Here is an 88785-nt window from a genome sequence, read left to right as displayed (position 1 = left end):
CTTCTCTTTTTCTTCTTTTCATCGGAAAATGACAATTAGTTCCATCTTTACTCTCAAATCTACCACTTTTTGAGTTGTCTAGTTTTTGGGGAGTATTATAATATTTAAGCATCTGTGGTTTTTAAACGAACGATGCTTATTTTATTGTGACAAAGTTGCGATTTATTTACGATATGGAGCGAATGTTGTAGAAAATAAATGGAAATCCAAGGTTGTCTTATTATAAAAACCTTAGATATCCAAGTCTTGGGAATCTATCATGCGAGGAGGCAGTGACAGTACGTCACTACCTCCTCGCATGATAGTATTGCAGGGAACTGGCTAGAATAGGGATAGCCAGCTAACGTATGCAAAGTCCATAGGATGTGCTAGAAGCTCGTGGGTAGGAGCAATGCGGATGGCTAGCTTTTGGTTGCCAGGGTTATCGATCTCCTTATCCAGTCTATAGGTGCGGCGAGTACCTTCCGAGCTAATTAACTTATACTCGTGGTTCGCAATATGTTTGGTCTCGCCCGTGTTGGCATCTACCTCTATAACCACGAGTTCTACCTTGAGCGCTGTATTGAGCTCGTGCATATCGAGCACTATGGTAGAGGAGAATTGTTCTCCTACCTCAAAGTTGCGATTACTGAGATCCTTTGAGCTCTTTACCTCTATCGTCTCTAACTTGTCCCAATCACGAGCTACTCCTCTCTTCCACTCCACGAGTTGGTCGATAGCAGAGTAGTTATCTTTGGCAAGTGCCTTGGAGCGCTCCGCTAGCGGACGGTAGAATCTCTCGATATAATCATTAATCATCCTCCGCATAGTAAAGTGAGGTAAGATTCTAGACATCGATGTCTTAATCATCTGTACCCAGCCAGTAGAGAACTCCTTATGCTCGCTTCGGTCGTAGTAGAGTGGAATAATCTCCTCCTCCAGTGTCTTATAGATCGTCACAGCATCTAGCTTGTCTTGTAGCCCTTGGTCGGTATAAGTCCGTTTGTCTGTAAGTGCCCAACCGCCAGCAGGGATGTAGCCTTCGTACCACCAACCATCTAGCACCGAGAAGTTGAGCACACCATTCATGAGTGCCTTCATTCCAGAAGTCCCTGATGCCTCAAGCGGTCGGGTAGGGGTATTGAGCCATACATCTACACCCGCAATTAGTCGGCGCGCTACGCGTATGTCGTAATTCTCTAGGAAGAGTACCTTGCCCTGAAATTGTGGCATGCGGGATATCTCTATGATGCGCTTAATCAATCCCTGTCCACCACCATCGGCTGGGTGAGCCTTGCCGGTGTATATAAATTGTACAGGTCGCTCCTTGTTATTGACAATCTCTGCGAGGCGCTCGAGGTCGGTAAATAACAAGTGTGCACGCTTATAGGTAGCAAAGCGACGTCCAAAGCCTATCAGTAGAGCATCTGGGTCTAGTGCATCGAGGATGTCTAGGGTGAACGTAGGGTCGTTGTTCTCCTTGGCGAGACTTGCCTGATAGCTTGCCCTTAGGTGGCGGATTAGTCGTGCTTTCATCTCCTTGCGCATCTCCCAAATCTCACTATCTGGTACGCTTTCAATCTTGGTAAGAACTCTTACGTTCGCCTGATCCTCAAGTATGTTGTCAGAGATGTATTTCTTGTAAAATGGTATCCATTCTACCGCAGTCCATGATGGGAAGTGCACGCCATTGGTCACATATCCTACGTGTAGCTCCTCTGGGAAATAGCCCTTCCACACAGGTGCAAACATCTTCTGTGATACCTTGCCATGTAGCCAACTCACGCCATTAGCTTCCTGTGCGGTATTAAGAGCAAGCGTACTCATAGAGAACTTATCGTGGCTGCCAGGGTTCTCTCTGCCAAGATCAATGAGTTCTTGAAAGGTGATGCCAAGCTTCTCGGCATAGTGCTCCATGTACTTGGCAAATAGTCCCTCATCGAAGTAGTCGTGCCCAGCAGGTACGGGCGTGTGCACGGTATAGAGACTAGAGGCACGGATAATCTCAAGCGCATGGTCGAAGTCCTTGCCTTCGGCTACCAACTCTGCGATACGCTCAATATTAATAATTGCGGCGTGCCCCTCATTACAGTGGTATACCTCCTTCTTTATCCCTAGCTTCTTAAGCATCTGAATACCACCAATACCTAGGAGGTACTCTTGCTTCATGCGGTTTTCCCAGTCCCCGCCATAGAGTTGGCTGGTGATAGGTTTGTCCCAGTCACTATTTTGTGGATGGTCAGTATCCATAAGGTAGAGTGGAATACGCCCTACATCTACACGCCATACATAGCTATAAACCACATGATCTCTAAAGGGGACTTCCAGTGTCATAGGTGTGCCATTGTTGCTGCATACCTGAGTCACTGGAATCTTATTGAACTCATTCTGCTTGTACTGGGCTACTTGCTGACCATCCGATGCTATTACCTGGTCAAAGTAACCAAACTTATACAGAAAGCCTACACCTACCATGTCTACCCGAGAGTCACTCGCCTCCTTCAGGTAATCTCCTGCAAGTACACCCAGACCACCAGAGTAAATCTTCAGGATATTGCTAAGTCCATATTCCATGCTAAAGTACGCCACACTTGGGGCATCGCTACGCATGGGTTGGGCTAAATAGTCTTGGAAATTCTGATATGCCTTATCCACTCTAGCCATGAAGACCTCATCTGCCATCAGGTCGTCCTGCTGCTTACTGGTAAGGTTATTGAGTACCTCAATAGGGTTACCTTGGCTTGCTTCCCATCTCTCATGGTCTATATCTGCAAATATCTTTCTCACCTCACTGCTCCATACCCACCATATATTACGTGATAGGTCTTCTAGTTTGGAGAGCTTAGCAGGTAACTTGGAATGAGTATACACATCATTCCATACAGGCAGGTTGTGCCTTTTACTTTGGATCATAATCTTTCTTCCTTTATTTCTTTCAAATTTGCTCCCGCAAATATACCAACATTATCACTCAGTAGCAAAATGAAAGCGACGCCGCACGGATAGGTGCAGCGTCGTCTTAGTCAATTGCGAAAACTGTATGTCAGTTACTTGTGCGTCTTATTGAACTTCTTATTATTAATGAAGTAGGCTATCGGTGTTGCTACGAATAGTGTAGAGTAGGTACCGAATACTATACCAAGAATCATTGCAAATGTGAAGCTCCTGATACTAGCACCACCGAAGAAGAAGATGATGAGTACCACAAGCAGGGTACTGATACTTGTATTGAAGGTACGTGCAAGTGTACTATTCAATGCGTAGTTGAATAGCTCCTTCCTATTCCTATTAGGGAATAGCTTGAGGTTCTCACGTATACGGTCAAATACTACGATTGTATCATTCATAGCATAACCGATAATAGCTAGTACCGCAGCGATAAAGGTCTGATCCACCTCCATAGAGAATGGCATTACCTTCCATAGCAGTGCATACAACGCTATGATAGATAGCGTAGTGAAAGTAACCGAAGCAAACGCACCTATAGAGAAGGCTACATCTCTAAATCGGATAAGAATATAGAGCGCCATCACAATCAGTGATAGGACTACAGCGATAACAGCTCCTGTCTTGATGTCGTCTGCCATGCTTGCGCCTACCTTCTGAGAGCTCTGGATGTAGTCGTTGGTAAATTGGTCGAAGCTTACACCATCACCTAGAAGTGGCTTCACGCCCTCATAGATCAGGTTCTCTACCTCAGCATCTACCTCAGGGGTATTGGTCTCAATTTTGTAGTTGGTAGAGATACGTACCTGCTCTGCAGTAGAGATAGTGATCACATTCACTTGCCCATCGAGCTTGCTACCCACTAGGCTTGCTACCTCACTAGTGCTTACTGGTTGGTCGAACTTCACAACGTAGTTACGACCTCCAGTGAAGTCGATACCACTATTAAGACCCCATACACCAAGAGCGATGGCACCGGCAACAAGGATCGCAGCTGCGATAGAGAGGCCTCCCTTGCTCTTCTCGATGAACTTCACGCTAGGGTCTACTAGGAAGTTCTTAGATACAGAGGTGGTAAAGGTGATATTGTCCATCTTGCCCTTAAGCGCTCTCCTCTCGAAGAAGATACGAGTGAGGAATACCGCAGTTAAGAATGAACATACAAGACCTACAATCAGTGTGGTGGCAAATCCACGGATAGGACCTGAACCGAAGTAGTAAAGGATAATACCCGTAAGGATTGTGGTCACGTTGGAGTCGATGATAGCAGAGAATGCATTGCCATAACCATCCTCAATGGCCTTAATCATAGACTTGCCTTGAGCGAGCTCCTCTTTGATACGTTCAAAGATAAGCACGTTGGCATCTACCGCCATACCTAGGGTAAGCACCATACCGGCAATACCTGCTAGAGTGAGCACGGCATGAAGCGATGCTAAGATACCGATAGTGAAGAAGAAGTTGACCACTAAAGCGGCATCTACTACTAGACCAGGCAATAGACCATACATTATAATCATGTAGATCATCAGCAGTACGAGTGCAATCACGAAGCTGACAAGACCAGCTGAGATAGCTTCCTGACCCAGTGATGGACCTACAACATCTTCCTGTACGATACGTACTGATGCAGCCATCTTACCAGAGTTGAGGGTATTAGCCAAGTCATCTGCCTCTTGTACGGTGAATTTACCAGTGATTTGTGATTGACCGTTTGGTATCTCTGTATTAACGCTTGGTGCAGAGTAAACAACATCATCTAGCACGATAGCGATAGGACGACCAATGTTCTCCTTGGTGATTCTTGCCCACTCACGAGCTCCCTCGCTATTCATGGTCATAGAAACTACTGGCTCCTGACGACCAAGTGTATTATCGATATCACTCTTAGCATTGGTGACTACTTCACCACCCAATACAGGCATACCATCACGGCGAGTAGTCTTGATAGCAAAGAGCTGGTAGATCTTTGAACCCTCTTGCATCTCCTTCACTCCCCACTTTAGCTGTAGGTTGCGTGGAAGTACCTCTTTAACACGTGGGAGGTTGAGCAGAGAGTCAATCTTATCCATGTCAGATGCATGTGCCATTCCGACCACAGGAGTAGCCGCTAGCTGACCTTCGTAGGTGTTTGGAGCAAGTAGACTGAATAGTGATTGTACTGCACCGTTAGAAGCGGTAGTAGTCTCTGCTGAAGGAGTAGCCTCTCCGACCAATGCAGTCAGATCGTCGGTGGCTGTAGCTACACTATCAGTAGCCACGCTGTCGGTAGCGATGCTGTCAGCAACTACTACAGGAGCAGCCTCAGCTACAGTCTCTACTGTAGAGCTCATCTGAGCAATGACTTGGTCGGCTCGCTGTAGGTCTGCCCAAATCTCAGGGAGCATGTAGCACTCCCAGAACTCTAGATTGGCACTGCCTTGTAGTAGTTTGCGCACACGCTCAGGCTCCTTTACACCAGGAAGCTCTACGAGGATACGATGACCACCCTCTAGCTTCTGGATGTTTGGTGCTACCACACCAAATCGGTCGATACGATTGCGGAGTACCTTGTGAGAGCTCTCGATAGCTGTTGCAAGCTCTGAGCGTAGCACCTGCTCTACATCCGCATCACTACTGCTTGTGGTAATCTTGTCTTTCAGCGCTAGAGTACCGAATATGGCAGATAGGCGAGCGCCTGGGTCTGTCGCATGAAACTCATCAACAAAGAGCGTGATAAAGTCCTTCTGGCTGCGCTCCTGCTGAGCGATAGCCGACTCTAGGGCTGCTCTGAATGTAGGGTCTTGGCTATTGCCAGAGAGGGTCTCTAGTACATCGGCAGCATTTAGCTCCAAGATGACTGTCATACCACCCTTAAGGTCGAGACCAAGTCCTAGCTCTTTCTCACGTACTTCTTGAAGCGTGCTACCGAGCCACACTTTCTTCATAGAGAGCGAGTCAAGATAGCGAATCTCCTTATTTACATCGCCCTGCGCATAGTTCTTAGCCTTGTTCTGGTAATACCCCGACACCAGTGAAAATGAGAGGTAGTAACCACAGACAATGGCAAGGATAATGGCAGTCCACTGCACTAAACCTTTGTTTTGCATCTGTAAGTAGTTATTATTTATTATTCTTATATTTTTTCCTAAACTCAATGGGAGTGCTGTGCACACACATATATTATATTATAATGTGGGGTGAGCACTTCAGGTGGCAAATATACCTAAATTATACCAATCTGTGAGTCTCTTTATTGTAGGATTGATAGAATGCTTTGGTTGGTGGCTTTGTAACTTACTTTAATGTTGTTGAGAGGGGCAAATTCGGTGCGCTATAGGTGCGGTTATGTGTGGTATTGGTCGCTAGTGAGAAGGACTATATACTTTAGCTGTTTCGGGTGTTGCCGAAATTGCTTTCGATAGGGCAAAAGCGTTGACTGTAAAGCGGTTGCGCTTTCTTTATATCTTGGATGACCATTTAATATATACTAAATGGGTGATTTGATATATATTAATTGTGTTATTTAGTATATATTAATTCCCCTATTTGATATATATTAAATGGTCATGGGGTATACCTAGGGCGGTCAACGGGTAGGGGTAAAAGTTTTTTCGCCTCCCCTGAAGGGCGTTTTTCCTGAGAGGGTTGGCTATTTTCTGGGTATTTTAACTATCTGGTTGACCTTGTATGCCTGAGGGTTTACTGGTCGGTTGACTCTCACTTCCTTATTTACTTGACTATGCGCACTAAGTGGTTGACCTTTTAGTCCTGTAGATACGCCTTCTCGCTCGTCGGTATAGATTTTTCTTCACAAATCGTCCTTGGAAGCGTATATGGGTTATTTTTCGTAATTTTGTGGCAGGGAGTAGGGCTGAGCGTTGGACTTGTAGGATACGTATGAGCATATTATAGAGAGTAATGAAGAGATTAGCGCCAAAGAAGCTATACCTATATATCATCAAGAGTTTTTTACCACTGCTAGCTGGGGGCTTTGCTGTCTCTCTCTTCGTTGTGGTATTGCAGTTCTTATGGCAGTCTATTGGCGACCTCGTAGGTAAGGGTGTGGATGGTGTCGTACTATTGAAGCTCCTCTTCTTCGCATCTATGACGATGGTGCCGTTGGCACTGACGTTAGGTGTCCTAGTCGCTTCACTGATGACGTTTGGCAACCTAGGTGATCGGATGGAGCTACTTGCCATGAAAGCGGCAGGAATACCATTGTGGAAAATCTTTAAGCCTATCTTTTGGGTTGTGGTAGCACTCGCCGTTGGGGTATTTGTGTTTCAGAACGACTGGATGATTACGAGCCAAGTGAAGTTTTGGCAGTACTACTTCTCGATACGTAATAAGTCGCCCGAGCTGGCAATCCCCGAAGGGAGTTTCTACAAAGACTTGCCCAACTATAGTGTGTACGTGGAGCGTAAGGATAGCGAGGCAAAGATGATGTATGGAATGATGCTCTACGATTATTCCGAAGGCTTTGAGAACTCTATGGTGGTAGTAGCAGATAGTGGTCGCCTCTATACTACGCCAAGTGGTGCTGAGTTGATATTAGAGCTGTACCATGGGGAGTCGTTTAGGAATCTGAACCAGAGGGGTGAGGTGTACGAGAGCTCTGCAGATCGTCCTTTCGTGCGTGAACGGTTTGGATTTAAGGAGCTACACATCCCTTTCAATAGCGACCTTAGCATGATAGATGAGTCGGTGCTGACCAGCCAGTTCGTAGGTAAGAATGTGATGGAACTAAAAGCGTATACTGATTCACTTCAGGTGAGTATCGACTCGCTATCTGAGGTAAATAGGCATACATTATTACTTGCCAATAACTATTTCCAGACCATGAGCCGTGCGGAGCGAGTCCCTACGGTGACTCGTGTGGCTACGGAGGTATACCCCACAGAGGTAGTTCCCGAGGATTCGAAGGGGACTCAGGCTGTTGCACCGAGGGTGGAGCCTGATGCTCCTAATGCTTTTGCCCAATTGCCAAAGGCATCTAGGGCAGAGTACTCTATGGTAGGAAAACTAGATCATGTGGGTGCAGCCGTTGCTAGCGAAATCTATGACCGTGCGATAGCACTGCTGGCAAACTTCCAGAATGATACTTATTTTTCTGTGGAGGCGCAAAGGGAGCAAGCCGACTTGAAGCGAAAGAACGAGGCGGAGTACTGGCGTAAGTTTACCTATCCCGTGGCTTGTATCGCCTTCTTCCTGATAGGCGCTCCACTGGGTGCTTTGATCCGTAAGGGTGGTATGGGTGTGCCATTCTTGGTAGCGGTATCTTTTTTCATCATCTTTTATATACTAGAGACTACTGGTATTAAGATGGTACGTGAGGGGACACTAGTCAATTGGTTTGGTATGTGGTTGCCCAATATCGTACTTATCCCCGTAGGACTTGGTTTGTGTCTGCTTGCAACCAAGGATACCAATAGGTTTAGTCTGGATAGTATAGGGCTCTTCTGGAAGCGTTATATTATGGCTGGCACCAAGCGGGTGGTACCATTTAGAGAAGTGAGTATGCAGACTGTCGATTATGCTGCGTCTCGAGGCGCGATGGTCTCCCTCGAGGAGACTGTGCCTGAGCTAAAGCATGCTGGACGTATAGGCTATCTCCGCTTCTTCCTCGACGATGCGCACTTTGAGGTGAGACGTCGGTTGGTGACTCAGCTGGAGCAATTGGTGGGGCAGCTAAGCTATAGTAGGGATTATCAGCTGGTGGAGCACCTCAATGCTTACCCTTATCTGCTAGATGTAATGAGGGCGTGGAGGAGTAGAAATAAGCTAGTCAATAGAGCTCTGATGTGGCTCTTGCCGATAGGTGTAGTGTGCTATATGGTGTACCTCCTAAGGTACCGTAGAGGTATGGCGGCTTGGAATAGGGTGATTGAGACTAACCAAGTAGTGGGCAGGGATATTGATAGGATAGAACAGGAAAAAGTATAAGTCTTGATATTGAAATAGAAAATGGAATTTAAGTTGAGTACTATTGAGGAGGCTATAGAGGACTTTCGAGAGGGCAAGATTGTTATTGTAGTGGATGATGAGGACCGTGAAAATGAGGGCGACTTTATCATCGCAGCAGAGAAGGTAACCCCTGAGATTATCAATTTTATGATGAGTAACGGAAGAGGGGTACTCTGTACGCCAATGACGGAGGAGCGCTGTGAGGAGCTCGAACTGCCTATGCAGGTGCCAGATAATACTTCACTTCATGAGACTCCTTTTACGGTGACGGTAGATCTACTGGGTAAGGGGGTGACGACTGGGGTATCTATGTATGATAGGGCGACTACAATAAAGGCTTTGGCAGACCCTAGTACGAAGGCTACGGATTTAGGTCGTCCTGGGCACATCAACCCACTAAGGGCAAGAAGTAGAGGGGTACTGCGTAGGGCAGGACACACTGAGGCTTCGGTGGATTTGTGTAGACTTGCAGGGCTGCAGCCCGTGGCTTGCCTGATAGAGATTATCAATGAGGATGGCACGATGGCACGTATGCCTCAGCTGCAGGTAATAGCCCAGAAGTATGGGATGAAGATAGTGACGATTGCGGATCTTATTAAGTACCGTCTGCGCTCTGAGAGCTTGGTGGAGAGAGGTGTGGAGGCACACTTGCCGACACAGTATGGCGACTTTAGGGTTATCCCATTTAAGCAGAAGAGCAATGGTATGGAGCACGCAGTGCTCATTAAGGGTGATATATCGGGTGCGGAACCAGTCTTGATTCGCATGCATAGTAGTTGCATGACTGGCGATATCTTTGGTTCGTACCGCTGTGAGTGTGGAGACCAGCTCCATGAGGCTATGCGTAAGATAGAGCAGGAGGGCAGAGGGCTGATTGTCTACCTCCAACAGGAGGGTAGGGGTATCGGTCTGATGAAGAAGATAGCTGCCTATAAGCTGCAGGAGGAAGGGATGGATACTGTGGAGGCAAATATTCATTTGGGTTGCCGTGCCGATGAGCGCGACTATGGCGTAGGTGCAGAAATACTCCGTCAGTTAGGGGTGACTAAGATGCGCTTAATGACGAATAACCCAGTGAAGAGGATTGGGCTAGAGAGCTTTGGACTAGAGGTGTCGGAGGTGGTACCCTTGGAGATAAAGGCTAATAAGCATAACCACGACTATCTGAAGACAAAGAAGGAGAAGATGGGACATAAACTTAAGGATATCTAAGGCGTATGGTAACGAGGTTAAGTGTAAATGTCAATAAAATTGCGACTATTCGTAATGCTCGTGGAGGTAATAACCCCGACGTGATACAGATGGCTAAGGATATTGAGCGGTTTGGTGCGGAAGGTATCACAGTACACCCTCGCCCCGATGAGCGACATATTCGCTATGCCGATGTGTATGCGCTTAAGAAGGTAGTAACAACGGAGTTTAATATTGAGGGCTATCCATCGCCCGAGTTTATGAAGTTGGTTCTAGAGGTTCAGCCTACGCAGGTCACCCTCGTGCCTGACCCACCTGGGGTTCTCACCAGTAATGCTGGCTGGGCTGTCCGAGAGCACTTCGACTTTCTTAGAGATATCATAGGGCAGCTCAAAGGGCGTGGTATAAGGACTTCTATATTCGTAGATACCGACCTTGAGAATATTAGAGCTGCTCGAGAGGTGGGCACGGATAGGATAGAGCTCTATACTGAGCCCTATGCTGCGAAGTACCATGAGGATAGAGAGACTGCAGTACAACCCTTTGCCGAAGCCGCTAGGGTAGCAGGTGATCTTGGCTTGGAGGTGAATGCAGGTCACGACTTGGACTTGGATAATCTGCGTTATCTGGCTCAGCGATTGCCTAATCTAGCAGAAGTTTCTATCGGTCATGCGTTGATTTGTGACGCCCTTTACTTGGGGATGGAGGAGACAGTACGGAGGTATTTAGAGTGTTTGAGATGATAATTAGATTATTGATAGGATTATGCTGAATATGACATTACAGGTGGCGGGAGATACACTAGTGAATGCTATGCCGGATCTCTCGAATGGCGCTGCGGTTACTACGACTGTAGCCGATACGATGGAGCGCCTCTCTGTATGGGAACTGGCGATGAAGGGAGGATGGATTATGGTGGTGCTGCTATTGCTATCGCTACTTGCTCTTTATATCTTCGTGGAGCGGTTGTTGCTCCTCAAGAGTATGGCGCGCAAGGATCCCGACTTTACGAGTAAGATAAGGGACTATATCCGCGAGGGTAAGATACAGTCAGCAATAGACCTTTGTCGCTCTAAGAAGACTCCTGGAGCGAGGATGATAGAGAAGGGTATACAGAGGCTCGGCAGACCTATTGGCGATATCCAGATGGCGGTAGAGAATGTGGGTAATATCGAGGTGGCTAAGCTGGAGAAGCGGTTGCCTGCCCTCGCTACCATAGCCTCAGGCGCACCGATGATTGGTTTCTTGGGTACCGTTACGGGTATGATTAAGGCGTTCTTCAATATGGCTAGTGCAGGGTCGTCTGTAGATATTAGCTTGCTGTCGTCTGGTATATATGAGGCGTTGGTGACCACAGTAGGTGGTCTGATTGTAGGTATCTTAGCTCTTTTCGCATATAACTATCTTATCGCTAAGGTGGATGAGGTGATCACGAAGTCGGAACAGGAGACGTTGGAGTTTATGGATCTAATTAATGAGCCAACAGCTAAGCGATGAAACTAAAGCGTAAGAGTAAGGCAATGGAAGTCTTTAGTATGGCATCCATGACGGATACCATATTCCTGCTTCTTATCTTCTTTATGGTAAGTAGTACGCTCGTGGTGCCAAGCTCCCTCAAAGTAACACTGCCGCAGTCGAGCCAACAGAGTACGCCTCGTCCTATCACGCGTATCGTGCTCACTGAGGATATGAAGTACTTCGTCGGCGTAGAGGGTGAAGATGACCGCCAGGTAAGCTTCGAGGAGATCGCTCCTTACCTAGAGGCAACTAAGGCTGCGAACCCCGACATGTATGTAGCGCTCTATGCCGATGAGGAGGTATCGTATCGAGAGATTGTGCGTCTGCTTAACATCGCAGTAGAGCATAAGTATCAGATGGTGTTGGCCACAAGACCATTGGAGTAAGCTATGCTAGATAAGGACAACTATAAGAATAGGGCAATTGCACTAGTAGTAACTGTTGTGGTGCACGCTCTGGCATTGGCGGGGTTACTATTTATCTACCTCCAAAGCGTAGTCCCTGAAGAGCAGGGCGGTATCTTGGTTAATATCGGAGATGCCGAGCTAGCGAGCGGGATGTTCATGCCGCATCAGCTGGATCCCGACTTCGTTCCACAAGAACCGCAACCTACACCGGAGCCTGTGGTGGAAGAGCGAGTACTCACTCAGGAGACGCCCGAAGCTCCTCCTATGACTACTCCACCTGATAATAAGAAGGAGCAGAAAGAGCGACAGAAAGCGGAACAACAGAGACTGGAGCGCCAAAGGGCTGAGGAACAACTTAGGCAGAAGGAACTAGCGGAACAGCGCAGAAGAGAACAGATAAAGAAGAATGTATCGGGTGCTTTCGGTGGTACTGGTAAGTCAGGTACAGGAAGCGATCCCATGGCAGCACCTGGAAGAGCGGGTTCTCCAGATGGTAATGTGCAGTCGGGTGGTGTCAATGCAGGAGTAGGCGGCTTCGGCAGCTTCTCTCTAGACGGTCGTAGCCTAGGCAGTGGAGGTCTTCAGCGCCCGAGTTATAATGTACAAGAGGAGGGCGATATCGTGATTAATATCACGGTCAATCCTCAGGGACAAGTCATACAAGCGCTTATAGGTGCTGGTACTACTATTGGCAACCAAACCCTCCGTAATAGTGCCCTAAGTGCAGCTAAGGCTACGCGCTTCAATGCTATCGATGGGCTGAATAATCAGACTGGTACGATTACATATAGATTTAGACTAAAGTAAAAGTAAAAGTATGGGAAAGAAAGTTTTTATCTTCGTTGCTAATGGCACGGAGGAGACAGAAGCTGTAGGGATACTAGACACTCTACGTCGTGGGGGTGTGGATGCGCACTTCGTCTCTATTTACAAGGAGAAAGAGGTGACATCGTCTCACGGACTCAGGCTTTGTGCTGACTATAGTATTGAGGAAGTAAAGGACGAACTCGTCGATGCTGTAGTGCTCCCTGGCGGAATGCCAGGAGCTACCAATTTCTATGAGAGTAAGGATTTGCGTAGTATCGTTACTCGCCACCATGAGGCTGGAAAGTATGTTGCGGCAATGTGTGCTTCACCACTCGTACTTGGTAGAATGGGGTTGCTCGAAAGTAAAAAGGCGACCTCCTACCCCGGCTTTGAGTCCGAACTCATGGGCGCTAAGTATATGGCAAAACCCGCTGTAGTAGATGACAAGGTGATTACTGGGCGTGGACCTGGTTACGTCTTCAATTTCGGTGCTGCTATCTTGGGCGAACTAGAGGGCTACGAGAAGGCTTACGAAGTTGCCGAAGGGCTTCTTATCACAGAGGAACTAGAAGAAGAGTAATAGCTAAAGGCTATATAGATAAAGGGGCTATCCGCACTGTGCGGGTAGCCCCTTTATACTTGGCACTAATAGACCTATGCTATTGGAGTCTCGCTATGCCCCTCAACAAGTGTAGCGATATTGCGCCCATTTACATTCTGGAATACGGATAGCTCGAATATTCCTATCACTGCAAGAAGATGGTCGAATATATCGCTCTGGATATTTTCGTAATCCGTCCAAGCCGTAGTGTCTGTAAAGAAATAAAGCTCTAGCGGTAATCCTTGAGGGGTAGGCTGTTGCTGGCGAACCATACAGGTAAAACGGCGGTGTACCTTTGAGTGTCCCTTAAGGTATAGCTCAATGTATCTGCGATAGAGTCCTACATTCGTCAGCTCCCTGCGAGAGAACGAGCTCTCCAAGCCACGCTCCTTATTATCTCGCTGAATATCTACTACGACTTGGTCAATGTACTCAGCTAGGGCAGGGGAGTTGTGTAGCCTCTCGAGTAGTTCAGGAGAAGCGAACTTAATACTCTGCATGTCTATCAATATCGAGCGCTTCACACGTCTACCGCCATCCTCTTGCATCGGCCTCCAGTTTTGGAAAGACTCCGTTAGCATACTGTAAGGCGGGATTGTAGAGACCGTAAGGTCGAAGTTCTTGACCTTAATAGTGGCTAGAGAGATATCTATCACATCTCCATCTACACCGAATTTCTCCATGGTTATCCAATCGCCGACACGCACCATGTCATTATTGGAGAGTTGGATGCTAGCTACAAAGCCCAAAATAGTATCCTTAAATACCAACATCAGTACTGCCGATAGTGCCGTAAGCCCTGCGCCTATAGCCGTCATATCCACCTTAAATATGATAGAAATAACCACTAGGATAGCAATGAAGTAGACAATCCCCTTGAATACCTGAAATAGATTGACAAAAGGACTCGATTTGTACTTCTTCGATGCCAGCATATTCGTGCGGATAATATCGAAGATACAGGCAATGGTCTGCGCTACTACCCACGTGACCACTACGCCACACACCACTTTTAGTACGTTGTACCATATTGTCGGTACAGGCCATACCACTTGTAAAAGGCTGGAGAATAGCGAAATCCCTACGATGAGTATTACCTTATTGATTATCTTCGTATTCTGTCTCCCTCCGTTTTCAAATGCAGGAATCTTCCCTATCAGTTTAGGAAGTGTCCGTACGAAAAGTAGTTTAAGTATCACCCATACCAAGAGGGAAAAGCCCGCAACCACTAGTAAACTTATCAATTGGTGCATCGGACCACCTTCAGTAAGTCCAAGGTCAAAGTAATTGATAAGGGCGTTGAGCGTATTCCGCACATCATTCATAGGGTAGATACTCTCAATTAGCTTCTCTTCTATTGCCTTAGGAGCATCTGCTAAATCTGCTACTGAATATTGATTCATATTTTCTTGTACGCTATGTCAAATTCTCTAGTGCTATTAATGGAAATCTCATTGCTCAGCTCTGTCTCCTCAATAAATACTTGTATCGGACGGTCAAAACTATCTAGCAAGTAGGAAATGTGCGATTGCTGGTGGTAGTTAGCCCCTGAGGTTACCTTTGAGCGAAGGAAGTGCCTGCTCCTAGTCCCCATCATATAGGTTAAGAGCATCTTGATATCAAACCCATTGATAAATAGGTTAATATCTGGGAAGATATGATTCTCCTTATTTTTATAATAGGTCATCTTTACCCTTGCTTCACCATCATAAGATACCCCCTCTAGGTTGCCCTCGTGCCAGTACATCTTAGCGGTGGAGTCCTCGCTAATAATTTGGGAAAGCTCCGCACCATTGATAGAAGTATCCCAGCGCTCCTCCTGACCTCCCTTAGCTCGGTGGATGATAGATGTCACCACATCTAGTTCGTTGAGCAGCAAGTAAGAGACATCATCGGGCGTATCCTCATCATCTAGGTAGGTGAGTACTTCTACTCTGTCCTCTTGGAAATCGAAAACGAGGTGCTTACGGCTCGTAACATTGCCCATGCTATCTAGTCTGAGTTGGGTGGTCCTGCTACAGCGTTCCTCGTCGTCCCAAAAGAAAAGCCATCTCTCAGTTAATACCCCATCTGTCGTAATATTCACATGGTCAATGAGAGGCGAATAATTGCCAAGATATGCCCTCTTTTTCTGTGTATACTCTCGTGTAAGATAGACACCAAGCGCCACACCAGCACCTATCCCAATCATCTTCCAAAAACTACTTTTCCCCATATGTCTGTATTTTTACTGCTTTGGTAGTTATTACTTCCCTCCAAGCAAATATACATATAATATCTTGGACAGACTCAGCGCATAGCGATATTTCATAAAATCTCTCCCTGTCAGGCTTGACCTGTCTCGGTATCTTACATGACCATTTAGTATATATATTAATCTACTGGATTGATATATATTAACTGGATAGATTAGTATATATTAAATGGTCAAGGGATATAGCGAGGGGGGCAACGAGTAGGGGTGAAAGATTCTTCGCCCCTACTATATCCGTCTTTTCCTGGATATATTGACCTTTTTCGGGGCGATTTAACTATCTAGTTGACCTTATGTGCCTGAGGTTTCACTGGTCTGTTGACTACTATTTCCTAATTTACTTGCCTATGCTCACTAAGTGGTTGACTTTTTCAGCCAATACAATGGGTATTATCCGTGTCTATTAGCCTTTCTGGTTGACTTTGACCTGCAAAGGAGTTTATAGACCCTTTCCATTGTTTTGTCTTGAGTCGTGGTTCCCCTTGTAGGGAGAATTATCATCATGAGTGTGCGTTATGTTTGGAATTTAGCGGATATTTTATTACCTTTGCGTCCAGAAGATGGGTTGGGTGTCCCATTCTTAATACACCCAATACATATAATATATAGTAGGGGCAGTTACCAGAGTGGACAAATGGGGCTGACTGTAACTCAGCTGGCTTAGCCTTCGGTGGTTCGAATCCATCACTGCCCACCTTATATGTACTTCTTAGGATTTTACTTTTTTTGATTTAGTCCCTCCGTAGATATTCTTATTACCCTCCGTTCTGGATTGGGTAGGTCATGGTTGGTATTGAATCTTTATATAAATATATATGGCACGTACTTACACGCTTTTAGAGCTGAATTCTCTTAGTGACGAAGAACTAAATAGGGTTGCTGATGAGCTTGGTACCAAGGGGAAGACCCCTAAAATGTCTCGTCAGGAGGTGGTCTACCAGATACTCGATGAGCAGGCAGCCCAATTAGCACAGCAAATTTCCGGCAACAAAAATAATAGCAACAAAAATAGGGGGGGGAGTGGTATTAATGGTAGGGGGAAAAAGCCTCAAGCCAAGATCTCATCTGCCACTAAAGAACAAGAGTCAAAGCCGGTAGATCCTGCCAAGGAAGAGGCGGTAGCTAAGGTGAAAGCCCAGGTAGCTGCTGGAAATCAGCGTCGTAAGTCTGCTGATAAAGGACGGGAGACTGCGTCAAAGGAAGTAGAGTCTGTCAGTAATAAGGTAGAGCCCGAGAAGCCGCAGCCTCGTCGTCGCGGTAGACCTACAAAGGCGGAACAGGCGGCAAGAGCAGCAGCGAAGGCCGCCAAAGAGGCAGAGGCTGCAGCAAAGGAGAATGCCCCAAAGGAGAATGCCCAGCAGCCTGAAGTTACTAAGCAGGAAACGAAAGAGGCTGTTGTCACAAAGGAGGTGTCTAGTAAGCCTGAGCAACCTCCCACACAGAAACAGGTGTTTGTCAATAAGAACGCTAATAAGACGATGCTCACTGACATGATGAGTATGATTGTGCCTACTCACCCGCAAAAAAGGTCTGAGGAGCCAAGGGCTATTGTACAGCATCAGCCTCAGCAACAATTGCCTCCACAGCAGCCTAAGCCTCAACAGTCTCAACAGACTCAGCAAAATAGTAATCCAAGCAATAGTGCTAATAATCGCCCTCAGATACAGTTGGTGCAGCAGCCTGTGGCGCAGCCGGTACAGCAGCACAGACCTTCAGTCCCGATGTATGACTTTAAGGACTCGCTCCGTAGCACAGGTGTGCTAGAGGTATTGCCAGATGGGTATGGTTTTATTCGCTCAAGTGATTACAATTATCTATCGAGTCCGGATGATGTGTACGTCTCTCAGTCTCAGATTAAGACTTATGGGCTCAAGACGGGTGACGTGATAGAAGCTATTGTGACCCCTCCGAGGGATAAGGATAAGTACTTCCCTATGAAGAGCCTTGTGCGCCTCAATGGTTGTGATCCTAAGCAGGTGCGCGACCGGGTACCTTTTGAGCACCTGACTCCGCTCTTCCCAACAGAGAAATTTAAGCTAGAGTCTCCTGCGAGTGTAAAGGTTCAGGATAAGATATCAGTACGTGTGGTAGACTTATTTGCTCCTATAGGTAAGGGACAGCGTGGTCTGATTGTGGCTCAGCCTAAGACGGGTAAGACGATGCTCCTCAAGGATATCGCTAATGCGATCTCTCACAATCACCCCGAAGTGTATATGATGATACTCCTGATAGATGAGCGCCCAGAGGAAGTGACCGATATGGCTCGTAATGTAAATGCTGAAGTGATTGCTTCTACATTCGATGAGCCAGCAGAGCAGCATGTAAAGATTGCCGATATCGTGCTCCAGAAGGCTAAGCGCCTAGTAGAGTGTGGGCATGATGTGGTTGTCCTACTCGACTCTATCACCCGCCTAGCTCGTGCTTATAATACGGTACAGCCCGCTAGTGGTAAGGTGCTCTCGGGTGGTGTAGATGCCAATGCTTTGCAGAAGCCAAAGCGCTTCTTCGGTGCTGCTCGAAATATCGAAGGCGGTGGTAGCCTTACCATTTTAGCTACAGCTCTTACCGAGACTGGGTCGAAGATGGATGAGGTGATATTTGAGGAGTTCAAGGGTACTGGTAATATGGAGCTGCAGCTCGATCGTAAGCTCTCCAATAAGCGCATCTTCCCAGCTGTGGATCTACTTAGCTCTAGCACCCGTAGGGACGACCTATTGCAGGATAAGGAGACTCTCAACCGTATGTGGGTGCTTCGCCGTTATATAGGTGATATGAACTCAGTGGAGGCTATGGAATTTATCAAGAATCGCATGGAGGGCACAGTGGATAACATTGAGTTCCTCGCTTCGATGAATGACTGATTTTATGCCATCCGTAATCATAAGGAAGCAGCAGAAGTGTCTTTGGATACTTCTGCTGCTTCTGTTTTCTATTCCGTTATGGGCACAAGGGACGTTTGAAGGACTTGTAGATATTCAGGAGGTCGACCCATCTATCCAAGTAGAGCTGATGTACGCCACAAAGGATAACTTTTTGGGGGAGAATATGTATGGAGATCTTACTCAGGCGTATGTGTTACCCCACTTTGCAGAGAAGCTGAAGCGTGCTCAGAGAAAGCTGAAGTCCGACTGGGGAGCGGCTTACTCTCTTTTGGTCTGTGATGCTGCTCGTCCTCTTAGTGTACAGCGCCGTATGTACGATGCGGTAAAAGGTACACCCAATCGGGTCTATGTAGCTTCACCTGATAATGGAGGGGGAAGGCATAATTATGGTGCCGCTGTGGATGTAACTATTGTAAACACTACCACTGGAGAGCGTGTAGATATGGGTAGTGAAGTAGATCACTTCGGTATTCGCAGCCATACCGATAATGAGCAAGAGCTATTGCGAAAAGGATTGATTACGAGGAATGCGTACGACAATCGTCGGTACCTCACCCGACTACTCAATGCAGAGGGACTCAGAAATATCCGAAAAGAGTGGTGGCACTTTGAAGAGCGCATCAGTATCAAAGAGGTACGCACTAAGTACCGACTCATCAAATAAAAGTAGTAGGGGACTTGCGACAGGGTTGCATCAGTAATTTTCTATATCTTTGCCTAGAGAATCTAATAACAAGCTGTATTATAATGAATAAGTATCTATTAACAGCTCTTGCGCTATTTCTTTCCGTAGTAGCTGTAGGGCAAGAGGTGAGAGGAATGGTGGAAGATGATAAGAGTGGAGCATTGCCTTTTGCAACAGTTAAGGTGTTCTCACTCCCCGATTCTACCCTACTTGTTGCAGGAGTGACCAATGGAGAGGGGACTTTTGCCCTTCCTGTAAGCGGAGCTCAACTTCCTCTCTTGCTCAGAGTGAGTATGGTGGGCTTTTCGGAATCCGAATCGGTAGTTCATTCATTTTCAAATCATACCATAGTGCTTCCCGAGAGCGCTACGATGCTCGGCGAGGTTGCAGTTACAGCCAATCGAATTCCCCACCGTATGGTGGCGGGAGGACTGAGTACCTCGATAAGCGCTACGCCATTATCTCAGCTTCCTGATGTTTATAGCGTTCTTAGATGTATTCCTTTAGTAGAGGTTCAGGGGGAGGCTATTACTGTATCAGGTAAAGGTACTCCTATAATATATATCAATGAACGCTTGATGACTAATCCTAGTCAATTGAGGCAGCTAAAGCCTTATCTAATTAAGGATATTGAGGTCATCACCAATCCTAGTGCCCGATATGATGCTACAGTGCATTCGGTGATTAAGATATATACTAAGCGAGAGCCTGGTAGTGGCTTAAGTGGCTCTATAAGGGAGGATATGAATAAACAATTGGGGAAGAAGCTGGGCTTCGGAACTACCTTAGGTCTGAACTATCGAAGGGATAACTGGGACTTCTTTGTTGATGGGTACTATACTACTAAGCACTACGTTAGTGGCTCTAGCGAAGCTACCTTTACAGGTAAGATAAAGGATAGTGAATGGGTCAATAAGTCTCAAATTAAGAGCGATACTTACGACAAACTAGGAGGCGCTACTGTAGGAGTAAACTACGAAGATGACGAGCAGAGCTTCGGTATAAAGTATTCACTAGAGACTAAGGGAAGAGTGTCCGAGCTGTACAATGCTATGCTGAGCAAGCTGGATAAGAAGCCTGCGGTCACGCTCTATAATCACAACCTGATGCAGTCTCCTTGGTCTGTCTCTCATCGTCCGAGTCTCTATTATCTGCGGAGTATAGGTGAGTGGAAAGGGCAGTTGGATGTAGACTATTACCTAGCACCTTCGAATAACTTATCTCAAAGGGTGAGGGAAGGGTATACGACAGATTATGAATTGGATAATAAGGTGGGTAACTCTGGTGCTTCATATAGTTCTATAGGTGCACGTGCCGATTTTAGAGGCCCGCTATGGGGTGGTAGTCTAAACATTGGCGGCGGCTACTCATATATCCACAATAAGTTTTTCGCTTACAATGATGCTTCATTGGCTTTGCCTAATCTCGAGAGTAAGATAAGAGAACAGCTGATGGCTCTATACTTTGAGTATAGTATCCCGATATTGAAGCGTTTGCAGTTTACTGCAGGGTTGCGTATGGAGCGCCTCAATAGTCGATACTACAATAAGGAGCAATTGGATGAGGACAAGAGTAGGGTATGGACGAACTACTTCCCATCTTTCTCTCTAGCAGGCAAGCTTTGGGACGTCAATGCTCAGCTCTCTTTCCGTAGTTCTATTGAGCGGCCAAATTATTGGCAGTTGCAGCCACAGTATACTTACCTAAGTAGGTTTGAGTATCAGGTGGGCGACCCCTTACTTCGCCCAGCCATCGAGTACAATACGCAGTTGTTGCTCAATAAGAGTTGGCTTACTTTTATGATGGGTTATTCTTATACTGTAGATTGCTTGACCCAGACGACTGAGCTGATGAAAGACCTCAAAAACCCTGGGCAATACCTGCCGTACACTACCGTACTTAAGAACATTAATGCAAAGCCTCATCATAGTCTATCAGCGACATTGGTGGCGAGCCCCAAGATAGGCATCTGGCACCCTACGTTTACAGCGATGTTGAGCAAGATGTATGGGTATGATATTTGGTACTTTGACCAATTGATTACCAATCGTAAGCCTCTATTGGTTCTTGGGATGCAGAACCAGTTTGCATTCCCTTATGATATTACAGCTTCGCTGAATATGCAGTATATGCCTTTTGGAAATATCGATAACATAGAGATTATTAAGTCGGGACTAGACTCTTATATCCAGGTATCCAAACAGTGGCTGAAGGATAAGTCGCTGACTACCACAATTAGCGCGAATAACTTTGTTAACTATCATGGTATGAGGGCGAGGATAAGGACTAGACACACGGAAATTGTTGCACTAGACTATAGACCAACGACATTTATGTTCACTGTGTCTTATCGTTTTAATAGTACTCAACGCAAATATCAGGGGGTTGGTGCACTGGAGGAGGTTATAGAGCGTATGTAAAACCAAAGGGGCGGTGTGGGTGTTGTATCAGTATATGAATAAGGTTATGAATACTCGCATTGCTTTTTGGCTGAGCAATCCGTCATTGCTATGGCTGCCTTTTGCCTTCCCTTTTTTCTTCGGAGCTTGGGGCGTCCTTATCGGTGGCGTATTACTCGTGCTTATTATTGGGAAACGAAGGTCTATAAATAGTTCATGGAGACCGTTCCTCTTTTTACCACTCCTTATACTATTGTTGAGCATAGTGGGGAGCTATCTTTGGTTTCCGCAATGGGTGCCAGAGTGGGGGTTATTGTCGGTAGCTATCTCTGCAGGTTGGCTCTGGCGTATAGAGTATGTGCTATCGGATGACAGTCCTCTTGGTATCGAGGAGTGGTTATTTAGTGCTCGGCTATTTGGACTTGGGAGTCTTGCATACTTATTGCTGACGCTCATAGTCTCTATAGAGGCGTCATGGTTGCCTGGTGTATTGATTATTGCTGGTGTGCTATTCCATTACCTCAGGTTGGGACAACAGGTGGAAAAGAGTAGATTTAGTTGCCCTGTCTCTAGTCCACTAGTACGTATGGCTATTGTCAAAGGGGATGAAGTGTGGCTTACTGATCGCCCCTTTACAGGATGTTATATAGAGGGACAGGAAAGTCAGTGTCATGCTCCTATTTATAGGGATCATCCTTTGACCTCCTGTGTTAACCAAGACGAGACACCTGAGGAGGCTCTTACACGTGCTTTTGTTGCTGCTGGGCTTCGTTGCGAAACGACTCCTCGCTTCTTGCTTAAGTATCAGCATACTGTGTGCTCAAGTAACAAGCGTATGATATATCTTTTTGTCCTTAATGTGAGGTCGGAGGAATGCGCTGATATGCTTGAGCTTCGTGGTCATTTTTATTCCCCAGATCAGATTGAAGAACGATTGCAAAAGCATCTGTTTTCTCCCTTATTTGCGGATGAATACGCATATCTCAAGAATACCTTACTTAGGGTCAATACATTGAACGCCTAAGGTGGTAAAAGAGATTGGAAATTGGTAAGTTTGTGCTCAGGTATGATTAACCAATGAGGCGTATTTTGAGATGGTTGATGAGAAGTGGGATGGAATGCCCCAGCAGGGAGGTGTTGAGGATCGGAGAACTTGGGTCAAGACTTTTTGGGACTATGTAGAGGGGGATATCCTGGAGAGGAGATTTAATGGGCGAATGATTATGTGGATCATCGCCTTCACTTTGTATGCAATGTTTCAGGTGGGATTCAATTTTATGGGGATGCGCAAAGTGAAGACCATTTCGGATAATAACAATAAGTTACAAAGCCTCAAGATGGAGTATATCTCTATCTCTACTGATTTGATGGGGGATAGTCGTATCACGAGCATTGAGAAGAGGGTGGAGGAAGCTAGACTTGCTATCAATACTCCGAAGACAGCTCCTATTATCATTAAATAGGGATAGTCCGGTATGAATCATCTGGAAGAGAAGCAGCGGGAGCGAGGTAACCGACAAAGAACCTTGCGTATCCATAAAGGGTGGCAAAAGTATATGCTACTTGGAGTGATTCTCCTAGCCCTAGGGTGTTTGGTCGTGTTGAAGGCTACGGTTACGGCTACGGTCAATGCACATAAGTGGCAAGCACTTATGCCCACTCAGACGATAAGGAAAAATGTTGATCCGATTCGTGGTAATATCTATAGCGACTCGGACTTGCCCATAGCTATCAGTGTGCCAAGGTATGTCGTTGCGATAGACTTTGGGTCGAAAGGCTTTGAGGATGGCGTATTCAAGGAACAACTTGAGGATTTGTCTAAGTCCCTTTCTACCTTAATAGGGGACCGGTCTGCGGCAGAGTATAGACGTGTTCTATTGACTGGGAAGGGGAGAGGACGGTTTCATAGGATAATTAGGAGGGAGGTAAGCTATGTAGAGCTCCAAGAGATACGCAACCACCCTTACTTCAAAGGACGCTCTCGCTTCAAAAGCGGTCTTGTAACTGAGTCGTACGTTAGGAGGGCACACCCTTATGGGAATCTTGCTTTTCGTACGATTGGAAGGATTATGAATGAACCAGACTCTCTGGGGCTAACGCATGGTAATAGCGGACTGGAGATGAGGTTTGATTCGGTACTATGTGGTGTGCAAGGCGTTCAGCGGTTGGTAAGGATGCCAGCTAGAACTGTGCCTATCGTGGAGAAGCCAGCGCTAAATGGGATGAATGTCTATTCTACCTTGAATGTGGATATTCAGGATATTGCCGAGAAGTCCCTCCGTAAGACGCTAATAGAGGTGGATGCTGACTGGGGATGCGCTATTGTGATGGATGTGAAGACTGGAGCGATCAAGGCAATGGCTAATCTCGATCGAATGAAAGAGGGCGTCTATATGGAGAGCACTAATCATGCGCTAGCCGATCTTATTGAGCCGGGATCTACATTCAAGACTATTTCTATGTTGGCTGTTCTTGAAAATAAAGGCGTTAATCCTGAGGATACTATTGATGTTGGGAATGGGTTGTACTCGGTAGGAAGGGGTTTGGTGATACGAGATCATAACGCACACAAAGGAGGTTATGGTAAGATTACCTATAATGAGGTTATTTACTTCTCTTCCAATGTGGGAACAGCTAGAGCGGTTATGAAGACCTTCGGTGATAATAACCAAGCCTACTTGGATGCACTCATGAAGATGAATGTCTTTGACCAAATAGACTTAGAGATTCCTGGAACCGCGTGTCCGAAGATACAAAAGGATGTCAGTAAGTGGACAAAGAGTACTATGCCGTGGACTTCATTCGGGTACGAGGTCCTGGTACCACCAATATATACTTTACGGTTTTATAATGCGATAGCTAATGGTGGCAAGATGATGGAGCCCTACTTAGTTCGTGAGGTGAGTGGCAATGGTGAAGTAGCTTACGAGCGTGAACCGAGGGTCATCAACGAACAAATTGCTTCTGAAGAAGCTCTTGGCCAGATACGGTTTATGCTCCGAGGGGTAGTGACTAAAGGAACGGGTAAGGATATGAACTCTCCCTATGTCGCGATTGCAGGGAAGACAGGTACCGCACAAAAGCTCGGTGGAGGAACTTTCAAAGGTGGTGGACATAACGTCACCTTCTGTGGATACTTCCCTGCGGATAATCCCCTCTATAGTTGTATCGTTGTGGTGAGTCGCCCAAGAGGCGTATATCCGTCAGGTTCTATCCCTGGCAAGGTGTTGAGAGAGATTGCGGAGCAGACTATTGCCACCTCCTACACTGTGCCCATTAATGAGGTCAAGGCAGACTCTCTAGCGACCTTTAACCAAAGAGTACTGGCAGGGAATACCAAGAGTATTAAGAAAGCAATTAAGTATACAGGTGTTGAGCCCGATCGATTCGATAAGAAGTCTGAGTGGGTAAAGCATGAAGGTGGTGATAGTTTGCAGATGCTCACTTCCACTACTCCTCAGTCGGGCGTTATGCCAGACATGGTGGGTATGAGTGTGATGGACGCAGTATATCTAGGAGAGAAGTTAGGGCTTACGGTGAGGATATCTGGTAGCGGAGCTGTCGTCGGTAAGCAATCAATAAGAGCGGGGGAGAGGGCACGAAATGGACAACATTTATTATTGACTCTACAGAGGTAATAGCATGAAGTTAAATATAATGATGAAGGGTATTGCCCACGAAGTGGTGGCGGGTGATACAGATAAGGAGATAAAGAGCCTAACGGCAGACTCGCGGGAGGTAACCGAAGGGATGCTATTTGTGGCTTTGCGTGGAACAATTACGGATGGCCATGATTATATTGCACAGTCTATTGATAAAGGAGCTTCGGCTATCCTTTGTGAAGAGGTGCCTGATAATCGGGTGGAGGGTGTGACTTACCTAAGAGTAGAGCATACTGACATGGTTATCGGTGAGGTCGCTGCGAACTTCTATGAACACCCATCCGATAAGCTTAAATTAGTAGGCGTCACTGGCACCAATGGTAAAACCACTATTGCTACATTGCTTCATGGGTTATTTACTAAACTGGGTCATAAGAGTGGCTTAATCTCAACCGTTTGTGTGGTCGTTGATCAAGAAAGGATTCCTAGTAAGCTTACCACCCCCGATGCTCTTACTCTCCAGCGGTATCTTTGGGAGATGGTTAATGCAGGATGCGAATATGCGTTTATGGAGGTTTCTTCCCATGCAGTACATCAGTACCGTATACGAGGTGCTCATTATGTGGGTGGAATATTCACCAATCTTACTCGTGACCATTTGGACTACCATGGCACCTTCCTCAATTATCTTCATGCTAAACAAGGGTTCTTCGATAGTTTGTCTAAAGATGCCTTCGCCCTTACTAATATCGACGAAACTAATGGTATGGTGATGGTGCAGAATACCAAAGCGTCTGTGCACACCTATGGACTGAAGCGCGATGCAGACTTTAAGGGCAAGATTCTTGAGCAACATTTAGATGGAACTGACATGCTATTTAATGGGCAGGAAGTCTGTACAAGGCTAGTCGGAGGATTCAATGCATATAACATGCTCGCTATCTTTGGCGCAGCTGTACTTCTTGGTCAGCCCGAAGAGGAAGTGCTGACGGTGCTTAGTTCTCTTACCTCTGTGGATGGGCGTTTCCAGACTGTTACTTCTCCAAAGGGATATGTAGCGGTGATTGACTATGCTCATACCCCAGATGCGTTAGAGAATGTACTCGGAACGATTACTGATCTTCAGAAAAGTCATGGAGGTCGTATCCTATCAGTAGTCGGAGCTGGTGGCAACAGAGATACAGGCAAGCGCCCGATTATGGCTTCTGTAGCTGCGAAGTTATCAGATATTACTATACTAACATCTGATAATCCCCGCCGAGAGGATCCCGAAAAGATTATCGAAGATATGGCAGCGGGGCTTGATGCAGAGATGATGCGCCGTACGCTCAAGATTACTTCTAGGCGTGATGCTATCCGTACTGCGTGTACGATGGCAATGCCAAGCGACGTCATACTTATCGCTGGTAAGGGTCACGAAAACTACCAAGAGATTAATGGTGTTCGCCATCACTTCAGCGATCTTGAGGAGGTGGAGAAGATTATCGACGAAGAGAAAGGAGGAGCTACTAACTGATGCTTTACTATCTATTTGACTATCTACAGAAGATCGGTACTCCGGGTATGGGGGCATTCAGTTACACTTCTACCCGTGCAGCCTTAGCACTGATTGTGAGTCTTCTTATCAGTACGCTTATTGGTAGTCGGATTATCGATTGGTTAAGGGGGAAACAGATGTCCGATGCGGTACGACCTCTCGATATTGAGGGGCAGATGGCAAAGGTAGGTACCCCTACAATGGGTGGTATCATCATTATTATTGCCATCCTTATCCCCACACTTCTATTCAATAAACTCAATAACATTTATATCATACTAATGGTTATTACCACCTTATGGTTGGGTATGCTTGGGTTTATGGATGATTATGTCAAGGTCTTTAAGAAGAACAAAGACGGTATTCATGGACGGTACAAACTCATTGCGCAGCTTGGACTAGGTGTCATCGTAGCCTTAGTACTTCTTACAAGCCCATCAGTTGTGATAAAGGAGAATATTGCTACAGAGACTGTCAATAAAACTCTGGTCGTTACCCACTCCAATACAGAAGTTAAGAGTACCAAGACGACCATCCCTTTCCTAAAGGATAACAATCTAGACTATTCCGAAGTGGCAAAAGCGGTTGGCGTGAAGCAGAATGCTGAACTTCTTACCTTCCTCTTAGTGACTGTCGTTTTTGTGTTTATTGTTATGGCGGTCTCCAATGCTGCCAATCTCACCGACGGACTAGACGGGCTTGCTGCTGGATCGTCCGCTATCATAGGTGTTGCGCTTGGGATATTTGCTTATATGAGTTCCCATATCCAGTTTGCAAGTTACCTTAATATCATGTTCATCCCAGGAGCGGAGGAACTGGTAATCTTCGCTGCCTCCTTTATTGGTGCTACAGTAGGCTTCCTTTGGTACAACTCATATCCAGCCCAAGTATTTATGGGAGATACGGGTAGTCTTACCATTGGGGGTATTATCGCGGTATTCGCCATTATCATCCGTAAGGAGTTGTTGCTACCTATCCTCTGTGGTGTATTCTTTGTCGAAGCACTGTCTGTGATTCTGCAGACTACTTTCTTCAAGATTACTAAAAAGAGGACTGGCACAGGGCGTCGGGTATTCAAGATGACCCCATTGCACCATCATTTTCAGAAGCCATCCGGAGTAGTGGATGCCTTGATACAAGGTCCTACTAGACCAATTGCGGAGGCAAAGATTACGGTGAGATTTTGGCTTATTGGCATCCTTCTAGCAGTATTAACTATTGTGACTCTCAAGCTACGTTAATTCCAATTATGAGTAAAGAGTATTTTATCAATCGCACTAACCCTGAAGCGCCTATGGACGAACGTGGTGAACAAATCCCATTGGTCGAGATAATAGGGAAAGAGATCGTTATCCTCGGAGGAGGCGAAAGCGGAGTGAGTGCTGCACTACTTGCCAAGAAAGAGGGTCTTGTGCCATTCCTTTCTGATAATGGACCGCTAAAATCCGAGATGAGAGCTCTGCTTCAGTCGGAGCACATACCCTACGAAGAGGGAGGGCATATCCTATCCAATCTCAATCGCGCAAGTGAAGTGATTAAAAGTCCTGGTATCCCTGATACTGCCCCAGTAATAGTGCAGTGCGAGTCGATGGGGCTTCCTATTATATCCGAGATAGAGTTCGCTGCCCGATACCTGCGCCCTGAGCAGTTTATTGGTATCACTGGTAGCAATGGCAAGACCACGACCACTACATTAGTGGATATGGGTCTGAGAGCCGCAGGGGTACACAGTAGTGCTTGTGGCAATATCGGTGTCTCACTTGCTCGTAAGGTTCTCGATGGAGATGCCGACACATTTGCTATGGAGCTGAGTAGCTTTCAACTCGACAGCATGTACGATACGCACCTCCACATAGCTATGCTACTCAATCTCTCTCCAGACCACCTAGATAGGTACGACCATAAGTATGAAAACTATGCACTCGCCAAGTGGCGCATCTTCCGTAACCAAGGAGCGGGCGACTATGCGATCCTCAATGTCGATGACCAGTTCCTCTCTAAGCTAAGGATAGAGCATCCACTCACTGCCGAACATATGCTTACCTTCTCATGCAAAGATCCTAAGGCTACTGCCTATTTCGATGGCAAGACTATTCACTTACCAGGCGAAGTTACATACGACTTCAGTAGTTTCCGTCTTCGAGGAGAGCATAATGCCCAGAATGTCATGGCGGCTGCACTAGCACTCTATGCCTATGGTATTGCGCCCGATCACCCCGAGGTTGTTGAGGCTTTCTCCACTTTCGGTGGAGTTAGGCATCGTACTCAGATTGTCGGTGAGTGGCATGGCGTCACCTTTGTCAATGACTCTAAGGGTACCAATCTCGATGCCACTGCCCATGCCCTAAGTGCAATGCCCGATGGGCGTACCATCCTATTCCTTGGTGGTACAGATAAGGGGAATGACTACTCAGAGATATATGATTTGGTAAAAGCCAAAGCCAAAGCCCTCATCTTTCTTACCCTCGATACTGATAAGCTGCACAAGAGTTTCGATATTCTCCAGCTTCCGACCTCCACAGCCCATAGTATGGCAGAGGCGTTCCAACAAATACAGGCACTCGACCTTCATGAAGGAGATGTCGTCCTCCTCTCTCCAGCTTGCGCTAGTTTTGATCTCTTCAATAACTACGAGGATAGGGGCGACCAATTCGTCTCTGCTTTCCAGCAACTAGTCTAGAAGCTTTTCTTTGCTACTTGGTTGATTATGTGTAAATTTGCTTTGTAAACAAGGTATGAACAACTAAAGCAGAAAAGAAATGATTGATGTTATTGGAACAAATGCTGGACTAATTTGGCATGCTCTTGATGAGAGTAAAAAGCCACTCACGGTAAAAGAACTTCAGAAAGCTACTGGTATCCGTACGCAGGACGAAGTGCGCTTTGCACTAGGATGGCTCGCAAAGGAAGGTAAGCTTACTTTTGAGGGTGCCGATAAAGATGCTAAGATATCACTGGTGAGATAACCCAAGAGTATACAAAAGGGGGTACACCGCAATCGATGCTGTGTAGCCCCTTTTTGGTATCTATAGATGGATTATAGCAATAGAGAGCCGTGGTGATTGCACTCACCACGGCTCCCAGTGTTAGAATGAATGGCGTATTACATCATTCCTTCCATACCACCACCAGGCATTGCTGGAGGAGTTGGCTCAGGAATGTCGGTAATCACGCACTCAGTAGTAAGGAACATACCAGCGATGCTAGCAGCATTCTCCAAAGCTACACGAGATACCTTAGTAGGGTCGATGACACCAGTCTCGGTTAGGTGCTCATATTTGTCGGTGCGAGCGTTGTACCCGAAGTCACCCTCGCTCTCCTTAAGCTTCTGGATCACTACAGCACCTTCCTTACCAGCGTTGGCTAGAATCTGACGAAGTGGCTCTTCGATAGCACGGCGGATGATCTCGATACCAGTCTGCTCGTCATCAGTATCACCCTTCAAATCCTCAAGAGCCTTTGTAGCGCGGATATATGCCACACCACCACCAGGTACTGTGCCCTCCTCGATAGCAGCACGAGTAGCACTCAGTGCATCCTCCACACGATCCTTCTTCTCCTTCATCTCCACCTCACTTGGCGCACCTACGTAGAGTACTGCCACACCGCCTGCTAGCTTAGCCAGGCGCTCTTGTAGTTTCTCCTTGTCGTAGTCCGAAGTACTTGCCTCAATCTGGTTCTTGATGAATTGTACACGTGCTTCGATATCCTCCTTAGCACCGCTACCATTTACGATAGTTGTGTGATCCTTATCAATCGTTACCTTTTCAGCTGACCCCAGCATCTCCATAGTAGCAGCCTCAAGGCTTAGACCCGTCTCCTCGGTGATAACCGTACCACCTGTTAGCACTGCAATATCCTCTAGCATAGCCTTACGACGATCCCCGAAGCCTGGAGCCTTCACTGCAGCTACCTTGAGTGACCCACGCAGACGGTTAACCACAAGGGTAGCCAATGCTTCGCTCTCAATATCCTCTGCGATAATCAGCAGACCACGACCAGTCTGTACTACTTGCTCTAGGATGTGGAGAATCTCCTTAAGAGTGCTCACCTTCTTGTCATAGATGAGGATATATGGGTTCTCAAACTCCACCAACATCTTCTCGGTATTGGTCGCGAAGTATGGGGAGATATAACCCTTATCAAATTGCATACCCTCTACCACCTCGACAGTGGTATCCATGCCCTTTGCCTCTTCTACAGTGATAACACCTTCCTTCTTTACCTTCTCCATCGCCTCAGCAATGAGCTTTCCTATAGTCTCGTCACCATTAGCAGAGATCTTAGCCACGTGCTCAATCTTTGCTAGGTTATCACCAATCTCCTTGCTTTGCTCGCGGAGTGAAGCCACTACAGCAGCTACAGCTTTATCGATACCCCGCTTTAAATCCATTGGGTTAGCACCTGCAGCAAGGTTCTTTATACCTACATTAATTATACTCTGTGCAAGTACAGTCGCTGTAGTTGTACCATCACCGGCATCATCATTAGTCTTTGTTGCTACCTCCTTTACAAGCTGAGCACCCATGTTCTCAAATGGATTCTCAAGCTCTATCTCACGTGCTACAGACACACCATCCTTGGTGATGTGAGGGGCACCAAACTTCTTGTCGAGTATTACATTACGTCCCTTAGGACCGAGCGTCACCTTCACTGCATTTGCCAGCTGGTCTACACCACTCTTAAGGAGCTCCCTTGCTTCTGCTTCAAACTTAATCTGCTTAGCCATATATCTTATTTATATTCTTTTCTAATTATATTATTTTACTCAATCACTGCTAGGATGTCGCTCTGTCGCATCATGATGAACTTCTTGCCTTCAAGCTCCAGTTCAGTGCCAGCATACTTGCCATAGAGTACGCGATCTCCCTTCTTTAGGAGCATCTCCTCATCCTTAGTACCCTTGCCAGTAGCCTCCACTATGCCTTGAAGGGGTTTCTCCTTAGCTGTGTCTGGGATAATAATCCCACTTGCTGTCTTCTGCTCTGCCTCTGCAGGTACCACAAGTACCCTGTCTGCCAATGGTTTGATATTCATATCTATTACGTTACTTATATGTTGATTATTAAATATTCATCTACTAGTTCTATGGAATAAACGTGCCAATGCGGTCTCCCTGACAAAAGCGACACGAGATGACAGACTCGGATAGACAAAAAAGCGCCGCTAGTGACTCCACTAACGGCGCTGTATCTGCTCTTCCACTTGGACTTGAACCAAGGACCCTCTGATTAACAGTCAGATGCTCTAACCAACTGAGCTATGGAAGAATAATTCTTATCTCTAAAATGTAGCTCTTCCACTTGGACTTGAACCAAGGACCCTCTGATTAACAGTCAGATGCTCTAACCAACTGAGCTATGGAAGAATGTTTCGCAACCCTAGTATCGTTGGATTGCTCGGCAAAGATACTATAAATCTCGAAAGTAGCAAATAATTCTATGGGAAATCTTACGATAATTTGCCTTCATCTGTTATCGAGGAGGGACATCTTACGTGGAGTAGAGCATATATGTGCTGGCGCAATGCCTATGAATTAATTCGGCATTCACGGCTGTTCGCCACACCATATCTTAGAAAATGAGTAATTTTGAACCCTGAATCGATAGAGACCTTGCTTTCTATAGATACCTATAGAAGTATGAGTCCCCTCCGAGTGGAGGAAGTTATGTCTCTTGATGAAGATTAGAAGAATCAATATAATATCAATTGTATGAATACTCACTTTTATACTTGTAGGCGATTTGCTCTACTATCTTTCGTTATTGCCTTTTGGGGCTTCTCTAGTGCTTTCGCCCAAAAGGGGATTGTCCATCTTGTTGGTGCTGGTCCTGGCGATTCAGAGCTTATTTCTGTGAAAGGAGTAAAGGCACTGAAGCAGGCAGATGTCGTGCTCTACGATGCCCTTGCCAATCCAGAGATACTACTCCACTGCCGTAAGGATGTCCGACTTATTCCTGTGGGCAAGAGAGCGGGGCGCCCCTCTATGAAGCAAGAGGAAATCAATAGACTCCTTATTGACGAAGCCAAAAAGGGCAATTTCGTAGTCCGACTCAAAGGTGGTGACCCTTTTGTCTTCGGGCGCGGAGGTGAGGAGCTACTCGCTCTAGCCAAAGAGAATATAGAAGTCAAGGTGGTTCCTGGTGTGACAGCGGCTATTGCAGCTCCTGCCTATGCTGGAATCCCTGTAACTCATCGTGCATTGGCTAGGTCATTCACCCTTGTTACCGCAAGTACTAAAGACCAAAACCTTCAGAACGCCCTCAAGTGGAAGTCGCTCGTAGAGCTAGGTGGTACAATCGCATTTTATATGGGCGCTCGCATCGTTCCTGAGATTTGCCAGCTCCTGACTACTGAGGGGCTATCTCCAGAAACACCTGCAGTAATTATCAGTAATGGTACTCTGCCAGCTCAAAAGGTTATACGTGGGAGCATCAAAGACTTCACACCTACATTTGCCGATTATGAGCATCTGACACCAGCGCTCTTTCTTGTGGGAGATGTTATAGAGGTGGTCAAAGACTATCAGATGCCAGAGCCTACTCCAGAACTTAAGGTGTTGGCAATTACGCTGAACCGAAAAGTGAGTGAGCTCTGCCCGAGGATTGAGGATAATGTGCTACTCGCTGAGACGTTCCCTAGCACTAGGGTAGATCTCTATAGTCAAGACTATTTAGAGCTTCTAAAGAGTGTCGGATTTACCCACATGGTATTCTCTAATACCAAAAGTGTAGAAGCCTACTTCAAGGCCTGCCAAGAGAGTGGAATAAATTTCATAGGCGACAATACTACTCTTATTACGTTGGGGGAATCTATAACCGATTTGCTGAAAAGTAGGGGCTACGAAGCTGTTACTCTAAAGTCTTATAACGAAGTGGCAACCTATCTAGTAGGAGATAAGGCCAAGACGTTCTCCTCTAAGTACGATGCCGTGTCAGGAGCCACAAAACCTGCCAAGAAGACACATTGATCTTCTACAAAATGCATGAGTGATCACAAATTACGGGGTAGCAACCCCACGTCCTCGCTAGGGGCAGATTCGCATAACGCGTGATATTAGCGATGCTTTCCAGTGTCACGCTATCCCTCTCTCAACTTATTGTAACAGCTACTATCAGTAAGTATTTTGCTTGCTGATAGTAGCTGTCCTTTTATAGATACATAGACCATCCAATAGAGGAGTTAGTTTTGGTATACTCTCTCCTTGTTACACATCCAATGTGTTTACTCCTCTATGCTAAAGTCTTTTAAATGGGTAGAATTCATATTCTCCAGTCACATCACATCCGGTATAGAGTAGAGTATTATTCTTCTCAAATCGGTATAACTGTTTGTGGACACTTCTGCCAATTTTGCAGCCATCACCCATAAGTAGAATAAAGATTGCACTGTCTTTTGTGTAAAAGTAGTGCTTAATCTTTCTCCCGCTATCGCTAATATCGGAAAATATACATTCCCCATTTGCTTTATATTCAATAATGTAATCCCCATATAACTCTTGAGTCTCTGGGTTAAATGATCGCCATTTACCGATGAGGAGAGGATCTCTCTCTTGGCTTCTAAAGTACTCAGGGGTTTCCTCTTTGCTATATCGATAACATCCACTGAGCGAAAGCGTCAGGATGGAGAAAATAACGAATAAAACTATCTTTGCTTTCATAATCATAGACTATAAATATTTGCACGAAAACATAAACATCAATATCAATGGGATTCAACGTCTCTTCTGCTCATAGAGCAGGAAACACTAAATAGCAATAGTGTACAAGCTGAGAAAACTGTACACATGAAAGCAATTGTCTTTCTGTTCATAGATACAAACTTTATAGATTAAAAATGCTTTACTAAACAATCGATATGTTATTGGTGCAAACATACAAATAAAATCAATACAACAACAATATAGTCAAAATAAAGTGTAATATAACAGAAGGTGTAAAGGTAAAAGATAATCTACATAAGGTATTAGGAGCATCTACAGTGGAGTGCAATATTATTTCTCAGCACAGAATTCGCAGGTGTGATTGCAGTTTAGTGGTAGCAACCTTCATATATTATTATCGCAATATATTATAGTACAGCATATTGCGTTGTTGGTAAATCCGCTCAGGGGAGCGACAGTTGTGGCTCGCCAGAGTAGTGAAATTTATTCCTAGGAATAAATAAATTTATTTGTACAGATAAATATTTTTATTCCTAGAGAAAAATAAATTTATTCCTAGGAATAAATTTTGGTGATTGCGCGAGCTATTTTTGATGAGATACGTCTTCGTTATGAGTCGTATGTGTATCCACTCTTACGATTGTGTGTTCTGTCTGTATTAAGTGATTGACAATTATGGTAGTTAATAGGATTGTTCGATTGGATAATAGTTGGGGTCCACAATCGAATTAGGGTGTTAACACATCGTTCATTCACTAAATCATATTGAGAAAAATTCAGAATCATCAAAAAAAACTATTACATTTGCACTCGTGGAGATGGTGATGCACAGAAGCATTCGCTTTGTTTATATGGTGCATAAGAGGGAATCCAGTGGAACTCTGGAGCAGTGCCCGCTACTGTAAGCTATTATTATGCCTTCGGATAATCTATTCAACCACTGTCTTGAATAAAGATGGGAAGGTCGTCCGAGGTAAGCAAGCCAGGAGACCTGCCATGTCCAATGAGTATTATTGCACTTCGGGGAGCAGAGTGCTGGTATTATTTTGAGATTTTTTTTCAACCCATGAGAAGTTTTCTACTGACGGCAGTTTGTGTCGTTGTGGCTATGCTATGTAATCAAGATCTCTATGCTCAGAACAAAGTCTTTGAGCGTGACCCCCTATTTGAAAACCTCGAACAAGGAGACAAGGGTGCCATACTGATGGTGCACTTTGGTACGACACACGATGATACTAGGGCGCTTACCCTAGATGCCATCAATGCAGCTGTGAAACTACAGCACTCCAACCTTGAGGTCCGTGAGGCTTATACCTCTAGGATTATTATTAAAAGACTTGCCGACCACAAGGGTATTATTAAGCTGAATCCTTCTCAGGCGCTCAATAAACTACATGAGGATGGTTATACCCATGTACTTATCATCTCTACTTCGCTGACTAATGGCGTAGAGATGGTATCGGTAAGGCAAGAGGCAGAACAGGTAGAAGGTCTCTTCAAAAGGCTAAGGGTAGCAACCCCGCTGCTCTATCATGAGTCGGACTACTCCGAGATGCTAAAGGTAATGACAGAGGGTGCGCAACCAGATGTGGCTACGATATGGGTAGGTCATGGTACTTATGATGTCGCTACAGCACAGTATGCGATGCTCGATCACATGCTTCAAATTGGAGGATATACTAATATTATGATAGGATGTGTAGAGGGGTATCCTCATTTCGAACAAGCATTACAGAGGCTTAAGGCTTCAGGGCTCAAAAAAGTACTGCTCAGACCTCTTATGATTGTAGCCGGAGAGCATGCAAAGGAGGATATTGCTGGAGAGTGGCAGGAGCTATTAACGAAGGAGGGTTACGAAGTGGAAGCAACTATTCAGGGCTTAGGAGAATTGCCACAGATACTGAAGGTTATTAATGATAAGATTGACTTCTACTCCAATCATCGACGAGTGTTGATTGGAGAGAAGAAGAAGGTCTATGAGGTTACAGGCGAAAAACTCCATGCCGATGAGTAATAGACTGGCATTATCGTTAGCCCTTAGTCTCATCTACTCTATTGGAGCGTTGGCACAGTCTTTTGTGCTAAGCGGTAGGGTGGTAGATGATAAAAGACACCAACCACTCCCTTATGCTATTGTCTCTATCGAGGGCAGAGGGAAAGTGTGTGCAACGGATGCCAAGGGCGCATTCAGTATGAAGTTAACCCCAGGCAGATATACGCTTGAGATTGCTCTACTTGGCTATAAGACAGAGGTTCAGAAGGTGCAGTTGGATAAGGATACCAATATTACGTTTAGCCTCAAGGAAGATTATAAGCTCCTCGGCGAGGTGCTCGTGGTAGGCCCAGACCACACTCAGCAGATGCAGGAGGGGGTGTATGCAGCTAAGAGTTTGAGTATCCGCCCATATGTGGCGTCCAATAGTAGTCTCAATCAGCTCATGTCGTACACGAGTGGTGTGCGTATCAGGGAAGATGGCGGTATTGGCTCGAGCTTCGATCTCTCGCTAGGTGGGTTAGGGGGTAATGCGATACGGTACTTTATTGATGGTGTACCTCTTACGTCTCTGGGGAGCGGGGCGAATATTGCCAATCTGCCTATTAATATTGTGGATAGAGTAGAGGTGTACAAGGGGGTTGTCCCTCCAGAACTGGGGCTTGATGCGCTAGGTGGTGCTGTGAATATTGTTACCCGTAAGGAAAGCAAAAACTTCTTGGATGTCTCTGTCAATGGAGGTTCGTTTCATACCTATGGTGCCGATATCAATGGCTCGTATAGGCACAACGATAATGGCTTTACTGTCCGAGGAGACGCTAGCTATACCAGCTCCCGTAATGATTATATGATGAAAGGTGTGGAGGTCTGGAATGCTGATAAAAATGAGTTTCAGAAAGGAGACTATCGTCGCTTCCACGATGGCTATTGCTCTATAAATGGAGAACTACAGGTAGGATTTACGCAGACAAAATGGGCGGATGAAGCTCTCGTAGGAGTCTACTATGCTAAGAGCCGTAGTGAGATACAGACTGGTTTTAGCCAACAAAGGGTGATTGGAGCCGCCGAGAGGCATAGGGATGCTCTTCGTCTCTCCCTAAACTATAGTAAGAAGGACTGGTTGGTAAAAGGGCTTACCGCTAAGCTCTTTGCGTCTCATACTTGGGAGCATATCTTGTATGCTGATACTACGTTTAGGCAGTACCGTTGGGATGGCTCGTACGAAGAGGTGTATAGAAACGAAGTGATGGGGCGGGGCAATAAGATACTCAGGCATACTAAGCGCCCCACTACTATCCTAAGAGCTAATTTGGCATATCATCTGACGCCAATTAGTTCACTCAACTTTAATTATACGCTAACGGCCAATCAAAATAAGCGAAGCGATGACTACGATAAGACCTTTGTGCCGACCAATGACTTCCTCGCGCGCCATATTTTGGGGCTTTCGTACAGTCGATACTTTTGGGGTGATAGGATCAATTCTACTTTGTTCCTAAAGGACTACATATTCCGAGCCAGGATGGAACAAAAGGATATGTCTTGGATTACTGGGGCAAAGGATGTGGAACCTAATCTCACGCGTAACCAAATAGGTTTTGGTCTGGGCACTAGGGTGACCTTCGCAAAGGAGGTGGCTCTAAAGGCTTCCTATGAGCGTGCTACAAGGCTTCCTACTGCGCGCGAATTTCTGGGCAATGGCGCAAGTATTTACCCTAATTTCAAGCTAAAGCCAGAGCAGGCACACAACCTGAATGTCGCACTCTATGGCAATATTCAGATAAGTGAGGCGCACCAAATGAGTTATGAGGCAGCGTTATTTATGCGCGATGTGACCAATTACATACGGCGTAAGATTACGAGTGATGATATAAGTACTTATGAGAATGTCGGCGCTGCTCGGGTGCTGGGAGGTGAGGTAGATGTGCAGTACCGGTATAAGCACCTCTTGGACTTCGGTGTCAATGCAACGTATACGGATGAACGTAATAGGAGTGAGAGGCTTTCGGATGGTCGACTCGATATTACCTATAACAACCGTATCCCTAATAAGCCATTCTTCTATGCCAATGCGAGTATGGGTGTTTCTTTGGAGCATCCTTTTGGAGTACAGCGTAGCCAGTTGAGGTTGAATGCCTCATTTGGATATGTGCGTTGGTTCTATCTTACTTGGGCAGCCTTTGGGGCTAAGGAGTCTAAAGCACTGATACCCACTCAGACGACGACTAACGTAGGTGCGACTTGGGCATTTAATAACCGTAGGCAAACTATTTCTGTCAATTGTAATAACCTCTTTGATGAGATTAATTACGACAACTACAAACTGCAAAAGCCTGGTCGTTCGATATTTGTTAAGCTCACAACATTTATAAACTAATTGAGTATACATTTTATGAAGTGTAAGTTTTTAATTTCTTTCGTGGCAATATTGATGGTTGCCATGACTACTAGCTGTGGCAAAAAGGAAGCACCAGATGACTTCGAAGATTCTCTCCCAGCTAAGTATGACTTGTGGCTAGCTATAGGGGAGGGTACTTCTTCAACCCCAAAACAAGACCCTCACGTAGTGAAAAAGATGCCAACCCTCCTAGAGGGGGAGTATGACATTCGTAATAAAGGAGCTGAAACAGAGAAATCGGGTATCACACCATTCGTAATCTATCACAAAGGTTACTATTATAGCCTGAATAGGGATTATAACTTTGGGAAGTACAAGATCTCTCACAGGAATGTTGCGATTGTTAAGCAGTTCCCACTTAATGAACTGAGCGATAGACGATTTGCACATGCGTGGCTGGATGATAAGACATTGATCATGGTGGGCGCGCCTAAAAATAAGCTGTCTGTGAACTGGGTGAAGGTGGATGCCGAAAAGATGGAGGTAATAGCGAAAGGTACGCTGAAGTTCCCTCAAGAGCTTGGCGAAAAGGATATGTACTCCTCATGTGGTTTGATGGCACTCAGAAGGACCGACAATGTGCTATTGTACAACTATAGGCTTGAGGATAGGAACAAGGATAAGTCGGAAAAGAAGCCAGATAGCCATGGATACTTCTTTACCGCTACTATTGACCTCGCAACAATGGCAGTTAAGCATGTAGAGAAGGAGACTAGGGCACACCGTCCTGGATTCGTCTCTTTTGGTTCTCTAAGGCAAGACCATGGTTTCTTTGATGCCAAGGGGGACTATTATATGCTTTGTAACACGACCAATGAGGGGGCAACTTCTTCAAGCCAACAGCATGGTCATATCTTGCGTATCAAGGCAGGGGAGTATAAGGCAGATCCTAACTTCAAGATTGATATCATGGAGCATAGTAAGATCATCACAATGCACCACATGAAGGGCAGCAAGGTAATTGTATATCTGGAGAATCCAGTTTATACTGGGGCAAAAGGCTGGAGAGATCCTATCCGTTTCTTCTGGGCTGTTGTGGATTTGGAGACTAAAGAGCAGTACCGTATTGAAGGTATTCCATTTAGCCAAGGTGGTAACTATACCCAACTTATCGTGGTGGAGAAGGACTATGCTCTACTCGGTATCAGTGATAAAGAGCAGACTAAGTTCTACAAGTTCGAGTACGATAGCAAGAAAGTGACCGAGGCCGCTAAGCTAAAGCCAGGCTACTTCGCCGATCGTATTATAGTACTCGATGAGTAACTTGTAATAATAGGAGATATCGTTTGTTTGCTCTATTGTGCAAATATCGATTGATGATTTCATCCTGAGATAGTAGTTGTAGTCTACTATTTCAGGATGAATCGTATCTGGGGGAATGGTCTAGTGCCCTCGTGCGCTCTTCTACCTTTTTTTGGTACATTTGTGGGAGTGAAGGGGCGTTGCCCATATTGTGTAATATAAATGGATGCGTGATGATGGATCATAAGGGGCATAGTTATTTTTATGTGGTGGCAGTATTGCTATTTGGTAGCCTATTTCTAAGCAGTTGTGGCAAGCAAAAGCAATCAACTAGTGGAGGACTATTTGGTGCAAGTGGTACACCAATGGAGATGGTGGCTGTGGTGCCATTGGAATATGATACCCCGGCACTGAGGGATAGCATCAAGGCAACTTTCGGCAGACCAATGCCTATATTACCACAGGCAGAGCCTATGGTGACTGTCATGACGACAACTGAGAAAAACTTTACTCAGATGTTCAAAACGATGCGTAATGTGCTCTATATCTCTATAGATCCTGAAATGTATACTCGACCTTCTGTGGGTCTTGCACATGATCAGTATGCGAGTGGGCAATTGATTATCCATGCGAAGGCAGGAAGCGTAGAGGACTTCTATAAATTGCTCAGGCAGAGGGGGGGATATCTTACAGACATAATCCATAGCGAAGAGATGAAGCGAATGAGTATGAGTTTTGAAACTACTTATTCAAGCGCCTTAGCGAAGTTGATACAGGATTCTATCGGAGGTTGGACTATCAACGCTACTAATCTTTTGAAGTTTACCAATACGGCTGATGACTTTGTGTGGGCTTCAGACCAAGGGCAGAAGGGTCGTACCGACTTGATGATTTATACTTATCCATTGGAGACTGTGGGGAGCCTCGAACCAAGCCATATTATTGCGATGCGTGATAGTGTATTGCAGCGGAATGTGAAGGGACAATATGAGGACTCCTATATGACGACGGAGAAGAGAATCCCTCCGAAGGTAAAGAAGTTTGAATACAATGGTACTCAGCGTGTAGAACTTCGTGGTCTTTGGGCTATGGTTGGCGATATGATGGGTGGTCCATTTGTACTGCACGCGGTGCCAGATGTAGCAAATGGACGTGTGGTTGTGGCAGAGATGTCTATATTTAACCCTGGGGGAAAGAAGAAAAGTCTGATGGTGTATGCTGAGTCTCAGCTGTACACCTTGCGTCCGGTAACGGAATAATTAGAGAATAGATGGAAGGCAGGGCAATAATAGATATTGATGATTGCCTTTTGTATTGGAAGTAATAAGGAATGAGTAAGATAAAAATTGGAATCACCCACGGTGATTTTAATGGTATAGGATATGAGGTGATCCTCAAGACACTTGTGGATGATCGCTGTGTCGAGCTTTTTACCCCAGTATTGTATTGCTCGAGCCAAGCGCTGAGCTATTACAAGAAAGGGCTGGGGATTAATGTTACGCTCCGTAACAATATCGTGAAGAGTGCTGCTGATGCGGTGGAGGGTGAGCTCAATATCGTGGAAGTGAATACCGATGGGGGAGAGGTGAACGTATCGCATGGTGCGCAGAGCGCTTTGGCAGGCAAGCTGGCAGAGCGTGCATTGGTGGCTGCTCGGGAGGACTTGTTGAGGGGCACTATCGATGCTGTGGTAACGGCTCCTATTAATAAGGAGGTAATGGGACAGCAGGGATTCCCTTTTGTGGGGCATACCGACTTCTTCGCAGAGCCATTTAGGGGGAGTGCTGAACCTATGATGCTCTTCGCTGCTGATGAGGTTAAGGTAGCACTGTTGACAATACACATGCCTCTAAGAGAGGTGCCACAATATGTTACCAAAGAGAGGGTGTTGAGTGCCATTTCTGCCGTGGAGCATACTATGCAGCAGGACTTCGGAGTGGAGAAGCCAAGGATAGCGGTATTGGGGCTCAATCCTCATGCAGGAGAAAATGGACTATTAGGTCATGAGGAGGTAGATGTAATAGCACCAGCCGTAAGTGAGGCTTGGACATCGGGCTACCATGTCTTCGGTCCATTTGCAGCAGATGGGTTCTGGGGTAGCGGTAATTATAGACAGTTCGATGTAGTACTCTCTATGTATCACGATCAAGGTCTACTTCCGTTTAAGTTGCTCGCTATGGATGAGGGTGTCAATATTACATGTGGGCTTCCTATCATTCGTACTTCGCCAGATCATGGTACGGCTTTTGATATCTCTGGTAAAGGAATAGCAAAGGAAGTGTCGTTTAGAAACGCAATCTACCGAGCGATAGATATTCACAGAAATAGGGTGCGTTATCGAGAGACTACTGCCCATCCACTGCAGAAGCAGTATGTAGAGAGAGGAAAAGACAATGTGCGTCTGGATCTCTCCAAGAGTGATGATGAGTTATAATCGATTAATTTAATGCTAGTGTTATGTTTAATGATAAAGTTATAGTCTACACTTCTGGAACATTTGATATGTTTCATTACAACCATCTTCGAATGATTAATTACGCCAGAGCGTTGGCTGATATTCTAATTGTGGGGGTGAGTACAGATGAATTGGTGAAGAGTTATAAGGCAGCACCAATCATCCCATTTGAGCAGAGGATGCAGATTATTGAGGCATTGAAGACCCCAGACCTAGTGATACCTCAGCATACTTTGGATCATACGGAGACGGTAAAGAAACTGAATATCGATGCCTTTGTGGTAGGGGATGACTGGTATGGTAAGTACGACTATCTCAAGAAGATGGGCGTACAGGTATTTTACTTCCCATACGGTGTGGGTGTTACTAGTAGCAATATCAAGGAGGCTGCAGCGGAGTCATACAATGCGCATCTACACGAGCGTAGGCGGGAGAAGCCTAGCCCTGGTATGATGATTGATGACAACTGCGATAAGGAGAATAAGTAGTACGTATGGGACATAAGGTATTGGTGACTGGTGGTTCGAAGGGTATCGGACTAGCAGCTGTCGAGGCAATGGCTAAGCGCGGTGATGTAGAGGAGATCTTTCTTACCTACAATAGCGATGCTGAGCGAGCATTGGAGGTGCTGGAGCAGCTAGGGGGTACCTATGATGATGTGACGTTTCACCTATGTCAGCTGGATGTGACTGATGCACAAGAGGGCGAGGCGCTAGAAGATGCCCTTGAGCAGCTAGACTTCGTCCCCACCGTGGTGTGCTTCAATGCCAATGTAACCAATAGGTCTCCGCTAGAGGAGCTAGATATGGAGGAGTGGCGTCGTCTATTTCAAGCCAATGTTCACTTCCCTGTGGAGATGACCAAGAGGTTAGCCCTAAAGATGGTAGAGGGTGGGGTGTTCCTCTTCACTGGTTCGATGATGGCGATTCAACCCCATTCGGTGTCGCTTGGATATGGTGTGAGTAAGAGTGCAGTGCATGCACTGGTAACTAATCTCGTGAAGCACCTAGAGCCTTATGGGCATAGAGTGGTGGGAATTGCCCCTGGGTTTGTAGATACCGAATGGCAGAAGACCAAACCGGCAGAGATTCGTGCAAATATTGAGGCGAAGGTAGCGCTGCACCGCTTCGCCACACCAGCAGAGGTCGGCTCGCTATTTGCCTACGTACTGGATAACGCTTACTTCAATGGTGATATCCTCACATTGTCGGGCGGTTATTCATATAAGTAAGAGAGAACTCATGAATAAAGATAGACTAGAAAGGAGTGAAGCGTACTTAAGCTCGCTGAAGTCCTTGGAGACAGAGAATTATATAGACAGGGTGTTCTACCGTCCTGTCGGTTTTAGGATAGCATGGTCTTTGAGAAGGTCGGGCATTACGCCTAATACCATTACGGTAATTAGTATTGTGGTGGGGATGATGGGCGCTTGGCTGTTTTATTACGAGTCGATAGGGATGATCCTTCTGGGCATTGCTGGGCTTGTGGCAGCGAATATCCTTGATTGTGTAGACGGGCAATTGGCTCGCCTTACGGGCATCAAGTCTAAGATAGGGCGCATCCTAGATGGTATGGCTGGTGACTTATGGTTTATCACATTGTACATTGCCATTTCGCTACGTATGTATGATACGACAGGGGAGTGGCTGTTCTTTGTCGTGGCTGGGCTATCAATGTTGAGCCATTTGACACAAGCAGCACTTACTGATCTCTATAAGACGTTTCACCTTTGGGTGATTGGTGGTCGGAATGGCAAGGAGTTTGAGAGCTATGAAACGGTGAAAGCGAAGGTCGATGCGATGCCAGCAGGTTTCTCTAAGCTCCTGAGTCGCATCTACTCTTACTACACGCTAATGCAGGCTAAGCTCAGTCCAAGACTTCAGAGGCTGGCTAGTCGATTGGTGGTCAGTCCATTCACGGACGAGGAATCTCGAGGGTTTAGACAAGGGAGTATGCTGATACAGAAGCTCATCAACCTAATGACTTTCAATGGTCGCACACTTGCGCTCTTCGTCTCTGCTCTTGTGGGGCTTCCTTGGTTTTACTTTGTGTATGAGATATTGTTCCTGAATATTGTACTATTAGTCTCTCGTGCCCAGCACGAGACCTTGTGTAAGATTTATCTTGAGTGGCTAAATCATGAGTGAAAAGAGACAAGTAAATCCTGACAACTTCTTGGTAACAGTAGATGATTTAGGAGATATCCTTCACCCTCTATTTAAGAACCCCTTTGGAAGACTACTGGGTGAAGGGCTCCTGAGCCTATTGAAGGTCAAGGATCTCAATAGGATTCACGATAGATATTGTCATCTTCATGGGACAGAAGTTACCAAAGCGATTTTGGCGGACGCTCGTATTGATGTTACTTACACACTCCATGGGGAAGAGAACTTGGAGCTAATGAAGGATATTGGTGGTTTCTTTACCATTTCAAATCATCCTTATGGAGGGCTAGATGGCATCATACTGATAGATATCATTGGCAATATCCGTGATGATTTCAAAGTATTGGTCAATGGTTTTCTTAATCGAATCACTGCATTCAAGGACTATTGGATACCTGTTCAGCCGAGAGTAAATAAGAAGAATTACGTGCATGACCCATCTAAGAATATTACTGGAGTACGTATGGTAGCTCATCAGATACAGGAGCATCACCCCGTGGGGATGTTTCCTGCTGGTGGTGTGCCTCATATTGATGATGTCTTGGGACGTCCAGTAGAACAGCTTTGGCAGATGAACAACGTGAAGATAATGAAGTCGGCGGGCGTGCCAATGTTCCCTATAATGTTTGAAGGGAACAATTCTCGTGGCTACTATTGGTTTGCTAAGAAATATGGTTACTTCCCAGCTTCTATCTTGCTGCCTCGTGAGATCACGAACAAGAGGGGGACTAATATAGATGTATATGTAGGCGCTCCCATATCGGTAGAGGAGATGAGCGCTACCAATGACCTTAGGAGTGCGCGCGAACTAGTGATGCGAAGGTCTCTAGAGTTACTCCCTTCCTATAAAGACATAATTGATAAAATCAAATTCAGGTAATTATAATGAGTAAGTGGCGCAATAACCGAGACTTGATATACTATGGTCTTATGCTCATAGTGGGTGTCGTTGCGGTTATCCTCCTTACCCTAGTTCCCGACCCGAGTGCGGTGCCTACAGGAGGAAATGGTACGTTTGGAGAAGCGTTTGGGATCTTTCTAGACTTGTTCAAGGGGCATATAATCTCTCCGTTTGGATTGCTATTACTCCAAGTAATAGTCATCCTTATCTTTGCGAGAATAGTAGCTTGGTTTTTCACTAAGCTAGGTCAACCCTCCGTTATCGGAGAGATATTAGCGGGAATTGTCCTTGGTCCTTCTGTGATGGGTTGGCTATGGCCAGAGGGATTTCAGTTCCTTTTCCCCAGTGCGAGCCTGCACAACATCTCCCTACTGAGTCAGTTCGGTCTTATCTTCTTTATGTTTGTCATAGGGATGGAGCTAGATCTCGACGAGATACGGAAGCAGCTTCGCAAGAGTTTCGTCATCGCACATTCGGGCATCGTGGCACCTTTTATACTAGGAGTGATGGCGTCCATTATCTTATATGATACATATGGAGGGGAGAAAAGTTCGCTTCTCACCTTCGCTCTCTTCGTAGGCATATCACTTAGCGTTACCGCTTTTCCCGTACTCGCTAGGATTATTCAGGAACAAGGCAAGATGAAAGACCCCATTGGCGTCCTCTCAATGGCGAGTGCTGCCAATGGCGACATTACTGCTTGGTGCTTGCTTGCGGTGATAATGGCTATCGCTCAGGCGGGGTCACCACTTAGCGCTCTCTTCACAGTGCTCTTCGCTGCGGTGTATATGCTGGTGATGTTCCTCATCGTACGCCCTGCATTTGCCGTGATAGGTAGCGCCTACAATACCAAAGAAGTTGCGGGCAAAGGTATCGTGGCTCTTGCATTTGTTGTCCTACTCATCTCCTCTTATGTCACCGAGATACTTGGGTTGCATGCCCTCTTCGGAGCGTTTATAGCTGGAGTGGTGATGCCTACCAATCTGAACTTCCGTCACATGCTCACCGAGAAGGTTGAGGATGTCTCCCTTGCCGTCTTCCTTCCCTTGTTCTTCGTCTCTAGTGGTCTCTCCACACAGATAGGGCTACTCAATACACCTGCTCATTGGTGGGTGACCTTGGCCATCACCCTTGTGGCAATACTTGGCAAGGTAGGTGGCACATACGGTGCGTGTCGTGTAGTGGGAGAAACGAGGCGAGACAGCCTATACATGGGCGTCTTGATGAACACGCGAGGGCTAATGGAGCTCGTTATCCTATCCATGGGCTTGCAATTGGAAATCCTTTCTCCTGTGATGTACGCGATACTTGTTATCATGACCTTGGTTACCACCTTTATGACCACGCCTATTCTCCACCTAGTGAATAAGCTATGGCCGGCAAAGATAGTGAAAGCGGTGAAGGATGGCTTCCACATCCTCTTCTCCTTTGGACGTAGTCGTACGGGCATTACCATGATGAGAATCGTGGAGAGCTTCTTCCCCAAGCTCCAACAGAAGATAAACCTTGTGGGGCTTCACCTTACCATTGGTAGCGATACCAGTTGGGGAGACGCAGAACATTATCGTGCTCAGAGTTTCGCACCCATTCAGTCGCACGCCGACAACCAAGGGTACGACGTCGAAGAGTATTATGAGGTGACCGATAACCCCATTCAGTCTATTGTGAAAGCAACGAAGGTTACGCAGACCGACCTACTCCTCGTAGGTGCTAGTCTGGAGCTCTCCACCAATCCAGAGGATAAGGATATACGGGCAAAGCGCGAACGGTTTGTCAATCGTTTTGGTCGGACTTTGGCTTCGGCAACAGAGCTATTCAACGTCCACAACCTTTTCAAAGACAAGACTAACGACTTCGTTAGTATCACCAACTGCGCTGTAGGCGTGGTAATAGACAGAGGGTTGGCCGAGCCAGCACGGAGCATTTCGGTGCTATCCGATAAGCATAAGAGCGGCTTCAAACTGCTCTCTGGGCAGCTCCTTGCCGACTCCCATGCCGAAATACACCATTATTTCTATCCCGATATCGCGAAGGGAGATTACAGTTTTGCCGACCATGACCTCTTGATCATGCCTTACCCACTGTGGATAACCCTCAAGAGCAAACACCCCGATATTGTAGATAAAGTGCCTACCACCTTACTCCTACAGACTCATTATTCCCACTAATAGTCCCATGAAGTATCTACTTATTGCCAATCCGGTATCTGGACCGAAGAGCGATAGCATGCCATTGCTGGGCAAAGTTGTCGCCAAGATTGCCGCCGAAGGTCATGTGGTGACCTTACATGTGACCGAAAGAGAGGGTCACGGCTACGAGATTGCACAGTCTGCTCTGCACTCCGATTACGATGTAATAGTGGCAGTAGGGGGAGATGGTACAGTGAATGAAGTTGCCCATGCACTAGTGCATTCGGATAAAATCATGGGCATTATCCCCAATGGCAGCGGCAATGGGCTCGCCAGAGAGCTGATGATTCCGATGGATGCCATGAAGGCTGTGGATACGCTCCTCAGGCATGAAGTGGCTACGATAGATACGTGTAGAGCCAATGACGAGCCCTTTTTCGTCACCTGTGGCATAGGTTTCGATGGCAAGGTATCCAAGAAATTCGCCAAGAGTGATATCCGAGGTGTCGCCACCTATGTGCGTGAAGTGATCTCGGAGTACTTCAGTTACAAGCCACGTCAGTACCATCTATTTGTCGACGACTACGAAGTCACAGCCAAGGCTCTAGTGATTGCGGTCGCCAATGCCTCGCAGTACGGCAATAACGCATTCATTGCACCCAAAGCAAGCATGGATGATGGTGAGCTCGACGTGACTATTCTCAAGGACTTCCCCACGGGCGAAGCAGCAAAAATAGTCCTCCAGCTCTTCTCCAAGGAGCTCGCTAAGAGTGAATACACCTCCTTCTTCCGCGGGAAAAAGATAGAGATAAAGGTGGATAGCCCCGTCAATTACCACGTTGATGGTGAGCCCAAAAGCAAGAGCGATCACTTGGTGATAGAGGTCATCCCCGCATCGCTGAGGGTGCTTCATGGAGGGGAGAAAGACAGAACCAAGACGGTCTTTGACTTCTTCAAGGACGCTACCAATAGTTTTCAAGAAGTAACAGAGGATATGACCGACCTATTTAAGTAAAGAAATATGGATATTACAAAAGCAACATTCGCAACCAGCAGCTCCAAAACAGAAGAGTGCCCCACCGATGGGCGCATGGAACTCGCTTTTATCGGCAGGTCTAATGTCGGGAAATCGTCTCTGATTAATATGCTCACCAACGCCAAAGGCTTGGCAAAGACTTCGTCTACCCCGGGTAAAACCCAGCTGATTAATCACTTTTTGGTCAATGATAGCTTCTACATTGTCGACCTCCCAGGCTATGGTTATGCCAAGGTTCCAAAGGGGATGAGAAGTAGTTTCAAGAGCATGATCTATGGTTATATTCTGAGTCGTGAGCAGTTGGTGAACCTCTTCATCCTCGTAGACGTCCGCCATGATCCCATGAAGATAGATATAGACTTTATCAATGAGATGGGCGAAGCAGGTGTTCCTTTTTCCATTGTCTTTACCAAGGCAGACAAGCTCTCGAAGTCGGCACTCAAACTGCACGTAGAGGCGTACCAAAACGTACTTCGCGAGAGCTGGGAAGAGTTGCCACCTATCTTTGTTACCTCATCGGAAAAGGGCACAGGAAGAGAGGAACTAGTAGCCTATATCGAGCAGATATTGAAGTGAGCCAGCACGCGCTCCTAGAGGAGGGTTTGCGTAGCTAGAAAAAAGGGTCGACCTTTTCAGTGAAAAAGGTCGACCCTTTCTGCGAAAAAGGTCGACCTTTTCTAGAGAAAGGGTCGACCTTTTTATCGAATACCCAAAAGGGTTAGTAGTGATTACCCTTCTTTAGCTCCTCCTTATCCAGTTTGTGGAAGTCTAGTTTGCGCCATGCATAGAAGATATAAGCTAGCACAAATGGAATCACTAGCGAAGCATACGCCATTACCTCAAGGGTGTATGTGCTGGAGCTACTATTGCGGATGGTGAGTGAACTCTGGAGGTCGGCAAAGGATGGGTAGTAGGCGGTATTGTGCCACCCTGCAAGTAGGAATAGGGTAGTGACTACCACTACTACGCCTACGCCCTCATACCAAATGCCCTTCACGAAACCATCCTTCACGATGGTCATGCCGATACCATAGAGGACAGCCACCACACCGAGCAATAGGAGCACCAAGAGTACCGGTTGCTCTATAAGGTTGTGGAGGTACTTGTACTGCTCCATCGATACCGACCCAGTGGCTGGGTCTACTGCAAAGCCATTGGCAGTGAGTAGATAACCTAGGAACGCGAGGAAGAATACGAGGAAGATAAGAGCATTGGGCACTAGTCTCTTCCGAGCCGCCACGCGTACCTCGGGCTCGCGGATGTTATTGATAAAGTAGAGCAGGCCAGTGGTGCGCGCCAAGAAAAGTACCGCTAGCCCAAGCACAAGGTTCCAAGGATTGAGCACAGCCTCTAGCCCGTGGAGCATCATCCCATCGAAAGGCATCCAGGTAGATACCGATAGATTGCCACCTAGGTTGGCGATGTTGCTTCTGTCGATGACGAAGTTGGCTCCTGTGAAGAACGTACCTACAGCGGCACCAAGCAGAAGAGGGCCGAATACACCATTTATAAATAGCGCCCATTGGTAGCTCTTCTTGCCCCAAACGTTGCCCTTTTTGTTCTGGAACTCAAAGGATACAGCTTGTATTACGAAGCAGAAAAGAATCAGCATCCACACCCAATAGGCTCCGTAGAAGCTGGTGGAGTAGAATAATGGGAAAGCCGCAAAGAACGCACCACCAAAGGTTACCAGCGTGGTGAACGTAAATTCCCACTTGCGACCAGTAGAGTTGACCAGCATTCTCTGCTGGAGAGCGTCCTTAGAGAGGGAGAATATAAAGGACTGACCACCCTGCACGAATAGCAGGAATACAAGCAAACCACCGAGGAGGGATATCACAAACCACCAGTAGTCTTGTAGCATAATAAATTTATCCATAGCGCTTTCTCAATTATTGCTCTACATTCGTTATGTTCTCTGCCTCTGTATTAGGCCCTTTCTTGATAGCATTTAGCATGATACTCAGCTCTGCAATGAGCATTACCGAGAAGAGCACAAGGAAGAGTATAAAGGTTGTCTTCACAGCACCGGCGGCGATATTGGATACAGCAGCCTGCACTGGTAGCGCATTCTGTATGGTCCATGGCTGACGTCCAACCTCGGCTACCACCCAACCACATTGGCTTGCGATGTATACGAGCGGTACACTCAGGATGAGTACCCATGAGTACCAGCGCATATTGGCAAACTTCTCACGGTCTTTCTTAATGAAGAATATAGGCAATAGGCAGATGAGGATGAAGAGCATCCCCAAGCCTACCATTGTCCTGAAGCTGTAGTAGAGCATGGGTACATTAGGGATTAGCTCCTCTACGCTCGACATATACCCGTATCCGAAGTGCTCCATATTGGCATCGAGGATGCCCCTTTGGATCTCAGCTTCAGCCTCATTGCCAATCTCCTTGGCTGCTCGGTAGTCGGCAAGTGCTTGGATTGCCATCTTGCCTCTCTCTATTCGCTCACTCGCAGGTAGAACTACTGTGCCATCGTATGCCGTGTAACCCTCTAGGATGTCCTTGATACCTGGGACAAATGCACTAGGGTCGTTGTATGAAAGGATTGAGAGACCATAAGGTAGCTCTATATTGAGCCCTGCGAGGTAGTCTGGTTTGTCGCTCGCCCAGTCGGTCTTCTTCTTATCAGGGTTTACGATACCAAAGGCACTGAGCGGAGCTTCTGCGCGCCCTACGTACATGTTCTCCATCGCAGCCAGCTTCATAGGCTGGTGACTAGCTACCTGTCCGGCAGAGAGATGCCCTGTGAAGGCGGTGATGACGCTCGAGATAAGCCCCAACCAAGCTGCAAGGCGGATGCTCTCAATGGCAAACCTTTGGTTCTTCTTCCTTAGTAGATAGTAGGCACTGATACCCATCACCACAATCGAACCAAGAATCCAACTACTGATAACGGAGTGGAAAAACTTAACCACCGCTACAGGAGAAAAGGCTACATCCACAAAGCTCACCATCTCGTGGCGAACCGTATCGGGATTGAAGACCATACCCTGTGGGTACTGCATCCAAGCGTTGGCTACCAAAATCCACCATGCCGACATTGTGGCTCCAAAGATAGTGAGCCAAGTAGCGGTGAGGTGGAACTTCTTGGAGACCTTGCCCCAGCCAAAGAACATAATAGCAAAGAAGGTGGCTTCCATAAAGAAAGCAAACATGCCCTCAATCGCTAGCGGCGCTCCGAAGATATCTCCTACGAAGTAACTGTAGTTAGACCAGTTGGTGCCAAACTGAAATTCTAGTATCAAACCAGTAGCAATACCGGCAGCGAAGTTGATGCCGAAGACCTTTTGCCAAAACTTGGCAGCCTCTTTCCAGAAGTCGTCACCCGTGCGGTAGTACTTCGTTTCGGCAAGCGCCATCACGATACCCATTCCCAATGTGAGGGGAACAAATAGCCAGTGGTACATCGCCGTCATCGCAAACTGCATGCGCGACCAATCGATAAGTGTACTCGTTAGTAACATAGATGATTACGTGATTATTAAGTTGTGTTATTATTGTCTCTTACTTTTGTCGCTGTTCTGGAGCAAAAACCTCATGCCCATCAGTCGCCGCACTCCTCTGCTTCAGTTCGTTCACAATATAGTCGCGCTTCCCTTCCTCTGTATCAGATTTTTGTTTCAGGAAGTTTGGGAAAAAGAAAAGCTTCAGTACCCCAAATAGAATCAATAGCTTGATGATATTGAGTATCCATAGTGGTTTGCCCCATGTCATAGACTTCAAGCCCTCTTTCCAGAGCCGAATCACTTGTGGGAAAAAGCCTCCCCATTCACGTCCCTTGCGCTTCTGCTCTTCCATGCTCCTTTTATTATAATTATTCGGTAATGCTTCTATTCGGGTGCTAAATTAGAAAGACTTCGGCATATCACCAAATATTTAACACACTAAGTTGCGTAAATTTCACATTTACACACCCTATTTGCGATTAATGCAGAAAAGAGGTGCGCCCTAACTATTTTGCTTTGCAAAATGTGGACACACCTCTTTCGTTGCTTAATTACCCGCTCTTAGAAGAGTAGGCGGGCGGTAACAGAGAATCCTTTCTCTCGTGTGGAAAGGAAGTCATTAATCACTTTCCCAGCATTCTCGAACTTATAACTATCAGTCATTGCGGCATTGAAGGTAGCAGAGAGCTGTAGATACCTCAGTACCTCCACACCGATACCAGCATTGAGGTTCACTCCGAATCTCTGAGCTTTCACATCTTTGATAGCATCAATATTCAGTGCCTCTACATTGGTGTTGAGTGCGAAGTTGAAGCTCGGACCGGCAATCACGAAGAAGCGAGCAGCTGGGATGCTGAATACATAACCCTTTACATTGACAGGCACCTCGATAAGGTTGCTCCTAAACTTAAGTATCTCCTTGCTAGCCTGCTCCATAGAAGAGCCCTTCTGACTATAAAGAAGCCCTGCTTCTATAGCTACAGGGAAGATAGGAAGCTCATACTCTACCATTGGTCCAATGTGAAAGGCGGTAAAAAGGTCACTCTTGTAGTCTGCGGCCTTAGTGCTAAACTTACTGAAGTTGGCACCGCCCATTATACCCCAACGGAAACCACCTTGGGCATTGGCACTTATTGTGCTAGCGAGTGCGATGATAGCCACCGCAACCATAGTAATCATTCTTTTCATAAATAATAAACCTCTTTATTTGTTCAACAAAATAAACCGTTTGCCACAAAGATACTATTTTTCGTAAGCCGAGCCACCTTCGCATCAGGGAAAACGCATTAGTAATGACAATTAAGGGGCATATCAGAAGTGATTTGTTATGGTTTAGGTGAGTTAATTAGACCTGTATGAAGTCATCTTTAGCTCTGTTCTCCTTCTGAAAAAGTCAACCACTTAGTGCGCATAGTCAAGTAAATTAGGAAATAGTAGTCAACAGACCAGTGAAACCTCAGGCACGTAAGGTCAACTAGATAGTTAAATTGCCCCGAAAAAGGTCAATTAATTCAGGAAAAGACAGAGATAGTAGGGGAGAAAAACCTTTCACCGCTACCCGTTGACCGCTCTCAGTATACCGCATGACCATTTAGTATATACTAATTGATCGGTTTAATATATACTAATTAGGTGAATTAATATATATCAAATGGAGTGATTAGTATATATTAAATGGTCATGTGCTCTATAGAGATGGCTTGGGGTGGATAGGTGAAAGGCTTATGGAATAGATATCATGCGGTTGGCGAATAAAATGGTAAATTTGCGCCTACTATATACAGATACGGAGAGATGAGAAAAGTAACAATATTGGGCTCTACTGGTTCGATTGGTACCCAGGCACTGCAAGTGGTAGAGCGTCACACAGAAGAACTCGGGGTGTATGCCCTAGTGGCGAATAATAGTATAGATCTGCTCGTTGAACAGGCTCGGAAGTTCCACCCCGAGGTGGTCGCTATAGGTAATGATAAGTTGGTTAAAGAGCTGAAGCGCGCCCTGAAGGGTGAACCCATAGAGGTGGTGGCGGGAAGGCAGGCTATCATAGAGCTTTCTGCCTCGGTAGAGGCTGATGTAGTGCTGACTGCCATGGTCGGCTTTGCGGGTTTGGAACCCACAATTAGTGCGATAGAGTCGGGACGTATCATTGCTCTAGCAAATAAGGAGACGCTAGTGGTGGCTGGAGACCTTATCAAGCGCTTGTGCAAAGCGCATGGATCTATGATTTTGCCCGTAGATTCGGAGCACTCAGCTATATTTCAGTGTCTAGTGGGGGAGCAGATGAAAGAGGTGGAGAAGATTTATCTAACGGCATCTGGTGGTCCTTTTGTGGATATGGCGATAGAGCAGCTTTCGCAGGTGCGGGCTAAGGATGCCCTAAAGCATCCCAATTGGTCTATGGGCCCAAAGGTGACGATAGACTCTGCCACGCTGATGAATAAGGGTTTGGAGATGATTGAGGCACACCACCTATTCAATGTAGCCCCAGAGGCTATCGAGGTTGTGGTACACCGCCAGAGTATTGTACACTCTATGGTGGGCTATCGTGATGGTAGCATCAAAGCACAGTTGTCTTATCCCGATATGCGGCATCCAATAGCTTACGCCCTGCTTTATCCTCATAGGCTGGAGGGGCACAAGCCTTTACTAAAAGTGGAGGATATGGCTAAACTGACTTTCGAAGCTCCAAGGCGAGATGCTTTCCCATGTCTCGACCTCGCCTATGAAGCGCTTCATAGAGGCGGCACTAGCCCTTGTACGATGAACGCTGCCAATGAGGTGGCAGTGCAGAGGTTCTTACAGGGGCAGATTGGCTTTACAGATATTCCTAAGGTTGTGCGCTATACGATGGATAAGGCTCCTGAGCGCAACGTGTCTAACCTTGCGGTATTACAGGATGCCGATGAGGTGGCTAGAGGCATAGCGCAGGCGTGGTACAGTGGAATCAAATAACTAAGAAATAAATCAATGGGTATACTGATAAAGGTCATACAACTACTCTTATCCCTCTCTATTCTCGTCTTTATTCACGAGCTGGGACACTTCTTTTTTGCTCGGCTGTTCGGGATTAGGGTAAATAAGTTTTTCCTTTTCTTCGACCTAGGAGGGAAGGCTCTTTGGCACCATAAGCCTAAGGGGAGCGATACGGAATATGGTGTAGGTTGGTTGCCACTCGGAGGGTATTGTCAGATAGATGGTATGGTGGATGAGTCGCTCGCGGTGGAGGGGCTAGAGAGCGAACCAGAGCCCCATCAGTTTAGAAGCCGTCCTATATGGCAGCGCTTCTTAGTGATGATTGGCGGTGTCCTATTCAATGTTCTACTCGCAACCCTTATCTATGGTGGTATTGCTTATTACTGGGGTAGTGAGAAGTTGCCGCTAAAGAATGTAGGCGACAATCTTGTGTACTCATCTGTAGGACATGAGATGGGTTTGGAGGATGGTGATCTCCCTGTAGCCGTTGACGGCAATGAGCTCAAGTACTTTGAGGGTACACTGCTTCAGGAAATCGCCAATGGAGAGCAGCTTACCGTGCTTCGTGATGGGGCTCAGGTAGATATCGAAATCCCCGTAGACTTTATGCGCGCTGTGCTGGCTAGTGGAGAGACCTTCTTCAGGATGGATATGCCGGCATTGGTAGATTCTGTAGTGATAGGCGGTGCAGGAGCATCTTCAGGTATTGAGAAAGGGGATAAGATTGTGGCGGTCAATGGTACACCGATGGATAAGTTCTCCCAGATTATGACTAAACTACAGGAGCTTAGGGGCGATAGTCTTACGCTTTCGCTCCTCCGTGGGGGAGAGGTGATTGCTATACGTACCTATTCCGACTCTGAGCAAGGTATAGGTATTGCTTTTGCCACACCCAATAAGATATTCATAACGGAGCGCCAGGAGTATGGTCTGCTGGCATCTATCCCCGCAGGTGTTCGCGAAGCCTATAGGCAGGTTGTGAGTTATGCCGACCAATTGAAGTATGTGGCGACGCCCGAAGGAGCTCAGAGTCTTGGTGGGCTTGGTACAATGGGTAGTCTATTCCCTTCTACCTTCGACTGGAGAGCCTTCTGGGGCATGACGGCATTTTTGTCGGTCATCTTGGCGGTGATGAATATACTACCTATCCCCGGATTGGATGGCGGTCATATCATGTTCCTTATCTATGAGGCTGTAGCGGGTCGCCCACCTTCACTTAAGTGGCAGACACGTTTTCAGATTATTGGTATGATATTGCTGCTGCTACTTGTGCTCTACGCTAATGTCAATGACGTGATAAGGTTCTTATTCTAGAAGTGGAGCAAGTCAATAGTCTAGGTGTGCTGGAGCAGAAACTGGAGTTCGGACAACTTCGGCAGGAGCTTCGCACCCTTTGCGACAATGAGATTAGCCTCTTCCTCGTGGAGCGTATGGCATTCCTGCCCGATGGGAAAGAGTTGAGAGGAAGATTGGATCAGCTGTCCGAGATGATGACACTTTTGGTCTCGGGAGCAGAGGTGCCCAGTTTTCGTTTCGGCGCAATAAGGGAAGCGTTGTTGTCGCTTCGCCCCGAGGGAAGCTATCTACCAGTAGAGTCCCTTCGCCCTCTACGCGACCTCTTGGCGTCTGTAGTGGAAACCAAACGTATGCTGGAAGAGCGAGAGGAGGATTATCCTGAACTGTATCGGCTGGCTGAGCGCTTAGATGATCTAGTGGATATACGGAGGCGTCTGCACAACTTGATTGATGAGGAGGGAGAAATCAAGGATACTGCCAGTCGTACCCTCAGGGAGATTAGAGTGGAGCTTCGGCAGCTGCGAGGCTCGCTCGGGCAGACCATGCAGGGTATACTGCGCTCAGCTCAGGCGGCAGGTTGGGTAGAGAAAGATGCTACCCCAGCAGTGCGTGATGGACGCTTGCTATTGCCTATCATACCATCTGCCAAGAGGGAGATAGGGGGCATAGTGCATGAAGAGTCGTCTACTGGGCGTACCCTCTATCTAGAGCCGGAGCAGATGGTGGTGATGAACAACCGTATACGAGAGAAAGAGGGCGAGGAGCTGAGGGAGATCGTCCGACTTCTAAAGGACTTTAGCGTGTACGTGAGGAGGGATATGAGGCAGGTACAGCAGGATTGCCAGCTTATAGGTATCTTCGACTTTAATAGAGCGAAGGCTAGACTTGCAGAGCGGTTAGAAGCTATTGTGCCACCGATTGCGGATGATGGTATCAGTATGGAGTGGCAGGTGGCTAGGCATCCTCTTTTGGAACGCCACCTTAGGGAGCAAGGACGTAAGCTAGTGCCCCTAACGCTTAAGCTAGATGGTGAGCAGAGGATACTACTCATCTCGGGACCTAATGCGGGCGGTAAGTCTATTGCGCTCAAGACGGTGGGGTTGCTCCAGTATATGCTGCAGTGTGGGCTAGCGGTGCCGATGATGGAGCACAGTGAATGTCGCTTCTTCGACAGTGTATTTATCGACATCGGTGATGCACAATCGTTGGAAAATGATCTTAGTACCTATTCCAGTCACTTGCAGAATATGAAGCGTGTACTTCGCGAGGCGACGGACAAGAGCTTGATACTGATTGATGAGTTCGGTTCGGGTACCGAGCCTACGATAGGTGGAGCTATAGCGGAGGCAGTACTAGAGCAGTTCCGACTACGAGGGAGTTTCGGGGTGATTACGACCCATTACGGTAACCTCAAGACCTATGCCGAGCTTCACGACGGAGTGGTGAATGGCGCTATGCTCTTTGATAGGGGCAAGATAGAGCCTCTCTACGAACTGTATATAGGACAGCCAGGGAGCTCATTTGGTCTGGAGGTGGCACGAAAGATAGGGATGCCCTCCGAGATTATCGACTATGCGAGTACTTTGGTGGGCTCGGACTACTTGCAGCAAGATAAGTACCTCCAAGATATCATCCGTGATAAGGCGTACTGGAAGCGTAAGCGAGAGGAGGTAAAGCGAGCAGAGCGCTCCTTGCAGGAGAAGCAAGCGAAGCTCGATGAGCGCCTAGAGGGACTTACTCAGAAGCGCAAAGGATTGATAGCGAAAGCTGAGCAAGAAGCGCTACAGATAGTGAGTAGTGCCAATGCCACTATTGAGCGAACCATCCGTGAGATAAAGGAGGCTAAGGCGGATAAGGAAGCGACCCAGCAAGCTCGTGCTAAGCTGGAGAAGAAAAAGGAGCACCTACACCGTAAGCAGAAGGCAATAGCTATGCCCAAACCTAAGAACCAGCCTATAGAAGTAGGTAGTCGGGTGACCCTCGAGGGGGGTAATGAGGTAGGTGAGGTTGTAGAGATCCAAGGCAAGAAGGTGCGGGTACGACTGGGGAACCTCACTATGTCGGTGGCGTTGGATAAGCTCTTGCCTACTCAGAGAGCGACAACGGAGGTAGTGGCTAGGAAACCACAGATGATTTCGGAGCAGGCCAATGAGAGGAGGCTCAACTTCAAGCCTCAGCTCGATTGTCGTGGCATGAGGGTGGAGGAAGCACTGAGTAGCGTGACTCAGTTTATTGATGATGCTAATCACTTCGGTTACTCTCCAGTCCGTATATTACATGGTACAGGGACTGGGGCACTGAAGCAAGCCATTGGAGATTACCTGAGAGGAAACCCTCAGGTTAAGCACTTCGAGGATGAACATGTAGACCTCGGAGGGGCAGGTATTACAGTAGTAACACTATAGATATTATGATAGTAGCAGAAACGAAGAGGAGAGAAAACGTAGCCGAGTATATCCTCTATATGTGGCAAATAGAGGATATCATCCGTGCATTGGAGCTAGATGATGCTAAGATTAAGGAGTATGTGAGCCAAGGTTATCAACTAGACCAAGAGCGGATGGATCAGGTGCTGCTTTGGTATCTAACGCTTGCCGACCAGATGAAGGAGCAAGGGATTACCAAGGTAGGACACCTGCGAGCGCTTAATGAACTTATGGATGAGCTGCAAGAGCTATCGGCTAAGCTCCTGAGGGAGCCAAGCCAGACGCTTTATTCGTCTGTATACTTTCAGACTCTGCCTAGCATTATCCAGCTGAGGGAATTGAGCGGAGGTGAGAATATGGGCGAGATAGAGAGTTGTTTCGTAGGTATCTATGGTTACCTTACTCTTAAGGCAAGAGGCGAAGAGGTTACTGAGGCTACCGAGGGCGCAATAAAGCAGTTTAGTACCTTCTTGGCTATGCTCGCCGCACGGTTTAGAGAGGTGGAGGAGGGCGAGCTTACGCTAAATTCTATTCCTGATGACGAGGAGTAAGAAGGTGTGGGTGGCAGGGGCTGCGGGTCAGCTTGGGACAGCCATTCAGTCGATAGCTAAGGGAGAATTCCCTTGGCTAGAGATTTTACCGACTACTCGAGCGGATATGGACTATACTAGTCCAGTGGAAATAGCTGCTTTCTTTCGAGAGAATAGACCCGATATAGCGGTTAATTGCATCGCCTATACCAATGTGGATGGCGCTGAAAAGGAGTACGAGATAGCCAAAGTAGCTAATGCAACTATTCCAGCAACGATTAGTTCTATGCTTGCTCAGGAGCATCTGCCACTTATCCATGTGAGTACGGATCATGTCTTTGGTGGGGATAAAAGGCAAGTAGGAACGCCTTTCACTGAGGAGGGTACGCCTAGCCCTGCTAATGCCTATGCCTTGTCGAAGTACCTGGGAGAGTATGCTACAGGGCTGTTCGAGGTTCCCTTGTATTTGCTCCGAACCGCTTGGCTTTATGGTCCTGAGAGCTGGAAGAATAAGAGCTTCTACAAGAGTATTCGCCGTAAGGCACTAGAGGAAGGTGCACATGGAGGTACGCTAAGGGTGGTTACTGATGAGATCAGCACCCCTACTAGTGTATTTACTCTGGCTAGGGTGATACTCAGTATCGCCACTCTATATGGCTCCGAAGAGGAGCTCCCTGTGGGAGTATATCATGTGTGTGATAAGGGAGAAGCCTCTCGACATGCCTTTGCCGAGGCAATTGTAGCGCTTGATCCTAGGACTGCTCACCTGAAGGTAGAAGAGTGCCTGCAGGAGGAGCTAAGCCTTCCAGCGCGTCGCCCCCAGTATAGTAAGTTAGAAACGAAAAAGATAGAACACTATTTCCCTACGCTGATACGCCCATGGCAAGAAGCTCTTAGGGAGATCTACCATTACGATAATCCAAAGCAATGAAATACAATGTAGAAGAGATTAGCCGCCGCCGTACCTTTGCCGTCATCGCCCACCCTGATGCCGGTAAGACTACTTTGACTGAGAAGCTCCTCCTATTTGGAGGGGCGATCCATGTGGCAGGGGCAGTGAAGAGTAATAAGATCCGTAAGTCTGCGACTTCAGACTGGATGGAGATAGAGAAGCAACGTGGTATCTCCGTAGCCACTTCGGTAATGGGGTTCGACTATGAGGGCTACAAGGTGAATATCCTAGATACCCCAGGTCACCAGGACTTCGCTGAAGACACTTATCGTACGCTTACTGCGGTGGACTCGGTTATTATCGTAATAGACGGTGCAAGAGGTGTGGAAGAGCAGACACGTAGGCTAATGGAGGTGTGTCGTATGCGCAAGACGCCTGTGATAGTATTCGTCAATAAGATGGATAGAGAGTCGCAAGACCCATTTGACCTACTCGATATGGTGGAGGAGGAGCTACAGATTAAGACTACTCCGCTTACTTGGCCAATTGATTCAGGTGACCGTTTCAAAGGGGTTTATAATATCTATGATAAGGAGTTGGAGCTCTTCTCGGGCGCCGATAAAAGCCATATATCTGAGCGTATTCAGGTAGATCTTAATTCGGATGAGCTACTGAATTATGTGACAGAAGCGCAAGCAAAACGACTCAAAGACGATCTCGAACTTATCGGAGGGGTATATCCCGAACTAGATGTACCTACTTACCTTAGAGCTGAGCTCGCTCCAGTCTTCTTCGGCTCTGCACTCAATAACTTCGGAGTGAAGGAACTTCTCGATACGTTTGTTAAGATTGCACCATCGCCTCGTTCCGTACAGGCAGAAGAGCGACTAGTGGATCCTTATGAGCAGCCACTTACTGGCTTCATCTTTAAGATACACGCCAATATGGATCCTAACCACCGTAGCTGTATTGCTTTCCTCAAGATATGTTCTGGGAAGTTTGAGCGTAATACCTATTACACCCATGTAAGACACGGCAAGCAGATGAGGTTTAGTTCGCCCACCGCCTTTATGGCTCAGAAGAAGGAGATAGTGGATGACGCTTATGCCGGAGATATAATCGGTCTGCCCGATACGGGTAACTTCAAGATCGGTGATACCCTTACCTCAGGCGAGGTACTCAACTTCCGCGGTCTTCCTAGCTTCTCTCCTGAGATGTTTAAGTATATTGAGAACGCCGATCCACAGAAGCAAAAGCAACTGCAGAAAGGGCTCAATCAACTCATGGACGAGGGCGTAGCGCAGATGTTTACCAACTCTTTCAACGGTCGTCGTATAGTGGGTACAGTAGGTCAGTTACAGTTCGAAGTCATACAGTATCGTCTACTGCATGAGTATCAAGCAAGCTGTAGGTGGGAGCCGATTAGTCTTTACAAGGCTTGCTGGCTATCTTGCGATGATCCCGCAGTACTAGAGGAGTTTAAGCGCCGTAAGATGCAGTACATGGCGGTGGATACTCAGGGACGAGACGTGTACTTAGCTGATAGTGGTTACCTCCTCAATATGGCAAAGGAGGAGTTCCCTCAGATAACTTTCCACTTTACCAGTGAGTTCTAAGTCCTCTGTGTTTATTGTCTCAAGGGTGACGGAAGGAGTCGCGGAGCTTCTGGCGATACTTCTGTAATAGAGTGGGACTGGTAACAGAGTGGGGTACTTCGGGGTGGGTGATGCTCAGCTCTGCCAAGAGCCACGCATTAGCCATCTCTATGTAGTAGTCTCGGTCTGCCTGCAGCTTAGTGATATGAGCGAGTGCAACTTCAGGCACTACCAGCTTGTACTTGACTAGCGGAAGGAAAGCGACAATAGTGAGCCTGCGTGCAAAGGGGTTAACGTCTTGGCTGTAGCGCTCAATAGATGCCTCCACTTCTGCAAGCGCACCCTGTTGGGCAAAGTGTCCTAGAGCATCTTTGAATAGATCTGCTGTCGCCCAGCCATCGCATAGGGCGTAGAGAATCGACAACGCTTTAGGGACTTCCTCGGTAGCCGTTACTTCCTGAAGTACGAGCCCTAGGAGCATTTTGTACTCGTAGTGCCTCCTAGCTTTGTCTAGCAATAGGTCGATGGCATCATCGTAGGTAAGGAGCTTTGCTATTCGTTTAGCGCTCTTGCGTATCACCGGCATGCGGATGCCGAGAATGCTCTCAGGGTCTGACGAAACCTTGAGTTTAATATTGAAAGCCCTATAAGAAAGGTCGGCAGTAGAGACGAACTCCTCAAGGAGTCTCTCTACTGCCGACCTCTTGTCTTGCAGATCTTGCATAAGGATTAGCTTAGTCCCTCGATGATACCATCCACGATATCCATCTTCATCGCTGCTGGTTCCTTAGGGAGACCAGGCATACGCATGATACTACCCATGATTACCACGATGAGTTCAGCTCCTGTATTGACGACGACATCCTGAACCGTTAGCTCAAAGTCAGATGGTGCTCCATACGCCTTCGCATTATCTGTAAACGAGTATTGGGTCTTCGCAATACATACTGGGTACTTATCAAAGCCCTGCTCCTCTAGCTTCTTAATCGCCTTCTTCGCTTTTAGCTCGTACTCCACGCTCTTTGCACGATATACATTCTTAGTAATAGCCTCCACCTTATCGGTGATGCTCATATCGAGGTCATAGAGGTACTCAAGCGGCTTGGAAGGATTATTCTCCACAGTATCTACTACTATTCTAGCTAGTTCCTCTGCGCCCTTACCACCCTCACTAAATGCGGTATTAATAGCAAATGGTATCCTATTAATCTCACAGTGCTCACGAATCACAGCAATCTCCGCATCCGTATCGGTAGGGAACCTATTGATAGAGACGATAACACTCTGTCCGAACATACGGAGGTTCTCCACATGACGATCCAGATTAGCAAATCCCCTCCTTAGTGACTCCATATCCTCTACCTTAAGGTTCTTCTCATCGCCACCGCCGTGCATCTTGAGCGCTTGTGCTGTAGCAACAAGTACAGTTGCCTTTGGCTGTATCTTAGCGTGTCGACACTTGATATCAAAGAACTTCTCTCCACCTAGATCCGCACCGAAGCCCGCCTCTGTAATAGCGTATTCGCCATACTTCAGCGCCATCTTAGTTGCCATGATCGAGTTACAGCCATGAGCAATATTCGCAAATGGACCTCCGTGGATAAAGGCTGGCGTATTCTCTGTAGTCTGAACTAGGTTAGGGTCGAGCGCATCCTTAAGTAGAATAGTTAGGGCACCACCTACGCCTAGATCCTTTACAGTAAATGCCGAACCATCCTTTTTGTAACCAACCAGTATATTATCAAGACGACGGCGGAGATCCTCAATATCTGTAGCCAGACAGAGGATAGCCATAATCTCAGACGCAGGTGTGATATCGAACCCTGCCTCTCTAGGTATGCCGTTAGAGATACCACCCAGGCCAGTAATCACATTGCGGAGACTGCGGTCATTGACATCCAATACCCGCTTCCACACAATAGAGCTTAGGCCATTCTCATTGTTGCGGTTCTGATAAGCATAGTTATCAACTAGTGCTGCAAGTGTATTATTTGCGGTCGTAATAGCATGGAAATCGCCTGTGAAGTGGAGGTTGATTTGATCCATCGGTAGTACTTGAGAGTAACCACCGCCAGCGGCACCACCCTTCATGCCGAATACAGGACCAAGCGATGGCTCGCGCAGTGCTACAAAAGCCTTCTTCCCAATCTTATTAAGACCTAAAGCCAAACCTATAGATACGGTAGTCTTACCATTACCGCTCTTGGTAGGAGTAATTGCTGTTACGAGTATTAGGTTGCCCTGTTGGTGCTCCTCCTTGAGTAGGTTGCTATCTACCTTCGCCATATAGCGGCCATAAGGTGAAATCTTATCCTCAGGTATACCTGCCTGCTCAGCGATTAGGTCAATCTTCTTGAGCTCCGACTCTCGTGCTATCTGGATATCTGTTTTCATCCGTTTTCTCGTAATATATCGTTATTATTCTGCTTCAACTCTCTCTCGTATGTATAACAATTATAATACCTAAATGTTTTCTTCTCGTAGATTCAAGTCGCAATTGTGCGTTATGTGAGAAGGAGTGATTGTTTTTTGAACCTTCTTTTGTATTCTTCTGACGAAATGTCCCTCAACTACAGACTAAACAAGAAAGCCCCGCACAAGGCGGGGCAAGTCTCTTTATTATTTCATTGAGCAGTGAATAACTATTGTCTCACTGTTTTTTGCTTACTTCTTTTTTTTTACTTCTTTGACTATGACCTTGATGGTCTCTTCAATACCATACTCTTCCAGTTTTATCCTAAGAGAGAAGGAGCCAGCACCATCATACGAGACGCTCCCATCGAATCCTGCGCTTACTATAATACTACCAGTTTCATCTACTATCTCCCTTGCTCCGACAAGGTTTTTAGTCTTTTCCCCTGTTGTCGTATCTGTAATGTCTACATATATAGAGAACTTGTTGGTGGAGGCTGAACCTGACCTAATATATTCTACCTCAATAGTCTTCTGTTTAAGGATCTCAGTTTTTTCTTCCCCAGAAAGAATGTCCCTTTTGACCATGCGAAGGTCATAAGTATACTTTTTAGCATCCGATTTTTTATAGACAGAGACGGGTATCCCATGGTGCTTTGGTTTACCATTTATTGTGACTGAAATTTGTGTCTCGCCAACACTCTCTCCTTTTACCAAACCATCCGGAGTAACGGTAGCAATCTCCTCGTTAACACTCTTAAATTCTATCTTGACCTTATCCTTAGGTACCCCATTATAATCAATCTCTATCTGAGCAGTCTTGCCTTCCTCAACCTTGATACTTCCTGTTTTGATAATTATCTCTTTGTCAGATCCTCCGCCTTCTTGGGACTTTGTCACGTTTATTTTGCACTCAGCTTTATTGCCATTTGGTAGCGTTGCTGTAATAGTCGCTTCCCCAGGCTTTACTCCCGAGACTATTCCAGTGGATTTATCGACAGTAGCTATCTGAGGGCTAGAGGATTCCCAGCTAGGATCAAGTTCCTCCGTCGGATCATCGCCTTGGGTAATATTCACCTCTTCGTCCAGATCCAGAGTTTTCCCCGCCTCTAAGTTGTAGGATGTTTTCTTAAAAGTAATGGTAGCCTTCTTCGCCTTTTTGGGAGATTGGGACTTTGTCACGTTTATTTTGCACTCAGCTTTATTGCCATTTGGTAGCGTTGCTGTAATAGTCGCTTCCCCAGGCTTTACTCCCGAGACTATTCCAGTGGATTTATCGACAGTAGCTATCTGAGGGCTAGAGGATTCCCAACTAGGATCAAGTTTCTCCGTCGGATCATCGCCTTTGGTAATCTTCACCTCTTCTTTCAGATTCAGAGTTTTGCCAATCTCCAAGCTATAGGATGCTTTCAAAAAAGTAATGGTAGCCTTCTTCGCCTTTTTTGGTTTAGGCTCAGGGGTAGGCTTGGGCTCTTCTTTCTTCACCACCGTAATAGCGCAAGACGCTTTGTTCCCACCAGAGAGTACTGCAGAGATTATCGCTTTGCCTTCCCCCACTGCTTCTACTTTCCCTTCTGAAGTTACGGTAGCGACTTCCTTCTTGTCTGTTGTCCAAGAAACCTTCTCTTTGCTGGAAGCCGGTGTAATGGTAGCAACAAGTTCTAAGGTCTCTCCAACCTTAAGCGAGTGGGACGTTGTGTTCAAAGCCACTTTTGCAGGCTCTGGTTTCTTATCATTCCTCCCGCAAGACACCGCTGACACCGCAGCGAATGTAAGTAGTAAAAGTGTAAATAGCTTCTTCATGATATACAAGAATTTGTTTGTTTTGATGATTAATTGTGTTCTTCTAGACTGAAATAACCGGGCGAGGTGCGTCCCCCACCCATTACGATTACCCCAATCCGATATTCTTTCGCAAAGATAAAGCATTAATTAGGATAGGTCAATACCCTTTTGTAGGTATTTTAAAGGAGTTTCTTTGAATGAAGTTATAAGTTGAAAGATCAGATTACTAGATAACAAAGTCAACTACTTATGATACCATAAGGACGTAAGAAGAACCCTCATGAGGTATTAGTCACTTCTTTCTTTATCTCTCCATGCTTATGCTTTTTATTTGTTGATATTTACTTCTAGCTGGTAGATTTTATTTGTGGCGGCTTCAAAGTCCTCAACATTGGCGTTGGCAACACGGATATCCCAAAGGTGTCCTTCAGAAGTGGCATCGTTGTTGATTGTCTGCGCTTCATATTGGCGGAGGAGCATCATCACGGGGTTGATAAGGTCAAAAGGGAAACACAGCCGATAGCTAGTATACAATGTGTGCTCTACTATCTCCCCTGCTGCTATTGCCTCAGCCGTGGCTGTACGATAAGCATTGATCAGTCCGCTAGGTCCTAGTTTGACGCCCCCGAAGTAGCGCACCACGATACCTATCACATCGGTGAGCTCATTGCTGAGAAGCTGCCCAAGGATGGGCTTTCCTGCCGTACTACTTGGTTCACCATCATCATTAGCACGCTCTCGGATCTCTCCCTTGCCAATTCGATAAGCCCAACAGGCATGGCGTGCATCGTAGTACTCCTTTCGGATACCCTCTAGTTCTGCCATGGCCTCGTTTTCGCTCTCTACTGGGATTATGAAGGAGATAAACTTACTGCGCTTATCTGTAAATAGTCCCTCACTCCGCTTCGCTATCGTCCGATAGCTATGGAACCGGTGCCTCTCTTCACTCATTACTTCAGCAACTTATCAAGTAGAGGACGCCAGTCCTCACCATTCTCAGGGCAATAGGCAATAAAACCCATCTCTCTTGCCATACGGCAGTTATTTGCGCCATCATCTATGAAAAGAGTCTCCTCGGGCTTAATGTTAGCATCCTTGATAATCAGGTCGAAGAACGCCCGCTCAGGCTTGCACATACCACGCTGATAAGAAGCGTAGATAATCTCGAAATAATCGTCGATAGAGTGCCCTCCATCAATCATCTCCCCGGACTGAGCATAGCGCCATACAAAAGGATTGATATTGCTCACCAGTAGACAGCGAATCCCCTCAGGCCACTCCTCACGTAGGTAGCGGAACTTCTCCTGATGTACCTCTGCAACAAATCCTAGTAGGGCATACTCTATCTGCATCTCATCTAACTGAAGACCGTAGCGATTGTTGATGAGCTGAGTGAATTGAACCCTATCGTGCTTGCCCTCCTCTAGTTCTAAAAAGATACCCGACTGCATATAGGGGTCGAGGAGGTGATTAGCGTCATGCACTCCGAGTGCTTCTAGACGGCGTACCGCCTCCTCACGCTCTATCTTTACAAATACCCCACCAAAGTCAAAGAGTACGTTCTTTATCATCTTCTTAATGCTCTAAATACCATTGATATAATTTCTGTACTCCCTCCTCTAGTTCTATCTTGTGGTGCCAGCCAAGGGCGTGGAGCTTAGTAACATCTGTGAGCTTTCGGGGTGTGCCATCGGGCTTAGTGCTATCCCATAGGATTTTCCCTTCGTAGTGCTCTACTTTGGCAATAAGCTCGGCAAGTGCGCCTATTGATACCTCCTGGCCTGTGCCAATATTCACATGGCAATTCCTAATCTCCTTACTTCCCTCAGGGTAAAGCTCTTCAAAGCGAGTGTTTAATAGGATATGTACCGATGCATCTGCCATATCCTCGCTCCAGAGAAACTCTCTCAAGGGCGTGCCGCTACCCCATAACCGTACCTCATTGGGAAATATTCCGAAGTGCTCTAGGTCTCTAGGTTGTACCACACCGTTTACTGGTCGTCTAGCCAAGTCTCGCTCCACTGCAGCCCAATCCTCTTGCCCCAAGAGCTTAGCCAAGTGTATCTTACGAATCATCGCTGGCATTACATGGCTATTCTCAAGGTCGAAGTTATCATTCGGCCCATATAGATTAGTCGGCATCACTGCTATATAATCAGTGCCGTACTGTAGATTGAAGCTCTCGCACATCTTGAGTCCTGCAATCTTGGCGATGGCATAAGGCTCGTTGGTATACTCCAAGGTGCTCGTCAGTAGCTCCTCTTCTCTCATCGGCTGCTGTGCCGTCCGAGGGTAGATACAGGTGCTCCCTAGAAATAAGAGCTTCTGTACCCCATGCCTATGGCTCTCACCTATTACATTTTGCTGTATCTGTAGGTTGTCATAGATGAAGTCGGCTCTGTATGTGTTGTTGGCAAGGATTCCTCCCACCTTAGCTGCTGCAAGTACTACCACTTCAGGGCGTTCCTGGTCGAAAAACTGCCGTACCGCCAACGCATCCTTTAGGTCTAGCTCAGCATGCGTACGTCCAATCAGATTGGTGTATCCACGTTGCTCTAGGTTGCGCCAAATAGCCGACCCTACCAGCCCTCTGTGCCCTGCTATATATATCTTGCTACTCTTTTCTATTATCATTATTCATCCATTTCTGTGCGAAGGTGTAGCTTGCGTACAAATCTCATATCGTGCGTCACCATCTTCTTTATGAGTTCCTCAAAAGAGGTTGCCTGAGGGTTCCAGCCCAGTTCGGTTCTCGCCTTAGTGGGGTCGCCCAAAAGGGTTTCCACATCCGCAGGACGGAAATACTTCGGGTCTACCTCCACGAGTACTCTACCAGTGGCCTTGTCCACTCCCTTTTCCTCTATTCCCTTTCCGAGCCATTCCAGTTCTATGCCAGCGTGGAGGAAAGCCAGCGTGGCAAACTCCCGTACAGAGTGCTGTTCGCCAGTAGCAATCACATAGTCGTCTGCCTTATCTTGCTGAAGGATGCGCCACATACAGTCTACATAGTCCCCTGCATACCCCCAGTCACGAAGCGCATCCATATTACCCAGATAGAGCTTGTCTTGATAGCCCTGAACGATTCGGGCGGCTGCCAATGTAATCTTTCGGGTCACAAAAGTCTCACCCCTTCTCTCGCTCTCGTGGTTGAATAAGATGCCATTTGCTACAAACATCCCGTAGCTCTCACGGTAATTACGACTAATCCAATAGGCGTATTGCTTCGCCACGGCATAGGGCGAACGTGGGTGGAATGGGGTAGTCTCTCGCTGCGGGACTTCCTGCACCTCTCCGTAGAGCTCAGAAGTAGAGGCTTGGTAAATCTTTACCTTCTTGGTCATATCGAGTATGCGTACCGCTTCTAATAGCCTGAGTGTGCCAGTTGCCACTACATCAGCAGTGTATTCGGGCACCTCAAAAGAGACCTTTACATGGCTTTGAGCTGCCAAATTGTATATCTCGTCGGGCTTTATGAGTTGGATGATGCGGATCAGAGAGCTAGAGTCGGTCATATCACCATAGTGGAGATTAATGAGTCTTTTTTGCTTCATATCTCTTATCCACTCATCGAGATAGAGGTGCTCGATACGGCTGGTATTAAAGGAGCTACTACGCCTAATAATACCGTGTACCTCATATCCTTTCTCCAATAGAAGCTCCGCCAAGTAGGAGCCATCCTGTCCTGTAATCCCTGTTATCAGTGCTACCTTCATACAACATCTTATTTGTCTCCCCTCACACACTGTACAAACTTACCAAAAATAAGAATATAGGTTGGGCGGGTGTATGCAGCACTAAGTGGTTGCCTTCTTCAGTGCTATACGACTAGAATACACTAAACTACTTGACTTTACGCCGCCTTTCTTCTGATGTCGCGGTGATAGATAGTCGAAAGTATTTAAGAAACCTCACCTAATTGTGCAACAGGCTGTTGCGTATCTTGCACTCTAAAAATGATTTTACCAAGATCTCCTGTGAATTCCCACGTGGAGTACGTTGCATGCGTTTGCCCTGAAGCAAAGCGGCCACCGAAGGGTTACGAATGGGATGCTTTTGTGCTGCGGAGTGCTTGGAAATGGGTAATGGCTATGGGGCATCGTAAGCAATACATTGGTTGGCAATAGCGGTGGTAGAGCTGCAAGAGGGCTTGGCTATCGGCTGAGTATCTTGGGCAAACGCCATGTGAGGTGAATAACTTAGTATACTGATTGGACTCCGGAGGCAACCTGAATAGCCAGTCCATTGCCCTTTGCGCCAGCATTTGGTCGCCCGTCTGCTGGGCATAATAGTAGACAGTGGGGATTATGGTATTAATGATTAATGAACGAAGATTGTTTTCACCTAAGCCTCCTAATGCTTTTGGGAGTGTTCGTCCAAAGTCGTAGTGTCTTTGCCAATACTCGGAGGGTTTCACACTCAGCCAGTGTACAATGGCTCGATGGTCTAAGCGGGTAATAGCACTGAGTAGCTCCTCCTCGTGGTGAATAATCTGAGCTACAATCCCTAGCATACGGGCAGGAAAGGCAGATGGGCGCAGACGCAGATAGCGGAAATGCTCTTTGGGTTGTGGTGTGAGGGAGAACTTCTGTCGGTAAAACTGATATTCCCCAATCAGATTTGCCTCATACTCATCCCGAGGAGTCTCTGCCAATAACCCCGCTTGTCCTAGGAGCATCGCTTCTAGTGCAGTGGCATCCGAAGCGTGTTTCTTGAGGTATTGGTAGGGTAGGGCGCGAGCGATGGACTCCATTTGCTCATTGTTTTGGTGCGCTCCTACATACCGCATCAGGGTGAGGTAAAAGATAGAATTGAAGTGGTCGCTATCGGAGCGAGCACGGAGGAGTGATAGTTTTTCCTCTATCCTCTGAGGGAGAAGGGTCAAAGCCTCGTCGAGAAAACGTTCGCTACCCATATAGAGGAAGTCGGGCATACATCTGAGGCTCTGATTACTTACCTCCAACCTACTTAGACCGTCGAGTACAGAGGGATCTACCTCCATGATGGCGGCAGGTACTGCCCTATTTGCCTGATCCCGGACAGCAAGATTATTCTCGAGGACTACGTGTAGGATGACCGAGTTGTATCGAACATCGTGCTGGTGCCCGTGCTCTTGCCACTCAGAGGCTTTCCTATGGATTTCTACCGCACCAGCCCACTCTATTCCCTTGATGCGCACTCGCGCGAGTTCGAAGTCGGGACCATCGTGGCTATTGAGCTGTCCCACATCCACCACCTCAATGGGATTGCCCTCAAGGGAAATCCTATCGTATAGCCTATTGGCCCAAATGTAGTGGAGGTGGCTTTCGGGTATCATTTCTTGTGGTCTTGCTGGTATTTCTCCTTGAGGAAGCGCCCAGTATAGCTTTCGGCTACCTCCATGAGACCTTCGGGTGTGCCCTGGTAAACTAAGTTGCCGCCCTTAGCGCCTCCTTCAGGCCCTAGGTCAATGATGTAGTCGGCGCACTTGATAACCTCCATATTGTGCTCAACAATTACCACGGTATGCCCATGGTCTATCAGGGCTTGGAAGGAGCGCATGAGTACATTGATATCGTGGATATGGAGACCAGTGGTTGGCTCGTCAAAGATAAAGAGAGTAGGCTTCTTGCCTTTGTCCATAAGGTGTGAGGCAAGCTTTACTCGCTGACTCTCTCCTCCCGATAGAGTGCTGGAGCTTTGCCCAAGTTTGATATAACCTAAACCTACATCGGAAAGGACTTGTAGCCCTTCTACAATCTTGAGGGCATGGGAGGTCTCTTCGGTGTATTGACCAAAGAAAGAGATAGCTTCATCTACCGAAAGTTCGAGTATATCTGCAATGTTTTTGTCGTGGAAGGTCACCTCAAGTACCTCTTCATTGAAGCGCTTGCCGTGGCATTCGTCACAAGGAATGGTCATATCTGCCATGAACTGCATCTCTATGGTAATGACTCCTTCGCCCCGGCAGGTTTCGCAGCGTCCTCCCTCGGTATTGAAGGAGAAGTACTGATGTGTAAATCCTAGCTGACGAGCCAATTGCTGGTTCGCCATCAACCGGCGGATGTCGTCGTACACCCCTATATAAGTCACAGGATTGGAGCGAGTAGAGATACCCAAAGAGTCCTGATCTACATACTCCACGCGCTTCACGCTGGAGATGCTTCTCGTGATGCCGTCGCAAGCTATCTTGGTGAGAGGGTCGTGATTGACCAAGCGCTCTACACCTTCGTAGAATATCTCGCGGACTAATGTACTCTTTCCCGAACCACTGACCCCAGTCACTACCGTGATTATTCCTAATGGGAATGTGACGTCTATCCCTTTGAGATTGTGCTTGTAGGCTCCCTTTACGGTGATGCTACTCTTGGAGGTGCGTCGCTTATTAGGCCAAGGGATGCTCTTCCTGCCCGATAGGTACTCTACGGTGTAGCTATTGGACTTCTTGGGGAGCTTGTTGGGGCTTCCTTGCCATACTACTTCTCCTCCACCAATGCCAGACTCTGGACCAATGTCGATAACTAGGTCGGCCGAACGGATCACCTCTTCGTCGTGCTCTACCACGACTACTGTATTACCCATGTCGCGGAGCTCTTTCATGATGTTGATGAGGAGATGAGTGTCTCGAGCGTGTAGTCCGATACTGGGCTCGTCGAGGATATAGAGGGTGCCAATCAAACCGCCACCAAGTGAGGTGGCTAGCTGGATGCGCTGCCCCTCACCACCCGATAGCGTGCCAGCTACTCGGTCGAGGGTGAGATAGCCAAGCCCGATGTCATCGAGGAAAGCTACTCGGTACTTCAGTTCGTCGAGGAGCCTTTTGCCTATCAATAGGTCGTGCTCACTAAGCTGTAGTTGGTCGAGCCATATACGGAGGTCTGAGATGGGGAGCACTACCAGCTGGGAGATGTCTTTACCGCCTATCTGTACGTATAGTGCCTCCTTGCGGAGTCGCTTGCCTTTACAGGTGGGGCAGAGAGAACGCCCTCGGTAGCGGGCCAGCATGATGCGGTAGTGCATCTTGTATTGTCTTTGCTCTACGTGCTCAAAGAAATCATTGATGCCGTATATCTTGTCACGACTGTAGCCGTGGGCGGGAAGCTGATTGCCATTCCAGAGGAGGTCTTTTTCATCATCGGTGAGATCTTTGTAGGGACGATGGATAGGGAATCCTAGTTTCTCTGTCTTTTGGATAAAGTCCTTCTGCCATTCACTCATCTTCGCCCCTCGCCAGGGCATTACGCACTCTTCATATAGAGAGAGACGCTTGTCCTGTATCACGAGGTCTTCGTCGATACCCATTACTTGGCTATAGCCCTCACATGTCGGACATGCCCCTACGGAGCTATTGAAGCTGAAGAGTTTATCGGTAGGCTCTTCGAAGGTGATTCCATCTAGTTCGAAGCGGTCACTAAATAGCTCTTCTCCGCCGTCGTACTTAATCAGTGCCGTGCCTCCGCCCTCAAAGAATGCTGTTTCTACTGAATTGCCGAGCCTATTATTGGTAGCATCGTTGTCGGGCTGTACCACAAGACGATCGATGACCAAGTGCATTCCGCTCTTTTTCATCTTATCGAGCCCTTTACTATCCAGGAGGTCTTGGATTCGGGCAACGGTGCCATCCTCAAGCAGAAGACGGCTGAAACCATTGGCGAGCTGAAGTTGTAGGTGGTCGAAGAGGGGGCGCCCACGAGGGACACTCATGGGGGCGCATACCATATACTTGGTCCCCTCTGGGAGGGCATTCACAAAGGCTAGGACATCATTGGTGGTATGCCGAGTCACCTCTTTGCCACTCACAGGGCTAATGGTATGACCAATACGTGCATAGAGCATGCGCAGGTAGTCGTAGATCTCGGTGACGGTACCTACAGTGGAGCGTGGACTCTTATTGAATTTGCGTTGCTGGATCGCAATGGCAGGAGGGATGCCTGTTATCACATCGGCTTCGGGCTTTGCCATCTTGCTGACAAACTGGCGAGCGTACACGCTGAGGCTCTCCACATATCGTCTTTGTCCTTCGGCATAAAGGGTGTCAAATGCTAGGGAGGTCTTGCCACTACCACTCAACCCCGATAGTACCACCAATTGATTACGAGGTATCTCGAGTGATACCCCTTTGAGGTTATTGACCCTCACACCTTTCAATACGATTTCGCTCATCTATCTCTCCTCAATGGTTGTCAGTGCACGGCAAGACGAGTTGTATCATCTCAGCCTGCCCCTCCCTTATATTACATACAAAACTACAAAAATCCCCGCAGCTAAGAAAGTACATTATGATTACGTAATAGGTCGAACGATGGGTGATGGTTTGAGAGGATAGAGAAAGGCTTCCCCATAGCGTGTTGTGGGGAAGCCTTTATAAATTTGTATGCTGGAGGGGATTAGTCCTCGAAGTCCTTAAGAGGCTTGATATTGAGCCTTACTGGCTGGATGAGGTTCTTAGGCGCAAGGATCTCATCGAGTTGCTCCTTAGAAAGGATGCCCTTCTCTAGCACGATATCTACGATACCACGACCAGTTGCCATCGCTTCCTTAGCGATCTTAGTAGAGTTCTTATACCCGATGTATGGGTTGAGCGCTGTCACTACACCGATGCTATTGTGTACATTCTCCTCTGTTGCCTTTGGATTAGCAGTGATGCCATCGATACAAAGGGTGCGGAGGGTGTCCATTGCCTGTACTAGTAGGTGTGAGCTCTCGAAGCAGCACTGTGCCATAATAGGCTCCATAGCGTTGAGCTCCATCTGGGATGCTTCGCCTGCCATGGTGACACAGACATCATTGCCAATCACCTTCATTGCTACCTGGGTAACCACTTCAGGGATTACAGGATTGACCTTACCTGGCATGATGCTAGAGCCTGGCTGACGAGCTGGGAGGTTGATCTCTCCTAGACCAGCGCGGGGACCACTTGAGATGAGGCGAAGGTCGTTGGAAATCTTGCTGAGCTTAACTGCAATACGGCGTAGGGCAGCTGAGTAACCTATCATGTGAGAGGTGTCTGAGGTAGCTGCTACCATGTCGTCGGCTGCGGTGACGTCCCAACCAGTGATTTTGCTAAGTGCCTTTGCACAGGCTTCACGGTAACCTGGTACGGAGCAGATACCTGTACCAATGGCGGTAGAACCCATGTTATTGACCAATAGCTGGTCTGCTGCGTGCTTGAGGTTGGGTATCTCGTGCTCTAGGATGGAGGCAAACGCATTGAAGGTCTGCCCAAGTGTCATTGGCACCGCATCTTGGAGCTGAGTACGTCCCATCTTAATGATATCCTTGAACTCCTCACCCTTATTGCGAAAACTCTTTACTAGATCCTCGATGTGTGGAATCATGTCTAGGTAGGTACGATACAGACCTAGGTGAATAGCGGTAGGGTAAGCGTCGTTGGTAGACTGTGAGAGGTTGGTGTGGTCGTTGGGGCTGAGGGTCTTGTAATCGCCACGCTCATAGCCCATTATCTCGAGGGCACGGTTGGTGATAACCTCATTGGCATTCATATTGGTAGACGTACCTGCGCCACCTTGGAACATATCCACTACGAAGTCCTCGTGGTGCTGACCAGCGATAATCTCATCGCAAGCCTGCTCAATGGCTTTAGCTTGGTCGTCGGTGAGGAGACCAAGCTCATGATTAGCCATCGCTGCACCCTTCTTGGTTAGCGCTAGACCCTCTACAAAGTGGGGGTAGTTGTTAATCTTGAAGGGAGAGAATTTGAAGTTCTCGATAGCTCGTGCTGTCTGCACTCCATAAAGGTGTTCGTTTGAGAGCTCTACTTCGCCGAGAAGGTCGCTCTCGATTCTCTTATTTTGTGACATATATTGTATAAAGCTTATAAATGGAGAAAGCAGGCACTTCCTTCACGAGTGTGAATAGAAGTACCCCCTTTCTATTTTGTCTGTATGTCTTACTTCTCCTCCTCGAGTGAGTGGATGACTAGACCAGAGCGTAGCTTTGGCTCGAACCAAGTGGTCTTTGGAGGCATGATATTACCACTATCAGCGATATCGATGAGCTGCTTCATGGTTACAGGATAGAGCGCTAGGGCTGCTACCATTTCGCCACTATCTACACGGCGCTTGAGCTCTTCAAGACCACGGATACCGCCAACGAAATCGATACGCTTGCTGGTACGGAGGTCCTGGATATCGAGGATATCACGAAGGATGTAATCGCTAGAGATGGTGACATCAAGTACACCGATAGGATCATTGTCATCGTAGGTGCCCTCCTTAGCAGTGAGTGAATACCACTTACCACCTAGGTATAGAGAGAAGTTGTGAAGAGCTGTTGGGTGGTAGATTTCAGTACCCTTCTCCTCTACGGTAAACTTCTCGCCTAGCTTCTCCAAGAACTGCTCAGGGGTATTGCCATTGAGGTCCTTCACTACACGGTTGTAGTCAATGATGTGAAGGTGACTAGCTGGGAAACAAACTGCCATGAAGTAGTTGTACTCCTCGTCGCCAGTATGGTTAGGATTATTTCTCCTCTTCTCGTCACCGATGAGAGCAGCTGCAGCTGAGCGGTGGTGACCATCGGCGATGTACATATATGGGATAGCCTCGAAAGCCTTGGTGATGGTTTCGATATCCTTCTCATCGCTGATTACCCAGAAGGTATGACCGAAGCCATCAAGGTCTACCACGAAGTTGTACTCTGGCTCAGTTGCCTTGTACTTATCGATGATAGCTTGTAGGGTAGCATTGTCCTCGAAAGCGAAGAATACAGGCTCTACATTGGCATTATTGACACGTACATGCTTCATGCGATCCTCTTCCTTATCCTTACGAGTAAGCTCATGCTTTTTGATACGGCCCTCCATGTAGTCGTCTACATAAGCACCAAGGACGATACCATACTGGGTACGACCGTCCATTGTCTGAGCGTAAATGTAGTAGTTAGGCTTCTCGTCTTTTACCAACCAGCCCTTCTTCTGGAAGTTGGCAAATTGTGTAGCTGCCATCTCATATACATCCTCGTCGTGCTCGTCCTTACCTACAGGGAAGTTGATCTCGGGACGGATGATGTGATAGAGTGACATCTCATTGCCCTCAGACTCCTTGCGTGCTTCGTCGCTATTGAGTACGTCATAAGGGCGAGAATTGACCTTCTCTACAAGATTCCTTGGAGGGCGAATGCCCCTAAATGGCTTTACAATCATATCTATTATAATATAATGAACAGTGTGAAGTGAATAGTGAAGAGGCGTATACCCCCTTCACCATTCACTATGTGTCTGCGATTACTTATTTACTCTAAACTTTTCGTTACCAGTAAGTAGATAGCTAGCAATCTGAGAAGCAGCAGCCATACCAGCATTGATGTTTGCCTCTGCAGTTTGTGCGCCCATCTTCTTGTCGGTAGAGAAGTACTGCTTGCCAAACTTCTCGATGATCTCAGCCTCTGCGTCTGGCTTTACGTCGGTAAGGTAGCTGATGTCAGGACGTTCTGCGAGCACCCTCATTAGGTCTGCCTCATTGATAAGATCCTTACGAGCGATATTTACAAGGATAGCGCCCTTTGGCATTGAGCTGAGCAGCTCATAATTGATCATACCCTTGGTATTTGCAGCAGATGGCATAGCGAGTACCATGATGTCGCATACCTCGAACATCGCCTTACGGTTTACGAAGAACTCGAAACCATCCTTTACGAAGTAGTCGGCTGGGGTAGAGCGGCTGTAAGCATAGACATGCATACCGAATCCCTGAGCGATGCGAGCAGCATTCTCACCGATATTACCATAGCTCATTACGCCTAGGCGCTTGCCCATAAGCTCGCTACCAGATGCCCCAGTAAAGCCCTTGCGGATGTGGAATAGTAGCATTGCAAATACAAGCTCTGCTACAGCATTGGCGTTCTGACCAGGGGTATTCATAACAACTACGTTGTGCTTAGTAGCAGCTTCGCAGTCTACATTGTCATAACCAGCACCAGCACGAACCACAATCTTGAGGTTCTTACCAGCCTCGATAACCTCTGCATCCACTTTGTCGCTACGAACAATCATAGCATCAACGTCCTTTACAGCCTCAAGTAGTTGAGCTTTCTCGGTGTACTTCTCTAGGAGCACTAGCTCTAGTCCGTTGCTCTCTACAATACCTCTTATCTTCTCTACTGCTATCGGAGCAAATGGCTTCTCCGTAGCGATCAATACTTTCTGCATATCTACTTATATATAATGATGCAGAGCCACGGTGTCCCGTGGCTCCACATCCATTAGTTTTTACATATTCTTCTCAAACTCCTTCATTACATCTACGAGTGCTCTTACGCTCTCGATAGGAAGTGCATTGTAGGTAGAAGCGCGGAAACCACCTACTGAGCGGTGCCCCTTGATACCCATCATACCACGCTCTGTAGCGAGGTCGAGGAATGGCTTCTCTAGCTCCTTGTACTCGTCCTTCATTACGAAGCAGATGTTCATGAGCGAACGATCCTGCTCGCGAGCAGTACCACGGAAAATCTTAGAAGAGTCGATAGCATCATAAAGTACTGCAGCCTTCTCTTCGTTCATTTTCTGCATTACAGGGATACCACCTAGGCTCTTGTACCACTTGAGGGTTTGTAGCGCTACGTATACAGGGAATACAGGAGGTGTATTGAACATACTGCCCTTATCTACGTGAGTCTTGTAGTTAAGCATTGTTGGCAGTGGACGATCTACCTGCTCTAGCTTGTCCTTACGTACGATAGCGAAGGTAACACCTGCTGGAGCTAGGTTCTTCTGTGCACCACCATAGATAAGGTCGTACTTAGATACATCTACTGGACGGCTGAAGATGTCTGATGACATATCGCAAATCAGTGGAACGTCTACGATTGGATCCTTCTTAATCTCAGTACCATAGATGGTATTGTTGGAAGTGTAGTGGAAGTAATCTACATCGCTTGGTACAGTGTACTCAGGGATATAAGTATAGTTGTCCTCCTTAGAGCTACCAACTACTACTACCTCACCTACATACTTAGCTTGCTTGATAGCATTGCTTGCCCAAGTACCAGTATCGAGATATGCAGCCTTAGTCTTGAGGAAGTTGAGCGCACCCATGTAGAACTGGAGGCTAGCACCACCACCTACAAATACTACCTCGTGGGTCTCTGGAATGTCGAGAAGCTCCTTGAATAGAGCAATAGCCTCGTCCATAACAGCCACAAACTCCTTACCTCTGTGGGATACCTCGAGGAGAGAGAGTCCAGTACCTGCAAAGTTCTCAACAGCCTTAGCTGCTTCCTTAATTACCCCGTCATTTAAGATCGAAGGGCCAGCGTAGAAATTGTGCTTTTTCATCGTCACTGTGTTATTAAATGTATAAATTATATGTTGAATTTGCTTTCTGCGAGTAAAGGTACCCATTATAGACCAATTAACCTCGGAAATAAGTAAAACCTTGCCATATAACAACCTTTCCCCCATAACTAATTGAGCTTGGTTCCTTAGGTATGTGACCACGACCATTGCAATGGTCTCAGCGGAACCTCTTGTATGAGCTCTGATTAGGTACAGCTACTGGGTACAATAAAGGGTAGAAACTCGTCTGAGTTCCTACCCTTTATTATATGAGTATCTGATTATGCTAGACCACCAAATACTAGGATAGAAACAAGCAGACCAAGGATAGCATAAAGCTCTGGGAATGCTGCCATCACCATTGTAGATGCAAGCACATTGTGACCATCAGCAGTTGCTGCGATACCATTAGCTAGGATACGTCCTTGGCGATTAGCACTCGCCATACCCACGATACCTACCAATAGACCCATCATAAGGATGGCTACAGATGCCATGAAAGACATCTCAGGATTGATAAGATCCTTAGCTAGGAAAAAGCCGATGAAGCCATACAGACCTTGGGAAGCTGGCAGTGCCGAGAGGCCGATGTACTTACCCATCTGTGTTGGGTCTTTGCGCATAGCGCCAATCGTTGCCTGTCCCGTGAAGAATAGGCCGAATGCACTACCCATGCCACTGATGCCTACCATTGCGAATACGCCTAGGTATGCCAAAATCAAATTTAATTCCATAAGTGTTCGTTTATCTAAGTTATAAATTATTATTCTTTCTTCTGATTAGTCTTTTTCTACTTCAAGTTTCCTTAGAGGGTCATAGGTGATACCACCTCCCTCAAAGTCGGAGTTATTGAAGTATTCTACGTAGATCAGTCGGATAGGGTGTACTAGGGCGCCAATTGTTGTTAGCCCAAAGTTGATACCGTGTCCGAGTACCAAGATGAATGCTCCCACAGGGATAGCCAATAGTATTGGGAGTCCTGATGTTGCCATTACAGCAAGGTTATTAAACACTCCACCGAGTACGGCACCTGTAAGTCCGATAGCAAAGAGACGGATGTAGGAAAGGGTATCTCCCAGTAATCCCGACACAATATTATAAGTGTGCCATAGTCCTGCACCGAAGTTGACAAAGATGTTTTTCCCTGGTGTATTGTAGAAGAGCACCAAGAGCACACACAGTCCAGTAATACCGTAGAGGACATAAGTAGCCCATTGAGGGATGCTCACTTCTATCATCGGTAGCCCTACGAGTACTGCCAGTACGATGATAAGTGTGGGCCAAGCATACGACGATAGTGCTTTAGTAAAGCCCACTTGTTTGGTGCGCTTCAGTGCGCCAATGTACTTCGCAAATATAATCTGGATAAATCCGAGAACAGGGGCAATAATCATCATGTTTTCAGACGAGATGAAGTACTCCCTTATACTTGCTAGGAATGGTACCTTTACCAGTTCCACTCCGAAGAATGATCCACTAAAGAAGCCAATAACAACACCAGCGAGTCCGAGCCATTGCGCTAGTTCGAGCGTCTTCTTGGCAGCGGGTTTGGCTTTTCTCTTCAGTAGTGACGCCACTATCAATACCATCAGTCCATAGCCCGAGTCACCAAAGCATATTCCGAAGAATACCATAAAGAAAGGGGCAATGTATGGGGTAGGGTCAAGCTCACCATAGTTGGGCATAGAGAATAGCTCCACAAGGGGTTCAAATACTCGTGTAAACCTATTGTTCTTTAGCTTTACAGGGACATCCTCTATCTTATCTATTTCTAGCTCAGTGAAAGCGATACCGCTATCCATCAGGTCTTGCTCCATCTTGGGCGCAAGGTCTTTGGGTACCCAGCCTTCTACGACCACCAGCTTGTCATCGTACATTCGAGTGCCTTGGAAGTTGGCATTCTTCATGTTGAAGCTATTTTGTAGCTCCACAACCTTCTCTGCCAATACATCTGGGTGATAAGCGAGGTAGTTTCGGCTTCCGAGTAGTAGCCGCTTCTCATCCATTAGCTTGTCCTCCTTTGCTTTTAGCTGGCTAAGGCTGGCTGTTGGGAGTTTTTGGAGCTCAGCTTGGTCAAGGGTAGGGGGTGTCGCTTGCCTGGTCACCGTTACGAAGTAAGTATACCTCCCTTCGCTCTGAATTACCTGAGCGTCATACTGCTGCTCCCATTCCTCTTTGAACTGAGCTGGAGACACGACCCAGAAGTGGACAAAGTAGCCTGCCTCTTCTAGCTTCTTTATCAGTGAAAGGTCAAAGTCTCCCCATACCTCCAGTTCCTTTTGCTGGTTGTGCACCTCTGCGAGCTTACTCTCTACCTGAGCTATCTTATCCAGAGTCTCCGAATAGGTTGCTGTAAAGAGTTCGTAATCATTGATTACTCCCTCTGGTAGATCGCTGTGCTCTATTGTGTCTGGTGTCTGCCCCTCTTCTAGCTTATTGCCATTACGCACCGTATTCAGTCGTTGCTGTAGGTGCTTAATATCGTTTTGTTGCGATACATTTTGTGCAAACTCCTCTACCTTCAGAGGATTGGTATACTGCCGCACCTGTACTACACCTAGGTCACGGAGCTTATGGAGAAATTGCTGATACTCTGGTTCGTATACGAAGTAAGAGTATCTCTTCATTGGTACTATCATAGCTCTTCTCCTATTTTGTTTTTGGCTTTTGCCTCCAGATTGGAGCGCATAATCTTCTGTGACGCTTTGGAGAGCGATTCCTCATCCTCCAGATAGCGTTTGATCTTACGGATAGCATCTTGGTACCCTGGGATCTGTACCTTCTCAAAAAGGTTTACCTTCTGGGTAGTCTTCCTCCTGGCATGATCCAGTAGATCCAGCTTGATACGTCCCACCTCAGCTTCGATACCGATAGATGCCATACTCTTGATGAGCTGTGTCCCATCCATATACCACGAAGGCGTGGTCATAAGGCTGAATGGGCGCACCTCGAAGTCTATCTCACCAAGCTCTGGTATCTGTACCCCTGCAAAGCGCTTTATCTCCACCTGTACATCGTTGACACGTACAATAGTTGGGTCAAATTCGCTCCATAGTGCCACCATGCTATCGTAGCTCCGCATGCTCTCCTCCAACTGTCGCTCCATCTCTTCCACATGCTCCTTGGTGCGCTTCACCTCCATTCGGAGGGCGCTCTCCTTGCTCTTGATAGTAGGGAGGGCTCTTTCACGCACCTTCAGCTGCTTGCGCTGTTGCTGGAGGGAGGTTTTGTTATATTGAAACTTAATCGCCATCGATTATCTCTTAAGCATTGGTCGGCCAGTACTTCTCCACAAATTCCTGGCGGATATTTACCTCTGCTTGGTTGAAGTGCTTAGCGAAGAGCGACCAAGCGGTGTCCAACATCTGGGTAGAGTCGAGGTTTACATCTATAGCAAGTAGTTCCTTAGAGTACTCACGAGCGAAGTCGAGCGCACGTTGGTCGTAGTTGGTGAGGTCGAAACCATTCTCTTGCTTGGTCTGAGCATTGGCTGCATCGGCATACAGACGTACCGCAGCATTCATCACCTGTGGGTGATCCTTACGGGTCTCCTTACCAATTACCAGCTGCTTCAGACGTGAGAGCGAACGGAATGGGTCTACAATCACCTTACCCACCTCACTATCTTGGCGTAGGTAGAGCTGACCCTCAGTGATATATCCAGTATTATCAGGCACTGCATGAGTGATATCTCCTCCCGATAGCGTCGTAACCGCAATAATAGTAATCGAACCACCATCAGGGAATTGCACTGCCTTCTCGTAGATCTTAGCAAGATCTGAGTAGAGCGAACCAGGCATTGAGTCTTTCGAAGGAATCTGATCCATCTTATTCGATACAATGGCAAGAGCATCGGCATAGTTACTCATGTCAGTGAGTAGTACCAGTACCTTCTCTTTCTTCTCCACCGCAAAATACTCTGCCGCAGCTAGTGCCATATCAGGAATAAGCAGACGCTCTACCGAAGGATCCTCAGTGGTATTCACAAAACTCACGATACGATCCAGCGCTCCCGCATTTTGGAATGTGTTACGGAAATAGAGGTAGTCGTCATTCGTTAGTCCCATTCCTCCCAGGATGATTTTATCCGACTCTGCACGCATCGCCACAGTAGCCATCACTTGGTTGTAAGGCTGGTCTGGGTCGGCGAAGAATGGAATCTTCTGTCCTGTTACTAGGGTGTTATTGAGGTCGATACCAGAGATACCTGTAGCGATAAGCTCCGAAGGTTGTTCACGACGAACAGGGTTTACCGAAGGACCACCAATCTCTATCCTCTTTCCCTCTACCTCTGGGCCGCCATCAATAGGATCACCATAAGCGTTGAAGAATCGACCAGCAAGTTGATCGCTCACCTTTAGTGAAGGGGCATGTCCTAGGAAGATAACCTCGGCATCGGTAGGGATATCCTCTGTACCTTGGAAGATCTGTAGGGTTACTTCCTCACCATAGATGCGCACCACCTGAGCTAGTTTACCATTCACTAGCGCAAGCTCGTCAAAGCCCACATCCTTAGCATTGAGGGTACAAGTCGCTTTGGTAATCTTGGTTACCTTGGTATATATCTTTTGAAAAGCTGTAGTTGCCATACTTACTCCTTATCTATTATTCTGCACCCTGAGCAGCAATCATCTGCTTAGCTTCGTTGTGGTACTTCTCAAATTCCTCGCTCTTGAAGACAGAGTAGTTCATCTGCTTGAGCACATTGATGAGTTTCTTGAAGAAGTCAGCTACCTCCTCAAACCCTTCAAACTCAAAGTTCTTAGCACATATACTCATGACCAATTCCATCATGAATTGCTGGCGTTCCAGTGGGGTAATCTGATCAATATCATCAAAGGCATCCTGCTGGTAGATGATAAAGTCGATTAGCTCCGACTTCCAGAAAGTCTCATGGTGGTCTAGTGGCACACCGTCATCACCCAAGATGTTTATCTGCTCTGCCACCTCACGACCACGAAGCATACGGCGCTTTGCTTCACCTACTAGTTCTAGCCATTCTTTACCCATGATCTTGGCAATCTCCTCGGCAAACTCAGGGTATTCGATGTACTTAGAGTAGCTCTCAATAGGATTCACCGCAGGATAACGCTTCTTATCGGCACGGTCTTGCTCAAGTGCATAGAAGCAGCGAGCCACCTTCTGGGTATTCTCCGTTACAGGCTCCTTGAGGTTACCTCCCGCTGGCGAAACAGTACCGATAAAGGTTACCGAACCTGTCTTACCATTATTCAGATATACATAACCGGCACGAGCATAGAAGTTGGCAATAATTGCCGAGAGGTCCATTGGGAAGCCGTCAGGTCCAGGCAACTCCTCGAGTCGGTTGGACATCTCACGAAGTGCCTGAGCCCATCGAGAAGTAGAGTCTGCCATTAGGAGCACCTTCAGTCCCATACTCCTATAATACTCTGCCATAGTCATAGCAGTATATACCGATGCCTCACGGGCAGCCACTGGCATGTTAGACGTATTGGCTACCAATATAGTACGCTCCATCAGCTTGCGTCCTGTATGAGGGTCTACAAGCTCAGGGAACTCCTTGAAAATCTCCACAACCTCATTGGCACGCTCTCCACAGGCAGCTATGATAACGATATCCGCCTCAGCTTGCTTACTAATGGCGTGCTGCAGCACCGTCTTTCCCGTACCGAAAGCACCAGGGATAAATCCTGTACCACCCTCCACGATAGGATTCATGGTGTCTATTACGCGCACACCTGTCTCCAGTAGCTTAAATGGTCTTGGCTTCTCGCTGTACGCAGTGATAGCCCTCTTCACAGGCCACTTCTGCACCATGGTTACCTCATGCTCCTTGCCTTCGGCATCGGTGAGCACCGCAATCACACTGTCTACAGTATACTCGCCTGCTCCCACAATACTCTTCACTTGGTAAGAGCCTTTGAAGACAAAGGGAACCATAATCTTGTGTGGCTGATTATTCTCATCCACCTCACCCAGCCAACTCGCAGCCTCTACGCTGTCGCCGACTTCCGCAATAGGCTTGAAAGCCCATAGTTTCTCTCTATCTAGGGGGTCGGTATATTCGCCTCGGCTGAGGAATACCCCTTCCATCTTATCGAGGTCATTTTGCAGACCATCATAGTTCCTTGAGAGCATACCAGGTCCCAGCTGTACCTCAAGCATGTGTTGCTCAAAGGTAGCGGTATCGCCCACTCTCATACCTCTTGTGCTTTCAAATACCTGCACAATAGCGTGATTGCCCTCCACCTTGATCACCTCCGCCATCAGCTTTCTGCCGCCTACATTTACAAAGCAGATCTCATTCTGCCCTACAGGCCCATCTGCAAGGATGGTCACGAGGTTGGAGACCACTCCTATCACCTTGCCAGTTGTCTTCATCGGTATATTGTCTTAATCTTTGTATTTATGTTATTCATCCTCTCCTCCCGAGGTTTGTCTTACCCTTTTGGACTTGGCATGACTCTTGAGTGATTGCTTAAAGTCGTCCATCTCCTGCTTGAAGTCCTTATTTAGCGAAGATACAATCTCCCTAAACTGCTGTTCTCCTTGCACCTTGTCTAGCTTCTCCCAGCGCTCCAGTATTTGTAGCTTCAGGAGATAGACGAGCATCGCATTGATAGAGAAAATGTCGGCAAAGGTCTCTTCATCGAGAAGTCGCCATTTGTAATCATCGATCTTCTGCTCTCGCACAGCGAGGTTGTCCTCCTCTGCAATCTTGCGCATAGCACTCACTAGTTCGCCCTCTGGGGTGTAGGTAATCTCGCTCCAGTCTCCAGCCTTCAGCAACTGGTACAAAGGGCGATCGCCCAATATATATAGGCTTCTATCAAGCTTAAACTTATCTGCCGTTACTGCTGCCAGAGTAGCTGCAATGTCTTGCTCCAGTTTGAACCACCTGCGGAGGAACTCATTACCCTCCTTCTGCACATGTTCGGCGTAAGACATCAGGAGTAAATCAGCATAGAAAAAAGGTTGGTCTACCCCCTCGTGCTGCTCCGTTAGGTAGCGCGTTACAAACTCCTCCATATAGCGAGGGTACACACGCTTAGGGAGCCTAGGGTACTCCAGCTCTTGATACTCCGTCACCGCATTACGTTCCGCCTCTAGTCGCTGCCTAGTTGCTTCCACCAAGAAGCGTAGCTTTTCCTCCCCCAGCACATACATCTTGTGCTCGGGGACTACTACCTCCTTGCCACGTAATATTTGCAGAAGAAGAGCGTTGTCTTCCCTTAGTAATAGTAGGTCTATCTGCTTACGGTCGCTCTTTGTTGCCTGCTCCTTTAGAAGCGTCACAAATTCACGACTAGTCAGTTGGTGCGTGCGATAGTCGCCCTGCTTAAGCGTGGGTAGCTGGGCGCCAAGTGTATAGTAACCCGCCATCACTCGCCACCAAAGAGGATTTCACGCATACGAGGACGCATAAACTCCTTGAAGTACTCAGCGAATGCCTCCTTACTTACATTGATCTTGTAGTCTGCACCCTCTGGAGAGATGTCAAAATTAGCCGACTTACCTGCCACCTCAGTGATCTTAACCCCCTGATTGAGCACATCCTGAGCTTCCGCACGGAAATACTCCTCTAGCCCCTTCGCATCACTGGTCGAAATCTCTACGCCACCAGATAGTTGCTTAGCCATCTGTAGTACCACACCATAAAGAGCCTCTGGCTTGGCAAAGGCTGCATCGATAGCCTTATTTACCGCAGCGCTATTAATCATGCTTGTGATTTTGAGTTGAAGAGCATCCTCAGCGCTAGAGACCATATTCCTGACCTCTGTCTCAGACTGAGTCTTGAGGCGTTCAGCTTCCTTACGAGCCTCAGTTACGATGCGCTCCGCTTCACTCTTGGCCTTCTCTAGGGCGTCACGTCCTTGAGATTCCGCCTTAGCTACTATTTGCTCTGCTTGGCTATTGGCTTTCTCTACTCCATCTTTGTAGATCTTTTCGGCTAATTCCTGAATCTTGTTATCCATATTATATAACTATACGACTTTCGTCATTTTACATTGCCTTGCTCGGTAAGCCCTCCATCTTTATTGGGATGCTTGAGTGCCTCAAAGTTACGAATAATATTTTTTTTCAGCAAGAGTTTTTTCAGGTTATTTTGGTTTTATCTATCCTATACAAGCCCCCCAGCCCCCTAAAGGGGGGGTAGCCCGAGGCAAGGGGCTTGGCTCCATTCCTCAGCCCGACAATAATAGAGTACATTAGCGCGGTTTTCGTTAGCCACGGTTGAGGGCGCAGCCCGAGGCCGTGGATAGGGGAGCCCCCCAACCCCCTAAAGGGGGAGCCCATAGGCAGGGGGGAGGGAGGGGGACGAAAACCCACTACTGTTTCGCCCTATATTCAGTCCGTAATAGGGTACATTAGCGTAGTTATATCTCTTGCCTTTTTCTAATACCCTATATCAGTGAAATTTATTCCTAGGAATAAATTTATTTATCTGTACAAATAAAAATAATTATTCCTAGGAATAAATTTCGCTGATATAGGGTATCGCAAACGGGTTATAGCGCTAATGGTTCTCCCTATAACCAGTACGACAATAATAGAGTATATTAGTGCGGTTTTCGTTAGCCACGGTTGAGGGCGCAGCCCGAGGCCGTGGATAGGGGAACCCCCCAGCCCCCTAAAGGGGGAGCCCATAGGCAAGGTGGAGGGAGGGGGCTCATCTTATCCACGCCCTCCTTCAGCCCCCAAACCCCCTAAAGGGGGCTTTGGCTCCATTCCTCAGTTCAAGCGTGGCTAACGAAAACTGCACTAATGTTTCGCCCTATAAACAGTTCTAAATAGAGGGACATTAGCACCGTGGAGAGGGAGCTACGATAAGCCCTATTTCTTCCCACTCCTTCGCCCGCCGAGGGCTAGTGCATATAGGTTGTGGGATTACTTCTTATGGACCTCCACGACCTCGCCGAGGTGGATGGCAAATGTCCAATTGGTTTCCGGACCATCAGCTTTATAGAGCATGTCTTGCACGGCATTTGCTCCTTTCTTGAATGCCTCTTGCCATTGCTCATCGGTGAAGCTATCGTCTTCCATGTCGGTGCGCCATACTCCGCCCTTGTGGTATCTTTCAGGAATAAAGCCGAACCCCTTTATTCTCACCGTGGCTGTATCTCTATCCTTCCTGTAGCCCACACCCAGAGACAGATACTCATAATAGCGGGGGACATAGCTAAATATGCCCTCATTGTAAGCCTCTGGGTAGATTCCCGATTCCTCGGGGAGGTTTTGGTTCGTGATAATATACCCATCGCTCGATTCCCTTAGATCTAGGTACTTACTTATCGTTGTTGGCTTAATCTCGCGGTACTCCACCGTTTTCTCCCCAGATATAATCTTATCGAACCATGCTTGTGTAATGGTCAGATACAGACTATTATCCTTTGTGCTCTCCTTGCCCGTAGGAATCACCTCAAAA

The 88785-nt window shown here is 46.9% G+C and carries 68 protein-coding genes, 3 tRNA genes and 1 riboswitch (1 of these 72 cut by a window edge); of the genes, 37 read left to right on the top strand and 34 right to left on the bottom strand.

Annotated features, from left to right (window positions below):
- Positions 1 to 321: 321 nt before the first annotated feature.
- Both glgP and secDF read right to left on the bottom strand, forming a co-directional pair.
- Positions 322 to 2895, bottom strand: coding sequence for an alpha-glucan family phosphorylase (gene glgP / locus IX315_RS00600; protein ID WP_211636151.1), 2574 nt, complete (start codon positions 2893 to 2895; stop codon positions 322 to 324).
- 131 nt (positions 2896 to 3026) lie between these two features.
- Positions 3027 to 6014, bottom strand: coding sequence for a protein translocase subunit SecDF (gene secDF, locus IX315_RS00595; RefSeq protein WP_211636112.1), 2988 nt, complete (start codon positions 6012 to 6014; stop codon positions 3027 to 3029).
- 811 nt (positions 6015 to 6825) lie between these two features.
- Between secDF and IX315_RS00590 the strand changes: the two genes are divergently transcribed.
- From IX315_RS00590 to IX315_RS00560, 7 genes are read left to right on the top strand one after another with little or no spacing between them, the layout of a single operon-like run.
- Complete coding sequence (locus tag IX315_RS00590) at positions 6826 to 8850, top strand: LptF/LptG family permease (protein WP_211636114.1); 2025 nt, start codon at positions 6826 to 6828, stop codon at positions 8848 to 8850.
- 21 nt (positions 8851 to 8871) lie between these two features.
- Complete coding sequence (locus tag IX315_RS00585; RefSeq protein WP_018359302.1) at positions 8872 to 10083, top strand: bifunctional 3,4-dihydroxy-2-butanone-4-phosphate synthase/GTP cyclohydrolase II; 1212 nt, start codon at positions 8872 to 8874, stop codon at positions 10081 to 10083.
- Between the two features lie 5 nt (positions 10084 to 10088).
- Positions 10089 to 10805, top strand: a complete 717-nt coding sequence (locus IX315_RS00580) for a pyridoxine 5'-phosphate synthase (RefSeq protein ID WP_018359301.1) — start codon at positions 10089 to 10091, stop codon at positions 10803 to 10805.
- A 22-nt stretch (positions 10806 to 10827) separates the two neighbouring features.
- A complete protein-coding gene (locus IX315_RS00575; RefSeq protein ID WP_018359300.1) occupies positions 10828 to 11559 on the top strand; it encodes a MotA/TolQ/ExbB proton channel family protein in 732 nt (243 codons plus the stop codon).
- A complete protein-coding gene (locus tag IX315_RS00570; RefSeq protein WP_018359299.1) occupies positions 11556 to 11966 on the top strand; it encodes an ExbD/TolR family protein in 411 nt (136 codons plus the stop codon). Before IX315_RS00575 ends, IX315_RS00570 begins: the two co-directional genes overlap by 4 nt.
- 3 nt (positions 11967 to 11969) lie before the next feature.
- Positions 11970 to 12794, top strand: coding sequence for a cell envelope integrity protein TolA (gene tolA / locus IX315_RS00565; protein WP_018359298.1), 825 nt, complete (start codon positions 11970 to 11972; stop codon positions 12792 to 12794).
- A 10-nt stretch (positions 12795 to 12804) separates the two neighbouring features.
- Positions 12805 to 13374 (top strand): DJ-1 family glyoxalase III, encoded by a 570-nt coding sequence (locus IX315_RS00560; RefSeq protein ID WP_018359297.1) that lies wholly within the window; start codon positions 12805 to 12807, stop codon positions 13372 to 13374.
- A 74-nt stretch (positions 13375 to 13448) separates the two neighbouring features.
- Here the strand turns inward: IX315_RS00560 and IX315_RS00555 are convergent, their stop codons facing one another.
- Both IX315_RS00555 and IX315_RS00550 read right to left on the bottom strand, forming a co-directional pair.
- Entirely contained in the window at positions 13449 to 14798 is a 1350-nt protein-coding gene (locus tag IX315_RS00555; RefSeq protein WP_018358495.1) for a mechanosensitive ion channel family protein, read from the bottom strand.
- Positions 14795 to 15610, bottom strand: coding sequence for a hypothetical protein (locus IX315_RS00550; protein WP_018358496.1), 816 nt, complete (start codon positions 15608 to 15610; stop codon positions 14795 to 14797). The genes IX315_RS00555 and IX315_RS00550 overlap by 4 nt, the downstream gene beginning before the upstream one ends.
- A gap of 651 nt (positions 15611 to 16261) precedes the next feature.
- On the opposite strand from IX315_RS00550, the gene IX315_RS00545 reads away from it, so the two are divergent.
- The 11 genes from IX315_RS00545 to IX315_RS00495 all read left to right on the top strand — a co-directional run bounded on the left by IX315_RS00545 (position 16262) and on the right by IX315_RS00495 (position 29720).
- Positions 16262 to 16343 (top strand) — tRNA-Tyr (locus tag IX315_RS00545).
- A gap of 121 nt (positions 16344 to 16464) precedes the next feature.
- Positions 16465 to 18510 carry a transcription termination factor Rho gene (gene rho / locus IX315_RS00540; RefSeq protein ID WP_211837076.1) on the top strand — a complete coding sequence of 682 codons (2046 nt, stop codon included), beginning with the start codon at positions 16465 to 16467 and terminating at the stop codon, positions 18508 to 18510.
- A gap of 4 nt (positions 18511 to 18514) precedes the next feature.
- Positions 18515 to 19195 (top strand): M15 family metallopeptidase, encoded by a 681-nt coding sequence (locus IX315_RS00535; protein ID WP_156808697.1) that lies wholly within the window; start codon positions 18515 to 18517, stop codon positions 19193 to 19195.
- A gap of 83 nt (positions 19196 to 19278) precedes the next feature.
- A complete protein-coding gene (locus IX315_RS00530) occupies positions 19279 to 21636 on the top strand; it encodes an outer membrane beta-barrel family protein (RefSeq protein WP_211837075.1) in 2358 nt (785 codons plus the stop codon).
- Positions 21637 to 21682: 46 nt separating this feature from the next.
- Positions 21683 to 22639 carry a hypothetical protein gene (locus IX315_RS00525; protein WP_134849770.1) on the top strand — a complete coding sequence of 319 codons (957 nt, stop codon included), beginning with the start codon at positions 21683 to 21685 and terminating at the stop codon, positions 22637 to 22639.
- Between the two features lie 70 nt (positions 22640 to 22709).
- Positions 22710 to 23078 (top strand): FtsL-like putative cell division protein, encoded by a 369-nt coding sequence (locus IX315_RS00520; RefSeq protein WP_018358501.1) that lies wholly within the window; start codon positions 22710 to 22712, stop codon positions 23076 to 23078.
- Between the two features lie 12 nt (positions 23079 to 23090).
- Positions 23091 to 25253: a penicillin-binding protein gene (locus IX315_RS00515; RefSeq protein ID WP_211638177.1), complete on the top strand. Its 2163-nt coding sequence runs from the start codon at positions 23091 to 23093 to the stop codon at positions 25251 to 25253.
- Positions 25254 to 25257: 4 nt separating this feature from the next.
- Complete coding sequence (locus tag IX315_RS00510; protein WP_211837074.1) at positions 25258 to 26733, top strand: UDP-N-acetylmuramoyl-L-alanyl-D-glutamate--2,6-diaminopimelate ligase; 1476 nt, start codon at positions 25258 to 25260, stop codon at positions 26731 to 26733.
- Positions 26733 to 27995, top strand: coding sequence for a phospho-N-acetylmuramoyl-pentapeptide-transferase (mraY, locus tag IX315_RS00505; RefSeq protein ID WP_211837073.1), 1263 nt, complete (start codon positions 26733 to 26735; stop codon positions 27993 to 27995). Before IX315_RS00510 ends, mraY begins: the two co-directional genes overlap by 1 nt.
- A gap of 8 nt (positions 27996 to 28003) precedes the next feature.
- Positions 28004 to 29434: a UDP-N-acetylmuramoyl-L-alanine--D-glutamate ligase gene (murD, locus tag IX315_RS00500; RefSeq protein WP_244973038.1), complete on the top strand. Its 1431-nt coding sequence runs from the start codon at positions 28004 to 28006 to the stop codon at positions 29432 to 29434.
- 79 nt (positions 29435 to 29513) lie between these two features.
- Positions 29514 to 29720, top strand: coding sequence for a winged helix-turn-helix domain-containing protein (locus IX315_RS00495; protein WP_018358506.1), 207 nt, complete (start codon positions 29514 to 29516; stop codon positions 29718 to 29720).
- A 137-nt stretch (positions 29721 to 29857) separates the two neighbouring features.
- Here IX315_RS00495 and groL read toward each other — a convergent pair whose 3' ends face one another.
- From groL to IX315_RS00475, 4 genes are all read right to left on the bottom strand, one after another.
- Positions 29858 to 31483, bottom strand: coding sequence for a chaperonin GroEL (gene groL / locus IX315_RS00490; RefSeq protein WP_018358507.1), 1626 nt, complete (start codon positions 31481 to 31483; stop codon positions 29858 to 29860).
- Positions 31484 to 31518: 35 nt separating this feature from the next.
- On the bottom strand, positions 31519 to 31791 hold the full coding sequence (locus IX315_RS00485) for a co-chaperone GroES (protein WP_134849767.1): 273 nt from the start codon (positions 31789 to 31791) through the stop codon (positions 31519 to 31521).
- Positions 31792 to 31950: 159 nt separating this feature from the next.
- Positions 31951 to 32024: transfer RNA gene (locus IX315_RS00480), tRNA-Asn, on the bottom strand.
- A gap of 24 nt (positions 32025 to 32048) precedes the next feature.
- Positions 32049 to 32122: transfer RNA gene (locus tag IX315_RS00475), tRNA-Asn, on the bottom strand.
- Positions 32123 to 32467: 345 nt separating this feature from the next.
- On the opposite strand from IX315_RS00475, the gene cobA reads away from it, so the two are divergent.
- Complete coding sequence (cobA, locus tag IX315_RS00470; RefSeq protein WP_134849766.1) at positions 32468 to 33724, top strand: uroporphyrinogen-III C-methyltransferase; 1257 nt, start codon at positions 32468 to 32470, stop codon at positions 33722 to 33724.
- Positions 33725 to 33991: 267 nt separating this feature from the next.
- Here the strand turns inward: cobA and IX315_RS00465 are convergent, their stop codons facing one another.
- The gene (locus IX315_RS00465; protein WP_134849765.1) at positions 33992 to 34414 is read right to left on the bottom strand and encodes a hypothetical protein; all 423 of its coding nucleotides are present in this window, start codon (positions 34412 to 34414) and stop codon (positions 33992 to 33994) included.
- An 805-nt stretch (positions 34415 to 35219) separates the two neighbouring features.
- Positions 35220 to 35430: riboswitch (cobalamin riboswitch) on the top strand.
- 53 nt (positions 35431 to 35483) lie between these two features.
- Here IX315_RS00465 and IX315_RS00460 point away from each other — a divergent pair.
- From IX315_RS00460 to yihA, 12 genes are all read left to right on the top strand, one after another.
- The gene (locus IX315_RS00460) at positions 35484 to 36431 is read left to right on the top strand and encodes a sirohydrochlorin cobaltochelatase (RefSeq protein ID WP_033408055.1); all 948 of its coding nucleotides are present in this window, start codon (positions 35484 to 35486) and stop codon (positions 36429 to 36431) included.
- Positions 36424 to 38787 (top strand): TonB-dependent receptor, encoded by a 2364-nt coding sequence (locus IX315_RS00455; RefSeq protein WP_244973037.1) that lies wholly within the window; start codon positions 36424 to 36426, stop codon positions 38785 to 38787. The genes IX315_RS00460 and IX315_RS00455 overlap by 8 nt, the downstream gene beginning before the upstream one ends.
- Positions 38788 to 38802: 15 nt before the next feature.
- Positions 38803 to 40071, top strand: coding sequence for a hypothetical protein (locus IX315_RS00450; protein WP_244973036.1), 1269 nt, complete (start codon positions 38803 to 38805; stop codon positions 40069 to 40071).
- Positions 40072 to 40283: 212 nt separating this feature from the next.
- Complete coding sequence (locus tag IX315_RS00445) at positions 40284 to 41309, top strand: DUF4837 family protein (protein WP_018357443.1); 1026 nt, start codon at positions 40284 to 40286, stop codon at positions 41307 to 41309.
- Between the two features lie 71 nt (positions 41310 to 41380).
- Entirely contained in the window at positions 41381 to 42484 is a 1104-nt protein-coding gene (gene pdxA, locus IX315_RS00440; RefSeq protein WP_134849140.1) for a 4-hydroxythreonine-4-phosphate dehydrogenase PdxA, read from the top strand.
- A 23-nt stretch (positions 42485 to 42507) separates the two neighbouring features.
- Positions 42508 to 42993, top strand: a complete 486-nt coding sequence (locus IX315_RS00435) for an FAD synthase family protein (protein WP_018357445.1) — start codon at positions 42508 to 42510, stop codon at positions 42991 to 42993.
- A gap of 5 nt (positions 42994 to 42998) precedes the next feature.
- Positions 42999 to 43736, top strand: a complete 738-nt coding sequence (locus tag IX315_RS00430) for an SDR family NAD(P)-dependent oxidoreductase (RefSeq protein ID WP_211837072.1) — start codon at positions 42999 to 43001, stop codon at positions 43734 to 43736.
- 10 nt (positions 43737 to 43746) lie between these two features.
- Positions 43747 to 44652 (top strand): CDP-alcohol phosphatidyltransferase family protein, encoded by a 906-nt coding sequence (locus IX315_RS00425; RefSeq protein WP_211638172.1) that lies wholly within the window; start codon positions 43747 to 43749, stop codon positions 44650 to 44652.
- The gene (locus IX315_RS00420) at positions 44645 to 45550 is read left to right on the top strand and encodes a lysophospholipid acyltransferase family protein (protein WP_211835633.1); all 906 of its coding nucleotides are present in this window, start codon (positions 44645 to 44647) and stop codon (positions 45548 to 45550) included. Before IX315_RS00425 ends, IX315_RS00420 begins: the two co-directional genes overlap by 8 nt.
- Positions 45551 to 45555: 5 nt before the next feature.
- Positions 45556 to 47739 carry a cation:proton antiporter gene (locus tag IX315_RS00415; protein WP_211837071.1) on the top strand — a complete coding sequence of 728 codons (2184 nt, stop codon included), beginning with the start codon at positions 45556 to 45558 and terminating at the stop codon, positions 47737 to 47739.
- Positions 47740 to 47746: 7 nt separating this feature from the next.
- A complete protein-coding gene (locus IX315_RS00410; protein WP_134849145.1) occupies positions 47747 to 48715 on the top strand; it encodes a diacylglycerol/lipid kinase family protein in 969 nt (322 codons plus the stop codon).
- 6 nt (positions 48716 to 48721) lie between these two features.
- Entirely contained in the window at positions 48722 to 49312 is a 591-nt protein-coding gene (gene yihA, locus IX315_RS00405) for a ribosome biogenesis GTP-binding protein YihA/YsxC (RefSeq protein ID WP_018357451.1), read from the top strand.
- Positions 49313 to 49454: 142 nt separating this feature from the next.
- Here yihA and IX315_RS00400 read toward each other — a convergent pair whose 3' ends face one another.
- The 4 genes from IX315_RS00400 to IX315_RS00385 all read right to left on the bottom strand — a co-directional run bounded on the left by IX315_RS00400 (position 49455) and on the right by IX315_RS00385 (position 53376).
- Positions 49455 to 50615: a cytochrome d ubiquinol oxidase subunit II gene (locus IX315_RS00400; protein WP_134849146.1), complete on the bottom strand. Its 1161-nt coding sequence runs from the start codon at positions 50613 to 50615 to the stop codon at positions 49455 to 49457.
- A 13-nt stretch (positions 50616 to 50628) separates the two neighbouring features.
- A complete protein-coding gene (locus IX315_RS00395) occupies positions 50629 to 52215 on the bottom strand; it encodes a cytochrome ubiquinol oxidase subunit I (protein ID WP_211837070.1) in 1587 nt (528 codons plus the stop codon).
- A 40-nt stretch (positions 52216 to 52255) separates the two neighbouring features.
- Positions 52256 to 52549, bottom strand: coding sequence for a DUF4492 domain-containing protein (locus IX315_RS00390; RefSeq protein WP_018357454.1), 294 nt, complete (start codon positions 52547 to 52549; stop codon positions 52256 to 52258).
- Positions 52550 to 52758: 209 nt separating this feature from the next.
- Positions 52759 to 53376 carry a porin family protein gene (locus tag IX315_RS00385; protein WP_018357455.1) on the bottom strand — a complete coding sequence of 206 codons (618 nt, stop codon included), beginning with the start codon at positions 53374 to 53376 and terminating at the stop codon, positions 52759 to 52761.
- Between the two features lie 615 nt (positions 53377 to 53991).
- On the opposite strand from IX315_RS00385, the gene IX315_RS00380 reads away from it, so the two are divergent.
- Genes IX315_RS00380 through IX315_RS00355 form a run of 6 tightly spaced genes read left to right on the top strand, consistent with a single transcriptional unit; the run spans position 53992 to position 61930 of the window.
- On the top strand, positions 53992 to 55149 hold the full coding sequence (locus tag IX315_RS00380) for a 1-deoxy-D-xylulose-5-phosphate reductoisomerase (RefSeq protein ID WP_211837069.1): 1158 nt from the start codon (positions 53992 to 53994) through the stop codon (positions 55147 to 55149).
- Positions 55150 to 55164: 15 nt separating this feature from the next.
- Positions 55165 to 56484, top strand: a complete 1320-nt coding sequence (rseP, locus tag IX315_RS00375; RefSeq protein ID WP_211638168.1) for an RIP metalloprotease RseP — start codon at positions 55165 to 55167, stop codon at positions 56482 to 56484.
- A gap of 2 nt (positions 56485 to 56486) precedes the next feature.
- Positions 56487 to 58871 carry an endonuclease MutS2 gene (locus tag IX315_RS00370; protein ID WP_211638167.1) on the top strand — a complete coding sequence of 795 codons (2385 nt, stop codon included), beginning with the start codon at positions 56487 to 56489 and terminating at the stop codon, positions 58869 to 58871.
- A 5-nt stretch (positions 58872 to 58876) separates the two neighbouring features.
- Positions 58877 to 59443 (top strand): DUF4924 family protein, encoded by a 567-nt coding sequence (locus IX315_RS00365; protein WP_018357459.1) that lies wholly within the window; start codon positions 58877 to 58879, stop codon positions 59441 to 59443.
- Positions 59430 to 60353 carry an SDR family oxidoreductase gene (locus IX315_RS00360; RefSeq protein ID WP_134849151.1) on the top strand — a complete coding sequence of 308 codons (924 nt, stop codon included), beginning with the start codon at positions 59430 to 59432 and terminating at the stop codon, positions 60351 to 60353. Before IX315_RS00365 ends, IX315_RS00360 begins: the two co-directional genes overlap by 14 nt.
- Positions 60350 to 61930 carry a peptide chain release factor 3 gene (locus IX315_RS00355; RefSeq protein WP_018357461.1) on the top strand — a complete coding sequence of 527 codons (1581 nt, stop codon included), beginning with the start codon at positions 60350 to 60352 and terminating at the stop codon, positions 61928 to 61930. The genes IX315_RS00360 and IX315_RS00355 overlap by 4 nt, the downstream gene beginning before the upstream one ends.
- Before the next feature lie 19 nt (positions 61931 to 61949).
- Here the strand turns inward: IX315_RS00355 and IX315_RS00350 are convergent, their stop codons facing one another.
- From IX315_RS00350 to IX315_RS00250, 21 genes are all read right to left on the bottom strand, one after another.
- Positions 61950 to 62633 carry a DNA alkylation repair protein gene (locus IX315_RS00350; protein WP_018357462.1) on the bottom strand — a complete coding sequence of 228 codons (684 nt, stop codon included), beginning with the start codon at positions 62631 to 62633 and terminating at the stop codon, positions 61950 to 61952.
- 5 nt (positions 62634 to 62638) lie between these two features.
- The gene (locus tag IX315_RS00345) at positions 62639 to 64303 is read right to left on the bottom strand and encodes a formate--tetrahydrofolate ligase (protein ID WP_018357463.1); all 1665 of its coding nucleotides are present in this window, start codon (positions 64301 to 64303) and stop codon (positions 62639 to 62641) included.
- Between the two features lie 270 nt (positions 64304 to 64573).
- Positions 64574 to 66124, bottom strand: coding sequence for an Ig-like domain-containing protein (locus tag IX315_RS00340; RefSeq protein WP_211837068.1), 1551 nt, complete (start codon positions 66122 to 66124; stop codon positions 64574 to 64576).
- Positions 66125 to 66433: 309 nt separating this feature from the next.
- On the bottom strand, positions 66434 to 67057 hold the full coding sequence (locus IX315_RS00335; RefSeq protein ID WP_018357465.1) for an IMPACT family protein: 624 nt from the start codon (positions 67055 to 67057) through the stop codon (positions 66434 to 66436).
- On the bottom strand, positions 67057 to 67677 hold the full coding sequence (locus IX315_RS00330) for an HAD family hydrolase (protein WP_018357466.1): 621 nt from the start codon (positions 67675 to 67677) through the stop codon (positions 67057 to 67059). Before IX315_RS00330 ends, IX315_RS00335 begins: the two co-directional genes overlap by 1 nt.
- Before the next feature lie 4 nt (positions 67678 to 67681).
- Complete coding sequence (locus IX315_RS00325) at positions 67682 to 68740, bottom strand: GDP-L-fucose synthase family protein (protein ID WP_018357467.1); 1059 nt, start codon at positions 68738 to 68740, stop codon at positions 67682 to 67684.
- On the bottom strand, positions 68740 to 69819 hold the full coding sequence (gene gmd, locus IX315_RS00320) for a GDP-mannose 4,6-dehydratase (protein WP_018357468.1): 1080 nt from the start codon (positions 69817 to 69819) through the stop codon (positions 68740 to 68742). Before gmd ends, IX315_RS00325 begins: the two co-directional genes overlap by 1 nt.
- A gap of 323 nt (positions 69820 to 70142) precedes the next feature.
- The gene (locus IX315_RS00315; protein WP_018357469.1) at positions 70143 to 71420 is read right to left on the bottom strand and encodes a DUF2851 family protein; all 1278 of its coding nucleotides are present in this window, start codon (positions 71418 to 71420) and stop codon (positions 70143 to 70145) included.
- Positions 71417 to 74245 carry an excinuclease ABC subunit UvrA gene (uvrA, locus tag IX315_RS00310; RefSeq protein WP_211837067.1) on the bottom strand — a complete coding sequence of 943 codons (2829 nt, stop codon included), beginning with the start codon at positions 74243 to 74245 and terminating at the stop codon, positions 71417 to 71419. The genes IX315_RS00315 and uvrA overlap by 4 nt, the downstream gene beginning before the upstream one ends.
- A gap of 224 nt (positions 74246 to 74469) precedes the next feature.
- Entirely contained in the window at positions 74470 to 75903 is a 1434-nt protein-coding gene (locus tag IX315_RS00305) for an aspartate ammonia-lyase (RefSeq protein ID WP_018357471.1), read from the bottom strand.
- Positions 75904 to 75992: 89 nt separating this feature from the next.
- A complete protein-coding gene (locus IX315_RS00300) occupies positions 75993 to 77246 on the bottom strand; it encodes a DUF1015 domain-containing protein (protein WP_134849157.1) in 1254 nt (417 codons plus the stop codon).
- Between the two features lie 81 nt (positions 77247 to 77327).
- Positions 77328 to 78251, bottom strand: coding sequence for an NAD(P)-dependent oxidoreductase (locus IX315_RS00295; RefSeq protein WP_018357473.1), 924 nt, complete (start codon positions 78249 to 78251; stop codon positions 77328 to 77330).
- A 60-nt stretch (positions 78252 to 78311) separates the two neighbouring features.
- Entirely contained in the window at positions 78312 to 79376 is a 1065-nt protein-coding gene (serC, locus tag IX315_RS00290; RefSeq protein ID WP_018357474.1) for a 3-phosphoserine/phosphohydroxythreonine transaminase, read from the bottom strand.
- 281 nt (positions 79377 to 79657) lie between these two features.
- Positions 79658 to 80110: an ATPase gene (locus tag IX315_RS00285; RefSeq protein ID WP_211637328.1), complete on the bottom strand. Its 453-nt coding sequence runs from the start codon at positions 80108 to 80110 to the stop codon at positions 79658 to 79660.
- Positions 80111 to 80155: 45 nt separating this feature from the next.
- The gene (locus tag IX315_RS00280; protein WP_134849159.1) at positions 80156 to 82015 is read right to left on the bottom strand and encodes a V-type ATP synthase subunit I; all 1860 of its coding nucleotides are present in this window, start codon (positions 82013 to 82015) and stop codon (positions 80156 to 80158) included.
- Positions 82012 to 82629 carry a V-type ATP synthase subunit D gene (locus tag IX315_RS00275; protein ID WP_018357477.1) on the bottom strand — a complete coding sequence of 206 codons (618 nt, stop codon included), beginning with the start codon at positions 82627 to 82629 and terminating at the stop codon, positions 82012 to 82014. The genes IX315_RS00280 and IX315_RS00275 overlap by 4 nt, the downstream gene beginning before the upstream one ends.
- A gap of 10 nt (positions 82630 to 82639) precedes the next feature.
- Positions 82640 to 83965: a V-type ATP synthase subunit B gene (locus IX315_RS00270; protein ID WP_018357478.1), complete on the bottom strand. Its 1326-nt coding sequence runs from the start codon at positions 83963 to 83965 to the stop codon at positions 82640 to 82642.
- Positions 83966 to 83981: 16 nt separating this feature from the next.
- Complete coding sequence (locus IX315_RS00265) at positions 83982 to 85739, bottom strand: V-type ATP synthase subunit A (RefSeq protein WP_018357479.1); 1758 nt, start codon at positions 85737 to 85739, stop codon at positions 83982 to 83984.
- 30 nt (positions 85740 to 85769) lie between these two features.
- Entirely contained in the window at positions 85770 to 86741 is a 972-nt protein-coding gene (locus tag IX315_RS00260; RefSeq protein WP_018357480.1) for a DUF2764 family protein, read from the bottom strand.
- Entirely contained in the window at positions 86741 to 87334 is a 594-nt protein-coding gene (locus tag IX315_RS00255) for a hypothetical protein (protein ID WP_211639785.1), read from the bottom strand. Before IX315_RS00255 ends, IX315_RS00260 begins: the two co-directional genes overlap by 1 nt.
- 913 nt (positions 87335 to 88247) lie before the next feature.
- Positions 88248 to 88785, bottom strand: partial view of a DEAD/DEAH box helicase family protein gene (locus IX315_RS00250; RefSeq protein ID WP_211837066.1) — the 3' end only. It continues 3560 nt past the right edge of the window; the window shows 538 of its 4098 coding nt (coding positions 3561-4098); its start codon lies beyond the right edge, outside the window; the stop codon is at positions 88248 to 88250.

Source organism: Porphyromonas levii (assembly GCF_018206105.1).
GTDB lineage: Bacteria > Bacteroidota > Bacteroidia > Bacteroidales > Porphyromonadaceae > Porphyromonas_A > Porphyromonas_A levii.
Note: the sequence above shows the minus strand (reverse complement) of the source record. Positions and strands in the feature narration are given on the sequence as shown.

Coding starts and splice junctions, on each gene's coding strand:
- IX315_RS00295 (WP_018357473.1), bottom strand. CDS start 78,251: ATGCAGAAAGTATTGATCGCTACGGAGAAGCCATTTGCTCCGATAGCA.
- IX315_RS00530 (WP_211837075.1), top strand. CDS start 19,279: ATGAATAAGTATCTATTAACAGCTCTTGCGCTATTTCTTTCCGTAGTA.
- gmd (WP_018357468.1), bottom strand. CDS start 69,819: ATGAAGGTAGCACTGATAACAGGGATTACAGGACAGGATGGCTCCTAC.
- mraY (WP_211837073.1), top strand. CDS start 26,733: ATGCTTTACTATCTATTTGACTATCTACAGAAGATCGGTACTCCGGGT.
- IX315_RS00420 (WP_211835633.1), top strand. CDS start 44,645: ATGAGTGAAAAGAGACAAGTAAATCCTGACAACTTCTTGGTAACAGTA.
- IX315_RS00575 (WP_018359300.1), top strand. CDS start 10,828: ATGCTGAATATGACATTACAGGTGGCGGGAGATACACTAGTGAATGCT.
- IX315_RS00485 (WP_134849767.1), bottom strand. CDS start 31,791: ATGAATATCAAACCATTGGCAGACAGGGTACTTGTGGTACCTGCAGAG.
- IX315_RS00365 (WP_018357459.1), top strand. CDS start 58,877: ATGATAGTAGCAGAAACGAAGAGGAGAGAAAACGTAGCCGAGTATATC.
- IX315_RS00445 (WP_018357443.1), top strand. CDS start 40,284: ATGATGGATCATAAGGGGCATAGTTATTTTTATGTGGTGGCAGTATTG.
- IX315_RS00345 (WP_018357463.1), bottom strand. CDS start 64,303: ATGAAAACAGATATCCAGATAGCACGAGAGTCGGAGCTCAAGAAGATT.
- IX315_RS00570 (WP_018359299.1), top strand. CDS start 11,556: ATGAAACTAAAGCGTAAGAGTAAGGCAATGGAAGTCTTTAGTATGGCA.
- IX315_RS00450 (WP_244973036.1), top strand. CDS start 38,803: ATGAAGTGTAAGTTTTTAATTTCTTTCGTGGCAATATTGATGGTTGCC.
- IX315_RS00360 (WP_134849151.1), top strand. CDS start 59,430: ATGACGAGGAGTAAGAAGGTGTGGGTGGCAGGGGCTGCGGGTCAGCTT.
- IX315_RS00410 (WP_134849145.1), top strand. CDS start 47,747: ATGAAGTATCTACTTATTGCCAATCCGGTATCTGGACCGAAGAGCGAT.
- IX315_RS00285 (WP_211637328.1), bottom strand. CDS start 80,110: ATGGAATTAAATTTGATTTTGGCATACCTAGGCGTATTCGCAATGGTA.
- IX315_RS00325 (WP_018357467.1), bottom strand. CDS start 68,740: ATGATAATAGAAAAGAGTAGCAAGATATATATAGCAGGGCACAGAGGG.
- IX315_RS00430 (WP_211837072.1), top strand. CDS start 42,999: ATGGGACATAAGGTATTGGTGACTGGTGGTTCGAAGGGTATCGGACTA.
- cobA (WP_134849766.1), top strand. CDS start 32,468: ATGAATACTCACTTTTATACTTGTAGGCGATTTGCTCTACTATCTTTC.
- IX315_RS00460 (WP_033408055.1), top strand. CDS start 35,484: ATGAGAAGTTTTCTACTGACGGCAGTTTGTGTCGTTGTGGCTATGCTA.
- IX315_RS00510 (WP_211837074.1), top strand. CDS start 25,258: ATGAAGTTAAATATAATGATGAAGGGTATTGCCCACGAAGTGGTGGCG.
- uvrA (WP_211837067.1), bottom strand. CDS start 74,245: ATGAGCGAAATCGTATTGAAAGGTGTGAGGGTCAATAACCTCAAAGGG.
- IX315_RS00495 (WP_018358506.1), top strand. CDS start 29,514: ATGATTGATGTTATTGGAACAAATGCTGGACTAATTTGGCATGCTCTT.
- IX315_RS00305 (WP_018357471.1), bottom strand. CDS start 75,903: ATGTCACAAAATAAGAGAATCGAGAGCGACCTTCTCGGCGAAGTAGAG.
- IX315_RS00380 (WP_211837069.1), top strand. CDS start 53,992: ATGAGAAAAGTAACAATATTGGGCTCTACTGGTTCGATTGGTACCCAG.
- secDF (WP_211636112.1), bottom strand. CDS start 6,014: ATGCAAAACAAAGGTTTAGTGCAGTGGACTGCCATTATCCTTGCCATT.
- IX315_RS00350 (WP_018357462.1), bottom strand. CDS start 62,633: ATGCAAGATCTGCAAGACAAGAGGTCGGCAGTAGAGAGACTCCTTGAG.
- IX315_RS00275 (WP_018357477.1), bottom strand. CDS start 82,629: ATGGCGATTAAGTTTCAATATAACAAAACCTCCCTCCAGCAACAGCGC.
- IX315_RS00560 (WP_018359297.1), top strand. CDS start 12,805: ATGGGAAAGAAAGTTTTTATCTTCGTTGCTAATGGCACGGAGGAGACA.
- IX315_RS00455 (WP_244973037.1), top strand. CDS start 36,424: ATGAGTAATAGACTGGCATTATCGTTAGCCCTTAGTCTCATCTACTCT.
- rseP (WP_211638168.1), top strand. CDS start 55,165: ATGGGTATACTGATAAAGGTCATACAACTACTCTTATCCCTCTCTATT.
- IX315_RS00335 (WP_018357465.1), bottom strand. CDS start 67,057: ATGAGTGAAGAGAGGCACCGGTTCCATAGCTATCGGACGATAGCGAAG.
- murD (WP_244973038.1), top strand. CDS start 28,004: ATGAGTAAAGAGTATTTTATCAATCGCACTAACCCTGAAGCGCCTATG.
- tolA (WP_018359298.1), top strand. CDS start 11,970: ATGCTAGATAAGGACAACTATAAGAATAGGGCAATTGCACTAGTAGTA.
- IX315_RS00340 (WP_211837068.1), bottom strand. CDS start 66,124: ATGAAGAAGCTATTTACACTTTTACTACTTACATTCGCTGCGGTGTCA.
- pdxA (WP_134849140.1), top strand. CDS start 41,381: ATGAGTAAGATAAAAATTGGAATCACCCACGGTGATTTTAATGGTATA.
- IX315_RS00520 (WP_018358501.1), top strand. CDS start 22,710: ATGGTTGATGAGAAGTGGGATGGAATGCCCCAGCAGGGAGGTGTTGAG.
- IX315_RS00400 (WP_134849146.1), bottom strand. CDS start 50,615: ATGGATAAATTTATTATGCTACAAGACTACTGGTGGTTTGTGATATCC.
- IX315_RS00535 (WP_156808697.1), top strand. CDS start 18,515: ATGCCATCCGTAATCATAAGGAAGCAGCAGAAGTGTCTTTGGATACTT.
- IX315_RS00315 (WP_018357469.1), bottom strand. CDS start 71,420: ATGATACCCGAAAGCCACCTCCACTACATTTGGGCCAATAGGCTATAC.
- serC (WP_018357474.1), bottom strand. CDS start 79,376: ATGAAAAAGCACAATTTCTACGCTGGCCCTTCGATCTTAAATGACGGG.
- IX315_RS00385 (WP_018357455.1), bottom strand. CDS start 53,376: ATGATTACTATGGTTGCGGTGGCTATCATCGCACTCGCTAGCACAATA.
- IX315_RS00590 (WP_211636114.1), top strand. CDS start 6,826: ATGAAGAGATTAGCGCCAAAGAAGCTATACCTATATATCATCAAGAGT.
- IX315_RS00265 (WP_018357479.1), bottom strand. CDS start 85,739: ATGAAGACAACTGGCAAGGTGATAGGAGTGGTCTCCAACCTCGTGACC.
- IX315_RS00550 (WP_018358496.1), bottom strand. CDS start 15,610: ATGGGGAAAAGTAGTTTTTGGAAGATGATTGGGATAGGTGCTGGTGTG.
- IX315_RS00555 (WP_018358495.1), bottom strand. CDS start 14,798: ATGAATCAATATTCAGTAGCAGATTTAGCAGATGCTCCTAAGGCAATA.
- IX315_RS00255 (WP_211639785.1), bottom strand. CDS start 87,334: ATGGATAACAAGATTCAGGAATTAGCCGAAAAGATCTACAAAGATGGA.
- IX315_RS00435 (WP_018357445.1), top strand. CDS start 42,508: ATGTTTAATGATAAAGTTATAGTCTACACTTCTGGAACATTTGATATG.
- IX315_RS00390 (WP_018357454.1), bottom strand. CDS start 52,549: ATGGAAGAGCAGAAGCGCAAGGGACGTGAATGGGGAGGCTTTTTCCCA.
- IX315_RS00260 (WP_018357480.1), bottom strand. CDS start 86,741: ATGGCGGGTTACTATACACTTGGCGCCCAGCTACCCACGCTTAAGCAG.
- IX315_RS00355 (WP_018357461.1), top strand. CDS start 60,350: ATGAAATACAATGTAGAAGAGATTAGCCGCCGCCGTACCTTTGCCGTC.
- IX315_RS00580 (WP_018359301.1), top strand. CDS start 10,089: ATGGTAACGAGGTTAAGTGTAAATGTCAATAAAATTGCGACTATTCGT.
- IX315_RS00280 (WP_134849159.1), bottom strand. CDS start 82,015: ATGATAGTACCAATGAAGAGATACTCTTACTTCGTATACGAACCAGAG.
- IX315_RS00270 (WP_018357478.1), bottom strand. CDS start 83,965: ATGGCAACTACAGCTTTTCAAAAGATATATACCAAGGTAACCAAGATT.
- IX315_RS00300 (WP_134849157.1), bottom strand. CDS start 77,246: ATGATTGTAAAGCCATTTAGGGGCATTCGCCCTCCAAGGAATCTTGTA.
- IX315_RS00330 (WP_018357466.1), bottom strand. CDS start 67,677: ATGATAAAGAACGTACTCTTTGACTTTGGTGGGGTATTTGTAAAGATA.
- IX315_RS00395 (WP_211837070.1), bottom strand. CDS start 52,215: ATGTTACTAACGAGTACACTTATCGATTGGTCGCGCATGCAGTTTGCG.
- IX315_RS00515 (WP_211638177.1), top strand. CDS start 23,091: ATGAATCATCTGGAAGAGAAGCAGCGGGAGCGAGGTAACCGACAAAGA.
- groL (WP_018358507.1), bottom strand. CDS start 31,483: ATGGCTAAGCAGATTAAGTTTGAAGCAGAAGCAAGGGAGCTCCTTAAG.
- yihA (WP_018357451.1), top strand. CDS start 48,722: ATGGATATTACAAAAGCAACATTCGCAACCAGCAGCTCCAAAACAGAA.
- IX315_RS00525 (WP_134849770.1), top strand. CDS start 21,683: ATGAATACTCGCATTGCTTTTTGGCTGAGCAATCCGTCATTGCTATGG.
- rho (WP_211837076.1), top strand. CDS start 16,465: ATGGCACGTACTTACACGCTTTTAGAGCTGAATTCTCTTAGTGACGAA.
- IX315_RS00465 (WP_134849765.1), bottom strand. CDS start 34,414: ATGAAAGCAAAGATAGTTTTATTCGTTATTTTCTCCATCCTGACGCTT.
- IX315_RS00425 (WP_211638172.1), top strand. CDS start 43,747: ATGAATAAAGATAGACTAGAAAGGAGTGAAGCGTACTTAAGCTCGCTG.
- IX315_RS00585 (WP_018359302.1), top strand. CDS start 8,872: ATGGAATTTAAGTTGAGTACTATTGAGGAGGCTATAGAGGACTTTCGA.
- IX315_RS00415 (WP_211837071.1), top strand. CDS start 45,556: ATGAGTAAGTGGCGCAATAACCGAGACTTGATATACTATGGTCTTATG.